This is a genomic window from Actinoplanes sp. NPDC051494 (assembly GCF_044454705.1).
GTDB lineage: Bacteria > Actinomycetota > Actinomycetes > Mycobacteriales > Micromonosporaceae > Actinoplanes.
In genome coordinates this window covers 285,763-368,047 of the sequence record NZ_JBITDZ010000010.1, presented here as the reverse complement: position 1 = coordinate 368,047, position 82,285 = coordinate 285,763, and the positions used below count along the sequence as shown (strand labels likewise).

The 82,285-nt window shown below is 71.1% G+C and carries 77 protein-coding genes and 1 pseudogene (1 of these 78 cut by a window edge); 39 read left to right on the top strand and 39 right to left on the bottom strand.

Translation table 11 applies throughout. The features are described from left to right. The first annotated feature begins 135 nt into the window (after nt 1-135). Nucleotides 136-999, top strand: a complete 864-nt coding sequence (locus ACIA6A_RS31070) for an NAD-dependent epimerase/dehydratase family protein (RefSeq protein WP_396101503.1) — start codon at nt 136-138, stop codon at nt 997-999. On the opposite strand, the gene ACIA6A_RS31065 is transcribed toward ACIA6A_RS31070, so the two are convergent. Both ACIA6A_RS31065 and ACIA6A_RS31060 read right to left on the bottom strand, forming a co-directional pair. Further along, nucleotides 969-1,580, bottom strand: a complete 612-nt coding sequence (locus ACIA6A_RS31065) for a hypothetical protein (protein ID WP_396101502.1) — start codon at nt 1,578-1,580, stop codon at nt 969-971. The genes ACIA6A_RS31070 and ACIA6A_RS31065 overlap by 31 nt on opposite strands. A 64-nt stretch (nt 1,581-1,644) precedes the next feature. After that, complete coding sequence (locus tag ACIA6A_RS31060) at nt 1,645-2,352, bottom strand: EcsC family protein (RefSeq protein WP_396101533.1); 708 nt, start codon at nt 2,350-2,352, stop codon at nt 1,645-1,647. A 155-nt stretch (nt 2,353-2,507) separates the two neighbouring features. Between ACIA6A_RS31060 and ACIA6A_RS31055 the strand changes: the two genes are divergently transcribed. Then, nucleotides 2,508-4,100, top strand: a complete 1,593-nt coding sequence (locus ACIA6A_RS31055) for a methyl-accepting chemotaxis protein (protein WP_396101501.1) — start codon at nt 2,508-2,510, stop codon at nt 4,098-4,100. An 85-nt stretch (nt 4,101-4,185) separates the two neighbouring features. Next, complete coding sequence (locus ACIA6A_RS31050) at nt 4,186-5,091, top strand: proteasome assembly chaperone family protein (RefSeq protein ID WP_396101500.1); 906 nt, start codon at nt 4,186-4,188, stop codon at nt 5,089-5,091. 3 nt (nt 5,092-5,094) lie between these two features. Here ACIA6A_RS31050 and ACIA6A_RS31045 read toward each other — a convergent pair whose 3' ends face one another. Next, nucleotides 5,095-7,305 (bottom strand): IPT/TIG domain-containing protein, encoded by a 2,211-nt coding sequence (locus ACIA6A_RS31045; RefSeq protein ID WP_396101499.1) that lies wholly within the window; start codon nt 7,303-7,305, stop codon nt 5,095-5,097. A gap of 154 nt (nt 7,306-7,459) precedes the next feature. Here ACIA6A_RS31045 and ACIA6A_RS31040 point away from each other — a divergent pair, with 154 nt between their 5' ends. Further along, the gene (locus tag ACIA6A_RS31040; RefSeq protein WP_396101498.1) at nt 7,460-9,007 is read left to right on the top strand and encodes a methyl-accepting chemotaxis protein; all 1,548 of its coding nucleotides are present in this window, start codon (nt 7,460-7,462) and stop codon (nt 9,005-9,007) included. 18 nt (nt 9,008-9,025) lie between these two features. On the opposite strand, the gene ACIA6A_RS31035 is transcribed toward ACIA6A_RS31040, so the two are convergent. Further along, nucleotides 9,026-9,724 (bottom strand): SDR family NAD(P)-dependent oxidoreductase, encoded by a 699-nt coding sequence (locus ACIA6A_RS31035; RefSeq protein ID WP_396101497.1) that lies wholly within the window; start codon nt 9,722-9,724, stop codon nt 9,026-9,028. A gap of 53 nt (nt 9,725-9,777) precedes the next feature. Here ACIA6A_RS31035 and ACIA6A_RS31030 point away from each other — a divergent pair, with 53 nt between their 5' ends. Next, on the top strand, nt 9,778-10,557 hold the full coding sequence (locus tag ACIA6A_RS31030; RefSeq protein ID WP_396101495.1) for a helix-turn-helix domain-containing protein: 780 nt from the start codon (nt 9,778-9,780) through the stop codon (nt 10,555-10,557). Here the strand turns inward: ACIA6A_RS31030 and ACIA6A_RS31025 are convergent, their stop codons facing one another. Next, nucleotides 10,558-11,112, bottom strand: coding sequence for a TetR/AcrR family transcriptional regulator (locus ACIA6A_RS31025; RefSeq protein WP_396101494.1), 555 nt, complete (start codon nt 11,110-11,112; stop codon nt 10,558-10,560). Beyond that, nucleotides 11,105-11,938, bottom strand: a complete 834-nt coding sequence (locus ACIA6A_RS31020) for an alpha/beta fold hydrolase (protein ID WP_396101493.1) — start codon at nt 11,936-11,938, stop codon at nt 11,105-11,107. Before ACIA6A_RS31020 ends, ACIA6A_RS31025 begins: the two co-directional genes overlap by 8 nt. A gap of 98 nt (nt 11,939-12,036) precedes the next feature. Here ACIA6A_RS31020 and ACIA6A_RS31015 point away from each other — a divergent pair, with 98 nt between their 5' ends. Next, nucleotides 12,037-13,080, top strand: a complete 1,044-nt coding sequence (locus ACIA6A_RS31015; protein WP_396101492.1) for an FAD-dependent oxidoreductase — start codon at nt 12,037-12,039, stop codon at nt 13,078-13,080. Here the strand turns inward: ACIA6A_RS31015 and ACIA6A_RS31010 are convergent. Further along, nucleotides 13,058-13,951 carry an aminoglycoside phosphotransferase family protein gene (locus ACIA6A_RS31010; RefSeq protein WP_396101491.1) on the bottom strand — a complete coding sequence of 298 codons (894 nt, stop codon included), beginning with the start codon at nt 13,949-13,951 and terminating at the stop codon, nt 13,058-13,060. The two genes, ACIA6A_RS31015 and ACIA6A_RS31010, sit on opposite strands and share 23 nt — an antisense overlap. Nucleotides 13,952-13,974: 23 nt before the next feature. Between ACIA6A_RS31010 and ACIA6A_RS31005 the strand changes: the two genes are divergently transcribed. The 6 genes from ACIA6A_RS31005 (at nt 13,975) to ACIA6A_RS30980 (ending at nt 21,122) form a co-directional block, all read left to right on the top strand. Continuing rightward, nucleotides 13,975-14,859, top strand: a complete 885-nt coding sequence (locus ACIA6A_RS31005; protein WP_396101490.1) for a fructosamine kinase family protein — start codon at nt 13,975-13,977, stop codon at nt 14,857-14,859. A gap of 267 nt (nt 14,860-15,126) precedes the next feature. Beyond that, entirely contained in the window at nt 15,127-15,771 is a 645-nt protein-coding gene (locus tag ACIA6A_RS31000) for a hypothetical protein (protein WP_396101532.1), read from the top strand. Nucleotides 15,772-16,563: 792 nt separating this feature from the next. Beyond that, nucleotides 16,564-17,505 (top strand): TolB family protein, encoded by a 942-nt coding sequence (locus tag ACIA6A_RS30995; protein ID WP_396101489.1) that lies wholly within the window; start codon nt 16,564-16,566, stop codon nt 17,503-17,505. Nucleotides 17,506-17,529: 24 nt separating this feature from the next. Further along, nucleotides 17,530-18,216, top strand: coding sequence for a tRNA (guanosine(46)-N7)-methyltransferase TrmB (gene trmB / locus ACIA6A_RS30990; protein WP_396101488.1), 687 nt, complete (start codon nt 17,530-17,532; stop codon nt 18,214-18,216). A 66-nt stretch (nt 18,217-18,282) separates the two neighbouring features. After that, on the top strand, nt 18,283-20,376 hold the full coding sequence (locus ACIA6A_RS30985; RefSeq protein WP_396101487.1) for an ATP-binding protein: 2,094 nt from the start codon (nt 18,283-18,285) through the stop codon (nt 20,374-20,376). Between the two features lie 77 nt (nt 20,377-20,453). Then, on the top strand, nt 20,454-21,122 hold the full coding sequence (locus ACIA6A_RS30980; protein ID WP_396101486.1) for a hypothetical protein: 669 nt from the start codon (nt 20,454-20,456) through the stop codon (nt 21,120-21,122). 9 nt (nt 21,123-21,131) lie between these two features. Here ACIA6A_RS30980 and ACIA6A_RS30975 read toward each other — a convergent pair whose 3' ends face one another. From ACIA6A_RS30975 to ACIA6A_RS30930, 10 genes are all read right to left on the bottom strand, one after another. Next, nucleotides 21,132-22,010 carry a helix-turn-helix domain-containing protein gene (locus ACIA6A_RS30975; protein WP_396101485.1) on the bottom strand — a complete coding sequence of 293 codons (879 nt, stop codon included), beginning with the start codon at nt 22,008-22,010 and terminating at the stop codon, nt 21,132-21,134. A gap of 6 nt (nt 22,011-22,016) precedes the next feature. Next, nucleotides 22,017-22,166: a hypothetical protein gene (locus ACIA6A_RS30970; RefSeq protein ID WP_396101484.1), complete on the bottom strand. Its 150-nt coding sequence runs from the start codon at nt 22,164-22,166 to the stop codon at nt 22,017-22,019. A 275-nt stretch (nt 22,167-22,441) separates the two neighbouring features. Further along, nucleotides 22,442-24,220, bottom strand: coding sequence for a gamma-glutamyltransferase (ggt, locus tag ACIA6A_RS30965; RefSeq protein ID WP_396101483.1), 1,779 nt, complete (start codon nt 24,218-24,220; stop codon nt 22,442-22,444). 9 nt (nt 24,221-24,229) lie between these two features. Next, complete coding sequence (locus tag ACIA6A_RS30960) at nt 24,230-26,158, bottom strand: ABC transporter ATP-binding protein (protein ID WP_396101531.1); 1,929 nt, start codon at nt 26,156-26,158, stop codon at nt 24,230-24,232. A gap of 2 nt (nt 26,159-26,160) precedes the next feature. After that, nucleotides 26,161-27,918, bottom strand: a complete 1,758-nt coding sequence (locus ACIA6A_RS30955) for an ABC transporter ATP-binding protein (RefSeq protein WP_396101481.1) — start codon at nt 27,916-27,918, stop codon at nt 26,161-26,163. A 5-nt stretch (nt 27,919-27,923) separates the two neighbouring features. Then, on the bottom strand, nt 27,924-29,396 hold the full coding sequence (locus ACIA6A_RS30950; RefSeq protein WP_396101480.1) for an alpha/beta hydrolase: 1,473 nt from the start codon (nt 29,394-29,396) through the stop codon (nt 27,924-27,926). 101 nt (nt 29,397-29,497) lie between these two features. Continuing rightward, complete coding sequence (locus tag ACIA6A_RS30945) at nt 29,498-32,536, bottom strand: M14 family zinc carboxypeptidase (RefSeq protein WP_396101479.1); 3,039 nt, start codon at nt 32,534-32,536, stop codon at nt 29,498-29,500. A 119-nt stretch (nt 32,537-32,655) separates the two neighbouring features. Continuing rightward, nucleotides 32,656-32,910, bottom strand: coding sequence for a hypothetical protein (locus ACIA6A_RS30940; RefSeq protein ID WP_396101478.1), 255 nt, complete (start codon nt 32,908-32,910; stop codon nt 32,656-32,658). Nucleotides 32,911-32,999: 89 nt separating this feature from the next. Next, nucleotides 33,000-33,272, bottom strand: coding sequence for a hypothetical protein (locus tag ACIA6A_RS30935; RefSeq protein ID WP_396101477.1), 273 nt, complete (start codon nt 33,270-33,272; stop codon nt 33,000-33,002). Nucleotides 33,273-33,282: 10 nt separating this feature from the next. Beyond that, a complete protein-coding gene (locus ACIA6A_RS30930; protein WP_396101476.1) occupies nt 33,283-34,959 on the bottom strand; it encodes a sodium:solute symporter family protein in 1,677 nt (558 codons plus the stop codon). Between the two features lie 106 nt (nt 34,960-35,065). On the opposite strand from ACIA6A_RS30930, the gene ACIA6A_RS30925 reads away from it, so the two are divergent. Together ACIA6A_RS30925 and ACIA6A_RS30920 are read left to right on the top strand one after the other, a co-directional pair. Beyond that, a complete protein-coding gene (locus ACIA6A_RS30925; RefSeq protein WP_396101475.1) occupies nt 35,066-36,913 on the top strand; it encodes a Xaa-Pro dipeptidyl-peptidase in 1,848 nt (615 codons plus the stop codon). A gap of 37 nt (nt 36,914-36,950) precedes the next feature. Further along, nucleotides 36,951-39,548: a glycoside hydrolase family 97 catalytic domain-containing protein gene (locus ACIA6A_RS30920; protein WP_396101474.1), complete on the top strand. Its 2,598-nt coding sequence runs from the start codon at nt 36,951-36,953 to the stop codon at nt 39,546-39,548. Nucleotides 39,549-39,590: 42 nt separating this feature from the next. Here the strand turns inward: ACIA6A_RS30920 and ACIA6A_RS30915 are convergent, their stop codons facing one another. Beyond that, nucleotides 39,591-40,247, bottom strand: a complete 657-nt coding sequence (locus ACIA6A_RS30915) for an HAD family hydrolase (RefSeq protein WP_396101473.1) — start codon at nt 40,245-40,247, stop codon at nt 39,591-39,593. Then, nucleotides 40,244-41,113, bottom strand: a complete 870-nt coding sequence (locus ACIA6A_RS30910; protein ID WP_396101472.1) for an LLM class F420-dependent oxidoreductase — start codon at nt 41,111-41,113, stop codon at nt 40,244-40,246. The genes ACIA6A_RS30915 and ACIA6A_RS30910 overlap by 4 nt, the downstream gene beginning before the upstream one ends. A 201-nt stretch (nt 41,114-41,314) precedes the next feature. Between ACIA6A_RS30910 and ACIA6A_RS30905 the strand changes: the two genes are divergently transcribed. Beyond that, complete coding sequence (locus ACIA6A_RS30905; protein ID WP_396101470.1) at nt 41,315-42,712, top strand: glycosyltransferase; 1,398 nt, start codon at nt 41,315-41,317, stop codon at nt 42,710-42,712. A 4-nt stretch (nt 42,713-42,716) separates the two neighbouring features. On the opposite strand, the gene fgd is transcribed toward ACIA6A_RS30905, so the two are convergent. Next, nucleotides 42,717-43,721 carry a glucose-6-phosphate dehydrogenase (coenzyme-F420) gene (fgd, locus tag ACIA6A_RS30900; protein ID WP_396101469.1) on the bottom strand — a complete coding sequence of 335 codons (1,005 nt, stop codon included), beginning with the start codon at nt 43,719-43,721 and terminating at the stop codon, nt 42,717-42,719. A 9-nt stretch (nt 43,722-43,730) separates the two neighbouring features. Next, nucleotides 43,731-45,623, bottom strand: a complete 1,893-nt coding sequence (locus ACIA6A_RS30895) for a sigma-70 family RNA polymerase sigma factor (protein ID WP_396101468.1) — start codon at nt 45,621-45,623, stop codon at nt 43,731-43,733. Nucleotides 45,624-45,834: 211 nt separating this feature from the next. Between ACIA6A_RS30895 and ACIA6A_RS30890 the strand changes: the two genes are divergently transcribed. From ACIA6A_RS30890 to ACIA6A_RS30875, 4 genes are all read left to right on the top strand, one after another. After that, a complete protein-coding gene (locus tag ACIA6A_RS30890; RefSeq protein ID WP_396101467.1) occupies nt 45,835-46,236 on the top strand; it encodes an ATP-binding protein in 402 nt (133 codons plus the stop codon). Nucleotides 46,237-46,355: 119 nt separating this feature from the next. After that, complete coding sequence (locus ACIA6A_RS30885) at nt 46,356-47,495, top strand: PP2C family protein-serine/threonine phosphatase (RefSeq protein ID WP_396101466.1); 1,140 nt, start codon at nt 46,356-46,358, stop codon at nt 47,493-47,495. 66 nt (nt 47,496-47,561) lie between these two features. Next, nucleotides 47,562-48,026: a MarR family winged helix-turn-helix transcriptional regulator gene (locus tag ACIA6A_RS30880; protein WP_396101465.1), complete on the top strand. Its 465-nt coding sequence runs from the start codon at nt 47,562-47,564 to the stop codon at nt 48,024-48,026. A gap of 28 nt (nt 48,027-48,054) precedes the next feature. After that, on the top strand, nt 48,055-48,930 hold the full coding sequence (locus tag ACIA6A_RS30875) for an LLM class flavin-dependent oxidoreductase (RefSeq protein ID WP_396101464.1): 876 nt from the start codon (nt 48,055-48,057) through the stop codon (nt 48,928-48,930). A gap of 388 nt (nt 48,931-49,318) precedes the next feature. On the opposite strand, the gene ACIA6A_RS30870 is transcribed toward ACIA6A_RS30875, so the two are convergent. Beyond that, on the bottom strand, nt 49,319-49,666 hold the full coding sequence (locus ACIA6A_RS30870) for an Lsr2 family protein (RefSeq protein WP_396101529.1): 348 nt from the start codon (nt 49,664-49,666) through the stop codon (nt 49,319-49,321). Between the two features lie 239 nt (nt 49,667-49,905). Here ACIA6A_RS30870 and ACIA6A_RS30865 point away from each other — a divergent pair, with 239 nt between their 5' ends. From ACIA6A_RS30865 to ACIA6A_RS30855, 3 genes are all read left to right on the top strand, one after another. Then, the gene (locus tag ACIA6A_RS30865; RefSeq protein ID WP_396101463.1) at nt 49,906-50,343 is read left to right on the top strand and encodes a hypothetical protein; all 438 of its coding nucleotides are present in this window, start codon (nt 49,906-49,908) and stop codon (nt 50,341-50,343) included. Continuing rightward, the gene (locus ACIA6A_RS30860; RefSeq protein WP_396101462.1) at nt 50,340-51,677 is read left to right on the top strand and encodes a D-alanyl-D-alanine carboxypeptidase family protein; all 1,338 of its coding nucleotides are present in this window, start codon (nt 50,340-50,342) and stop codon (nt 51,675-51,677) included. Before ACIA6A_RS30865 ends, ACIA6A_RS30860 begins: the two co-directional genes overlap by 4 nt. Before the next feature lie 147 nt (nt 51,678-51,824). After that, nucleotides 51,825-51,956, top strand: coding sequence for a hypothetical protein (locus ACIA6A_RS30855; RefSeq protein ID WP_396101461.1), 132 nt, complete (start codon nt 51,825-51,827; stop codon nt 51,954-51,956). Between the two features lie 21 nt (nt 51,957-51,977). Here ACIA6A_RS30855 and ACIA6A_RS30850 read toward each other — a convergent pair whose 3' ends face one another. After that, complete coding sequence (locus ACIA6A_RS30850) at nt 51,978-52,475, bottom strand: DUF456 domain-containing protein (RefSeq protein ID WP_396101460.1); 498 nt, start codon at nt 52,473-52,475, stop codon at nt 51,978-51,980. Nucleotides 52,476-52,636: 161 nt separating this feature from the next. On the opposite strand from ACIA6A_RS30850, the gene ACIA6A_RS30845 reads away from it, so the two are divergent. Both ACIA6A_RS30845 and ACIA6A_RS30840 read left to right on the top strand, forming a co-directional pair. Beyond that, nucleotides 52,637-53,266, top strand: a complete 630-nt coding sequence (locus ACIA6A_RS30845; protein ID WP_396101459.1) for a PIG-L deacetylase family protein — start codon at nt 52,637-52,639, stop codon at nt 53,264-53,266. 118 nt (nt 53,267-53,384) lie between these two features. After that, a complete protein-coding gene (locus ACIA6A_RS30840; protein WP_396101458.1) occupies nt 53,385-54,299 on the top strand; it encodes a sigma-70 family RNA polymerase sigma factor in 915 nt (304 codons plus the stop codon). Nucleotides 54,300-54,354: 55 nt separating this feature from the next. Here the strand turns inward: ACIA6A_RS30840 and ACIA6A_RS30835 are convergent, their stop codons facing one another. Both ACIA6A_RS30835 and ACIA6A_RS30830 read right to left on the bottom strand, forming a co-directional pair. Then, nucleotides 54,355-56,655, bottom strand: a complete 2,301-nt coding sequence (locus ACIA6A_RS30835; RefSeq protein WP_396101457.1) for a HelD family protein — start codon at nt 56,653-56,655, stop codon at nt 54,355-54,357. A gap of 190 nt (nt 56,656-56,845) precedes the next feature. Then, complete coding sequence (locus tag ACIA6A_RS30830) at nt 56,846-57,694, bottom strand: sigma-70 family RNA polymerase sigma factor (RefSeq protein ID WP_396101455.1); 849 nt, start codon at nt 57,692-57,694, stop codon at nt 56,846-56,848. Between the two features lie 229 nt (nt 57,695-57,923). Here ACIA6A_RS30830 and ACIA6A_RS30825 point away from each other — a divergent pair, with 229 nt between their 5' ends. Together ACIA6A_RS30825 and ACIA6A_RS30820 are read left to right on the top strand one after the other, a co-directional pair. Next, nucleotides 57,924-59,543, top strand: a complete 1,620-nt coding sequence (locus ACIA6A_RS30825; protein WP_396101454.1) for a DEAD/DEAH box helicase — start codon at nt 57,924-57,926, stop codon at nt 59,541-59,543. 77 nt (nt 59,544-59,620) lie between these two features. Next, nucleotides 59,621-60,370, top strand: coding sequence for an ATP-grasp domain-containing protein (locus tag ACIA6A_RS30820; RefSeq protein WP_396101453.1), 750 nt, complete (start codon nt 59,621-59,623; stop codon nt 60,368-60,370). 39 nt (nt 60,371-60,409) lie between these two features. Here the strand turns inward: ACIA6A_RS30820 and ACIA6A_RS30815 are convergent, their stop codons facing one another. Both ACIA6A_RS30815 and ACIA6A_RS30810 read right to left on the bottom strand, forming a co-directional pair. Beyond that, nucleotides 60,410-61,249: a hypothetical protein gene (locus ACIA6A_RS30815; protein ID WP_396101452.1), complete on the bottom strand. Its 840-nt coding sequence runs from the start codon at nt 61,247-61,249 to the stop codon at nt 60,410-60,412. Nucleotides 61,250-61,317: 68 nt separating this feature from the next. Continuing rightward, entirely contained in the window at nt 61,318-61,809 is a 492-nt protein-coding gene (locus tag ACIA6A_RS30810) for an Lrp/AsnC family transcriptional regulator (RefSeq protein WP_396101451.1), read from the bottom strand. Nucleotides 61,810-61,873: 64 nt separating this feature from the next. Here ACIA6A_RS30810 and ACIA6A_RS30805 point away from each other — a divergent pair, with 64 nt between their 5' ends. After that, entirely contained in the window at nt 61,874-62,617 is a 744-nt protein-coding gene (locus tag ACIA6A_RS30805) for an EamA family transporter (RefSeq protein ID WP_396101450.1), read from the top strand. 6 nt (nt 62,618-62,623) lie between these two features. On the opposite strand, the gene ACIA6A_RS30800 is transcribed toward ACIA6A_RS30805, so the two are convergent. After that, nucleotides 62,624-63,268, bottom strand: coding sequence for a hypothetical protein (locus ACIA6A_RS30800; RefSeq protein WP_396101449.1), 645 nt, complete (start codon nt 63,266-63,268; stop codon nt 62,624-62,626). Nucleotides 63,269-63,309: 41 nt separating this feature from the next. On the opposite strand from ACIA6A_RS30800, the gene ACIA6A_RS30795 reads away from it, so the two are divergent. After that, nucleotides 63,310-63,468 (top strand): hypothetical protein, encoded by a 159-nt coding sequence (locus ACIA6A_RS30795; RefSeq protein ID WP_396101448.1) that lies wholly within the window; start codon nt 63,310-63,312, stop codon nt 63,466-63,468. 18 nt (nt 63,469-63,486) lie between these two features. Here ACIA6A_RS30795 and ACIA6A_RS30790 read toward each other — a convergent pair whose 3' ends face one another. The 3 genes from ACIA6A_RS30790 to ACIA6A_RS30780 form a co-directional block, all read right to left on the bottom strand. Next, entirely contained in the window at nt 63,487-64,527 is a 1,041-nt protein-coding gene (locus ACIA6A_RS30790; protein ID WP_396101446.1) for an App1 family protein, read from the bottom strand. An 82-nt stretch (nt 64,528-64,609) separates the two neighbouring features. Continuing rightward, entirely contained in the window at nt 64,610-65,329 is a 720-nt protein-coding gene (locus tag ACIA6A_RS30785) for a hypothetical protein (RefSeq protein WP_396101445.1), read from the bottom strand. A 103-nt stretch (nt 65,330-65,432) separates the two neighbouring features. Next, a complete protein-coding gene (locus ACIA6A_RS30780) occupies nt 65,433-65,723 on the bottom strand; it encodes a hypothetical protein (protein ID WP_396101444.1) in 291 nt (96 codons plus the stop codon). Nucleotides 65,724-66,324: 601 nt separating this feature from the next. Here ACIA6A_RS30780 and ACIA6A_RS30775 point away from each other — a divergent pair. The 8 genes from ACIA6A_RS30775 (at nt 66,325) to ACIA6A_RS30740 (ending at nt 75,641) form a co-directional block, all read left to right on the top strand. Beyond that, the gene (locus ACIA6A_RS30775; protein WP_396101443.1) at nt 66,325-67,182 is read left to right on the top strand and encodes an NAD-dependent protein deacetylase; all 858 of its coding nucleotides are present in this window, start codon (nt 66,325-66,327) and stop codon (nt 67,180-67,182) included. 122 nt (nt 67,183-67,304) lie between these two features. Then, complete coding sequence (locus ACIA6A_RS30770) at nt 67,305-68,306, top strand: LacI family DNA-binding transcriptional regulator (RefSeq protein ID WP_396101442.1); 1,002 nt, start codon at nt 67,305-67,307, stop codon at nt 68,304-68,306. 112 nt (nt 68,307-68,418) lie between these two features. Then, nucleotides 68,419-70,101, top strand: a complete 1,683-nt coding sequence (locus ACIA6A_RS30765) for an ABC transporter substrate-binding protein (protein WP_396101441.1) — start codon at nt 68,419-68,421, stop codon at nt 70,099-70,101. 64 nt (nt 70,102-70,165) lie between these two features. Then, a complete protein-coding gene (locus tag ACIA6A_RS30760; protein WP_396101440.1) occupies nt 70,166-71,218 on the top strand; it encodes an ABC transporter ATP-binding protein in 1,053 nt (350 codons plus the stop codon). Then, the gene (locus ACIA6A_RS30755) at nt 71,215-72,195 is read left to right on the top strand and encodes an ABC transporter permease (protein ID WP_396101439.1); all 981 of its coding nucleotides are present in this window, start codon (nt 71,215-71,217) and stop codon (nt 72,193-72,195) included. The genes ACIA6A_RS30760 and ACIA6A_RS30755 overlap by 4 nt, the downstream gene beginning before the upstream one ends. 4 nt (nt 72,196-72,199) lie before the next feature. After that, entirely contained in the window at nt 72,200-73,297 is a 1,098-nt protein-coding gene (locus tag ACIA6A_RS30750) for an ABC transporter permease (protein WP_396101438.1), read from the top strand. Beyond that, nucleotides 73,294-74,304: an ABC transporter ATP-binding protein gene (locus ACIA6A_RS30745; RefSeq protein WP_396101437.1), complete on the top strand. Its 1,011-nt coding sequence runs from the start codon at nt 73,294-73,296 to the stop codon at nt 74,302-74,304. The genes ACIA6A_RS30750 and ACIA6A_RS30745 overlap by 4 nt, the downstream gene beginning before the upstream one ends. Beyond that, the gene (locus ACIA6A_RS30740) at nt 74,301-75,641 is read left to right on the top strand and encodes a GH1 family beta-glucosidase (protein ID WP_396101436.1); all 1,341 of its coding nucleotides are present in this window, start codon (nt 74,301-74,303) and stop codon (nt 75,639-75,641) included. The genes ACIA6A_RS30745 and ACIA6A_RS30740 overlap by 4 nt, the downstream gene beginning before the upstream one ends. Before the next feature lie 43 nt (nt 75,642-75,684). On the opposite strand, the gene ACIA6A_RS30735 is transcribed toward ACIA6A_RS30740, so the two are convergent. Together ACIA6A_RS30735 and ACIA6A_RS30730 are read right to left on the bottom strand one after the other, a co-directional pair. Next, nucleotides 75,685-75,984 carry a hypothetical protein gene (locus ACIA6A_RS30735; protein ID WP_396101435.1) on the bottom strand — a complete coding sequence of 100 codons (300 nt, stop codon included), beginning with the start codon at nt 75,982-75,984 and terminating at the stop codon, nt 75,685-75,687. 218 nt (nt 75,985-76,202) lie between these two features. Beyond that, the gene (locus ACIA6A_RS30730; protein ID WP_396101434.1) at nt 76,203-77,408 is read right to left on the bottom strand and encodes an ROK family protein; all 1,206 of its coding nucleotides are present in this window, start codon (nt 77,406-77,408) and stop codon (nt 76,203-76,205) included. A gap of 129 nt (nt 77,409-77,537) precedes the next feature. On the opposite strand from ACIA6A_RS30730, the gene ACIA6A_RS30725 reads away from it, so the two are divergent. Beyond that, on the top strand, nt 77,538-78,371 hold the full coding sequence (locus ACIA6A_RS30725; protein ID WP_396101433.1) for a class I SAM-dependent methyltransferase: 834 nt from the start codon (nt 77,538-77,540) through the stop codon (nt 78,369-78,371). A 79-nt stretch (nt 78,372-78,450) separates the two neighbouring features. Continuing rightward, nucleotides 78,451-78,660: a hypothetical protein gene (locus ACIA6A_RS30720; RefSeq protein ID WP_396101432.1), complete on the top strand. Its 210-nt coding sequence runs from the start codon at nt 78,451-78,453 to the stop codon at nt 78,658-78,660. A gap of 64 nt (nt 78,661-78,724) precedes the next feature. Here the strand turns inward: ACIA6A_RS30720 and ACIA6A_RS30715 are convergent, their stop codons facing one another. Further along, entirely contained in the window at nt 78,725-79,006 is a 282-nt protein-coding gene (locus ACIA6A_RS30715; protein ID WP_396101431.1) for a cupin domain-containing protein, read from the bottom strand. A 143-nt stretch (nt 79,007-79,149) separates the two neighbouring features. On the opposite strand from ACIA6A_RS30715, the gene ACIA6A_RS30710 reads away from it, so the two are divergent. Continuing rightward, nucleotides 79,150-79,593 (top strand): MarR family winged helix-turn-helix transcriptional regulator, encoded by a 444-nt coding sequence (locus ACIA6A_RS30710; protein ID WP_396101430.1) that lies wholly within the window; start codon nt 79,150-79,152, stop codon nt 79,591-79,593. On the opposite strand, the gene ACIA6A_RS30705 is transcribed toward ACIA6A_RS30710, so the two are convergent. From ACIA6A_RS30705 to ACIA6A_RS30685, 5 genes and pseudogenes are all read right to left on the bottom strand, one after another. After that, nucleotides 79,543-80,388 (bottom strand): alpha/beta fold hydrolase, encoded by an 846-nt coding sequence (locus tag ACIA6A_RS30705; protein WP_396101429.1) that lies wholly within the window; start codon nt 80,386-80,388, stop codon nt 79,543-79,545. The genes ACIA6A_RS30710 and ACIA6A_RS30705 overlap by 51 nt on opposite strands. A 31-nt stretch (nt 80,389-80,419) precedes the next feature. Beyond that, entirely contained in the window at nt 80,420-80,611 is a 192-nt protein-coding gene (locus ACIA6A_RS30700) for a hypothetical protein (RefSeq protein WP_396101428.1), read from the bottom strand. Nucleotides 80,612-80,635: 24 nt separating this feature from the next. Further along, nucleotides 80,636-80,935 (bottom strand): annotated as a pseudogene (locus ACIA6A_RS30695) (LLM class flavin-dependent oxidoreductase); the annotation flags it as partial. 42 nt (nt 80,936-80,977) lie between these two features. After that, nucleotides 80,978-81,337: a VOC family protein gene (locus tag ACIA6A_RS30690; RefSeq protein WP_396101427.1), complete on the bottom strand. Its 360-nt coding sequence runs from the start codon at nt 81,335-81,337 to the stop codon at nt 80,978-80,980. A 2-nt stretch (nt 81,338-81,339) separates the two neighbouring features. Then, on the bottom strand, nt 81,340-82,285 hold the 3' portion of the coding sequence (locus ACIA6A_RS30685) for a DNA topoisomerase (ATP-hydrolyzing) subunit A (protein WP_396101425.1). 1,577 nt of this gene lie beyond the right edge of the window; the window shows 946 of its 2,523 coding nt (coding positions 1,578-2,523); the start codon falls outside the window, past its right edge; the stop codon is at nt 81,340-81,342.

Below are 82,285 nucleotides of genomic sequence, written 5' to 3'. Positions count from 1 at the left end.
GGTGACGAAGGCCGGCGCGGTGACGAAGGCCGGCGCGGTGACGAAGGCCGGCGCGGTGACGAAGGCCGGCGCGGTGACGAAGGCCGGCGCGGTGACGAAGGCCGGCGCGGTGACGAGGGTGAGTGGGGTGGGCTGGTGAGGGTGGTGGTTACCGGGGCTTCGGGGTTCTGTGGGGCGGCTGTGGCCCGGCTGGCCGCCGCTGCTGGGCATGAGGTGGTCTGTCTCGGGCGGCGGCCTGGGCCGGTGGGGACGCATGTGCCGTGGGATGCCGGGCGGGATGTGCCGGTGGTTGCGGGGGCCGACGCGGTGGTTCATCTGGCCGCGGCTGTGGGGGATCCTCGGGCGGGCCGGGTCGTCGAGGCCGCATACCGTGCGGTCAATGTCGGTGGCACTGCGCGGCTCCTGAAAGCAGCCGGGGGTGTTCCGGTGGTGTGGGTCAGCAGTGCCAGCGTCTATCGGCCCGGGCCTTACGACGGCGCGGTCCGGGAGGATCACCCGGTCGGCGCGCAGCGGAATGCCTATGGGCGGACCAAGGCCGCGGGCGAGCGGCTCGCGCTCGACGCCGGGGCGGTGGTGGTGCGGCCCCGGGCTGTGTACGGCGACGGGGACCGGCATCTGCTGCCCCGGCTGCGGCGGGTGGTGCGGGGTGGGACGGCGTGGCTGCCCGGGCCTGATGTGGCGATGAGCCTGACCGCGGTGGAGAACCTGGCTTCGGCCTGTCTGACCGCGGTGGGCTGGCCGGGTGGCGCCTACAACATCGCCGACGCCGAACCCTATCGGCGTGACGACGTGCTGGGGCGGGCTCTCGGCGTACCCGTCAGGCATGTTCCGGTTCGTTTGGTCCGGGGCCTTGCTTCCGTCTCGCCGGTGCTGAGCCGGTATGCCGTGGATCAGCTCACCGACGGCATGGTGCTCGACCTGGGCCGGGCGTGGGAGCGGGGTTACCGGCCGCGGGCCGCGTTGTCCGACTATTTGGTCCGGACCACGCCGGAGCGGTAGACCGTGCCCGCGTGGGTGCCGTCGCCGCTGCGCCGGGTGACCACCGCGTCGAGGGAGAAGACGTAGCCGGTGGTGCGGTCCAGGCCGGTGATGGTCGCGGTCATGGCGCCGCAGGTTGTGGCGGGTTTGACGGTGACCCAGCCGACGTCGCGCTGAGGGCCGGGCCTGAGGTCCTGGCTGATCGCGGTGAGGCGGTATTCGACGAGGTTGTAGCCGCCCGCGTTGTACCAGCTCGCGGTCGCGGACGTGGTGCCCGGGGCGACGGTGAGCGCGTTGATGCGGGAGAAGTGCACAGTGTCGAGACCGCAGGTGGGGGTCGGGGTGACCCGGGCGCCGCCGCCGGTGAGGGGGAGGAAGCCCGTCGCGGTGGGCAGCGGGTACGGCGGGATGCCGCTGGTCGTGGTCGGGCTCGGCGTGGGGCTGCCCTGGGCGTAGATCTGCCACGGGTTGGTGGGGTTGGTCCCGGCCGTGGCACCGGCCGAGCCGGCACCGGTGGACGAGGAGGAGCCCGTGAGCATGCTGCAGCCGGTCAGCAGCAGGGGTGCCAGGAGCAGCAGCCAGCGTGCGCGGTGCTTCACCATGTGCCTCCCGCCGTCGTGGATCCCGTTGGTTACTCGGGACCCATCGTCCGGCGGTGGGGGGAGATTAGGCCGTGGCGTACAAGCTCCGGGTGCGGGTTGCCAGATCTTTGGTTGCCGCCGAGTTGACCCAGGATCCGAGGATCACCGCGGCGCCCGGGATGACCTTGGCGGCCATGCGTTTCGCGGCGCGTACGCCGGCCATCTGCGCGAGTTTGACGCTCAGTTTGACCATGACGCCGCTGATCGGGCGGGATGTGGTGTCCGCGAACAGGCGGCTGGCGCGTTCGCGGCCCGCGGCGACACCGAGGGCGAGCCGGGCGGTCTGGGCGAACTTGTGCACCTTCTGCAGGACCAGCAGGTCGGTTGCGCGTTCCGGGTCGGCCGGGTCGATGCCGTAGGCGGCGGCGATGTGCAGCACCATGCGCGACTGGGTCCAGGCGAGGACCCCGACGTCGACGACGGCGCCGGGCAGGCCGGTGGCACCGGAGACGGCCCCGGACAGCCGGGCGTAGTGGGTGAAGCGGCGCATGGCCTGCTGGGCGAGGTCCTCGGGGGTGACGCCGGGCTGATCGAGACGGGACTGCTCGGCCCAGTGCCGGGCTTCCGGGCCGAGGCGGCGGACGGCTTCGAGCGCGAGGTGTTCCGGTGCGTACTGCGGGTCGGCTTTCATCCGGGTCCAGAGGGATCCGGGCGGGCCAGGGTCGTCGAGGGGCGGAACCGAGGAGGGCGGCGGCGCTGAGGGGGAAGGGGGCACGGCTGAATCGTTCACGATCGCTCCGGGGGACGAAGGGAACCTGATCTCATTGTGCCTTGCATCTGCACGTGCACGCACGTTCCGGGCAGCGGAAACTTTGTGCTGCCACCTCGTCACACGGTGCTTCACCCATTGTGCCCACGGCCGTGACGCCGACGCCCGATAGTGAACAAATGCCTTCCGTGCTCCGTAACCCGGTCGCCCACTGGATCGAGAACCGGTCGCTGAACACCAAGATCCTCATCATCGTGGCGACGCTGACGTTCGTGGCGGCCGCGGTGGGCGTGGTGGCAGTGCTGAGGATGGGGACCCTAAACAACGCCGTGGTGAGCCTCTACAAAAACAGCTTCGTCTCGTCGAACCAGCTCGGCAGCATCACCTCCGACGTCGGTTCGATGCACGCGCTGGGTCTGTCCTACGGGCAGACGCCCACCCCCGGGATCCTCGCCCAGATCAAGGCGCTCGACGCCACGATCGAGCAGGACAACGCCGCCTACCGCTCGACCACCGTCAACGCCGGGCTGATGGATCAGACGATCGAGCTGTGGAACAAGTACAAGATCGCCCGCGACGCCTACCTGAAGACGTCCGACACCGGCGATCAGGACGCGATCGGCGACGCGCGCGACAAGCAGGTGGTGCCGGCCATGACCCGGCTCAAGTACAACCTGTCGCAGCTCACCGAGCAGGAGACCACCGAGGCGCAGAAGGGGCTGGCCGCGTCCGGGGCGACCTACCGCAGCGCCCGGACCATCGTGATCGTGGTGCTGGTCGTGGGCCTGGTGCTGGCCACGGCCCTCGGTCTGGCCATCGCCCGCGGCATCGTCAGCCGGTTGCGGGTGGTCTCCGAGGTGATCGACGGCATCGCCGAGGGCGACCTGACCCGCAACGCCGGCCTGCGGTCGCGCGACGAGATCGGCCGGATGGGCGCCCAGCTCGACCGGGCCACCGCCACGCTGCGCGGCACCATCTCCCGGATCACCGGCAGCAGCACCACGCTGGCCGGTTCCGCTCAGGAGATGAGCAAGGTCAGCGACCGGATCGCCAACGACGCCGAGCAGACCAGTTCCCGCGCCGACCTGGTCTCGGCCGCGGCCGGCACGGTGAGCAGCAACGTCGACACGGTCGCCGCGGCCAGTGAGGAGATGACCGCGTCGATCCGCGAGATCGCCTCCAGCGCCGCCGACGCCGCCGGGGTCGCCCGCGGTGCGGTCGAGGTGGCCCAGTCGGCGAACACCACGGTCGCCAAGCTGGGGGTCTCCTCCGCGGAGGTCGGCAACATCGTCAAGGTGATCACCTCGATCGCCGAGCAGACCAACCTGCTCGCGCTCAACGCCACCATCGAGGCCGCCCGCGCGGGCGAGTCCGGCAAGGGCTTCGCGGTGGTCGCCAGCGAGGTCAAGGACCTGGCGCAGGAGACCGCGAAGGCCACCGAGGAGATCTCCACCCGGATCCAGGCCATCCAGACCGACACCGATGCCGCGGTCGAGGCCATCGCGCAGATCGCCGAGGTCATCGAGCGGATCAACGCGTACTCGGACACGATCGCGTCGGCGGTCGAGGAGCAGACCGCGACGACCAGTGAGATCGGCCGCAGCGTCGCGGAGGCGGCGAGCGGTTCCACCGAGATCGCCCGGACCATCACCGACGTGGCCGAGGCCGCGCAAAGCACCAACCAGGGGGTCGCCGAGTCCCGGCGGACAGCCACGGAACTGTCCCGCCTGGCCGACGAACTACAGTCTCTCGTGGCACAATTCCGCGTCTGAATGACCGTACGGAATGAACCCGGGCGGCCGGTTGTTGCAACGACAATGCCCGGCGTACGGGCGTTGTCTTGAGGAGGTCCGCAGCGTGCTCGACCCACACGGGCTCTACGAGTTGGCCGACGACCTGCCTGAGCTGGACGGTGTGGTGCTCGTCCAGGCACTCACGGGGTTCGTCGACGCGGGGAGTGCGATCCAGCTCTCCCGCGAACATCTGCTGGAGCATTTCGAGAATCAGGTCATCGCGACCTTCGACGTCGACCAGCTCATGGACTACCGGTCCCGGCGCCCCGCGATGGTGTTCGTCGAGGACCACTGGGAGAGCTACGAGGAGCCCAGCCTCGCCCTGCATCTGGTCAAGGACCTCACCGGCACGCGGTTCCTGCTGCTCGCCGGGCCGGAGCCGGACCTGCAGTGGGAGCGGTTCATCAAGGCCGTCCGCGGGCTCATCGACCGGTTCGGGGTGTCGCTGAGCGTCGGGCTCAACGCGATCCCGATGGCAGTGCCGCACACCCGCCCGGTCAGCGTCACCGCGCACGCCACCGAGCAGCGCCTGCTCGGCGAGCACGAGTCGTGGCTGCAGCGGGTGCAGGTCCCGGCCAGCGTCGGCAACCTGCTGGAGTACCGCCTCGGCCAGTCCGGCCACGACGCCATGGGCTATGCCGCGCACGTGCCGCACTACCTGGCGCAGACCACGTACCCGGCCGCCGCCGAGCTGCTCATCGAGTCGGTGGCGAACACGACCGGCCTGGTGCTGCCGACCGCGGCCCTGCACGAGGCCGCCGGCGAGGTCCGCGAGGAGGTCGACAAGCAGGTCGCCGACGACGAGCAGGCCGGCCGGCTGGTCACCTCGCTCGAGGCACAGTACGACGCTTTCCTGCGCGGCCGCGAGGGCAACCTGCTCGCCGACCAGGGCCCCAACCTGCCCAGCGCGGACGAGCTCGGTGCCGAGCTCGAGCGGTTCCTGGCCGAGCAGGCGCGTGACAGCGAATAGCGGTTACTTGACGTACGTGAAGTAGAGCGGACCGCTCCTGCGGCCGGACGAGGACGCCACGATGGCGACCTTGCCGGCCGCGTGCCGTACCAGGGTCAGGGTCAGGCGGGTGTCGCTGACCCGCTTGAAGCTGGCCCGCTTGCCGGCCGCGGTGACGAGCGTGACCTTGCTCAGGTACCGCCCGTTGACCGTCGTCGTGGTCATCTTCGTCGTGCTGCCGATCGCCCGGCTCAGCGACGTGAGCTGCGGCGCGACGCTCGTGGCGTACGTGAAGGCCTTGCCGGCGCTGGTGCCGCCCGGCCCGACCACGACGACCAGGACCTTGCCGGCGCGCCGGGCCGGTGCCGTGAAGCGCAGCTGGGTGTCCGACACCCGGGTGAAGGACATCGCCCGGCCGCCGATCGACAGGCGGGTCGCCGAGGTGAAGCCGGTGCCGTTGACGGTCACCGCGGTCGACGTGGTGGTCAGGCCGGTCGCCGGGCTCAGCGTGGCGATGACCGGCTTCGCGGGCTTCACCGCCTCGTACTGCAGCGAGTTGCTGACGCCGGCCGCGGTGGTCACGACCAGCAGAGCCTTCCCGACGGTACGGGCTTTGACGAACGCCTTGAGCGACGTGGAACTGACGACCGTGTAGCTCAGCGTCGTCGAGCCCAGCTTCACCGAGCGGATGTTGCTGAGGTTCGTGCCGGTGACGATCACCGTGATGGTCCTGGTCGAGGCGCCGTTCACCGGGGACAGCCGGGACAGCGTGGGGACGCTGCCCGCGACGTACGTGAGGTAGCGGTTGGCGCTGGTGCCGCCGCCGGTGGTGACCGAGACCGGGACGTTGCCGGGGTTGTGCGCCGGGGCGGTGAAGGTGACGGCGGTGGCGGTCACCGACTCCGGCGCGACCGTGTCGGTGCCGACCTTGACCGCGGTGGCGCCGGTGAGGTTGGTGCCGGACAGCGTGATGCTCGCACCGCCGCTCTGGCTGGTGGTGCTCGGTGAGATCACGGTCAGCGTGGGGGCGGGCTGGGTGAGGGTGAAGTCGTCGGCGGTGCCGCTGGTGTCGCTGGTGCCGGCCGGGTTGGTGACCGTGATGTCGACCTGACCGCCGCTGCGGGCGGGGGCCGTGGCCAGCAGCCGGGTCACCCCGTTGGCGGTGTTTTTGGAGAACGTGGCCGTGGTGCCGCCGAACTGGACCCCGGTGGCCCGGGCCAGGCCGGCGCCGGTGACGGTGACCGCGGTGCCGGCCGCGCCCTTGCTGGTCGACAGCGCGGTGACCTGCGGGGTCACCGCGACCGACGAGCCCGGGGCGGAGACGCCGGAGATGGTGTACGCGCCGGAGACCACCGTCTCGATGAAGCTCCACGAGACCTTGGCGTCGCCGTTGTTGCCCCAGCCGGTCCCCCACTGATTGCGCAGGTAGACGCCCTCGCTGTCGTAGCCGAACGCGGTGACCATGTGGCCGCCGAGGCTGGTGCCGCTGGTGGTCGAGTACAGGCTGTGCGGGCCGAGGTCCATGAAGTCCTGGTAGACCGAGAAGCCGATCGCGACCGGGGTGTTGTTCGCGAGCGCCTGCTCGATGACGGTCTGCGCGTTGTCGCCCTGGTTGGTGCCGCTCCACAGCCGGGTCCAGCCGGGGATCTTGTAGTTGCCGGCGTTGGCGATCTGCGCCGGGGTCGGGGCCACCTTGTAGTTGCTGGTGCCCTGGAAGTAGTCGTCCTGGCTGTCGACGCCGTTGGCCTTGAGGTTGGCGAGCACGTTGTCCGGGTTCAGGCCCCGGCTCGGCGCGCCGCCGGCGACGACGTTGCGCATGTACAGGAACAGCGGCGCGTACGGCGAGTCGACCGCTCCGGACCGGTTCGCGAAGTAGCCCATGAGGTTGCGCGAGATCGTCCAGGCCACGCACTGCCCGATCGAACCCTGGTCCCCGACGGCCGGCGCGTACGGCCGCAGGTCGACGCTCGCCGGCAACCCGTCGGTGTGCGCGGTCCCGGGGGTCGCCACGTACCGCTCGGTGTTGGCGATGTAGCCACCGACGTGCGGGTTGCTCTCCTCGATCGCGGCGTCTTCGTCCCAGGGGTCGTATTCGGGAGCTCCGGGCGTACCGTCGGCCGCCGCGCCGTCCTGGGGCATGGGCACGTCCGCCGTGGCCGCGGCAGCACTCGGGTGCGCCCCGGTGAGGAGCCCGAGAACGGTGACGAGCAGGACCACCAGGGTGTCGCGCAGCATGCGGCTCTCCATGCGGGACCAATCGGTTCCGCGCCGCGCCCCTTGAGGCCCGGGCGACGATCAACCCCAGGTTTCCGGCATTCCGCCGCGTCGGACATCCCCGCTGTCCGATGATGAGGGGACCCGTACGGGTGACGAGTGACAGGAGTTCGTGGTGGTCTCATTCCGATCGCGGTCGTCGGAGAGCAAGAACGAGGCGGCTCGCGCGATTCCTCGCGATGTCGAGAGCCTCGAGAAGCTGATCGTCGACCTGGGCAACGCGCAGGACGAGGCGGCGGCCTGGCAGATCACCGTCGACAGCACCGTGGGCTCGCACAACTTCAGCTACGGTGCAGTCTGGTTGCCGACCGGGACCGGCCAGATGACGGTCACCTACGAGACCGGCACGCTGGTCCGCGAGATGCAGACGATCATCAACGGCAAGCCGGTGCCGGCCGATGTCGGGCTGGTCGGCCGCGCGGTGCGCACCAAGCAGTCGGTGTACGTCGACGACATGACCCGCTGCGAGGACTGCCTGCGCTGCCAGGCCGCCGCGCGCCAGGGCATGCACGCCGCCGTGGTCACCCCGGTGCTGCGCGACAACAAGATCATCGCGGTGCTGGAGTACTTCTCCGCGGAGCCGCTGTACATCGACGGGCCGCGCAGCGAGAAGTGGGCGTCCATCGCCCGCATCGCCGAGCAGGCCCGGTTCACCGCGCTCGCCGCCGCCGAGCTGCGCCAGGTCGCCGACGACCGGCTCGCCGTGACGAACGTGGTCACCGCGCTCGGCGACGCCTCCGACTCCCATGCGACGCTGCGGATCGCCCTGGACGCGGTGCGCACCGCGTTCGGCTGGGCGTACGGGTCGTACTGGGAGATCGACGACAGCGACAACATGCTGAAGTTCAAGGTCGAGTCGGGTTCGGCCGGCGACGAGTTCCGCAAGGTCACCCTGGCCGCCACGTTCGCCGAGGGCGTGGGCCTGTCGGGGCGGGCGTGGCGGGCCAAGGACCTCGTCTTCGTCCGGGACATCGGCGAGCTGACCGACTGCGTACGAGCCCCCGCGGCCCAGCGCGCGGGGGTCCGCTCCGGGGTCTGCTTCCCGATCCTGAGCCACGGCCGGATCATCGGCACGATGGACTTCTTCACCACCGCGTACATCGAGCTCTCGGATTCGCGCGCCTCGGCCCTGCGCAACGTGCAGCAACTCGTCTCCCAGCGCCTCGACATCGTCCGCGGCAACGAGACCTCGACCGAGAATTCCCGCGCGCTGATGGACACCATCTCCCGGTTGCGCTCGGCCAGCGACGACGCGACCCGGGTCGCCCAGGACGCGGTCGCCCGCGCGTCGGACATGACCCAGGAGGTCGAGGCGCTCGGCCAGGCGTCGACCGCGATCGGTGACGTCATCAAGATCATTTCCTCGATCGCCGACCAGACCAACCTGCTCGCCCTGAACGCGACGATCGAGGCGGCCCGGGCCGGCGAGGTCGGCCGCGGCTTCGCGGTGGTCGCCGGCGAGGTCAAGGACCTGGCCCGGGAGACCGCGGAGGCGACCCAGAAGGTCTCCGAACAGATCACCGGCATCCAGAGCAGCGCGCGTACGGTCTCCGCCGGCATCCTCACGACCAGCGACACGATCGGTCAGATGGACGCCGTGCAGGCCCGGATGAACGAGGTGCTCGAGGAGCAGGCCCGGATGGCCCAGGCACTGCAGTTCTGAATCAACCCTCCCGTACGGTCAGGGCCACGTGATCTCGCCGTCGCGGTCGACGAAGCGGCCGGAGCCGTGGCCCGGGCCCTCGGTGGCGAGGCCGACGACGGCATCGGTGCCCTCGGTGACGGTCTGCGGGCCGCTGTTGCCGTTGAGGTCGGTCGCCGTGTATCCGGGGTCGGCCGCGTTGATCCGGATGTCTGTCAGCGCCTTCGCGTACTGGGTCGTCAGCATGGTCAGGGCCGCCTTGGAGGCCGTGTAGACCGGTGCGAGGTAGTGCGACTCGGGCCGGGCCGGGTCGTGCGTGGCCTCCAGGGAACCCATCGCACTGCTGACGTTGACGATCACCGGGTCGGCCGAGCGCCGCAGCAGCGGGAGGAACGCCGTGGTGGTCCGCACCACGCCGGCCACGTTGACGTCGAGCACGCCGAGGACGTCGGCGCCGGTCAGGGCGCTCGGGTCGCCGGCCGGGCCGTGCACGCCGGCGTTGTTGATCAGCACGTCGATGGCACCCTCGTGGCGCTCGACGTCCGCGGCGGCGGCCGCGACCGAGGCGTCGTCGGTGACGTCGATCGCGACGAAGCGGGCGCCGAGCTCCCCGGCCGCCGCGGTGCCGGCCTTCTCGTCACGGGCACCGAGCAGCACGGTGTGCCCTTGCGCGACGAGCCGGCGGGCGGTCTCGTAACCTAGGCCTTTGTTGGCTCCGGTGATGAAGGTGATGGTCATGCGACCATCATGTGCCGGGTGAGTGCGGTCAGCCAGGGAAGGATTTTCCTACCATGACCGAGCTGGGTTCCACCCTCCGCGCCTGGCGCGACCGCCTGCCGCCCGCCGCCCCGGGGAGCGCCCGCCGGGCCAAGGGGCTGCGCCGGGAGGAGCTCGCCGAGCTCAGCGGCATCTCCGTCGACTACGTCGTGCGCCTGGAACAGGGCCGGTTCGCCACCCCGTCGGCCCAGGTGCTGGCGGCGCTCGCCCGGGCGCTGCGGCTCAGCACCGCCGAACGCGATCATCTGTACCTGCTGGCCCGGCTCGCCCCGCCGGCCGGCACCGCGATCTCCGACCACATCACCCCCGGCGTGCACCGGGTGCTGCGGGGCCTCGGTGACTCGGCCGTCGCGGTCTTCGCCGCCGACTACCAGCTGATCTGGTGGAACGACGCCTGGTCGACGCTGCTGGGCGACCCGTCGCCGACCCCACCGGAGCTGCGCAACTTCGCCCGGGACAGCTTCCCGGTCGACGGCGCCGCCCCCACCCTGGCGCACTGGCCGGTGCGCACGCAGGCCCGCGACATGACCGAGCTCGCCGTCGTGTCGGACCTGCGCCGGGCCACCGGGCGCTTCCCGGACGACCCTCGCCTGACCACCCTGATCCGGACGCTGACCGACGGCAATGCGCGGTTCGCCGAGCTGTGGGCCTCCGGCGCGGTGGGCACGCACCGGGAGGACCACAAGGTCGTGGAACATCCGGCGCACGGGCCGATCGAGGTGGACTGCGACGTCCTGACCGATGGTGAGGCCGAGCTGAAAATCGTCGTGCTCACCCGTACCGTCGCTGGTTGATCAGGGTTTGCGCAGTCCCCGGTCGAGGAAGTCGATCAGCCACTCGAAGCTCTCGTCGGTGTCGGTGTCCCACTGGAAACCGTGCGAGCTCTGCAGGGTGGCGAACCCGTGCAGCACGCTGCGGATCGTCCGCAGCGCGTGGATCTGGTCGGCCGGGTCGACCTGGTAACCGCGCAGCACCGCGGCCAGCGACTCGATCACCCGGGCGCCGGCCGCCTCCAGTTCCGTGCCGGCGGCCGCGCCGACCGTGGCCGCGTACCGTCCCGGATGCCCGGTCAGGTAGGCCCGCATGGCCCGGGCGGCGGCGGCCAGCGCGTCCCGCCCGGCATAGCCCTGCATGGCGTCGCGCAGCGCGTCACCGAGCTGGGCGGTCGCCAGCACGCCGATGCCGTTCTGCAGCTCCGCGAGCCCTGCCACGTGCTTGTACAGCGAGGGGGCGCGCACGCCGAGCCGCTCGGCGACCAGGCCCATCGTCAGCTGGCTGAGACCCCGCTCGTCGGCGATCTCGGCGGCCGCGGCGATCACCGTCGCCCGGTCGAGCCCGGCCCTAGGCACGGACGGCCGCGGCGAGGAACGGGAGCATGAGCGTCACAACCTCATCGGGGAACTGGGTGTGCGGGTAGTGCCCGGCGCCCTCGACGAGCACCAGGTCGGCCACGCCGGCCGGCATCGCGGCCACGATAGCCGCACCCTCGGCCCGCGGGTCGGCCCAGTCCGGGTCGAGCGTGCCCTCGACGATCAGCGCCGGGCAGCGCACCCCGCCGAGGTGCGCACCGGCGTCGGCCGGGGTGGACTGCCCCATCTTCTGCAGCACCTTCATCCGGCCGGGCTCGTTGAGCTTCGCCTCGATCCGGGCCAGCTGCGCGGTCCAGTCGGCCGGCCGGACACCCGGATACGAGACGTCGAGGTAGGAGAGCCACTGCCTGGCGCTGCCGAGCATCGCGGCGCCGAGCAGCCGGGTCATCCCCTGCCGGACCCGCTTGATGCGCAGGTCACCCAGGTTGACCGCCTGCTTGCGGGTGAACGGGGCCAGCTCCACGATCGCGCTGACCAGCTCGGGAGCGGTGGCCGCGGCGATGGTCACGGCACCGCCGGAGATCGAGTGGCCGACCAGCACGGCCGGCCCGCCCAGGTGGCGGACCAGGGCGATCAGGTCACCCGCGATATCCGTACGGGTGTAGCCGGTGAATGTCATGTCGGAATCGCCGGAGCCACGCAGGTCGGTCGCGGCCACCCGGTAGCCGGCGGCCACCAGTCGCGGGGCGACGAAGCGGTAGGCGTCGCGGGAGTCACCCATCCCGTGGGCGAGCACGACGAGCGGGCCCTCACCGGTCACCTCGTAGGCGATCCGGCCACCGTCGACGGAAAGGAACTCGGTCATGACTGCCTCCATGCGTTTGGCTAATTACGTTAGCTAAAAGCTAATGCGATTAGCCAGCTACGTCAACTGTGACCTGGAGCACGGGTAAGATCGACAGCGTGCGGACGGTGTCGGTAGTGGTCATCGGCGGCGGCCAGTCCGGGCTCTCCGCGGCCTACCACCTGAAACGACGGGGCATCACGTCCTTCGTCGTGCTCGACGCGGCCCCGGCACCGGGCGGGGCCTGGCGCGAGCGCTGGGAATCGCTGCGGATGGCGACCGTGAACGGCATCTTCGACCTGCCCGGCTTCCCCAAGCCGCCGCTCGACCCCGGCGAGCCCAGCCGCACCGCGGTGCCGCGCTACTTCTCGGCCTACGAACAGCACGCCGGGCTGCCCATCCTGCGCCCGGTGCACGTCTCCGAGGTCCGCCCGGCCCCGGACGGCACCCTCATCGTCGACACCGACCACGGGCAGTGGACCACCCGGGCGATCATCAACGCCACCGGCACCTGGACCAACCCGGTCCGGCCCCATTACCCGGGGCAGGAGACGTTCACCGGCATCCAGCTGCACACCCACGAGTACGTGTCGGCCGGGCGCCTCGCCGGCCTGCGGGTCGCCGTCGTCGGTGGCGGGATCTCCGCGGTCCAGCTCCTCGACGAGATCTCCCAGGTCGCGACCACGTTCTGGTACACCCGGCGCGAACCGGTCTTCCACGGCGCGTTCGAACCCGAGGTGGCCGGCCGGCAGACCATCGAGAAGGTCACCGCGGACGTCGAGGCGGGCCGCCCGACCGGGAGCGTCGTCTCGTACACCGGCCTGATCTGGACGCCCTACGCGCTGGCCGCCCGGGACCGCGGCGCCCTCGACCGCCGCCCGATGTTCACCGCCATCGAACCCACCGGGGTACGCGAGGCGGACGGCTCGTTCACCGCCGTCGACGCCATCCTCTGGGCGACCGGCTTCAGAGCGGCGCTGTCCCACCTCGACCCGCTGCACCTGCGCAACGAGGCCGGCGGCATCCGGATGACCGGCACCCAGGTCACCGCCGACCCCCGCGTCCACCTCGTCGGCTTCGGCCCGTCGCAGTCCACGGTCGGCGCCAACCGAGCCGGCCGGGCCGCCGTCAACGCCCTGCTCACGTACCTGCCGACCCGGTAAGACGCCGCAGCGAGGCCAGCCCCGGCGGACCCCAGGTGGGTTTGCCGCCCGGCCCGTCGTCGGCACCGATCAGCACGCAGGTGAGGGCGCGCCCCAGCGCCCAGCCCCGGGCCCGGCGCAGCATCGCGGGATCCGGCGAGGGCCGGTAGGCCGCGTGGAAGCGGTCGAGAGCACCGTCCGGCAGCAGGATCCAGGCAGCGGCGAGGTCACACGCCGGGTCACCGGCACAGAGATCCCCGAAGTCGATCACCCCACAGAGCGAGCCGTCCGCGGTGAGGACGTTGGCCGGATGCAGGTCGGCGTGGATCCACATGGCCGGGCCCGCCCATGCGGGTGCCGCGACCGCGTCCTGCCACACCGCCCGGACGGCCTCCGTGTCATGCACCAGTCCCCGCCCGGCGGCGTCGGCGAGCATCCTTTCGAACCCCTCCGCCGCCCCGGTCAGCGGACCACCACGGTCCCGCCCCGCGGGCGCGCCAGGCGGGGCGGGCCGGTGCAGAGCCGTCAGGAAGGCGGCCAGCGACTCGGCCCCGGCCGCTTCCCCGACGGGCTCCCGGTCGGCCGGCGCACCCGGGACCCACGTGGTGACGAGCCATGGCCGGGCGAACCTCTCGGAGGGCTCACCGATCCGCAGCGGAACGGGAACCGGAAGCGGCAGGTGCGGGGCCAGCGTGGGCACCCACGCGTACTCCTTACGCAGGAGGTCATCGGCGTGTGAGGTAGCCCAGGGCAGCCGGACCGCGAGATCGTCGCCGAGTCGCCACAACTGATTGTCCCAGCCCCGGGCCCCCAGCCGGACCGGCAGACCGGCCAGGTCAGGATGCTGATCACGCAGCAGATCTCGGACCAGCTCCGCGGAGAGCTCAACCATGACGGTGATTCTACGATCGGCTCATGACACGCTCGGCGGAGTTCCTGCTCGACGGCCTGCACCGGGCCGGGATGCGCGACGTCGTCACAGTGGAGCCGGCGTCAGGTGGACTCGCGGCGCTCGCGGGCATGGCGATCCGCAGGGACGCACCTCCGGTGTTCGTCAAAGCGTTCGCCGACCCACCGGGCGACGACGTGTTCGCCGCGGAGGCTGAGGGACTGGCCAGCCTGCGCGAGCTCGGCGACATGACGACACCCGACGTGATCCTCGCCAACCGGCAGCTGCTCGTGCTGTCCGCACTGCGGCCACGGCCCCGCACCGAGGTCTACTGGGAACAGTTCGCCCACGCACTCGCCCGCCTGCACCTGAGCACGATCCACCCCCGCTTCGGCTGGCACCGGGACAACTGGCTGGGCCGCCGACGGCAGATCAACACCTGGGACGACGACGGCTTCGCGTTCTTCGCGGAACACCGGCTGCTCCGCTGGCTCGGCGAGCCCCGGGTCGAGGCCGCCCTCGACGCCGGCGACCGGGCCGCCCTGGAACAGCTGTGTCATCGGTTGCCCGAACTGCTGCCGGAGCGTCCGGCCTGCCTGACACACGGCGACCTGTGGGCCCAGAACCTGCTGGCCGACGCCGACGGGCGGCCCGCGGTGATCGACCCGGCGGTGTCCTATACGTGGGCCGAGATCGACCTCGCCCACGTATGGACCACGTCACCCCCACGGGAGGCGGATCGCTTCTTCGCCGTCTACGCGGAGCTGACCGCCCTCGACCGCGACTGGCCGGCCCGGATGCCGATCATCCAGCTGCGACAGCACCTCGCCGTGCTGGCCCAGTTCGACCAGGACTGGGGCGCGGCCGAACTGATCCGCGCCACCCTCGCCCCGTTCCGGACGCCGGCCTGATCCCGGTCAGCGCACCGACCCTTCCCGCGCCCCGACCCTTCCCGCGCACCGACCTTTCCCGCGCACCGACCCTTCCCGCGCACCCTGGCCGGACTGGAACCGGCCCGGCCGAGCGCTCGCAGATCCACCCGGACACTCGCCTGATTCGCGGAGAACCGACATCCCGCCGGCCCCCGACCAGGTTGGGAATTGTCGTACCCGTCGATTAGTATGTGTGTACGAAAACAGCTTCTGAGCTGCGGGGAGATCAACGTGACGACGCCCGTTATGTCTACAACGACGCCCACCATCCCGCCCTACGCGACCATGCTGGGCTTCACCCGCTACGTTGCCCGCACCGGCCCCGCCAAGGCCACCTTCGTGGGTGGTCTGCGCCGCCAGCGCGAGCGCCGCAGCGGCTTCAACCCGCACGGCCAACTCGTCAAGGCCCTCAAGGCGGACATCGCGTTCCGCACCGGCGGCAGCTACCTCACCGGGGTGACCGACCTCGTGAAGCCCCGATGGAAGCCGCTCTACGAAGCGGTCAGCACCGGCGCCCTCGCCTACCTGCACTCCCTGGGCGACCCCCAGGACGTCAGCCTCGCCCAGACCCGCGAAGCCATCGCCCCGGTCGGCCCCCTGGCGGTCAAGGTCAACCCCCACTTCGGCCTGCGGTACGCCGACAACCACCGCGAAGCCATCCGCCTCCACTTCGACGAGCAGCCCCCCACCCCCGAGGTGGTAACCGCCACCCTCCACCTCATGTCCCGCCACATGGACCAGATCCTCCCCAACGCCGAGCCGGTCCTCATCGACCTGCGCCGAGCCCAGATCCACCGCCTCGACCCAGCCGCCAAAACAGCCGACATCGAACGCTGGCTGGCCGGCGAGGCAGCAGCCTTCACCAGCATGTGGGGCACCCCAGCCGCCTGACACACCCGCCAGGAGCCCGCGCCACCCGGCGCGGGCCCACGCGGGACGACAACCCACCCAGGGCAGCTGGCCCGGGGCGGCCTGGCCTGGGCAGCTGGCCCGGGGAGGCCCACCCAGGGCGGCTGGCACGGGCGGCCTGGCACGGGCGGCCTGGCACGGGCGGCCTGGCACGGGCGGCCCGGCACGGGCGGCCCGGCACGGGCGGCCCGGCACGGGCAGGCCAAGCCCGGGTCCAGCTGCCGCGCCTCGAGCGCGGCCGGCACCGAGCTGGGGGGCTGCGTGCACCGGTCCATGAGCGCGCGTCACCTGGCAGGTCGTGCCGACTCACCCACCCAGCCCGACCGGATCAGGCGGCTCGACCAGTCGCGGACACTTCCAGGGCGGCTACCTGGCGCAGACACACCGAGGCAGGCCAACCCATGCCGGGCCAAACTCGGGCGGCCACCCGCGCCACACCGGGCAAGCCGCCCAGAGCGACCAACCCAGGGCGACCACCCACGCCACGCCCAGCAAGCCGCCCAGAGCGACCAACCCAGGCAAGCGACGCAGCGCAAGCAGCCCCGGGCAGACAGCCCCGGGCCGGTAATGGCGATTCTGGGCCGGGCGATTCTGGGCCGGCGACGGCGGATGGGTGGGTTAGGGGAGGGCGGATCGTACTAACGGTCCGGATTTGTTTGGGTTTCGGAGTGGGAACTTCTTAGGTGCGGGCTGGTTGCGACGATGTCTGCGTTGACAGCGGGGGTACGACGTCGGGGGGCGTTGGAGATGCGGGTTGCTGGGCGGATTGCTGTGGTGGCGGCGGGGATTGCCGGGATCGGGGTGGTGGGGGTGGCCCCGGCGGCTGCGGCTCCGGGGATGGCCGGCCTGGTCGCGTATGTGCGGGGTGGGGATGTTTTTGTCAGCAAGGGCCCCGCAGAGCGCAAAGTGACCACCGGGAGTGGCTGGTCGCGGCCCCGGTGGTCGCCGGACGGCAAGCTGATCGCGCTGCTCCGGAACGGGCAGTTGTGGACCATGAAGGCCGACGGGAGCGGGAAGCGGCGGGTCAGCACCCGGGCCGCGTCCGGGCCCTCGTGGGCGCCCGACGGGCAGAGCATCGCTTTCGCCTCGTTGTCGTGTTCCGGTGGGCCGGGGGTGTACAAGATCTCGGCGACCGCGGTGAACGCCGTGCCAGAGGTGCTTTTTCCCAGCTCCTGCAAGGGTGAGGAACTCCCGGCCGAGCCCGCCGCGAAGGCCGCCGCGACCGGGTCGGTCAGTGAGCGGCTGCGGTACGACGACGCGGTGGCCTGGTCGCCGGACGGGAGCATGATGGCTTTCCGGGGCGGGGACTGCGAGTCGACCTACGATGCGTGCCTGACCCTGGGGTCCGTGAAGGAGGGCAGGGAGAAGATCCTTGCCGCGTACGGGGGTGGCGGGGTGCAGAATTCCGGGTTTGCCGTGGTGCCCAGCTGGAGCGGTGACGGCTCGAAGCTGGCCTGGACCGCCTACCAGCGGGGCGAGACCACCGCGGAGGACAAGCCGCTGCACGTCGTGGAGTACACCACCTCGACGGGGGCGAAGCGGGATGTCGGGGCCGCCCAGGACCGGGAGCTGGCCTACATCGACGGCGCCCGGGCGGTGACCACCAGTACGTACCGGAAGAGTTCGTGGGTGATGGTCCTGAATGTGAACACCGGTGCCCGGGTCGCTTTCCACCCGGGTTCGCAGCCCGACGTGCAGCGTCCGAGGAAGGCCTGAGGCACCTCGGTATCGTGGGGCCCCATGAGTGAGTTGACGGCCGGCCGGCCCGTGCGGACGTTTCATCCCCGGCGGGGGCGGATGGGCAACCGGCACGCCGACGCGTTCGCCGAGCTGTGGCCGGTCATGGGGATCACGATCGAGGACGGGGACCGGACGCCGCTCGATCTGGCGGAGCTGTTCGGGCGGGACGCGCCGACCGTACTCGAGATCGGTTTCGGGATGGGTGAGACGACCGCGGTGATGGCCGCCGGTGACCTGGAGCGGAATTATCTCGGGGTCGAGGTGCACACGCCGGGGATCGCGAACCTGCTGGCCCTGGCCGGTGCGCGCGGGCTCACGAACCTGCGGGTCGCGCACGGTGACGCGATGGAGCTGGTCCGGCGGCTCGCCCCGGGGAGCCTGGACGCGGTGCATTCGTTCTTCCCGGACCCGTGGCCGAAGGCCCGGCACCACAAGCGGCGACTGATCCAGCCCTCGCATGTCGCGCTGCTGCGGGAGCGGCTGCGGGTGGGCGGCACCCTGCACTGTGCGACCGATTGGGCGGACTACGCCCACGCGATGGCGGAGACCCTGGACGGGGACGCCGGGCTGGTCAACGTGTACGACGGGTTCGCACCGCGGCCGGAGCGCCGGCCGGTGACGAAGTTCGAGCAGCGTGGGGTACGCGACGGGCGGCAGATTTTCGACCTGGTGTACCGGCGCCACTGAGGAGATTCGCCGGTTTTATCGCTTTCGTGCCCGTATGCTGTCGGTGGAGGCCGGAGCATGCCGCGAATGGATCTTGACCCCCGGGCCGGCGTCGAACCGACCCCGAGCGCCGGACCGGGAAGCACCACGACTGTGCTGGCCAGTGGGGCCGCCGATCACCTGGCCGCGCTCATCGCCCGGTCCGCGCGGGCCCCGTGCGGGATGGTGCACGTCGTCGAGGGCGACCACCTGAAGCTCTACGGCAGCTACGGGCTGGAGACGCCCCGGGAACAGATCGCCGAGATACCGATCGCCGGCACCATCCCCGGCCTGGTCGTCACCAGCGGTCTCCCCCTGGTCATCGGCGACCTGGGCACCGACGAGCGGGTGCGGGAGCTCATGCGGGCCGGGGTGCGCCGCCGGCCCGGGGCGTACCTGGGGCAGCCCATCCGCGACGAGACCGGCGCGATCCTGGGCATGTGCTGCGCCGTGGACGCCGACCCGCGGCGGTGGAGCACCGGCGAGATCTCCGCCGTCGCCGAGGCCGCGCAGGTCGGGACGATGCTCATCACCGAACAACTCTCCCGGTACGAGATCGACCGGCAGCGCCGGTTCCTCGACGCGGTGCTCGACAGCCTGCACGACGGGGTCACCGCCTGCGACGCGGACGGGCGGATCGTGCTGGTCAACTCCCGGATGCAGAAGCTGTGGGGCGACACCCGGCTGCCCCGGTCGCTGGACGAGGACGCCACCGTCGCCGGGCTCACCGACGGCGAGGGCGACCCGATCAACGCCGAGGACACCGCGCTCTTCCGGGCCCTGCGCGGCGAACGGTTGCGCGGCGAGGAGCTGGTCCTGCAGGGCCGGGGACGCCCGACCCGCTACTACGTCATCGACGCACAGCCGATCATCGGGCCCGGCGGGCGTACGGTCGGTGCGGTCCAGGCCGTGCAGGACGTCACCCGGCGTAAGCGGGCCGAACGGTTCCGGACGTGCGAGCTGAGCGTGATCACGGCGCTGGCGGACGCCCCCGGGATCGAGGCGGCGGGCCCCCGGGTGCTGGAGGCGATCGTCCGCACGCTGGGCTGGACGCACGCCGAGTTGTGGCTGGTCGACGACGATGCCGGGGTCATCCGGTCGGTGGCCCAGTGGAGCACGCCGGCGTGGGATTCCGACATCGAGGTGCCGGCCGAGCTCCCGTACGGCGTCGGGCTGGCCGGGCGCGCCTGGCAGGCGGGCAAACCGCTGTGGATCCGTGACGTCGAGAATCCGCAGAGCCTCATCTCCCCCGAGACCGCCGCCGAGTCGCAGTTGCACGCCGCGCTCGCCATCCCCGTACGCCATGGGCTGGAAGCTTTCGGGGTCCTGAACGTGTTCTCCGGCAGCGCCGAGAGCCCGGACGACGAACTCCTCGCGCTGATGTCCGGCATCGCCGCGCACATCGGGCAGTTCGTGGAGCGCGACGTCGTCGAGGACCTGCAGCGGCAGCTGGTCCGGACCAAGAACGAGTACCTGGCGCTGATCGGGCACGAGCTGCGGACGCCGCTGACCTCGATCGGGGCGTACACCGAGCTGCTGCGCGAGGCCGACGCGGAGACGCTCGCCGCGGACGGGCCGGCGATGCTCGAGGTGATCGAACGCAACACCACCCAGCTGCGGCACATCATCGGCGAGCTGCTGGAGCTGTCGGCGCTCGACACCGGGCACGCCAACGTCCACCTGATGCCGATGGACCTGGCGGAGGTGGTCCGGGAGGCGGTCGACCGTACCCGGGAAGCGGTCTCCGGTGAGCCGATCACGATCGACACCGACCTGCCGGCGGAGCTGGTGCTGCCCGGCGACGGCAAGCGGCTGCGGCAGGTGCTGGACAACCTGCTCGGCAACGCGGTCAAGTACAGCCCGGACGGCGGCCACGTCACCGTCACCCTGCGGGTCTCCGGCCGGGCGGCGGAGCTCTCGGTGTCGGACACCGGGATCGGGGTCTCGCCGGAGGAGCGCGAGAAGATGTTCACCGGCCTGTACCGGACCAGCCGCGCCCGGGACCGGGCCATCCCCGGCAGCGGGCTCGGCCTGACCCTGAGCCGGGCCGTGGTCCAGCGCCACCACGGCAGCGTGCAGCTGGTCGAACACGACGGCCCGGGCACGACGGTGCTGGTCAAACTGCCCCTCGACGCCCGCTGACGGGCCGGTCCGGGGATAGTCAAGATCGACATCAGCACCGACACTGACGGCATGGCCCCGGACGAACGCTACCTCCCGTGACGATCGGCCAGCTCGCCACGCTCGCCGCGCTGGGCGCCTTCCACGGCCTCAACCCGGCGATGGGCTGGCTCTTCGCGGTCGCCCGGGGCATGCAGGACAGCAGCCGTACGCGGGCCCTGGCCACCCTGCCCCCGATAGCCGCCGGCCACCTGGCCTCCGTCGCCATCGTGGCCGCGGTGGTGTCCGCGACCAGCTCGGTGGTGGCCGGCACCGTGGTCGCCATCGGCGGCGGGGCGATCCTGGTGGCCTCCGGCCTGTGGCAGCTGCTGTCGGCCCGCCACTTCCGCTGGGCGGACATGCGCATGTCCGCGGCCCAGCTCGCCGGGTGGTCCTTCCTCATGTCCTCGGCCCACGGCGCCGGCCTGATGCTCCTGCCGGTCCTGCTGTCCGGCCCGGCGGTCACCACCCCGCACACCGGCCACCTGGCCGGCGTGACGGCGAGCGGACCGGCCCCCGGCGGCGACGCGGCGGCCGGAGCACTCACCGGCCTGCTGGCCGCCGGCGTCCACACCGTGGCCATGCTCGCGGTGATGGCCACCTGCGCCGTCGTGGCCTACGAAGGCGTCGGCGTCCGGATCCGGCGCCGGTCCTGGTTCACCGTCGACCGCCTCTGGGCCGCCGTCCTCATCACCGCCGGAGCCCTGACCATCGCCGTCGCGCTCTGAACAGCCGGGCTATCTCAGCGCATCGCGTGCCCGCCGCAGGAACGGCAGGGTCTCCGCCGGCTTGCGGGCCGCACCCATGAGCAGTTGCCAGCCGGCCATGTAGGGATCGCAGTCGTACGGGTCGTCGAGGAAGATCGCGCTGTTGATCTGCTCGAGGTAGATGACGTCGGTCAGCTTCTCGATCGGCAGCCGGAGCATCGAGAACGACATCCCGCCGGTGGCGGCCGCGGCGAGCCCGGTCGGCAGCACCTGCACCGAGACGCTCTTGTGGGTGGTCGCGCGGATCAGGAAGTCGATCTGCTCCCGCATGACCGCCGGGCTCGCTATCTGCATGGTGAGGGCGGCTTCGTCGATCACCGCCCACAGGCTCTCCCGCGTCCGCCGCAGGATCCGGTGCTGCCGTCTCCGTCGCACGTCGACCCGGCGCCGGACCTCGCGTTCGTCGTGGTGATGCAACCGGATGACCGCCTCGGCGTACGCGGGTGTCTGCAGCAGACCGGGCACGAACCGGGTCTCGTAGGTGCGGATGTGCTCGGCGAACTCCTCCAGCACCAGGTAGGAGCAGAGCCAGCCGGGCAGCACGTCGCGATCGTCGTGCCACCACTGCGGTGCGTTGAGCAGGCCGGCGAGGCGCAGGAGAGCGAGTCGCTGAGCGGGCCGGTCGACCCGGTACAGGTCGAGCAACCGGGACAGATCGCTCTCCTTGACGGTGGTCGCGCCGAGCTCGATCCGGCTGATCTTGGGATCCGAGCAGCCGATGTACCGGCCGGCCGCACCCCGGCTGATCCCCTGGGTCTCCCGCAGGGCTCGCAGCCGGCCGCCCAGCAACGCACGGGCGACCTCGGGACGGCCGGTCGACTCCGGCCCCGACGACATGACGGTAGGCACGGGTGATCAGCGCCTGCCCTCGGCCGGGGGCAGGCGCCGGATCAGCTCCCGCGTCACACCGACAGCTCCGGTGCCGGCGAGGACCGCCACCGCCGGTTGCCCGAGCAGGGCCGAACCGAGGGACAGGGCCATCAGCGCGACCCCGAGGGCGAGCACCACCCAGACCGTACGGGCGGCGGCCCGATGGTGATCCGCGGTGCAGCATGACGCTCGCGCCCCACGGGATTGATGCTTCTGCATGGTCACGCCGAAATTTTGCCCCTGCGGTTCACTACGATGCAAATGCAGTTGCACGTGTGCATGCACGTGCACCGGCAGTGGATCGAGTGATCCATCCTGCGGCACGGCCCGGGGCTGATCAAGAACGCAAACGCGGGTTCAGGGCGCAGAGAGGTGGCCACCGCCCCGAGGCGATGGCCACCGATCGCGACTCAGCGCTTGAGCACCGCGGCTGAACCACCACCCCGGCGGACCGGTTCGGCGGTGGCGATCAGGCCTCCGTGGCGGGTGAACTCGATGGCGGTGGCCGCGCCCAGTTCGGCCACGTCCGGGCCGAACGTGTGGCCGAGGGCGGTGAGGCCCGGGCCGTACAGCTGGTGGAACGCGGGTTCGGCCTGGATGCCGGCGCTGTTGCGCTGGGAGCCCCGGGGGGCCGCCATCGCCTGCGGCAGGGTCATGCCGAGATCGATGCGGTTGATGAGGATCTGCAGGACCGTCGTGATGATGGTCGCCCCGCCCGGGGAGCCCAGGGCCAGGAACGGCTTGCCGTCCTTGATGACGATCGTCGGGGACATCGAGCTGCGGGGGCGCTTGTTCGGGCCCGGGAGGTTCGGGTCGGGGGCGGTGCCCTGCGTACCCGCGAAGTTGAAGTCGGTCAGTTCGTTGTTGAGCAGGAAGCCCCGGCCGGGCACGACCATGCCGCTGCCGCCGGTCTGCTCGATGGTCAGGGTGTATTCGACGATGTTGCCCCAGCGGTCGGTGACCGTGAGGTTGGTGGTGCTCTGACCCTCCTCGACCTTGCCGCCGACCGGGGCCGGGGTGCAGCCGGCCGCGGTGATGTCGCCCGGCGGGACCGGCTTGGTCAGCGCGTGGGCCGGGTCGATCTGGCACGCGCGCTGGGTCGCCCAGCGGTCACTCAGGAGCTTCTTCACCACCCCCGGCGAGGTGTACGCGCCCACGTACCGGTTGCGGTCCGCGAAGGAGAGGGCGGTCGACTCGGCGTACTGGTGCAGTGCCTGGGTCGTGGTCGCCTTCTTGAGGTCGGTCTTCTCGAGGATGTTGAGCGCTTCGCCGACCGTGGTGCCGCCGCTGGACGGGGTGGCCATGCCGTAGACGGTCAGGCCGCGGTAGCCGGACTTCGTCGGGGCGGGGAACCGGACCTGGTAGTTGGCGAGGTCCGAGCGGGTGAGACCGCCGGGCCGGATCGGGTAGGCCCAGGTGCCGGCCGGGTCGGCGGAGACCGGCGGGTGCTGGACGGTGCGCACGATGTCGGCGCCGACCTGTCCCTTGTAGAAGACGCCGGTGCCGCGCTTGGCGATGAGCCGGTAGGTGTCGGCGAGGTCGGGGTTGCGCTGCGTGGTGCCGACCGCGGGCGGCGCGTCACCGGGCAGGTACAGCTCGCGTGTCGCGTCGAACTGGCCGAACGCCGCCGCGTTGTCGGCGACCTGCTGGCGGAACGTGGCGTCGACCGGGAAGCCCTTGTCGGCGACCTTCGCGGCCGGCTGCAGCAGGCTGCCCAGCGACCGGGTGCCCCACTTGTTCGCCGCCGCCTCCCAGGTGGCGAGCGTGCCCGGGGTGCCCACGGACAGGCCGCTGACCCGGGCCTCCTGGAAGTCGTACGGCAACCCGTCGGCCGGATCCACGAAGATGTTCTCGGTCATCGTGGCCGGCCCGGACTCGCGGCCGTCGATCGTGCTGACCGTCCCGCGCTTGGCGTCGTAGTAGACGAAGAAGCCGCCGCCACCGATGCCGGCGGAGAACGGCTCGGTGACACCGAGCGCGGCGGCCGTGGCGACGGCGGCGTCGACCGCGTTGCCGCCGCGGCGCAGCACGTCCAGCCCGACGGCGGTCGCGGTGGCGTCGACTGTGGAGACGGCACCGCCGTACCCGGTCGCGGTGTGCGGATCGGTGTGCGCCTGGGCCGCGGCCGGAACTGCTATGAAACCGAGAGTGAGCGTAGCGGTCGTAGTGAGCGCGAGCGTGAATCTCATAACCTCTGCCTACCGGCCCGGCGGGTCCGGCACAACCGGGGACGCGCCGGACGCCCAGGTTTCATACATCCCGGCGTAACGTCCGGCCGCCGCGAGCAGTTCTGTGTGTGAGCCGCTCTCGACGATGCCGTGGTCGTCGACCACGATGATCCGGTCGGCGCGCATCGCGGTGGAGAGCCGGTGTGCGACCAGGATCGCGGTGCGCCCGTCGAGCAGCCGGTCGAGCGCCGCCTCGACCCGCAGCTCGCTGCGCAGGTCCAGGCTGGAGGTGGCCTCGTCGAGCACGACCACCCGGGGCTCGGCGAGAAACGCCCGGGCGAGCGCGAGCAGCTGCCGCTCCCCCGACGACACCGACTGGCCGCGCTCGTGCAGCGGGGTGAGCAGGCCCTCCGGGGAGCGTTCCACGAGGTCGCGCAGCCCGACCGCGTCCACCGCGGCCCCGATCTCGGCGTCGGTGGCGTCCGGGCGGGCGAACGCGATGTTGTCGCGCAGCGTGCCGGCGAACAGGAACGGTTCCTGCGGGACCACGCCGATCTGGCGGCGCAGCGAGGCCAGGGTCACGTCGCGCAGGTCGTGGCCGTCGATGAGGATCCGCCCGGCGACCGGGTCGTACAGCCGGGTCACGAGTTTGGCGATGGTGGACTTGCCCGCCCCGGTCGGCCCGACGCAGGCCACCGTCTCGCCGGGCGCGATCCGCAGGCGCACGTGCTCCAGCACCGGGCGGTCCGGGAGATATCCGAAGCTCACGTCGTCGAAGACGATCTCGCCGCGGACCGGCGGGAGCTCCGTCGCGGCGGCGCCCGGGACCACCGACGGCCCGGTGCCGAGCAGGCCGTTGAGCTTGCCGACCGCGGCCCGGGCCTGCTGGTACTGCGTGTAGAGCTGGACGAGCTGCTGCACCGGGGCGAAGAACGCGTTGAGGTACAGCACGAACGCGGTCAGCTCGCCGATGGTGATCGAGCCGCGCAGCACCATCCGGCCGCCGATCAGCAGCAGCGCCGCCATGCCGAGCAGGCCGATCACCGAGGAACCGGGGCCGTAGATCGCGTTGATCCGGCCGGTGACGTCGTTGGCGTCGCGATACGCGCCGACCACCTCGCGGTGCGCGACGATGTTGCGTTCCTGGCGGTTGTGGGCGGTGACGACCCGGACCCCGTTGAGGCTCTCGGACAGGTCGGCGAACAGGGCGGCGATCGCGTCGCGCTGCCGGGCGTAGCCGCGGTCGGCGGCCCGGCGGAACCACAGCGACAGGATCGCGAGCGGGGGCACGACCAGCAGCAGCGTGATGACGGCCAGCCCGGCGTGGTAGTGGAACAGCACCGCGGTGACCAGGACCATGGTGAGCGCCTGGATGCCGAACTGGGCGAAGCCGTCGCCGATCAGGCTCTGCAGCGCCTCCACGTCGGAGGTCATCCGGGTCATGGTGACGCCGGCCTTCTCGCGGGTGTAGTAGTCCAGCGACATCCGTTGCAGGTGTGCGAAGACCCGGATCCGCAGGTCCCGGGTGGCCGACGCGGCGAGCCGGCCGCTCTGGCGCATCCGGGCGCCGGTGGCCACGCCGGTGAGCAGCACGGCGACCACGAACGCGACGGTCGTGCCGATCAGCACCGGCAGGTCGCGCGCGACGATGCCGTGGTCGATGCCGATCTGCACCAGGAACGGGCCGGCCTGCAGCAGCAACGTCTCGACCAGCACCGCGAGCACCGCGGCGAGCAGCAGGCGCGGGCGCCCGGCGAGCAGCCGCCGCACGGACACCGGGCCGCCGCGGTCGGCCACCGGGTCGAACGTCACGCCGGGGTCGCCGTGGTCGGGTTCCGCGCTCTCCAGCCGGGCGACCCCCTCGGCCAGCTCGGCGGGGATCCCGGCGAACGGCATGCCGGCACGGGAGACCGAGGGCCGCCCACCGGCGTTGAAGCCGCCGAACCCGCCGCCGAACATGCTCACGGGACAGCCACCGTGGCGAGGACCGCGGCGTAGCGGGGCTCGGTGGCCAGCAGCGACGCGTGGGTGCCGTCGGCGATCACCCGGCCACCGGCCAGCAGGACCACGCGTTCGGCCAGTCCGATGGTGGAGAGGCGGTGCGCGACGATCAGCGTGGTCCGGCCGGTCATCCGGGCGCTCAGCGCGTGGTGGATGCGCTGCTCCACGGTGACGTCGATGGCGCTGGTCGCGTCGTCGAGCACCAGGATCGGCGGGTTCACCAGCAACGCCCGGGCGATCGCTACGCGCTGCCGCTGACCGCCCGAGAGCGTGTAGCCGCGTTCGCCGACCACCGTGTCGTACCCCTGCGGGAGCTCGCGCACGAACCCGTCGGCGCCGGCCGCCAGGGCCGCGTCCACCACCTCGTCGCGGGTCGCGGCCGGACGGCCGTAGGCGATGTTGTCGTGGATCGACAGGGAGAACAGGAACGGTTCGTCGGGCACGATGCCGACCTGCTCGCGCAGCGACGACAACCGCAGATCGCGTACGTCGTGACCGTCGATGGCGATCCGCCCGCCGGTGACGTCGTAGAACCGGGCGAGCAGCCGGCCCAGTGTGGACTTGCCGCTGCCGGTCGCGCCGACCACCGCCACCGTCTCCCCCGGCCGCAGCCGCAGGTCCAGGCCGTCGAGGGCGACGGTCCCGTTGGGGTACGCGAACCGGACGCCCTCGAACGCCACCTCGCCCCGCAACCCGGCCTCGATCGGGGCGGGCCGGTCCACGACGTCGCTGGGCGTGTCCAGGATCTCGTAGATGCGCCGGGCCGACGCCGACGCCCGCTGGCCCAGCATGATCATCATGCCGAGCAGCCGGAACGGTGGCTGCAGCATCAGCACGTAGGAGTTGAACGCGACGATCGTGCCGACCGTGGTGCCGCCGCGGATCACCATGATGCCGCCGACCAGCAGCACGAGTGCCAGGCCGAGGCGGGGCAGGTTGTCCAGCACCGGCGTCCAGCGGCTGCGGATCCGGGCGTCCTGCAGGTAGGCCCAGCGGATCCGGTCCGCCGCCTCGCCGAGCGTGCGCAGCTGGCGGCCCTCGGCGGCGAACGCCTTGACGATCCGGACGCCCTGGATGTTCTCGTCGACGACGGTGGCGAGGTGGGCCAGCCGGGACTGGATCAGCCACGAGACCGGGAAGACCGCCTTGCGCATGCCGACGCCGAGGAAGCCGATGACCGGCATGGTGGCCATCGCGACGATCGCCAGCGGCACGTCGATGGAGAGCATCAACCCGAACGCGACCACCGCGATGAGGCACTGCACGAGGATCGACGGGCCGAACGCGAGATACATCTGCACCGCGCGGATGTCGGAGCTGGACCGCGACATCAGCTCGCCGGACTGGACCCGGTCGAAGAACCCGAACGGCATCCGGACCAGGTGGGCGTAGACGATGGTCCGCAGGTCGTACTCGATCTCGTAGGCCGTCCGCAGCAGGTAGAGCCGGGCCAGGTAGTTGATCACGCCCTGCAGCAGGGCCAGGCCGGCGATCCACCAGACATAGGTGGACAGCTGCGCGGTGCGCTCGACGACGGCCCGGTCGATGCCGATGCGCAGCAGGTTGGGGATCTGTACCTGCACGACCAGCCCGGCGAAGGACAGCGCCAGCGACGTGATCAACAGTGCTCGATGCGCTTTGACCAGCGGCAACGCACGCCGGAGCCAGGATTTACCGGTGTCGGGATCGATCGATGCCCGGGGCGCGCGACGAGTCACTGCCGCTAACGGTACGCCCTGCCGGGTGCCCGCCGCCCGACGCCGGCCGGCCGCGGTTGCACCCCGGGGCAGGACGTCCCGGCCGCCGGGGGCCGGACCGTCAGCAGGTACGTGTCGACCACCCCGTTCACGCACTTGCTGCGGCCGTAGACGGTGTGACCCCAGCCCTCGTACGTGACCAGGCTCGCCGCCGGGCCGAGCTGGCGGGCCACCGCCCGCGCCCACACGTGCGGGGTCGCCGGGTCGTGCCGGGAGTTGATCAGCAGGACCGGACCGGTCCGCGCCGGGGAGAGCCGCCGCTGCCGGTTGTCCGGGACCACCGGGGTGCCCAGGCAGCTGACCACCGAGGTGAGCCCGAGCGGCGAGACCGTCATCTGCGGATGCGCCCGGGCCAGCGCGCCGAGCCGGAGCCGCAGGCTGGTCCAGCTCAGCGGCACCGCCCAGTCGTCGCAGAAGATGGCCGGGAACGGGTTCTGGATCTCGGTGACCGGGGCACCGGCCCGCCGGCCCTTCGCCGCGCTCGCGGCCTCCTTGATGTAGAGCGCCAGCGCGTGCCACTGCGGGTCGTAGAAGGAGCTGAAGGCGACCCCGAGCAGGTCGAGGGTGCGCGGCCGGTAGCCCGGCTCGAACGGGTCCCGCAGCGTGCCCCGGCGGGCCCGGGCCAGCAGGGACGTCCAGATCGCGCGGACGTCGCGGCCGTGCAGCGCGCACTCGGTGCTGCGGTCGCACCAGGCCACGAACTCGTCGAACGAGTCCTGCGACGCGGCCGTCTCGGCGTCCAGGAACGAGCGCGTGCTGACGCTGTGGTCCATCACGCTGTCCAGCACGAGCGCCCGGACCCGCTCCGGGAACCGTTCCGCGTACTGCTCCCCCAGCAGGGTGCCGTAGGACGCGCCGTAGAAGCTGATCGTCCGCTCGCCGAGGGCGGCCCGGATCGCGTCCATGTCCTGGACCACGCTCAGCGTGTCGAGGTGGCCGTAGACCGGGCCGGTGCGCCGCGCGCAGTCCGCCGCGAGCCTGCGGTTGTAGGAGACGTTCGCGGCGTACCCCCGGGCGGCGGAGATCAGCGGCGGCGGCCCGGCGGCGAGCAACGTCGCCGAGCAGACCACCGGGGTACTGCGGCTGACCCCGCGCGGGTCGAAGCCGACGATGTCGAAGCGGCGGCGCAGCGCGGCGCTGAAGAAGTACGTGCCGTCGAGCGCGAAGTCGACGCCGGAGCCACCGGGTCCGCCGGGGTTCACCACCAGCGTGCCGATCCGGGATCCCGGGTCGGTGGCCGGGCGGCGGGCCAGGGCGACGCTCGCGGCCGGGCCGTACGGGTTCGCCCAGTCCACCGGCACTTTGAGGGTGGCGCACTGCGCCGTGCGGTCCTCCTTGCAGGGCTTCCACGAGAGCGACGGCCCGGCGGAGGCCGGGCCGGGCACCGCGGCGGGAAGGGCGAGCAGGGCGGCCAGGACCGGCCGGAGGATTGCGAGCACTGCGTTCTGTCTCCAGCCTGCACGGCAGCCGCGCCGCGCGCCTCATGTCTAGACGAAGCGCGCGGCGCGGACTGCCGATTGGCGGATTCAGCGCCGAAGCGTCACACCTTCAGGTGTTTCAGGGCCCGGCGGATCAGGTCGTCCCGCTGGGTCGTGCTCAGCGTCTCCAGGCCGAACCCGAGGTACAGGGTGTCGGCCGTGGTGACCCCGGCGCCGAAGTCGAGCGCCAGCTGGCTGCGCTCCCACGTGTTGGCGGCGACACCGGTGCCGGCCGGCGGGGCGGCCACGGTCCAGCCGCCGAGATCGGTCTCGAACCCGGTCTGCGCGGTGACCGTGCCGTTGACCTCGACCCGGACATCGTCCAGGAAGACGCCGATGCCCTGGGTGCCCCAGTCCGACATGTAGGTGATGGAGACCTCCACCTGCTTGCCCGCGTACCCGGACAGGTCGGCGTCGAACTCCTTCCAGCCGCCGCTGTTGCCGGAGACCGCGTTCCACGTGCCGGTCGTGCCGGTCGGCGCGCAGTCGGCGCTCTGGTAGTGGGCGACGAACGGGTGCAGACCGGCGATCCCCTCCGGGCAGCTCGCCCCGGTGTCGGTGCTGGTCAGCCCGTTGGCGTCGGGCAGGGTGGTCCAGTTGTCGGTGCCCACCTCGTGCGCCTCGACGAACATGTAGTCCCAGTCCTGCTCGGTGTCGACCGAGGTCCGGAACGTCAGCCGGCCGCTCTGCGCCGCGCTCAGATCAACGGTCCGGGTCAGCCGCTTGTACGAGGCGTCGGCCTGCCCGCTCCAGAGATACCAGTCCCCCTCGTACGGGTCGTACGGCTGCGCCCCGGGCAGCTGCCAGTCCAGCGGGCCCGAGCTGGCGAACTGCGGGAACTCGTCCGCCGGCAGGATGCTGGAGGTGGTGAGCAGCGACGCGGTGTGACCCGCTCCCGGCGTACCCGTGTATCCGGTGAACCGGCCCGCGGAGCCGGTCACCGGGTACGTCGTGCCCTCGGGCGAGGTGCCGCCGTTGTCGATGTACGAGAACGCGCCCAGCCAGTACTGCTGGAAGTCGTTCGACAGCGGGATGCACAGCGGGCTCGAGGGGCTGGTGCACTCCCCCGGGCCTTCCGGCTGGTAGGCGTAGCTGCCGGCCGCCTCGGCGTACCCCGCGTACTTGCCGGAGTGGATCAGCTTGCCGCCCTCGTTGAGGTAGTCGCGGACCGCGATCTGGGTCTGCGCGGCGGCGCGGGTCGTGGTGCCGCCGGGCTGGCCCACGGTGCGCGGGATCACGTCGTCGCCGGTCTCCCAGACGACGGCCTTGTAGTGCGACAGCACACCCAGCGGGTGCGGCGCCTTGCCACCGTGGGTGTCGAGGTCGTAGGCGTCCGCCTTCTTGCCGGCCTTGCGCAGCGACGCCACGTACTCGTCGGCGTAGCGGGCGCTGGTCGCACCGTCGGTGGCGACCGGCGAGATGCCGGTGACGTCCTCGGCGGCGAGTACCAGCACGTCCCCGCCGATCTTCTTGTCGACGGTGTACGTGAACGGCACGGAGGTGGCCTTGCGGGCCGTGAACCAGACCTTCACCTTGTCACCGGCGCGGGCCTTGACGGTGCCCCGCAGTTCGGCGAAGTACTTGTCCATGCCGTCGCCGTAGCGCTCACCGCCCTTCCACTCCCTGGTGCGCGTGGTCTTCGCCCGGCCACCGTTGATCGAGTAGTGCAGCGTGACCGTACCGAGGCTGCGCTTGGCGGTGACCGCCACCGGCTGGTCCTTGCCGTACGAGAACGCGAACGGGTCGGCCTTGAGGTCGGGGGTGGTCCGGCCGACCGAGGACACCGGGTTGGCCGGGTTCTTCGCCGACTCCGCGACCGAGAGCGCGAACGGGATGTTCTTGGCGAACTCGCCCTGGATCAGCTTCTCGTCGTCCGGGAACGTGAAGATGCTCTCGCAGTCGCCCTCGTTCCACGCGTCGGCGGGGTCGACGTTCGAGGCGGTGGCACAGGTGCTCATCTCCGGCGTGAACGCGATCGTGCCGTACCGGTGCTGGGCCTGGCCGTCGGTCTCGCCGTTGGTCGGGTACAGCTCGGCCGACAGGTCCGGGTCGTAACCGGGTACGGCCGGGTGCGCGTCGTCGCCGGCCAGCGCGACGGAGATCTCGTCGTCCGGGCTGGGCGTGTCGACCTGCCACCCGATGCCGTACAGCAGCAGCTGCGCGGCCGAATGGTAGTTGATCAGGAACTCGAAACCGACCCGCTTGAACAGCGCGTCGAACGCCTTGGTCTCCGGCTCGGAGTTCGGGCCGGTGCCGCGGAAGGTCTCGCTGGCCGGGTCGGGCGACGAACCCTCGTTGTCGTAACCCCACTTCTCGGCGAAGTTGCGGTTGATGTCCACGCCGTCGCCGGTGGTGATCTGGCCGTCGCCGTTGTTGTCGCGCAGGTTCTTGCGCCACTGGCGGTGCCCGTCGGTGAACGTGAAGTCGTAGCCGTCGACGTTGGCGACCGGCACGAACCACAGCTCGGTGGTGTTGATCAACTTGGTGATCCGGGGGTCCTTGCCGTACCCGTCGATGAAGTGGTGCATCAGCCGCCGGGTCATCTCCGGGGTGATCCACTCACGGGCGTGCTGGGCCCCCATGTACAGCACCGCGGGGCGGCGCCCGTCCGGGACCTTGCGGGCGTCGGCGGTCAGCTTGATGCCCTGGATCGGCACGCCGCGTACGGACTTGCCGAGCGTCTCGATCTTGGCGATCCGCGGGTTCGCGGCGGCGGTCGCCACCAGCTCCTCGCGCAGGCCACCGGGGGTGTTGTAGGGCCGGAACACGGTCGGTGCGGCGGCGGCCTTGGCCCGCGCACGGGCCGAGGCGCCCTTGATGGTCAGCGGCAGGCCGTCGTCGACCAGCGACGCGGCCTGACCCGGGCTGAGAATGGTCTCCACGGTGAGTTTGCCGTCCGCGGCCGCGGAGTACGCGGTCTCGTCGGCGTCGACACCGGCAGCGCGCAGCTTTTCGAACTGCGCGCGGTCGAGGGTGCCGACGTACACGCCGAGCGTGTCGTCAGTCGGGGCCGCAGCGGCCGGCGTGATCCCCGGGAGGACCGCGGCGGCCGCGGTCACTAACGAGAGCGCGCAGGCTGTTGCCCAGCGGGCTGATGTCATGGTGTTGGGCCTCCATGGCTGGAAAGATCCTGAATGGACCTTCCCGGCCATGAAGAGACCCTGTCAAGCACCGACTCACCGCCCGCTGACGGCTGCGGGCGGAAAGCTGGCGTTATGGTTCAGTCTCGGTTGTTCGGCGGTAGCTGCGGCAACTGACTGATCGCCGCGGCGTACTGCGCGATCTGGCGCCCGTTGGGCACCACACCTACGCTGCGGAGTTGATCGTTGATGGCCTGCGCAACGTCGGCCTCGGACTGGCCGCGATGCGTCTGCATGACCTTGTTGACGACATAGTCAACACGAAGCTGCATCTGCCAGCCAGGGGAGCGGGTCGACGCTCCCGTGGCGAGGCTTACTGAGGCGAGGGGTTCCATGCCCTGAGTATCGGAAGCACAGGCCCCTCACTGGAAGGTATGCGGGGGCTGTGCAACCGAGCTGCACCCGACCCGCACCGGCGTCTCCATCAAACGTCCTCGGACGGCACCACCTTCACCGGGCGCCACCAGAGCCAGGCGAGGAACAGCAGGCCGAGCGCGAGCATGCCCAGGCCCATCCAGAGGTTGATCCGCACCCCGGAGGCCTTGTCGACCTCGGCCGGCGAGTCGAAGACCCCGATCAGCGTGACGATCACGCCGTACACCACGAACAGCCCGCCGATCACCCGGCGCACGTCGAACAGTTTCGCGGCGGCCGAGGCCTTCTTCAGGTCCTCTTGCCCGTTGATCTCATCAGACATGATCAGCACCTCACCAGACCGGGATGTAGAGCAGGAACGCCAGGACGACGGCGATGCCGCCGAGCAGTGCGGGGTTGCGCCACCAGACCTTGTCGCCGGCCAGGATCACGTCACCCGACGCGGTGGTGCCGGCCAGGCCGTACACCAGCCCGCGCAGGTCGTTCTCCGGCTTGGGCCGGGTGAACAGCGTGACCACGACCGCGAACACGACCGCGGTGGTGAACGCCAGGCCGGCGCCCCAGAAGCTCTCCTCCAGGTCGGAGTTGAACGTGACGACGTCGCCCAGGTAGAGCAGGTACAGCGTGAGCGAGGAGAGCGTGCCGAGCAGCAGCGACCAGAAGCCGGCCCACGCGGTCATCCGCTTCCAGAACATGCCGACGATGAACGTCGCGAACAACGGGGCGTTGATCAGGGAGAACAGCGCCTGGATGTAGTTCATGATGTTGTCGTAACCGGCCGCGATGAACGCGGTGCCGATGCTGATCACGATGCCGGCGACCGTGGCGAGCCGGCCGGCCTTGAGGTAGTACTCGTCGGAACGGCCTTTGGCGATGTAGCTCTGCCAGATGTCGTACGTGAAGACCGTGTTGAAACCGCTGACGTTCGCCGCCATGCCGGCCATGAACGAGGCCACCAGACCGGTCACCGCGACCCCGAGCACGCCGTTGGGCAGCAGGTCGCGCATCAGCAGCGGGATCGAGTTGTTGTAGGAGAGGTCGCCGGAGTTCGACCCGAGGCCGCGCACGGTCACGATGGCGATCAGGCCGGGAATGACGGTGACGGCCGGGATCAGCAGCTTCGGGAAGGCACCGATGATCGGGGTACGCCGCGCCGCGCTCATGTCCTTGGCCGAGAGCGCCCGCTGGACCTCGGCGAAGTTCGTGGTCCAGTACCCGAACGAGAGCACGAAGCCGAGGCCGAACACGATGCCGATCCAGTTCGCGCCGAGCGGGTTGCCGGAGTTCGCCGTGCCCTGCCACGTGTGCAGCGCCGCGTCGCCCAGATCGCTGTCGCGGACCTTGGCGAACAGCCCGTCGATGCCGCCGACCTTGACCAGGCCGACGATGGTCAGCGGCAGCAGCCCCGCGAGGATCACGAAGAACTGCAGCACCTCGTTGTAGATCGCCGAGGACAGCCCGCCGATGCCGATGTAGGCCAGCACGATCGCGGCGCCGACCACGATCGAGAGCCAGAGCGGCCAGTTCAGCAGCGCGTCGAGGATCAGCGCGAGGGCGTACAGGTTGACGCCGGCAATGAGCACCTGGGCGACCGCGAAGATCACCGCGTTGAGCAGGTGGGTCGGCCGGTTGAAGCGCAGCCGCAGGAATTCCGGGACGCTACGGACCTTGGAACCGTAGTAGAACGGCATCATCACGATGCCGAGGAAGACCATCGCCGGGACGGCGCCGATCCAGTAGTAGTGCAGGGTCATCAGGCCGTACTGGGCGCCGTTGGCGGCCATGCCGATGATCTCGAGCGCGCCGAGGTTCGCCGAGACGAACGCGATGCCGGTCACCCAGGCCGGCATCGATCTCCCGGAGAGGAAGAAGTCGGAGCTGGTGCTGATCGCTCTTCGAGCGGCGAATCCGACCCCCAGCACCGTCGCGAAATAGATCACGAGGATCAGGTAGTCGAAGACGTCGAGATCGAGCCGGAGCCCGGGTCCCTCAGCCGCGATAATGCCCATGGGCACCTCCTGGGATGCAGTCGCGCGCGGCATACCCGGTTTCAACTTCGTAAAAACTGAGCCCGCCCGCACATCCGGGATCACCATCTGCGATCGAATGGCTTCTATGCTTCGACTCCTGCTGGTCCCCCTGGTGGCGGTGCTGATCGCACCCGCACCCGCCCATGCGGCTTCCGACAAAAGGCCCTACGTCCGTGGCGGCGAGACCGTCGCCACCTACGACTACGCCGACGCCGTCCGCGAGAGCGTCTGGGTGCAGACCCCCGACGACGCCGACGAGGACGGCGTCCTGGACCGCGTCGCGGTCGACCTGGTCCGCCCGCGCACCGGGCCCGGCGTCAAGGTCCCGGTCATCATGGACGCCTCGCCCTACTACGCCTGCTGCGGACGCGGCAACGAGAGCGAGCTCAAGGAGTACGACGAGAACGGTGTCATCAGCAAGGCACCGCTGTTCTACGACAACTACTTCGTGCCCCGCGGGTACGCGTTCGCCGCCGTGGACCTCTCCGGCACCGGTCGCTCCACCGGCTGCGCGGACGTCGGCGGCCGCTACGAGGTGTCCGGCGCCAAGGCCGCGATCGACTGGCTCAACGGCCGCGCGCCCGGCTTCGCGGCCGACGGCACCCGGGTGACCGCGAAGGCGTGGACCACCGGCAAGGTCGGCATGATCGGCAAGTCCTGGGACGGCTCGGTCGCCAACGGTGTCGCCGCGACCGGCGTCAAGGGGCTGGAGACCATCGTCCCCATCGCCGCGATCTCCAGCTGGTACGACTACATGCGCTACAACGGCACCCTGCGCACCCGGAACTACCCCAACTACCTGCAGGGCTACGTCAGTGACCGGATCGCCGAGTGCGCCGCGGTGACGTCGTCGCTCGCCGGGGACAGCGCCGAGGACACCGGCGACTACAACAGTTACTGGCGTGCGCGCGACTACCGCCCGTCGGCGTCCAAGGTCCGCGCCAGCGTGTTCGTTGTGCACGGCGTCAACGACCTCAACGTCGCCACCCCGCAATTCTCGAAGTGGTGGGACGAGCTCGCCGACGCGGGCGTGCCGCGCAAGATCTGGCTGCACCAGACCGGCCACGTCGACCCGTTCGACGTGCGTCGTGACGAGTGGGTGGACACCCTGCACGAGTGGTTCGACCGCTGGCTGCAGGGGCTGCACAACGGCATCGACCGCGAACCGCGCGCGACCGTCGAGACCGCGCCGGGCGTGTACACCGACGCCCGGGACTGGCCGCTGCCCGGGACCCGGCCGGTGACGGCGCGGCTGGGGACGGGCACCGCTTCGTACACCGACAAGGGTCTTTCCGAGGCCGCGGCGGTCGCGAACCCCGGCACCCCGGTCGACGGCCGGCTGGCTTTTCAGTACGGCCCGCTGACCGCACCGGTGCGCATCTCCGGCGCCGCGTCGGTCAAGCTGCGGGTCCGGGTCGACCGCCCGACGACCCAGCTCACCGCGAAACTCGTCGACTACGGTACGGCCACCCGGGTCCAGTACAGCCAGGGTGAAGGTGTCCAGACGCTGGCCACCGAGTCCTGTTACGGCGAATCGACCGTGGCCGACGACGCTTGTTACCGCGACGTCGTGGAACGGGTGGCCACCACCGACCACGCCGTGCTGACCCGGGGCTGGCAGGACGCCGCGCACCACGTCTCGCTCAAGCGCACCACCCCGCTGGAGCCCGGCCGCTGGTACTCGATCACCGTGCCGGTCAACGCCTACGACATGACGATCCCGGCCGGCCACACGCTGGGCCTGGTGCTGACCCAGAGCGACTCGCGGTACACCGTGGCCCCGAACACCGGCGCGACGGTCGAGGTCGACCTGGCCCGCAGCACGCTGACCCTGCCGCTGAACCGCATCGCGACGCTGAACCCGTCGGCCTCCGCCCCGACCACCCGCAACGGCCTGACCGGCGGCGCCCGCCCGGAACGGGAGCGCCCCTGATCGACAACTGTTGATGTCCGTGTAACAGTGGGGAACTATGCGGCTGATCTCCACTGTGCTGAGTGTGGTACTCGCGGCGAGCCCTCTCGCGGTTGTCGACGAGACAGGCTGGGACGTCACCGGGCCGGGCGGGGCGGTCACCGCCCGGCTCGGCCTCGACGACGCGGGACGGCTCAGCTTCGGGGTCGACCGGGCGGGCGCGACGGTGCTCGCGCCCGCACCGATCGGCATCACCACGACCACCGGCGACCTCGGCACCGGCCTGAGCTTCGCCGGCCGGGCGGACCGCACGCTGCGCGAGAGCTACACCCGCACCACCGGCAGCCGGCTGCGGCGCGACGTCCGGCTGACCGAGTCGGCGTTCTCGTTCACCGGCACCGGCGGCGCGCGGATCGACGTCGTCGTCCGGGTCTCCGCCGAGGGCGCCGCGTACCGCTACGTGCTCCCGGACGGCGGCACGGTCACCGGCGAGACGTCCTCGTGGGCGCTGCCCGCCGGGGCGCCCGCGTGGCTGTTGCCGTACACCCCGAACTACGAGGAAGCCCGGGTACGCACCACCGCCGGAGCCGCGCCGGCCGGTGACTACGGCTTCCCCTCGCTGTTCCGGGTCGGGACGAACTACGCGCTGCTCACCGAGTCCGACGTGGACGGCCGGTACTCCGGGGGCCGGCTCAGCCACGACGCGGGCTCCGGTTCGTACCGGATGACACTGGCCGAGGCGATGATCGCCGCCACCGGACCGCTCGGCACTCCCTGGCGGGTGGCGATCGTCGGCGACCTCGCCACCGTGACCACCTCGACCCTGGTCGACGACCTCGCCCCCGCGTCGCGGCTGAGCGACACCTCCTGGATCCGCCCCGGCACGGTCGCCTGGTCCTGGCTGTCGGAGCACAGCAGCCCGGCCGACCCGGTCCGCCAGCGGCAGTACATCGACTTCGCCGCCCGCAACGGCTGGCCGTTCGTCCTGATCGACGAGGGGTGGAACGCGGCCTGGGTGCCGGAGGTCGTCCGGTACGCCCGCGCCCGCGGTGTCGAGGTGCTGCTCTGGATGCACTGGACCGACCTCGACACCGAGCAGGAACGGGCCACCCGGCTGCCGCTGTTCCGCGAGTGGGGCGTCGCGGGCGTGAAAATCGACTTCATGGACTCGGACAGCCAGGCGAGATTCCGGTGGTACGACGCCGTGCTGGCCGCCACCGCCGAGCAGCACCTCATGGTGAACTTCCACGGCGCCACCGTCCCGCGCGGCGTACAACGCACCTGGCCGCACGTGATGACCCTGGAGGCGGTCCGCGGCGCCGAACAGTTCCGGACCCGCGCCGCGACCAACACGATCTTCCCGTTCACCCGCAACGTCGCCGGCGGCATGGACTACACCCCGGTGACGTGGGCGGTCACCGACCGGGACACCACCGACGCGCACGAGGTGGCGCTCGCGCTGGTCTACGAGTCCGGATGGACCCACCTCGCCGACAAGCCCGAGACCTACGAGACCCACCCCGAGGCGTTGCGTACGCTCAGCCGGCTGCCGGTCACCTGGGACGAGTCACGGTTGCTCGGCGGCGCTCCCGGCGAGGAGACGGTGATCGCCCGGCGGCACGGCGACCGGTGGTACATCGGCGGGATCTCGGCACTGCCCGCCCACACGGTCACCTTCACCTCCCCCGCCGCCGGCCGCTACCTGGCCGAGACGCTCGGCGACGGCGACCACGGCCTGGTCCGCTCGAGCCGGATCGTGCGGCCGGGCGACACCGTGGACGTGCCGGTCGCGGCCAACGGTGGTTTCGTCACGGTGCTGTGCCCGTACACCGGCGCCGCGACCTGCGACGAGCCCGTCCGCCAGGTCCCCGCGACCACCCTCGCCCTGTCCACCCCGTCCCCGCGGACCGTCAAGGCCGTCTTCACGCTGCCGGCCGGCGGGCCCCTGCGAGGTGTACGCCTGGCGCCCCGGCCGCCGTCCGGATGGTCCGTGACCGGACCCGCGGTGACCGCCCCGGCGCTGCGGGCGGGCGACTCGCTGAGCGGCACCTGGACGTTCACCCCCGGCCCGGACGTGACCCCGGGCCCGGCCGAGCTGCCGGTGGCCGCCGAGTTCACGTTCGCCGGCGACACGGGATACCCCGACCGGCCGGGCCGGCACGTCGTGCACGTCGAACAGGCGGCCCGCACGCTGGTGACACCCCCGGACCCGGCCGGGACCCCGGCGGTCAGCGACCTGCCGTTCCTCACCGAGAGCAACGGGTACGGCCCGGTCGAACGCGACCGGTCCAACGGCGAGGCGGCCGCCGGTGACGGCGCCCCGCTCACCATCCGCGGCACGGGGTACGCCAAGGGGATCGGCATGCACGCGCCCGGCGAGGTGACCGTCTGGCTCGGGGGCGCCTGCACCGGTTTCTCGGCCCAGGTCGGCATCGACGACGAGGTGACGTCCGCCGGCTCGGCCGACTTCCAGGTGCTCGGCGACGGGGCCCCGCTGGCCGCCTCGGGAGTCCGCCGCAGCGCCGATCCGCCCTACGCCCTGACCGCCGACGTCACCGGGGTGGAGATCCTGACCCTGCGGGCCACCGACGGCGGCGACGGCAAGAACTTCGACCACGCCGACTGGGCCGCCGCCGCCCTCAGCTGCGCTCCCTGACCAGCTCCGCGCCGGGCGTTCCCGTCCGGGCCGGGCATTCGCTCAGCGCAGTTTCCCGACCGCCTCGGGGGTGAGCTCGTCCAGGCTGGTGATGACGAGCTCGGCCAGCGCCAGCGCGTCCGCCGCGGGTGGGTAGACGCCGTGCGGCACGGCGATGACCGCGAGACCCGCCGCCCCGGCCGAGCGCAGGCCGTTGCTGGAATCCTCGACCGCCGCGCAGACCTTCGGGTCGAACCCGAGGCGCTCGGTCGCCGCGAGGTACACATCCGGCGCCGGCTTGCCGCGCGGCACCTCCTCGGTGGACAGGGTCGTGCGGAACGCGCCGGTCAGCCCGGCCGTCTCCAGGACCTGGTCGATGAGGATCCGGGCCGACGAGCTGGCCAGGGCGAGCGGATACACCTCGGCGAGCCGGCGCACCGCGTCCACCGAGCCCGGGATGAGCGGCAGGTCCGCCCGGTAGCGCTCGGCCATCCGGCCCAGCACGTCCGCGGCGACCTGCTCGGGGCTGCGGGGCACGCCCACCTCCGCGCTCAGGTGGGTGGACCATTCACCCGTACTCATGCCCATCATCCGGGTCTGGGTGTCGGGGAGGAATTGCTTACCGTGCTCGGCGACGTAGCCGCGCCGGACCTCCTCCCAGACCTCCTCGGTGTCGATGATGACGCCGTCCAGGTCGAAAACGATGGCCTCGATGCTCACAGCGCCTCGACCGCCGGGATGACCTCGGTGCGCAGGATCTCGATCCTGTTCAGGTCGGCGATCCCCGGAATCATCCCCAGCACCGCGGTGAAACCGAGCCCACCGAGCCGGGTGAGGTTGGCGATGATCTCGTCGACCTTCTCGCCCTTCTCCCCCGGGTCGAGCGACGACATGGTCGCGGTCTTCTCGATGGCGTCGTAGTCGCGGCCCTCGTTGGCGCAGTGCTCGCGCAGCACGTCGAGCTTGCGCGCGGCCTCCGGGCCGTCGAACAGGTTGCACGCGTCGCCGTACTTCGCGACGAAGCGCAGCGTCTTCTTCTCGCCGCCGCCACCGATGAGGATCGGCGGGTGCGGCTTCGACAGCGGCAGCGGCCGGTTGAGCAGCCGGCCCAGCTGGTAGTGCTTGCCCTCCCACGGCGCCTCGTCGCCGTGGAACATCCGCAGGCAGATCTGCAGCGTCTCCTCCAGGCGCTCGAACCGCTCGGCGGTGGGCGGGAAGAACAGGCCCAGGCCCTTCGACTCGTCCTCGTTCCAGGCCGCACCGATGCCCAGCATCGCGCGCCCGCCGGAGAGTACGTCCAGGGTGGTGACCGCTTTCGCCAGCAGACCGGGATCCCGGTACGTCACGCCGGTCACCAGCGTGAGCAGTTTGACCCGTTTCGTGTGCGCCGCGATGAAGCCGAGCGCGGTGTAGGCCTCCAGCATCTCGGCCTCGGGCGTGCCGAAGATCTGCCAGAGATGGTCCATGACGCTGATCCGGTCGAAACCGGCCTCGTCCGCGGCGGTCACGATGTCGGCGAGCCGGGGACCGAGCCCCGCCGAACCGTCGGGCCACGTGAAATCAGCGATGTGCAGACCAAGTTTCACGGAAAAGTCCTCTCCAAGGATGATTCACCCGAAACCCTACTGCGGTTGACTGGGCCGGATGACCCTATTAACCGTCCGTAGTGGATCGTGACCACGCCTGAACCGGTTAACCACAACGTGGCCGCGCTGTAGACCGACCGTAGTTGCTTGGTAAGTTGTGACCCGCCCCCGAAACAACCCCGCCGCCGAGGAGCCACCGCCATGCCTCCCTCGTCGCGACGACCACCCCCGTCGCACGCCAACTGGTCACCCACCGTGACCGTTGTCATCCCCGCCCTCAACGAGGAGCACAACCTCCCCCTCGTCCTCGAGAACCTCCCCCCGGTCGACGAGGTCATCGTGGTGGACGGCCGATCGGACGACGACACCGTCGCGGTCGCCCGCGAGGTCCGCCCCGACGCGATCGTGGTGCGCCAGACCCGCGTCGGCAAAGGCAATGCCCTGGCCTGCGGTTTCGCGGCCGCGACCAGCGACATCGTGGTCACCCTCAACGCCGACGGCACCGCCGACCCCGGCGAGATCCCCCGCTTCGTCGACGCCCTGCTCTCCGGCGCCGAGGCCGCCCACGGGTCCCGCTTCCGCTACGGCGGCGACCACCGCGACGCCCTGCCCGCCGAACGCCTCGGTCACAGCACGCTGAGCCACGTGGTCAACATGCTGTTCCGGACCCGCTTCACGGACCTGAGCTGCGGCTACAACGCCTACTGGCGCGAACTGCTGCCGGTCCTCGACCTGCCGGCCCCGCTGATCCCCGGCCTCAAGCGCGGCCGCCCCGCCTGGGGCGACGGCCCGGAGGTCGAAACCCTCATCACGGTCCGCATGGCGACCCGGGGCCTGCGCGTCGTCGAGGTGGCCACGGTCGGCTACCCCCGCATCCACGGCGATCGCCCCCGCCGCACGATGCCCGCGGTCCTGCGCGCCCTGCGCACGGTGACCACCGAATACGCCCTCCGCTGGAGCCGGGCCCCCCGCCGGACGGTCATCCGCCAGCCCGCCCTCCCGGACAGCCAGATCCTCCGCCCCCGCTCAGCCCCACCGTCCCTGGGCCGCCCGATTTCCGGAGCCCCGTCCTTCGGCCGCCCGACTTCCGGCGCCCCGTCCTTCGGCCGCCCGACTTCCGGCGCCCCGTCCTTCGGCCGCCCGGTGTCGGGAGCGCCGTCGTCCAGCCGCCAGATCTCGGGCGCGCCCGCGTTCGGGCAACCCATTTCGGGCGCGCCGTCGTTCGGGCAACCTGTCTCAGGCGCGCCGGCGTCGGGCCGGCGCAGGTCCGCGCCGGCGGTCCCGGGTCAGGCGGCGGCGTGGCCGGAACGCCCCTGGTCGGCGCCGCCCTCATCAGGCCGGCCGACATCGGCGGTACCTGTCCCGGGCCGGGCCGGCGAGGGCCGGTCGGACGGGGGCCGGTCGGGCGAGAGCCGGGGCGGCGAGGGGTTCGAGGTGCCGGAGTTCGAGACGTTCACCCCGGCCGGCGAGGAGTCTTCCGGGCGGCATGCCGTCGCCCCGCCACCGCGGTCCCGCCGCCGGGCCGACCTGCGGGTCATTCAGGGCGAGGGCCGCGACAGCCGGGACGACGACCGGCCGCAGTGGCGGGCCAGCTCGTGAGGCCTCAGCTCGTGGCTCGCTCCCGGAGCCGGGGCAGGATCTCCTCGCCGTAGACGCGCAGGAAACGTTCCTGGTCCGGGCCGGGAGCGTGGAAGACGAGGTGCTTGAAGCCCATGTCGAGGTATTCCGCCACCTTGGCCACGTGCTCCTCGGGGTCGGCGGAGACGATCCAGCGGCTGACCGTGCGCTCGATCGGCAGCGCGTCCGCGAGGCGCTGCATCTCGATCGGGTCCTCGACGCCGGTCTTCTCGTCGGACGAGAGCGCCAGGGCTCCCCAATACTGGGTGTCCTGGCGGGCCCGCTCGAGGTCGGTGTCGAAGGAGACCTTGACCTCGATCATCAGGTCGAGGTCGTCGACCGTACGGCCGGCCTTCTCGGCGCCCTCCCGGACGGCCGGCAGCAGCGTGTCGGTGTACAGCGCGCTGCCCTTGCCGCTGGTGGTGATGAAACCGTCGGCGACCCGGCCGGCGAGGCGGGTCGCGGCCGGGCCGGAGGCGCCGATGTAGATGGGCACCTGCTGTTCCGGCTTGTCGTAGATGGTCGCCATCTCGGTGCGGTAGAAGGTGCCTTCGAACGTCACCCGGTCCTCGGTCCAGAGCTGCCTGATCAGCTGGACCGCTTCCTTGAGGCGGGCGAAGCGCTCCTTGCCGTCCGGCCAGGTCAGACCGAGCGGCACCTCGTTGAGCGACTCGCCCGAGCCGACGCCGAGGATGACCCGGCCGGGGGCGAGGCAACCGAGGGTGGCGAACGCCTGCGCCACCACCGCCGGGTGGTAGCGGAACGTGGGGGTGAGCACGCTCGTGCCGATCAGCACCCGTTCGGTGCCGGCGGCGAGCGCGCCCAGCCAGGGCAGGGCGGCGGGGGCGTGGCCGCCGTCGTGGCGCCACGGCTGGAGGTGGTCACTGACGAACACGGAGTCGAATCCGTGCTGCTCCGCGTCGATGCCGTAACGGAGCAGTTCGCGCGGGGCGAACTGCTCCGCGGAAGCCTTGTAGCCGAACCGAATCATGGATCGACCCTACCCGGCTGCTTTGTAGGCCTTCCCCGCTTCGGTGGGGGTTCGCGCGTCCTTGTAGAGACCGAAGTCCACGCTGTCGCCGATCGCCGGGAGTCCGAACCAGGCGTAGCGCTCGACGTACGACCGGGATTCCATGCCCTTGGTGGTGCCCTTGATGAACGCGGCCTCCTGGGCTCCCGTCGGGTATCTGGGGCTGCCGGTGAAGTTCATCAGGCCGTACTCGGTGACCCAGATGGGCAGGTCGTACTTCTTGTGCACCGCGTCCACGTACCCCAGGAACTGGTTGACCGCGGCGTCGCTGAAGTCGGAGCCGTACCAGTGCAGGGTGATGAAGTCGACGCGCAGTCCCTTGGCCTTGACGCCGTCCATGAACCGGTCGAGCCAGCCGCCGTCGGTGTCGCCGCCGTAGGCGACCGCCGGGCTGCCGAGCCGCATGCCGGTGTCCTCGAGTTCCGGCCACGCGGCGAGCGCGTCCTCGACGCTCATCTCGGCCTGGCCGGCCAGGTCCGGCTCGTTGAAGCCGAGCAGGACGTCGCCCTCCTTCTTGACCTTGGTGAATGTCGCGTCGGTGACGTTCGCCTTGCCCCAGATCATGGGTACGAACTCGACGTCGGTGGGCGCCGGCATCGTGTCGTTGTCGGGTGACCAGTTGTAGTACCAACCGGCGCCGACGTCGTCGAGCGCGCCCTTGATGCCGTCGAACTGCCATGTCCCGACGCCCTTCTTGACCGACGTCGCGGTGGGCGGCACCACCGCCGCGCTCGTGGTCGCCGACTTCGACGGCTTGGCCTTGCTCTTCGAGGGGGACGGAGAAGGCGAGGCGGACGGTGACAGGGACGGGGTGGCCGGCACCGGCAGGGACAGCCGCGGGGTGGGCGAGGTCGTGGTGGTGACCACGGCCGCGTTGGCCACCGGCTTGTCGTCGTGGGTGTAGACGACCGCCGCGGCCCCGCCGCCGGCGACGGCGCTGGTCGCGAGCACCGCGGTCGCGACCCGGCGGCCGATGCCCACCGTGCCCTTGATGGCGATCTTGGTCGCGAGCGCCTTGCCCGACCCACCGGCCGCGTGTGCCGCCACCTGAGCGGAGTGCGCGCCGCCGGCTCCGGCACCGGCACCGAATCCCGCGACGCCGGTGCTCAGCGAGTGCGGCAGCGGGACGAGGGCCATGCCGGCCAGCAGGCGTTCTGCGGCGACGAGGCCGGACCAGGCCGGGGAGCACCGGCGGCAGTCCCGGCTGTGCCGGGCGATGCGCTTGCGCCACAGCGGGCCGGGCCGGCGGTCCCAGTCGGCGGTGAGCGCGGCGAGCTCCGGGCAGGGCGGGTTCGCGTCGAGCGCCCGTACGACCACCCGGGCGGTCTCGAGCTGGCCCTTCATCCGCTGGATCCGGACCGCGGCGTGCTGGCGGGTCACCTCGATGGCGTCGACGATCTCGTCCCGGGTGAGCTCGCCGGACGCCTCCAGCCACCACAGCGACAGCAGCTCACGGTTGTCCTCGTCGAGCCAGCGGGTCGCCTCGGCGGTCTCCCGGCGCTGCCCGGCCAGTTCGAGGCGGGTGATGGCCAGGTCGGTGAAGTCGGCACCGGGATCGCGCAGGTCGTCGGGGAGCAGCGCGTCGGGGGTGCCCCGGCGCACGCGGTACCGCTCGCGGACCTGACGCACCGTGATCGCCACCAGCCAGGAGCGGAACGCCTCGGGGTCGCGCAGGTCGCCGAGGTTGCGCAGCACCCGCAGCATGGTGTCCTGCACGACGTCGTCGACATCGGCGTGCCCGTCGAGGGCCCGGCCGACGATCGTGTAGACGAGCGGGAGGTACCCGCCGACGAGGCGGTCGATCGCGGCCGGGTCGCCGGCCCGGGCGGCGACCACCGTCGCGGTGTCCGGTTGAAACGCCATCTTGGTGAAGACCCTCTCCGTGGAGCATCGATCATCGCTCGCGGCAGCGGTTTTGCCGACCACAGGAAGGGAGACGGCCCCAACGGCCTGCGATAACAGGAAGTTCGGGCGATTGTTTCGCGGGCCGGTGACGCGATCCGGGGCACACGCGGGGTTAGCCGTCGTCCTGGGCGGGCACTCCGTTGTCATAGACGGAGGAGGTCAGCGCAGCATGCATGTGTCACTCGATCTGAGCCTGCCGCGTGAGGTGGACAGCGTTCCCGCGGTCCGCCGGCTGCTCCGTTGCGCCCTGGCCGTCTTCAAGGTCGACCGGGATGCCGGCGACGACCTGGAGCTCGCGCTGACCGAGGCGTGCGCCAACGTCGTGCGGCACGCCACCGGGGCGAACAGCATCGTGATCCGGCTCGACGTCGCCGAGGACCGCTGCGCGATCGACGTCTCCGACAACGGTGCGGGCTTCGATGCCACTGCCGTGGAAGACCCGTCCACCGACGGCGAGCACGGTCGTGGGCTTTTCCTGATCAAGGCGCTCAGCGAGAACGTACGGATGCAGTCGACCCCGCGCCGCGGCAGCCTGATCCACTTCGAGAAGGCATTCGCCGCCGCCCGTTAGGGCCTGTTCCAGCTCGATCGGATACCGCGCGGGCCCCGCGCGGCGATGGCATCCGTCCCCCCTATTATCTTTGCTCTACGGCAAATATTGTCGTGCTCACCCGTGAAGAGAGGGCAGCATTGTCCGACCGTCCGACACCTGTGGGAGCGTTGCTGCGCGCGGCACCGCCCGACCGCCTGCCCGAGGTGGTGACCGAGCACCTGCGCCGGCAGCACGCCGCCGGCCGGGTCGAGGTGCTGCTCGGCGATCTCACCCTCACCAGCCTCTGGCCCCTCATCGACCCCGACGCCCGGTTCGGCGCCACCCTGGCCCAGCGCTGCTTCGGCAGTCAGCGCCCGGTCGTCGACATCAGCCCCGACCTCAACCGGGTGTACCTCCCGCTCAACGTCTGGGGCGAACGCCTCGGCGTGCTGATCGTGGAGACCTCGCTGCCCTCCGGCGCCGGGCTCACCGAGCAGCTCTCCGCCGTCGCCGACGAGCTCGCGATGACACTGCGGGCCGCCGACGGGGTCACCGACCGCTACCGGCAGGTCGCCCGGCGCCAGCGCCTCACCATGGCCGCCGAGCTGCAATGGGAGCTCCTCCCCGGCCGGTCGCTCGGGGACGACCGCTTCCTGGTCGCCGGTCAGCTCGAACCCGCGTACGCGGTGCTCGGCGACCATTTCGACTGGGAGCTCTCCGGCGACCGGCTGACCATCACGGTGCTCAACGGGCACGGTGACGGCCTCGACGCGGCGCTGCTCAGCACCGTCGCGGTCAACGCCATGCGCAACGCCCGCCGCTCCGGTGCCAACATCGTCGAGCAGGCCGAACTCGCCTCCGACGCCGTGTACGCCCGCTACGGCGGAGCCGCGCACGCCGCCACCCTGCTGCTCGAGGTTGACCTCGTCGGCGGCCGGGTCGAGGCGGTCGACGCCGGGTCCCCGCGCGCGATGATCGCCCGGGAACGCGAGATCCTGCCGGTCACCCTGGAGCAGCAGCTGCCGCTGGGGATGTTCGGCGAGACCCGTTACGAGACCCAGCGGTTCACCCTCGAACCCGCCGACCGGCTGCTGATCGTCAGCGACGGCGTACACGCGGCCACCCCGGCCGGGCGCGTCCCGTACGGTGAATCCGCCCTGCTGAGCGCACTGCGCCGGACGCGGCTGCAGCCCGCCACGGAGGCAGTGGGTACGGTGATGCGCGGCCTCCGGGAGTATCACGCGGGTTCGGACCCCGACGACGACGCTGTCACCGTCTGCCTCGATTGGCGGCGATGACGCTTCAAAACCCCGGCGAACGGGTACGGGCTGCACGGCACACGTCCCTGCACACAGAGGACCGGCATGGAGCGCGTCACGGACGTCGCCGCGGCTGTCGAGTCGACGGTGGAGTCGTTGCTGGGCGTCCTCGAGAACGCCCGGCTGGCCCAGTCCCCCGCAGTACCCCCCGCTCAACTGCGGGTTCTCACCATCATCTCGCGTAACGAGCACGTCAACATGAGCCGGCTGGCGGAGACCCTGGACGTGGTCCCGTCGTCGGCGAGCCGGCTGTGCGACCGGCTGGAGGCGACCGGGCTGCTGCGCCGGGTGCCCGACCCCCGGGACCGCCGCGAGGTCCGTCTGCTGCCCACGGCCGCCGCCGACCGGCTGCTGGACGAGCTGCGCGAACGCCGCCGGGAGGCGTTCGCGGAGGTGCTGGAACGGATGCCCCCGGCCCGGCGGGTGGAGCTGGTCCGTGCCCTCACCGCGTTCGACGCGGCCACCGAGGCCCACCCCACGGGCGACAGCAAAGGACTGCGGACAGCCTGAGGGGTACGCCGTGGGGTACCGTCCCCCGGTGCGCATCGGCATCGTGATCCTTCCCGACGAACGCTGGTCCGAGGCCGGACGCCGCTGGCGCCTCGCCGAGGAGTACGGCTTCGACCACGCCTGGACCTACGACCACCTGGGCTGGCGTGACCTGGTCGACGGCCCGTGGTTCGACGCCGTCCCGACGCTGACCGCGGCCGCCATGGTCACCAGCACGCTGCGCCTGGGCACGTTCGTCGCGTCGCCGAACTTCCGCAACCCGGTGCACTTCGCCCGGGAGGCGCACGCCCTCGACGACATCTCGCGGGGCCGGCTGATGCTCGGCGTCGGCGCCGGCGGCACCGGGTTCGACACCGACGTCTTCGGTGACATCCCGCTGACCCCCGGCCGGCGGGTGGACCGTTTCGCCGAGTTCCTCGAGCTCTTCGATCAACTGCTCACCCAGGACCACATCTCGTACGACGGCAAGTACTACCGCTGCGTCGACGCCCGCACCCTGCCCGGGCCGGTCCAGCAGCCCCGTCCGCCGCTGATCGTCGCGGCCAACGGCCCCCGTTCACTGCGCCTCGCGGCCCGGCACGGCGACGGCTGGGTGACCACCGGCGCCCAGGCCGTGGACGACGAGGCCGCCTGGTGGCGTTCGGTGGCCGAGGCGAGCGAGCGGTTCGGCCAGGCGGTCGAGCGGGCCGTGCGCACCGGGGTGGACCGCTACCTCAACCTGGACTCGTCCCCGGTCTACTCGCTGAGCAGCCCGCAGGCGTTCGAGGACGCGGTGGGCCGGGCCGGCGAGCTCGGTTTCACCGACGTCCTGACGCACTGGCCCCGGTCGTCGAGCTGGTACGCCGGTGACGAGAAGGTGCTGGAAACCGTCGCCGGGCGGCTGCCCGCCCTCCGCGATTCCTGAACCGCGTTCCGCGACTCACCGCAATCTTTCCACCACTCAGCGACAACAAGCTATGCGTATCCCGCGTGAGTCCTAGCCTTTTCGCGTAGTACCCGTGGGTCGATCCGCAGGCATTCACCGCCCGCGATGCGGAACGGTCGGCCGGTCCCGGCCGCGGTCCCGGCCGCCGTTCCGCCCCACCCCGCCGCGGCGCGGGGCACCGGCGCCGTTGCCCCGGCCGGGGCGGCCCGCCGTACCCAAGCAGACATAGGGCACGGCTTTTCCGCCACCGCTTTCCCGGGCCTTTTCACCCGCCATTGGTCACCGGCGGAGCCGATCCGCGCTGGTCATGAGTGCGGCCGGTCGGGAGACCCGACCGGCCGCGGTGACGCGTGGATGGTGCGTTCGATCAGTGGCCGTGGGCAGCCCGGTAGGCGCTGCTCACACTCTGCGGGATACGGCCGCGCTCGGAGATCTGGTGACCGTGCTCGGCCGCCCACTCCCGAATCAGCCTGTTCTCGTCCCGGCTGCCGGCCGTGCGTACCGGAGCAGGCCGCCCCGACACGCGTCCCGCACCGGCCCGGCCGATTCGGGTGCCCGCGTTGATGTACGGATCCAGGGCCTTGCGCAACTTGCCGGCATTGGCCTCGGAAAGGTCGATGGTGTATGCCGTGCCGTCGAGGCTGAACTCGACCGTGCGATCGGCTGGCTTTCCATCGAGGTCGTCGATGAGGGTGGTGATTACCTGCCGCGCCATAACGACTCCTGAGAAGAATCCGAAGAACGCGATCAGTCTGGACTGCGAAGCACGGTATGCGCAACAGTTCTGCCGGATTTCACAGAATATCGCCGAGCCCGGGCAATTAACGAGGAGCACGGCCACTAATTGCGCGGCACTATTGCTGTGAATCGGCGGGCACCGGACGACCCGGTCCACAACCACCGGCGCAAAACCCGGGTGGGCGGTGCCCGCCGGATGCCGTTAGGGTCGTCGCCATGGACGCCGACAACGACCGTGCCACCTGGCACGAGCAGCGGCGGCAGGCTGTCGACGGGCACGCGGCGGCCCTCGCCGCGGACCGGGCCGCCGAGGCGGAGAAGGCCGGTGCGCTGCTCCGGGGCTTCGTGCGGCGGGCCGCCGGGAACGGCCTCGCGCCGCACCCCCTGCGTGCGGTCTCCTTCGACGGCCGGTCCACGTTCCGCACCCCTCTGCGGGGCTGGTACCTCAAGTCCAACCGTTCCGTCGCTGTCGGTGCGGACGGCGGCTACTACGTCCTGACCGTGCCCTCGTCGCTGCGGGCCCGCCTCACCGGCGCGACCGTCTCCCCCAGCACCCCCCGGCTGGTGGTCGGCGCGGGCGGCGGCGACGGCGAAACCATCCCCCTGGCGCACCTGCTCGAGCGCCGCCTGACAGCAGGAGCCGTCTGGCCGTGACACCTCGTTACACCACACCCTCGACCCGGCGCCGCGTCCTCGCCGCCGCCGCAGCCCTCACCCTCGGCGCGGGTGTCCTCGCCGGGCCCGTCCCCGCCTCGGGCGCCACCCCCGTGCCCGGTCAGCTCGGCGCGGCGGCGGCCAAGGCGGACGTACCGTGCCCGAAGCCCGACGTGAAGCCGCCGGCGGGCCGGCCGGCGCGACCCACCCCGCCCAAGGACGACCCCGTCCTGCGCGCGGTCGGCGGCGACAGCATGGCCACCAGCGGTCTCGTCATCCCGCAGGGCGCGAAGCAACCGCCGGAACTCACCGCCACCAGCTGGCTGGTCGCCGACCTCGACACCGGCGAAGTCCTCGGCGGCTGCGGCCCGCACGTCTACGGCACCCCGGCCAGCGTGCAGAAACTCCTGCTCGTCGCGACCGTCATGGACAAACTCGACCCCAAGAAGACGATCACCGTCACCGAGGACGACCTCGACATCGAACCCGGCAGCTCGGCGGTCGGCCTCCTCAAGGGCGGCAAGTACACCATCGCCACGCTCTGGCTCGGCCTGCTGCTGCAGTCCGGCAACGAGGCGGCGAACGCCCTGGCCCGGCTCGGCGGCGGAGACGAAGGCGTCAAAGGCACCCTCGCGGCCATGAACGCCGAGGCCAAACGCCTGGGCGCCTACCAGACCCACGCCGTGACCCCGTCCGGCCTGGACGGTCCCGGCCAGTTCACCAGCGCGTACGACCTGGCGCTGATCGCCCGCGACTGCTTCGCCAACGCGGACTTCCGCAAGTACGCGCTGACGAAGAACACCCAGATCCCCGCCCAGAAACAGCTGAAGAAGGGCGGCTTCCAGATCCAGAACGAGAACAAGCTGATCTTCAACTACGACGGGGCCCTCGGCGGCAAGACCGGCTTCACCCAGCTGGCCCGCCACAGTTACGTCGGAGCCGCCCAGCGAGGAAAACGCCGCCTCGTCGCGACCCTTCTCGGCGCGGAGAACAACCCCCTGCGCGGCTATCAGCAGGGCTCGGCATTGCTGGACTGGGGCTTCTCCCTGCCCGCGGACGCTTCCGTCGGCAAGCTCGTCGACCCGGACGCCCAGGACCCCACCGCCACGTCAGCGGGCGAGAGCGCCGCTCCGGCGGCTCCCAGCTCGGCCGGTTCCCCGGTGGCGCCTGCCGCGGCTCAGCCCGCGTCCTCTTCCGGCAAGGGCCTCTCCATCGCCATGGCCGCGGCTGTCGCGGTGGTGCTTGCGGCCACCCCGCTGCTGTTGCTGCTCACCCAGCGCCGGCGGCGGCTCCGGCGGCGGGCTGCCCGGCGGCAGGCGGACGCTTTCTACTGACGGTTGGTGGGTGGGGTCGGTCACCCTGGGACGGGCGGAGGCCGGGGTGACCGAGAACAGGCGTAGGACACCTTCGCGATCCGCCCGCCCCGGCGAAACCCGGGCGTCGGCCAAACGGCATCCTCGCGGAGAATGAAGGGGCAGACAATGACCGTCACGAATGCGGAGATCACCATCACCGCCGTCAGCTCCCCCCGCAAGACGGGAAGCTCCGTGCAGCCGGCCGAGGACACCGCTACCGCCGAGTCGCGCGTCGGTGAGCTCGCGAGGGCGGGGTGACCGGACCCCGCCCACCGAGTCCTAGGCGAACGCCAGCCCGAAGATCCAGATGACCGCGACGCCCAACGCGGCGGTCAGCTCGACAAGCAGAGACAGACCGACAGCTCCGAGCGCCTGCCGGGTGGACGGCCAGGCCGCCCCCGGACCGAGGCGGACCCGTTCGGCGAGGAAGAGGCCGAGGACAAAGCCCAGGACGAGGCCGACCAGGGGTACGACGAAGAAGCCGATCACGCCGAGGGTGCCGCCCGCCAGCAGGGACATGGTCGGGACGCCGGTGTTCTTGAGGCGCTTGCCGGGCCAGAGGTATTTGATCAGGGTGCCGGCCAGGGCCAGCACCGTGGCCAGGGCGAGGACCACCCAGCGACCGTTGCCGGCGTCGCCCAGCAGGGCCCAGAACAGGACCGCCGCCCAGCAGAGGAGCAGCCCGGGCAGGAGCGGGATGATCACGCCGAGCACGCCGGTCACCATCGCGATGGCGGCGATGACGGTGACGGTCGTCCCGGTGTCACTGAGATCCATGGTGACAACCGTGCCTCAGCGGTGCAACAACCCTCAAGCCCGGCCCCCGGCTACCGATGGACACTCAGCGCCGCCCCACCCCCGGGTGGCGCCTGAGGAGCCGCGGAGGTACCCGTCATGCGTCGAGTCATCAGCCACCGCCTCGTCCCGCGGCGTTCGCTGTGACCCCCCGCAGCGTCCTCGCCGTCGGGGCGCACCCGGGTGATCTGGAGTTCGGGTGCGGGGGCACGCTGGCCGCGCACCGGGCCGCCGGGGATTTCGTCACGATGCTGGTGCTGTGCTGCGAGGGTCCGGACCACGAGTCCACGAAGCGGACCGAGGCGGCCGCGAAGGCGCTGGACTGCCTGCTGCTGTGGGGGCCGGAGGCGTCCGAGCGCCGGCATGCCCCGGATCGGCGCAAGCGGGACCGGGGTGCGCTGGAGCGGCGGTCGGGGGTCGGGCGCCCGCCGGCGACCGCCGCGATCGAGAACGTGCTGACCGGGGTCGACGCCGACGTCGTGTACGTGCATGCCCCCGAGGATGCGAACGAGCAGCGCCGGGCGGCCGCGGAGGCCACGGTCGCCGCGGCGCGGCACAGCAGCCGGGTGCTGCACTACGCCGGCGAGTCGACGCTGCGGTTCGATCCCGCGCTGTATGTCGACGTGTCCGCGTACCTGCAGAACAAGCTCGAGGTCTGTGGTGATCCGGAGCTGTCCACCGCGACGGCCCGGCATTTCGGGGCGCAGGCCCGGGTGCGGTATGCCGAGGCGTTCGCCCCGGACCGCTTCGTCTGGGACCTCATCCGGAAATAAGGGCAACCGGTCCGCAACTGAGAGCGACCAGAAGGCGTACCCAGCGTCACGCAAAGTTTCTCCCTGTCAGCCGGTAGCCCGAAGCCGCGGGCCGCCGACCAGATACCGGGGGAATCACATGACCAGCACCATGACGACCGCTGCCGACCTCACCGCCGACACCGCGACCGCCGTGCTCGTGCCGGCCCTGTCCGCCGCGGAGCAGGAAGAGATGATCCGCAAGCACATGCCGCTCGTCGGTCACCTGGTGCGCGACATGCTCACCCGCATCCCCAACCACATCCACCGCGACGACCTCACCAGCGCCGGCCTGCACGCGCTGGTCACCGCCGCCCGCGGCTGGGACCCGAACCGCGGCATCCCGTTCCACCGCTTCGCGACGACCCGGATCCGCGGCGCGATCCTCGACGAGCTGCGCTCGCTCGACTGGGCCACCCGCTCGGTGCGGACCAAGGCGCGTACCACCGAGACGACCCGCCAGCAGCTGGCCACGCAGCTCGGCCGCACGCCGACGAACGAGGAGCTGGCGCAGGCGCTCGGCACCACCACGACCGACCTGAACCAGACGGACAACGACGTGCAGCGCGCCACCGTGCTGTCGCTGCAGGGTTTCACCACGAGCAGCGCCGACGACCTGGTCACCGAGGCCGCCCCGGGTCCGGAGGACATGCTGATCCGCCGTGAGCAGATCGGTTACCTGCACCACGCGATCGGCTCGCTGCCGGAGCGCCTGCAGCTCGTCATCACGGAGTACTTCCTCAAGGAGCGCCCGATGGCGGACATCGCCGCCGACCTGGGCGTCACCGAGTCGCGGGTCTCGCAGCTGCGCGGTGAGGCGCTCGCGCTGCTCAAGGACGGCCTGAACACCCACCTCGACCCGCACATGGCCCCGATCCCGGAGAACCCGTCCAGCATCGTCGCCCGCCGCCGGGCCAGCTACTACTCGCAGATCGCGGGCAACACCAACCTGCACTCCCGTCTCGCTCTGACGAACGCCCACGGTCACACGACCCTCGCGCACGGTGCGGCCTGACGGGTACGGACCACAGGTGCGGGGCCGGCGCGACATGCGCCGGCCCCGTTCTGCTCTAAGCGAGCGAGCCGAGCTCCTTCGGCAACTCGGCGGTGTGCAGGACACCGAGCCGCCGGGTGGCCCTGGTCACCGCGACGTAGAGGTCGCTGAGCCCGCGGGGGCTCTCGGCGATGATCTCGTCGGGCTGCACCACGAGCACGCTGTCGAACTCCAGGCCCTTCGCCTGCTTCACCGTCATCAGCACGATGTGGTTGAGCAGGTCGGGCTGCTCCCCCACGGCCGCGCCCGGGACCGCCGCGGTCAGCGCGTCGCCGAGCGACTGCTCCAGCGCGTCGGGAACCAGCACGCCGACCCGGCCTTCGGCGACTTCCGCGGCCTCAGTGCGTACCGTGGCGATCAGTTCCTCGGTGAGCTCGGCGGGCCGCACCCGGCGGGCCCATGGCGCGACGCCGGCCTCCCGCACCGAGCGCGGCGGCTGCAGCGACGGGTCGACGGCGGCCAGGACGTCCGCGGCGACCGCCATGACCTCGGCCGGCGTGCGGTAGTTGACGGTCAGCTCGGCCAGCCGCCAGCGCTGCGCGACGTAGGGCTCGAAGACCTGGTCCCACGTAGTGGTGCCGGCCAGGTCGCCGGTCTGCGCCACGTCGCCGACCACCGTCATCGACCGGCTCGGGCAGCGCCGCATCAGCAGCCGCCAGGCCATCGGCGACAGCTCCTGGGCCTCGTCGACGATCACGTGCCCGAAGACCCAGTTGCGGTCCGCGGCGGCACGCTCGGCGGCCGTACGCGTGTCGAGCACCTCGTGGCGCTCGACGAACGCACCGGCGTCCACGACGTCGATCGCGGAGAGGATCTCCTCCTCGACGTCGTCCTCGAAGTCGGCCGACCGGGAACCCTGGACGATCTCGAGCACACCCTCCACGTACTCGACCGCCTCGCGCCGCTCCTGGGCGACGGCCCGCGCCTTCAGCGTGTCGTCGACGCCGAGCAGCTCGGCGAGTTCGTCGAGCAGCGGCACGTCGGCCGGGGTCCACCGGGCCTCGTAGGCGCGCAGCAGCAATGCCCGGTCCGCCTCGACGATCCCGGCCGACTCCATCCGGTCGTCGTCGCTGAGCAGGTCCCGCAGCACCTGCCGGGGGGTCAGCACCGGCCAGAGGTCGAACAGCGCCTGCTGGACGTCGAGGTCCTCGCGCAGCTCCCGGCGGGTCTCCGCGAGGTCGGCGGCCTCGAGCAGGTTGTCGCCACCGAGCGGGTCGGCGCCGATCCGCTCGGCGATCTGCAGCGACAGCGCGTGGATGGCCTCGGTGACGAAGATCTGCCGGGCCACGTTGTGCGGGCGGCCGGAGCGGCGCGCGACGGCCCGGGCGTCCTCGCACACGCCCCGTTCGATGCGCAGCGGGTAGCCGTCGTGGTCGACCTCGACGAAGTCCCCGGGGACCTCCTGCCGGTCGGCGACCGCGTTCTCGAGCACGTCGAGCATGCCGAGCCGGCCCTTGAGCGCGGCGGCCGCGGGGGCCTCGGCGGCCCGGGCGGTGACCCCGGGGAACATGTCGCCGACGGTGGCCAGCAGCACCCCGGTCTCGGCCAGCGACGGGAGCACCTGCGAGATGTAGCGCAGGAACGTCGCGTTGGGGCCGAGGATCAGCACGCCCTGCCGGGTGAGCTGGGCGCGGTAGGTGTAGAGCAGGTAGGCCGCGCGGTGCAGGGCCACGGCGGTCTTGCCGGTGCCGGGACCGCCCTGGACCACCATCACCCCGGACAACCCGGCCCGGATGACCTCGTCCTGCTCGGACTGGATCGTCTCGACGATGTCGCGCATGCGGCCGGTCCGGCCGGCGGTGAGCGCCGAGAGCAGCGCGGCCTCGCCGGTGACGTCCTCGCGCCCGTTCGCGGAGCCGACGGCGAGGTCGAGCACCTCGTCGTCGATGCCGGTCAGCACCCGGCCCTTGGTGCGCAGGTGCCGGCGCCGGGTCACGCCCTCGGGTGACACGGCGGTGGCCAGGTAGAACGGCCGGGCCGCGGGGGCCCGCCAGTCGACCAGCAACGGGTCCTGTTCACGGTCCTCGGCGAACAGCCCGAGCCGGCCGACGTAGCGCGGGTTGTCCGCGGCGAAGTCGAGCCGGCCGAAGCACAGGCCGTTCTCCACCGAGTTCATCTGCGCGACCTGTTCGGCCCAGTGGCCTCGGGTGGCCTCGCGCTGCGAGCGGCCCTGCGGGGTGCCGCCGGCCTCGAGCAGGATCGCGTTCAACCGCTCGGCGGCCTGCTCACGCAGCAGGTCGAGGCGGCCGTAGAGCGTCGTCAGGTAGGCCTGCTCGGCCCCGAGGTCGCTGCCACCTCTGGTGTCGTCGTTCCGCATGGTTTCCGTACCGTTGGCGGAGCTTGACAAAACCACTCCTTGATGTGGTATCATTCGCTTCGTTGGCGACCCTGTGTGGTCGCTTTTTGCGTTTCTGTAGAAACGCAAAGATTAGCCCACGAATGTTACCCACGGCGACCGATACCCCCGGCAACCCGATACCCAGGGCGACCCGATGGCCCGAACGATGTCAGGCTGCCACCGGCACCGGCAAGCCGTCCACGTTGGTCACCGCGAGACGGTCGCGCAACGTACCGTACGTGCCGATCTGGTCGTAGTAGGCAGCCCGGCGGCGGGCCACGCAGCCCTCTTTGGACTCGGTCGTCATCGACGGCTCGAGGTGCGTGTTCAGGCCGTCCTTGAGCAGCGACAACGCCTCGGCGCGCAGCTGCGACACCCGGGACTCGGTCACGCCCAGCTCCGCCGCGATGGCCGCCATCGGGCGCTCGTCGAAGAAGTAACCCGTGATGACGGCCTTGAGCCGGTCCGGGAGCACGTCGACCGCGTGCCGCAGGTAACCCATCCGCTCCCGGCGGATCAACATCTCCTCCGGGCCCGCGCTGGGCTCGGTGACCATGTCGTCGGCGCCGGCCGTCGCGAAACCCTGCAGGCTGAAGACCACCGCGCGCTGCACATCGTCGTCCGCCGACTCGATGTCCTCGACCGAACACCCGAGCCGCAGCGCGACCTCGGCGATCGTCGGGGTCCGCCCCAGCTCGGCGGTCAGCTCCTGCCGGGCGGAGTCGGTCCTGCGGGCCCGCTGGCGCACCGACCGGCTGGCCCAGTCAAGACCACGCAATTCATCAAGCAGGGCTCCGCGTACGCGGGCAGCGGCGAACCGCGCGAACGGCACGCCCCGGGAGTCGTCGAATCCACGGGCCGCCGCGACCAGGGCCGCGTAGCCGGCCGACAACAGGTCGTCACGGTTCACGTGGGCGGGCACCCGGGCGAGCATCTCGCGCACCAGGTGACCGACGAGAGGCATGTGCGCCCGGACGACGTCGTCACGACGGCGGTCGGTCTCGACAACACCACTCATGGAGGTTCTCCTCGGGTACCAGCCGGGTTCGGGGGGAGTTTCCGGCGCTGAGGAGAAACGGTCCGGCTTCCTGAGTGCAGTACGGGTCACGTTCGGGTGCAGCCGGGTTGCGGTACGTGGCCGCGTACACTTGATCTCGCCCTTCGGGTCGGCCACCACGAGCAGCGACTCACGCGCAGTCCGCGCCGGGAGGAACGCGACCCCTAAAGACTTATGGAGTCCCCACCTGATGACCTCGTTCACCGACCTCGGTGTACCCGCAAAGCTCGACTCGGTCCTGGCCGGCCTCGGCATCACCAGCGCCTTCCCGATCCAGGAAGCGACCCTTCCGGACTCGCTCGCCGGTCGTGACGTGCTCGGCCGCGGCCGCACCGGCTCCGGCAAGACGTACGCGTTCGCCCTCCCGGTCGTCGCCCGCCTCGCCGCCTCCGGCACCCAGCGCCGCCCGGGCCGCCCGCGCGCGCTGATCATGGCGCCCACCCGCGAGCTCGCCACCCAGATCGAGGCGGCCATCGCCCCGCTGGCGAAGGAACTCGGCCTGAACACCCTCACCGTCTTCGGCGGTGTCGGCGCCAACCCGCAGATCCGCGGCCTCAAGAACGGCGTCGACATCCTCGTCGCCTGCCCCGGCCGGCTCGACGACCACCTGCGCAACGGCTACGCCAACCTCGACTCGGTCGAGATCACCGTGCTCGACGAGGCCGACCACATGGCCGACCTCGGCTTCCTGCCGGTCGTCCGGCGGATCATGGACGGCACCCCCCGCACCGGCCAGCGGATGCTGTTCTCCGCGACCCTCGACGGCGGCGTCGACATCCTGGTCAAGCGCTTCATGCACAACCCGGTCACGCACCACGTCGACTCGGCCGCCGAAGCCCCGATCCAGATGTCGCACCACGTGCTGCACGTGCGCCACGACGACCGCTTCCCGGTCCTCGTCGACCTCGTCGCGGCCCCCGGCCGCACGGTCGTGTTCACCCGCACCAAGCGCCGCGCCAAGACCCTGACCCGTCAGCTCATCCAGGCCGGCGTCCCCGCGGTCGAGCTGCACGGCAACCTCGCCCAGAACGCCCGCAACCGCAACCTGTCGGCGTTCTCCGACGGCAGCGCGGCCACCCTGGTCGCCACCGACATCGCGGCCCGCGGCATCCACGTCGACGACGTCGCCCTGGTCATCCACGCCGACCCGCCGGTCGAGCACAAGGCCTACCTGCACCGCTCGGGCCGCACCGCCCGGGCCGGCGCCCAGGGCACGGTCATCACCCTGATGACCGACGACCAGCAGACCGACGTGCGCGACCTCACCCGCAAGGCCGGCATCAAGCCGACCACCACCCGTACCCGCCCGGGTGACGCCCTGCTCGCGGAGCTGGCGCCGGGCGAGCGCACCTACACCAACCCGGCCACGTTCGACGCGGCCATGGCAGCCGGCGCGGCCCAGGACTCGGCCACCCGCAGCGCGGCCTCCCGCGACGAGGACGCCGCCGGAGGCAACGCCGGTGGCGGTGGCGGCCGGGCTCGCCGTGGACGTCGTCCCGCGGGTGCCGGGCGCACCGCGTCGGCGGGGCACGAGTCGGGCTCGACCGGCGGCCAGCAGGGCGGACGCTCCCAGGGCGGAGGCCGTACCTCCCAGGGTGGCGGTGCCCGCACCTCCCAGGGTGGCGGTGCCCGCACCTCCCAGAGCTCGCGTGGCGGCAGTGGCGGCCAGGCCTCCGGCCAGAGCGGTCGCGGTGGCCCGCGCCGGGCTTCCGGCACCGGGTCGACGCCGGTGCACACCACCCAGTCCGGTGGCGGCGGCGCTGCGGCGTTCTCGGCCGGGACGCGCGCTGGTGGGCGTCGGGGTCGCTGACCTTCCTTTCTCACGTACGGCCCGGGCCATCGGTCCGGGCCGTTGTGCGTTCTGCGGGCGCGGGGGATCCTGCTTCGGTGAACTTGATCCTGCCGCCCCGGCTCACTACTTCTGCGGAGAAGGTCCGGGACGCCGCCCGGCGACGCGGGTTGGACACCGTGCAGCTGCCTACGTTCGAGGTGCCGGACGGGCTTCGGGGCGATCATCTGCATTGCGGGCCGGAGTTCGCTGACGCTGTCGGTCCGACGCTGGGGATCGCCGAGCTAGAAGCGCCTCGGGGGTGGCTGGCCGAGCTGCCCCGAGTGTTCGTCGGCCGAGATGTTCAGTTGGTCACCCTGGGTGAGGCACAGCAGCTCCGGCGGCCGGCGTTCGTCAAGTCGCCGAACGACAAGAGCGTCCGGGCGATGGTCTATACCGACGGGTCGCGGTTGCCGGGCTCCGACGCGTTCGATCCCGGCACCGAGGTCCTGGTCAGTGACATCGTCGACTTCGGCACGGAGGTGCGGCTGTTCGTCCTCGATGGTGCCGTGCACGCGTCCGGGCAGTATGCGTCCGAGGGCCGGCTGGATCTGGCGACGGCGGGTGCGGACGCACTCGCGTTCGCCGCGGATCTCCTGGACGCTCAGGCCCACACCTTGCCCAGCGCGATCGTCATCGACATCGGCACGGTCGATGGACGCTGGGCGGTGATCGAGGCCAATGCCGCGTGGGCGAGTGGTATCTACCTCGCGCCGGCTGACGACGTTCTCGACGTGTGCCTTCGGGCGGCCCGCCCGAAGGCGGACGTACCCGCCCGGGACCGGCCGTTCATCCGCCCCGGCGCCTAGTGCGGTATCCACTCGGAATGGTCAGGGCTTTGGGTCGCCCTAGGCTTTGCGGGCCTCGGCTTCCGCCACGGTTTCCCTCGCGGCCTTCATGAGGCGCTCGGCCAGGTTCACGGTGGCGTCGAGTTGGTCCGCTATCTTGCCCGGCCGGGACTGCACGCTGACGACGCGCACCAGCCTGTTGTCCTGCGCCCAGAATCGCATCGGCGAGGCGCCGTTCTTCACCGGCACGATCCCCAGTTTCTGGGCGAGCCACGCCTGCACGCCGCGGTCGGTGTCCGAGGAGAACGGGAACTCGGACGAACCGTTGACCCACATGAACGGCAGGCCGATCGGCAGCGTCACCCGGAACGCGGCCTGCTCCGACTTGTCCATGTCCCGGTACGTGAAGATCAGGAACTGATAGCCCCTGCGCTCGCCGGTCACCACGTCGGTCGCGGCGATCTGGCTGGCCAGGTAGGGCTTGAACAGCCCGGCTTCCCCGGCGAGGGTCGGATGCTTGCGCACGTAGTCCCACCCGTTCGCCGCCGCCAGCGACCGCCGTCCCGCCGGGGCCCGCGCCACGGCGATGAACATGGCGATCACCGAGATGAACAGCGCCGCCGAGATCAACAGCGGCACGATCGCCACGAAACGCCAGATCAGGTCATCCGTACGGAGCTTGTCCGGCTGAACGGCGGCAACCTGCTTCGCCTTCATCTCCTCATAGGTGCCACCCCGGCCCGCGGCGCCCTTCCCGAACGCCATGCAGACGTCTCCGGGACTCATCTTCTCGCCGTCGCACGTCACGCTGTCGCTGCTCCTGCGCTGCGACTCGGCTTGCAGGTCGATCAGGACCGCGATGAGACCGACGACAAGACGCCTCGTCAACGTTTGAACCATGGCATCCACCGTAGTGAACTTCGCTTGCGCCATGGGGGCAAACATCGACGCCGGTCGCTGTATTTTCGTCAGCGACCGACTGCGGGGAGCCGGGGCGCCACCGGCGTGGCCACGACGAACGAGCTGTGGGTCTGGCCGTGGATCAGGAACCGGTCGAGCACCGCTTCGAGGTCCTCGATGGCGGCAACGTGGACCTTGAGCAGGAAGCAGTCCTCGCCGGAGATCCGGTGGCACTCGCTGACCTGCGGGGTCCGGGCGGCGAGTTCGGCGATCCTGGGCAGCTGGCCCGGACCGGGCCGGATACGCACCCAGGCGGCGACGGGGAGGCCGAGGGCGGCGGGGTCGATGTCGAGCCGGTAGCCGCGGATGACCCCGGCCTGTTCGAGCCGGGCGATCCGTTCCCGGACGGCGGGCGCGGACATGCCGACCTGGCGGGCCAGCTCCGCCGCCGTGGCGCGCGGGTCGGCGCTCAGCGCGTCGAGCAACCGTACATTGGTGTCGTCGAGCAGATCTTTTCGCGGGGGAAAGCCAAAACGGCTTTCGCTTTCCTGGAAAGACATATTGACGTCCCCGAACCTTCGATCGCGCCTGGCCTCGTGACGTTTATCTTTCGAGAATAGAGCCATGACAAGACAACGGGTACCGCCGCACGCGTACTTCATGGTCAGTGCGGTGTTCCACTATCTTGGGCCGGCGCTGGCGGTGCTGCTGTTCGCCCGCATCGACGTGCTCGGGGTCGCGTGGTTGCGCATCGCCACCGCCGCGCTGGTGTTCGCGATGTGGCGGCGACCGTGGCGGCTGTGGCGTCGCCTGGACCGGCCCACCCGGTTGCTGCTCACCGGCTGGGCCGCGGTGCTGGCGGTGATGAACAGCATATTCTATCTGGCCATCGACCGGCTGCCGCTGGGCACCGTCGCCGCGATCGAATTCCTGCCGGTCATCGTGCTGGCCGCGCTCGCCGCCCGGACCAGCCGCACCATCGCCGCACTGGTCGCCGCGGCCGGCGGGGTGTACCTGCTCACCGACGTACGCCTGGTCGCCGAACCGCTCGGCATCACGTTCGCCGTCGCCAACGCCGGCCTGTTCACCCTGTACATCGTGCTCGGTCACCGCGTCGCGCGCAGCCGTGAGGTCGCCGGCATCGACGGTCTCGCACTGTCGATGCTGATCGCCGCCGTCATCGCCCTGCCGATCGGCATCGGACAGGCTGTGCCCGCCTTCACCGACCCGGTCGCGCTGGCCGAGGCCTCCGGCGTGGGCATCATCGGCGTGGTGCTGGTTGTCGCCGGCGTCGCCCTGCACCAGGAACGCCCCCCGAGGCCGCCACGGACCCGGACCGGCTCCGTCACGGTGGCCGGCGAGTCGTAGGGCGGCTCAGGGGGTATGGACCGCCAACTCCGGAGCGAGCCGGTACCCGTCGCAGAGTTCGAGATCGTCACCGCTCCAGAACCGGCCCGGGTCGTACCACCCGGCGTTGCGGCCACGAGGCAGCAGACCCATGGCTTCGTACGTCACCGCGACCACCTCGGCGCAGTAAGCCGTCTCGAGATCCCCGGTGACCTCCGGCGCGTGCTGCCACGGAAGGCGGACCTGGGGGACCCGGCCCCGGGCCCAGCGCCAGGCGAGCTGGGTGCTGGAGGGGAACGGGGTGCCGTCGAGGCGGGCGACCGTCCTGAGGGCTTTGTCCTCCATGTCCTTGGTCACCGGCTGTTCGAGCTGCCGGAGCCAGCCTCGCTGTCCGTAACGGTGGGCCCAGACCGTCACCGCGTCGCGGAGGTCATGGAGCTGGACGCCCCGCTGGAACGTGCCGGACCACATGTCGGGCAGCGAACGGCCCAGCTCGGCGTGCCACATGAGCGGTGGCATGTCCTCGACCACGATCGACATGCCGACGTGGTTGACCGGGCTGTTGGTCAGGCTCTGGATGGCACGGTCCGGGCCTGAGCGGCCCCGGAAGATCCAGATGTCGCCCGTACGGGTCAGGTCGATGGCGTCTTCGAGACTGATGTCGGCAACCACTTGTCTATCCTCAGCAGATGCGTTGGTGGAAAATAGCGGGATTGGCCGGACTGGCAGGCGTCGCAGCCACGGGAGTGGTGCTGGCCCGGCAGGAGCGGCAGCGACGGGCATACACGCCGGAGGAGATCCGGGCGCGGCTGCACAAACGGGTCACGGAGTCGGAGAAGAGCACGGACGGCGTGATGGCCGACGACGACTGAGCCACGGACATGTGGGGTTCAGACGACATCGGTGTCCCGCAGCAAAGACCATAGTCCGGCGCCGTCCGGGGCGGAGAACCACGTCTTGCCACCCGAGCCCACGGCTTCCGGGTTGCCGGACGGGCCCGGGATGGCGCCGGCCAGCACCGCCTGGGTGGGTGACAGGCGCCGGATCGCGATGGCGGCCACGTTCTCCGGGTGGTCGTGCGCGAACGCGGAGTAGATCTCCTGGTCGTGCTGCCCGTCGTCGCCGATGAGCAGCCAGCGGATGTGCGGGAACTCGCTGGAGAGCCGGGCCAGCGTGTTGCGTTTGTGCTCCTGGCCGCTGCGGAACCAGCGGTCCGGGGTCGGGCCCCAGTCGGTGAGCAGCAGCGGGCCGGCCGGGTACAGGTGCCGGGACAGGAAGCGGGTCAGCGTCGGTGCCACGTTCCACGCACCGGTCGACAGGTAGAAGACCGGTGAGCCGGGGTTGGCGGCGACCAGCCGTTCGTAGAGCACCGCCATGCCCGGCACCGCGATGCGCGCGTGTTCGTCCAGCACGAACGTGTTCCACGCGGCCAGCAGCGGGCGGGGCAGCGCGGTCACCATGACCGTGTCGTCGATGTCGCTGATCACGCCGAACTTCGTGTCCGGGTCGACCACCCGGATCGGCGCCTCGACGGACGCCGCGCCCACGGTGCTCAGGCGCACGGTGGCCCAGCCCGGCGTCAGGTCGCCCTTGACGCGCGCGTCGACGTAACCGCTGCGGTCGGTGCGTACCTCATGGACCTGGTCTCCGATCTGGATCTGCACCGGTGCGTTGTGCACCGGCGAGGACGTGAAGCTGCGCCAGCCCCGCACTTTCTCGAGCCGTTTGTTCACCTCGTTGCGACGGGTGAGCACCACCCGTCCCATCACCCGGGCCCAGCCCGGGGAGCCATATCCCGTGTACGCGGTGATCACCGGCTGCCAGCCGCGCTGGCGCAGCCTCCGCTCGATGACCTCGTGCACGGCATCCTCGATACGCGCGGCGCGATGCAGCCGCACGGCGGGCGGGCGGCCCGCCGGGGTCACTGACACGTCGGCCTCCTGCCGTTGCTCGTCAACGCCTCTGTGACGGTACCTGGCCCACCTGAGTACCGCTCCGCAACGGCCCGGGTCCTCAGTGCACGGCCAGGCGGGCGGGCGCGGCGCGGGGCGCGGGCTCCGGCACACTCTGCCGCGTGACCTGCGGGGACAGTCGCAGGGAACGGACGTCACGGCCCATCCGGATCGTGGCGGCGAGCGCCTCGGTGCGAAGCTCCCGCAACTCGGCGGCGGCCAGCTCGGCGTCCCGCCAGGCGATCCGCTCACGCTCCGTAGCAGCCTGGTAGCCGGCGAGGCGGTGCTCGCGGACCGCGGCGCGCAACGCGGTCTCCTGCGCGACCGGGTGCTTGCGGGCATTCCAGCCACCCCGGTGCGCGAGCACCTCATTGAGCTGTTCCATCGACAGCTCCCGCTCGCGGCAGGCGGTGAGGGCCCGGGTGTGCAGGAACCGCTCCCGGTCGGCGATCTCGGCCCGGGTGCGGCGCTGCTTGAAGATCGGGAACACCGCCGCGGCGGCACAGCGCCGGGCATCGCGGTCGGCGGCGTCGAACGCCTCCCACGCGGCGTCGACCTCGTCCTGGGCCCGCTCCCACGCGGCCCGGCGCCGGCGCGCGACCTCGGCGGCACGGTCGGCGGCGCGGTCGGCGGCCTCCGCGGCCTGCCCGGCGTAACGGTCGGCGGCCTCGCGCGGCACGGCCCTGGGACCGCCGGAGAACCGGCGGGGCATGGCGAAGATCAGCGTCGCGGTCGCGATCGCGAGCAGGCAGGTCATCCAGATGAGGGCAGCGGTTTCCACGGTGACACCGGCTTCTCTCGTACGTGGGGTGCAGCTCGAAGTAACGGAGTGTGCTCGCGTGGCACGCACTCAGCGTCACCAACGAGCAGAAGCGAACGGCAGGTCAGATCTGCGGCGGAGCCCGCTCGGCACGGTCGCCATGATGGGCGGAGCCGGAGAGCGGGAGCGGGGCGGAACCGATCACCAGGGGCGTCCCGGCCGCGGGTGACCCGGCCGGGGTCTCGAGCAACGAGGTGGCCAGGCCGTCGGCGGCGGGGCGGTCGGGCACCACGATCCGACCGGAGAGACCCGGGCTCATCGGCGCGTCGACGGTGGTGACCACGATCGCGGGCTCGGGGGCCTCGGGCGGGGAACTCAGCGCGGGCATCGCGAACGCGAGCGCGATCAGCACCATCCCGGCCAGGAACCGCAGCAGTCGGCGGGCGTCCCAGGCACCGGAACCGCAGATGCCGGCGCGGGAGGCCGAAGCCCCAGAGGTCCAGGCCCGAGAGGTCAGGGCCCGAGAAGTCAGGGCCCGAGAAGTCAGGGCCCGAGAAGTAAAGGCCCGGGAAGTCGAGGCGCGGGCGGTCCGGGCACGGGAGATCCACGCACCGGGGATCACGCGCGCGACGGCAGCCACCTGCCCAATCTACCGTGATCCGCAGGTCCATGCACAGATCGCATCGACTGAGGGCTTCGTCCCACTCCGCCGGGTGACCCGGCCGAGGAAAGAGGCCCGGGGACGGCCCGAAAACGACGGCCAAAGGCATCGCGGCATGGCCGGCAAGACACGGCCGAGGCGGCGTAGCGGGGCCCGGAAAGGGCGGCGCGGCATGGCGGAGACGCAGAGCCGAGGACCGGGCGGCACGGCCGGGAGACAACCGACGGCCGGGTGGCACGGCCTCGAAGCGCAGGCACGGTCGGAAGTGCGGGGTGAGGGCCAGGTGGCGGGGCCGGGCCATGGGGCGGGGCCGGGTCGTGGGGCCGGGGGACGGCGGGCGGGGGAATATGGGTGGGTGGATCAGGTCGAGGGTGCGGTTGAGCTGGCCGGGTGGGTCGCCGATGGTGGCGTGGTGGTGTTGAGTGGGGCCGGGTTGTCGACCGAGTCCGGCATTCCGGATTATCGGGGGCCTTCCGGGGTGGCTCGGCGGGCCACCCCGATGACGTATCAGGCTTTTACCCGGGATCCGCTGGCCCGCCGGCGGTATTGGGCGCGCAGTCATCTTGGCTGGCGCCGGATCGGGGACGCGCGGCCGAACGACGGGCACCGGGCCGTCGCCCGGTTGCAGACGCTGGGCCGCCTCGACGGCATCATCACGCAGAACGTGGACGGGCTGCATCAGGCCGGCGGCGCTCACGGGGTGGTGGAGCTGCACGGCAATCTGAGCCGGGTCGTGTGTCTGGGCTGCGGGGTGGTTTCCGGGCGGGGCGAGCTGGAGGACCGGCTCGATGCCGCCAATCCGGGTTTCGCCACCACCGCGGAGAATGCCGTGAACGCGGTGAATCCTGACGGTGACGTGGAGCTCGACGACACCGCGCTGGACGGCTTCACCGTGGTGGATTGTGCGGCCTGCGGCGGGATGCTCAAACCGGACGTCGTCTACTTCGGGGAGACGGTGCCGCCGGAACGGGTGAGCCGCAGCTTCGAGCTGGTGGCGGCCGCGACCACGTTGCTGGTGCTGGGTTCTTCGCTGACGGTGATGTCGGGCCGGCGGTTCGTGTTGCGGGCGGCGAAGGACGGGATCCGGATCGCGATCGTGAACCAGGGCGTGACCCGCGGGGAGCCGTACGCGGACCTTGTCGTCGATGCCGCCCTGGGCCGGATCCTGCCCGCGCTGGTGGACCACGTGGAAACGAGCGCTTTATCGACATGAAACCTAAATAAAGATGTCGACGCGTTGACGTGACCGGGCTCACGGGAGTTTACTGCCGGAACCGCTCCCGAAACCGGTTCCGAAACTACCTCGTTACCGGGCGGATACAACCCGGAGGACACGTGCCCATCACCATCGCCGACGTCGCGGCCCGGGCCAAGGTCAGCAAGACCACCGTGTCCCGGGTCCTCAACGGCAAGGGTGAGCTGGACGAGTCCACCGCCGCCCGGGTCCGCGCGGTCATCGACGAGCTCGGCTATGTGCCCAGCTCGCGTGCCGTCGGGCTGGCCCGCGGCCGGACCCGGGTGGTCGGCATGCTGGTCCCGTCGCTGACCTGGCCGTGGATCGGTGACGTGCTGCAGGGCGCGGTCGACGTGCTGGAGACCGAGCGGTACGGCCTGCTGCTGTTCACCTGCAACCGCGGCGAGGAGTCCATGCGCCAGTTCGGCGCGCAGGTCTCCGCCAAGAGTTTCGACGGGCTGCTGGTCATCGAGCCCGAGGGCACCCTCGACTACATCGCCGGCCTGCACGCCCGGGGCCTGCCGGTGGTGCTGATCGACGACCGGGACGTCCAGCCCGTGCAGATCCCGAGCGTGGGCACCACCAACCACACCGGCGCCGGTTCGGCCGCGCGGCACCTGCTGGGGATCGGGCGCACCAGGCCGCTCGTCATCGCCGGCCCGCAACGTTTCGGTTGCACGGTGCAGCGGCTGGACGGCTTCGCCGCGGAGTTCGCCGACGCCGGGCACCCGATCCCGGCCGACCACGTGCTGCCCGGCGACTTCACCATCGCCTGCGGGTTCGAATCGGTGCGCAAGGCGATCGACACGGGGCTGGAGTTCGACGCGATCTTCGCGCACAACGACCTCTCCGCGACCGGCGCGATGCAGGCCGTGCTCGACAGCGGCCGGCGCATCCCGCAGGACGTGGCGATCGTCGGCTTCGACGACATCCCCATGGCGGCGCACACCCAGCCGCCACTGACCACAGTGCACCAGCCGCTGCGTGAGATGGGCGAGGCCGCGGCGCGCACGCTGCTCGCCCATTTCGAGGGCTCACCGCTGCCCAACCGTCCGACCGTCATCCCGTCGACTTTCACGATCCGCGCCTCGACCGGCTCGTAACACCCCCACATCGCAGACCTACGACCTGGCGCCCGGCGCCAGGCCGTTACCCGCCCATTCCTCGGGCACCCCTCTCACCCCGTTTCACGCCATACCCTGAGGAGATCCAGAGATGCAGAGAAGGAAATTGTTCGCGGTCGCCCTCGCGGGCGTCCTCGCCTCGGGCGGGCTCGCCGCCTGTGGTGACTCGCCGAACGCCGGCAACAAGAACGCCGCCGGTGGCACGAACTTCCTGACCGTGGGCATGCCGAACGGCCCGCAGGCCGAGAACCACAACCCGTTGTTGTCCACCTCGGCGGCGAACTCGCTGGGCTACCGCTGGGCGCTGTACGAGCCGCTGCTCATGTGGAACCCGGTCAAGCCGGCCGAGGAGTCGAAGCCGTGGCTGGCCACCAAGGTGGAGTGGACCCCGGACTACAAGAAGGCCACCATCACGGTGCGCGACGACGCCACGTGGACCGACGGCCAGAAGGTCACCGGTGACGACGTCGCCTTCACCCTGGGCCTGCTGAAGAAGTACGAGGCGTTCAACACCCTCGCCGTGCCGTTCGGCGACATCACCGCGGCGGGCAACGTGGTGACCGTGACGTTCACCAGCTCGGCGTTCGTCAAGAAGGACAAGTTCCTCGGCCAGACCCCGATCGTCCCGAAGCACACGTGGGAGTCGATCGCGGACCCGACGAAGGACACCATCAAGGACCCGGTCGGCTCCGGCCCGTACAAGCTGAAGTCGTTCACCCCGCAGACCATCACGCTCAGCGTGAAGGAGTCGGGTTACTGGCAGGAGCTCCCGGCGGTCAAGGAGCTGCGTTACACGTCGTACACCGACAACAACGCGCAGACCACCGCGCTGGCCGACGGCTCCAACGAGTGGGCCTTCGTGTTCATCCCGAACTACAAGACGGTCTTCATCGACAAGGACCCGGCGCACTACAAGGTCTGGGCCCCGGCCGTCCTCGGTATCCACGGCCTGTACATCAACACCACGAAGGCCCCGTTCAACGACCCGAAGCTGCGCCAGGCGATGAACATGGTCGTCAACCGTGACGACGTCTTCAACCAGGCCGAGGCCGGGTACTTCCACCCGCAGGTCACCAACGTGACCGGGCTGCCGTCGCCGGCCGGCGACGCGTTCGTCAGCGCGCCGTACCAGGGCAAGAACCTCAGCGTCGACGTGCCCGCCGCCAAGGCGCTGCTCGAGTCGGCCGGTTACAAACTGAACGGCACCACGCTCAACGACCCGAGCGGCAAGCCGGTCACGCTGACGCTGACCGACCCCAGCGGCTGGTCGGACTACCAGACCTCGCTCGAGATCGTGAAGAGCAACCTGGCCGACATCGGCATCGTGGCCACCATCGACAAGGCCAACCAGGACGCCTGGACCCGCAACGTGGAGGAGGGCAAGTTCGACGCCACGTTCCGCTGGACCAACGGTGGCTCGACGCCCTACGACATCTACCAGACGATCATGGACGGCACGAACCTGCAGCCGATCGGTACGGCCTCCCCGGCCGGCAACTTCGGCCGCTTCGACAGCCCTGAGGCGACCAAGGCGCTGCAGGACTACGCGAACGCCAACGACGACACGGCCCGCGGTGCCGCGCTCGCCACGATCCAGAAGATCTTCGTCGAGCAGGTCCCGATGATCCCGGTCGGCGCGGACAACGTCGGCATGGCGTACAGCACCAAGAACTGGGTCGGCTGGCCCGACGACACCAACCCGTACGGGGCCGGTCAGCCCACGCAAGCCAACGCGCTCGACGTGATCCTGCACCTCAAGCCCGCCAACTCCTGATCCGCCGCACCGCCCCCGGGGTCTGCTCCCCGGGGGCGGTTCCCCCTTGAGAAGGACAAAGGGCATGACGCTCACCCAAGAGGTGGTGCTGGAGGCGAAGGGCCTGACCAAGCACTTCCCCGTACGCCGGAAGTTGCGCGATCTGCTGCGCCGTGATCATGACGCGGTGCACGCCGTCGACGACGTCGACCTCACGTTGCGCCGCGGCCAGGTCGTCGCCCTGGTCGGCGAGTCCGGCTCCGGCAAGTCGACCGTCGCGCGCCTGCTCGCGCAGCTGTACCCCCGGACCGCCGGCGAGATCGCGCTGCACGGCGAGCCGACGAAGGTCAAGGGCGGCCGCGAGTTCCGGGCGTACGCCCGCCGGGTCCAGATGATCTTCCAGGACCCGTTCGCGTCGCTGAACCCGGTGCACACCATCCGGTACCACCTGACCCGGTCGCTGAAGATCCACGACAACGCCGGGAGTACGGCCGCGGAGCTCGAGCAGGCGCTGACCGACCTGCTCAACCGGGTCAGCCTGACGCCCCCGGAGCGGTACCTCGACAAGTTCCCGCACGAGCTCTCCGGCGGCCAGCGCCAGCGCGTCGCGATCGCCCGGGCGCTGGGCGCGAACCCCGAGGCGCTGCTGGCCGACGAGCCGGTGTCCATGCTGGACGTGTCGATCCGGCTCGGGGTGCTGAACCTGCTGCGGGACCTCAAGGAACGCCTCAACCTGGCGATCCTGTACATCACCCACGACATCGCGTCGGCGCGCTACTTCGCCGACGAGACGCTGGTGATGTACGCCGGCCGGATGGTCGAGGGTGGCGACAGCGAGACGGTCACCCAGTCGCCGGCTCACCCGTACACCCGGCTGTTGATCGATTCCGCTCCTGATCCGGACCGGATCGCGAACATGCTCGGTGACAGCGCGGACCGCGGCGACGGCGAACCGCCGAGCCTGATCCGCCCGCCCTCGGGGTGCCGGTTCCACCCCCGTTGCCCGGTCGCGATGGAGCGCTGCACGACCGACCTGCCGGTACGTCTGGAGATCGGTGACAAGCCCGGCCACTGGGCGGCCTGCTGGCTCTACGACACGGAGACCGCCGGCACGGAGCCCGTGGAGGCGACCCGATGAAGTACCTGCTGCAACGGATCGCGTTCTACCTGTTCACCGCGTGGGCCGCGATCACCCTCAATTTCTTCATCCCCCGGATGATCCCCGGCGACCCGGTCCGCTCGCTGTTGTCGCGGTTCCAGGGCCAGATGAGTACGGACGCCCTGGACTCGCTGTACGTCCTGTTCGGCCTCGACAAGAACGCGTCGGTGTGGGAGCAGTACGTCGACTACTGGCAGCAGTTGTTCCGCGGCGACCTGGGCCTGTCGTTCACCGCGTTCCCGTCACCGGTCTCCGAGGTCATCGGCGACGCGCTGCCCTGGACGCTGCTGCTGGTCGGCATCACCACCGTGGTCAGCTTCTTCCTCGGCACCAGCCTGGGCGTGCTCGCTGGGTGGCGGCGCGGCTCGTGGATCGACGGGCTGCTGCCGGCCACCACGTTCCTGTCGTCGGTGCCGTACTTCTGGCTGGGCCTGCTCGCGATCTTCCTGCTGGCCGGCCCGAACAGCTTCTTCCCGTCCGGTGGCGGCTACTCCCCCGGCCTCGTGCCGGCGTTCGACCAGTACTTCATCCCGGACGCGATCCAGCACAGCCTGTTGCCGGCCCTGACGATCCTGATCTCGTCGGTGAGCGGCTGGATCCTGAGCATGCGCAACATGATGGTGACCGTCGCGGCGGAGGACTACATCACGGTCGCGCACGCCAAGGGCCTGTCCGACCGGCGGGTGGCGCTGAGTTACGCGGCCCGTAACGCGCTGCTGCCCAACGTATCCGGGTTCGCGCTGTCGCTGGGCTTCATCGTCGGCGGCACGCTGCTGGTGGAGATCGTCTTCTCGTACCCGGGGCTGGGCTTTTTGCTCTTCCGCGCGGTCACCGCCAAGGACTATCCGCTCATGCAGGGCATCTTCCTCGTCATCACCATCTCGGTGCTGGTGGCGAACCTGATCGCGGACATCGCGTACCTGCTGCTCGACCCGCGTACCCGCAAGGAGGGCTGAACCGATGACCATTCCCACCTCGAGTGTCGAGCAGGTCATTCCCGGTCAGGGTGCGATGGCGCAGCCCGACGCGACGCCGGGCAGGGCGAAGCGGCGACGGTTCCGCTTCGTGTCCAACGGCAAGGCGCTGACCGGCGTCGTCATCCTCGGCATCTACCTCCTGTTCGCGATCATCGGGCCGTGGGTCGCGCCCTACGCCCCGGACGCGCGCGGACCGGAACTCGTGCAGGGACCGTCCGCGGCGCACTGGCTCGGGACCACCCACCTCGGGCAGGACGTGCTGAGCCAGCTGCTGGACGGCACCCGTACCGTCATGGTCGTCGGCCTCGCCGCCGGCGCGATGGCCACCATCCTGTCGATCCTGATCGGGGTCACCGCCGGTTACATCGGCGGCGGCTGGGACGAGAGCCTGTCGGCGCTGTCCAACGTCTTCCTGGTCATCCCGGCGCTGCCGCTGGTCATCATCGTGACCGCGGCCGCCCCCTCCGGCGGTGCGGTGCTGGTCGCGCTGATCATCGGTTTCACGTCGTGGGCCTGGAACGCCCGGGTGCTGCGGGCGCAGACCCTGTCGTTGCGGCGCCGCGACTACATCGAGGCGTCCCGGGCGAACGGCGAGAGCACCTGGCGGATCGTGCTGTTCGAGATCCTGCCGAACCTCACCGCGATCATCGCGTCCGGTTTCGTGGGCACGGTCATCTTCGCGGTGACCTCGGAGATCACGCTGGCGTTCATCGGCATCGGCTCGGACACCGGCTGGAACTGGGGCACGATCCTGTTCTGGGCGCAGAGCCAGCAGGCGCTCGCCCAGGGCGCGTGGTGGTGGTTCGTGCCGGCCGGTCTCGCGATCGCGATCCTCGGTACCGCGCTGTCACTGATCAACTTCGGCATCGACGAGTTCGTCAGCCCGCGGCTGCGCAGTGCCGGCAAAACCAAGATCAAGACCGCTTCGGGCCGCACGGTACGCATGCGGGTCGGTTTCACGCCGGTACTGAGCAGCGCCCCGGCGGCCGCGTCCCACGCCCGCCCGATGGCCGCGGTGACCACGGCCGCGGCGACCCCGGTGAACCGCGCTCCCTCGGAGCACAAGGAGGCGACCAAGTGAGCGGCGAGCCCGTCCTCGAGATCAAGAACCTGAACGTCGACTACGGCCTCGGTGACCAGGCCGTACGGGCGGTCCGCGACGTCAACCTGACGCTGCACCGCGGCGAGGTGCTCGGCCTGGCCGGCGAGTCCGGATCCGGCAAGTCGACGCTGGCCTACGGGCTGACCCGGCTGCTCGCTCCCCCGGGCGTGATCACCGGCGGCGAGGTGATCTACCACCCCGAGAAGGGCGACGCGTACGACGTGCTCGGCCTGTCCGACAAGGGGCTGCGCGACTTCCGCTGGGCCGAGACCGCGATCGTGTTCCAGGGGGCGATGAACTCGCTCAACCCCGTACACAAGATCTCGACGCAGTTGACCGATGTCCTGGCCGCGCACGAACCGTCGATGTCGGCGCACAGCCGCAACGCCCGGGCCCGCGAGATGCTCAAGCTCGTCGGGATCGCGGCCGATCGGATGGACGCGTACCCGCACCAGCTCTCCGGCGGCATGCGCCAGCGCGTCATGATCGGCATGGCCCTGATCCTGCAGCCGCAGGTGGTCATCATGGACGAGCCGACCACCGCGCTCGACGTGGTCATGCAGCGGCAGATCCTCGGCCAGCTCATCCAGCTGCGCGAACGCCTAGGCTTCTCGGTCATCTTCATCACCCATGACCTGTCGCTGCTGGTGGAGTTCTCCAACCGGATCGCCATCATGTACGGCGGCCGGATCGTCGAGGAGGCCCAGGCGGCGACGCTCTACAGGGACTCGCTGCACCCGTACAGCGCGGGCCTGCTCGGGTCCTTCCCGGCCCTGCGCGGTCCCCGGCGCGAGCTGACCGGCATCCCCGGCTCCCCGCCCGACCTCAAGGGCATGCCGAGCGGCTGCTCGTTCCACCCCCGCTGCCCCAAGGCGTTCGACCCCTGCGCGGACTCGGTCCCGGTGCTCGGCCACCCCGGCACCGCCGACGGATCCGTCCGTACCGTGGCCTGCTGGCTGCACCCCGCGAAGGAGCCCGTCTCGTGAAGCCGTTCAAATGGGGTGTCGCCACCTCGTCCTACCAGATCGAGGGCGCGGTGGCCGAGGACGGCCGCACACCGTCCATCTGGGACACGTTCTGCCAGGTGCCCGGCGCGGTGGCCGGCGGCGACAACGGTGACGTCGCGTGCGACCACTACCACCGGATGCCCGAGGACGTGGCGCTGATCAAGAGCCTTGGCGTGGACACGTACCGTTTCTCGGTGGCCTGGCCCCGGGTCCAGCCCGGCGGCACCGGCCCGGTCAACCCGGCCGGCCTCGCGTTCTACGACCGGCTGACCGACGAGCTGCTGGCCTCCGGCATCGACCCGTGGGTCACGCTGTACCACTGGGACCTGCCGCAGGAGCTCGAGGACGCGGGCGGCTGGCCCAACCGGGACACCGCCTACCGCTTCGCCGACTACGCGATGCTGGTGTTCGACAAGCTCAGCGACCGGGTCACCAACTGGACCACGCTCAACGAACCCTGGTGCTCGGCCTGGCTCGGATACCACGTGGGCGTGCACGCACCCGGCCGCCAGGACCACGACGCGTCCATCGCGGCGGTGCACCACCTGCTGCTCGGCCACGGCCTCGCCACCCAGCGGATGAAGGCCGCGGCGACGCCCGATCACTCGTTCGGCATCACCCTCAACATGGGTACGGCCGACCCGGCCACCGACTCGGAAGCCGACCGGGAAGCGGCGCGCCGGGCCGACGGCATGGGGCTGCGCATCTACCTCGACCCGCTGCGCAAGGGCACGTACCCCCGGGACATGGTCGACGACCTGGCGGCGAGGGGCACCGCGTTCCCGGTCCAGGACGGCGACCTCGCGATCATCTCGACCCCGTTCGAGGTGCTGGGCGTCAACTTCTATTTCGGCCAGGACTTCAGCGGCACCGACGAACACGGTGCCCTGCTCGACGCCGCCGGGCACCCGGTCGTCCGCGACGTGAAACCGGCCGGCCCGCGCACGGCCATGGGCTGGCCGATCACACCGGACCGCTTCACCCGGCTCCTGCTCCGGCTGCACCGCGACTACCCGGGTCTGCCACTGGTCATCACCGAGAACGGCGCGGCCTTCGACGACACCGTCATCGACGAGACCGGCTTCGTGACCGACGACGACCGTACGGCGTATCTGAGCGAGCACATCGCGGCGGTGCTGGCGGCCCGCGACCAGGGTGCGGACATCCGCGGCTACTTCGCCTGGTCCCTCATGGACAACTTCGAGTGGGCCGAGGGTTATGCGAAGCGGTTCGGCATCGTGCACGTCGACTACAAGACCCAGAAGCGCACGCCCAAGCAGTCCGCCCTCTGGTTCCGGGACATGATCACCCGCTGACGTTCCGGCCGGGGGTACGGGGTGCGACAACCCGTACCCCCGGTCAGAGCGAGGTCACGAGCGCCGCGAAGCCCACCGCCACGAGCAGGGCACCGGTGAGCCAGCCCAGCAGCAGGCCCGGGCCGGATCCCACCCGGGCCCGGGCAGCCGGGACCGCCACGATGACCAGCAGCACCACCAGATAGGCCGCGCCCAGCGCGAGCAGAGCGGGCAGGAAACTCAGGGCCGCCGCCGTGGCAGCGCCCTCGCCCCCGAAGCGGGCGGCCAGGAACAACCCGCCGCCGACCAGTACGACAAGCACGACATGGCCGAGTACGCCGATGCCGACATTCCGGCGGAACATGGTGGCCCTCCCCCGCGGGCCGCGACCCGGCCCGTCAAGAGGGACAACGGATTCCCGGGCCGCCGGTTCGCACGTCCCCGCCCGGAGCCGGTCGCGCCTCAGAACGGTTCCACCTCAGGGCCGGCCACTGCCCCCGCCCGCTCCCGGCCCGCCGCCCGCTCCCGGCCCACCGCCCGGTGGCGACTCACGGTCGGTGGCGGCTCACGGTTGGCGGCGACTCACGGTCGGTTGCGGCTCAGGGACCTTCGGTGGGCGGCCCGGGAGAGCGGGGCCGGGCCGTTTGCCGCCGGCAGGCCGCCTTCCGCGAGCAGGCGGGCGATCGGGAGGGTGGCCGCGCCCATGGCGACGGTGTCCGGGCCGAGTTGGCAGAGGTCGATGCGGGCCCGGGAGTAGGGAAAGCGCAGGGCGTTTTGTTGGGCTGCGTGACGAATGTCGGGAAGAAAGCGCTCTCCCATCGCCAAGCCCGCCGGGCCGCCCAGCACGATGCGCTCGGGGGAGAACAGGTTGATCAGGTTGGCGATCCCGGCGCCGAGGTAGCCGATCGTCCGCTCGATGACCTCGGCCGCGGCGGGGTCGAGCGGGCCGTCACCGCTGAGCACCCGCCCGATCAGGTCCGGAGCGGGTTCCTGACCGGTGGCCGCGGCCAGGCGGGCGATCACCGTGCCCGCACCGATGTAGGCCTCGAGGCAACCGCGCGCGCCGCACCGGCACTCGTCGCCGTCGTAGACGATCGTGGTGTGGCCCCACTCGCCGGCGTTGTTCGCGGCCGCCCGGTGGCCTCGGCCGTCCATCACCAGGGCGGCGCCGACACCGGTGCCGATCATGACGACCACCGCGTCGCGAGCTCCGCGGCCGGCGCCGAACCACATCTCGGCCTGACCCACCGCTTTCGCGCCGTTCTCCACGTGCACCGGCACCGCCGTCGCGGCGCGCAGGGCCGCGCCGAGCTCGACGCCCTCCCAGCCCGTGGTCTGGGAATGGACCGTCCCGTCGGGACTCACGACGCCCGGCACGCCCACGCCGAAGCCGAGCACCTCGGAGCTCGCGACACCGGCCTCGGCGACCACCGCGGCCAGCCCTTCGACCAGCCGGGCCGTCGCCGACGACGAGCCGTCCTGGGGGTAGCGCGCGTAGCCGACCCGGGACATCGCCAGGTCGTAGAGCTCGACCGTCACCCGGGTCTCACCGACGTCGGCACCGGCGACATAGCCGTAGCCGGGCGCGACCCGCAGCAGCGCGCGCGGCCGGCCGCCGTCCGATCCGACCAGCCCGGCCTCCTCGACGAGGCCCTCGTCGATCATCTCGCCGACCAGGTTGCTCACGCTGGCCTGGCTCAGCGCGGTCGTGTCGCCCAGCTGCTGGCGGCTCTGCCGGCCGCCGTGGAAGAGATCGGTCAGCAGGCTGGCCCGGTTCGCGCGGCGCACGTCCCGCACCGTCGTACGCCTCGTCTCCAACCCGCACCAGCCTCTCGATCATGTTCCGACCCGCTCATTGAACGCTATCGCGAGTTAACTGAGCGGCAGGGGCCCACGTCCATGGGTTACGGTCTCGCCGTGAGCGACTATCTGGACGTCAACCGGGCCAACTGGGACGAGCGTGCGCCGGCCCATGCCGCGTCGGCGGAGTACAACTTCGCCGCTTTCGCGGCCGACCCCGAGCACCTCAGCGACGTGGTGACGTTCGATCGCCCGCTGCTGGGCGACATCCGTGGCCTGCGCGGCGTCCACCTGCAATGCCATATCGGTACGGACACCGTGTCGCTGTCCCGTCTCGGCGCGACGATGACCGGTCTCGACTTCTCCGCCGCGTCCCTGACCGAGGCCCGCCGCCTCGCCACCCTCGCCGGCGCCGACATCGACTTCGTCGAATCGGATCTGTACGGGGCTCCGGACGTCCTCGAGCCCGGCAGCTTCGACCTCGTGTTCACCGGCATCGGCGCGATCGGCTGGCTGCCCGACATCCGGCGGTGGGCGCAGGTCGTGGCGACGCTGCTGAAGCCGGGCGGGCGCCTGTTCATCCGCGAGGGCCACCCGATGCTGTGGGCCGTGGACGACGAGCGCGAGGACGATCTGCTGGTCCTCGACTTCGACTACTTCGAGCACAAGGACCCGCTCGTCTGGGAGCAGGGCGGCACGTACGTGGAGACGGAACACCAGTTCGTCAACAAGGTCACCCACTCGTGGAACCACGGCATGGGCGAGATCGTGACCGCACTGCTCGACGCCGGCATGACGATCGCCGGGCTGACCGAACACGACTCCGCACCCTGGGAAGCGCTCCCCGGCAAGATGACCAAGGTGCCTCCGTACGACGAGTGGCGGCTCACCGACCGTCCGAACCGCCTGCCGCACACGTACACCCTGCGGGCGGTACGAAACCCCGTTTAGAGATCGACGCGTACGGGGTACTTGCGGTGCAGTTCACCACCCTTGCTCAGCAGTTCACCCCTCGCTTAGGAGCCCCCCGATGCGCGCAGGATCGATAGGCGGAGTCATCGTCATCCTTTGGCTCGTGCTCGGCGCGGTAGCCGCGTTCGAGCGCGGTTACTTCAAGGACGACGGCGACGCGAGTTGCGCCGAGGCCGGCACGGTGATCGTCACGGTGGTGGCCGGCCCGCTCAACTGGCTCGGCGTCAACCCCAAGATCACCTGTGACATCCCGGAGCCCTCCAAGTAACCGGACCTTCACCCCGCCCCGGATGCCCGGTCGTCTCTCACCAGACGGCCGGGCATCCCCCCGTTCACCGGACCCAGGGCGGACTGATCGCCTCGCCGCTGTCCAATGTGGCCGTCAAGCCGACACTGGTCGTGACCCACGCGCTCGCCGGCCCACCGGACGAGTTGTCGATGCCGAACGTCGACCCCGCCGGCACCAGCACCACGTCCCCGGCCCGCAGCCGCTCCGCCCGGCCGTCGATGGTCGCGGTCAGCTCACCGGTCAGCCCGAGCAACACCTCTTCCTTGCTGACCCGGTGCGGCACACCGGCCACCCCGGCCTCGACCTCCAGACGCCAGGCGCACAACTCACGGCTACCCCCCGACGGTGAGACGTACGAATGAAACGTCGCCCCGTGCAACCGATGTGTCTCCACGACTCCCCCTCAAACCAGTCAACCCGCTTGACCACATAGTCAAGTAACTTGACCGGTGTGTCAAACTCCTTCCCGTGAACGACAATCTGCTCGACGTGCCGGTCCTGCTCCTCAGCGCGGCAAGAGCCCTGGTGGACGGCATCGACGCGGGGGTCCGGGCCCGGGGCTTCACCGACGTACGCCCGGCCCACGGTTTTGCCTTCGCCCGGCTGTCCGGCACCGGCGCCACCGTCGTCCAGCTCGCCGAACACCTGGACGTGAGCAAGCAGGCGGCCAGCCAGATGGTCGACGACCTGGTCCGCAAGGGCTACGTCGAACGCCACCCCCACCCGGACGACGCCCGCGCCAAACTGATCAGGCTGACCCCCAAGGGCACAGCCTGCACCCGGGCGGCCGAGGACGCGGCGGCCGAGGTCCTCGCACCATGGGCCGCCCGCCTCGGCCCGCAAAGACTGGCTGCCCTGCGATCAGACCTGGCCGGCCTGTCCACCCCCGGCCGGCTGCGGCCCACCTGGTGACCCGGTGGCGGGACGATCCAGGAAGTCGACGATGAAGGGCATCGTCCGTCGGAGCGGGCCGAAATCCTCCGTCGAAGCGCCCAGCTCACCCAGATAGTCGCCGTGGTTTCCGGGCACGATCAGCAGGCGGGCGTCCGGAATGAGAGACGCGAGAAGCGTCGTGTGTTCCCGGCGAATCACGTCCTGGTCCGCCGCCACGACAAGCGTCGGCGCGGTGATCGAGGCGACCAGGTCCTCGGGCCAGTCGGTGAAACCGGTGAGCATGAGTTCCCGGTCCAGATTAAACATGGTTTCCGCGTGTCCGGGGTCGCCGCTCACCGCGAGGTCCGCCTCGCGATAGGGCTGCGGGAGATCGGCGTACGTCGCCGCCGCCAATCCCGCCCAGAAACCGTCGACCATGCCGTCACGACGGAACGGCGCGGAGGCGACAACGAGTCGGTGGACCGCCGCCGGATGCCGGATGGCCAGCTGCATGGCCACCTGACCGCCGTTGCTGAACCCGAGCACATCGACCGGCCCGACGGCGAGTTCCGCCAGCAGCGCCGCGACCCCGTCGGCCGATCCCTCGAACGAGGCGGCGTGCTCGCCCGGGCCGGTACGTCCATGGCCCTGCAGCTCGACGGCCAGCATGCGCCGTGACTTCTCCAGGGCGGAAATCAGCCGGCCCCAATTGGATTCGATGGTCGAGCCGCCACCGTGCAGGAGCAGCAGGGGACGGCTCGAGCCCTGAGTCGAACCGCGCCACTCGAAATAGAGTGGGAGGTCTGCCGAGGAAAATCCGTGCTCATCGCCCATGACGTCGAGAATAGGACCCTCGGGTCCGTGCTCAGCGGATGAGGTCGGCCAGCGCCTCCACCTGCGCGGGATCATCGCCGTAGCAGTAGAGGACCAGCTCGTCAGCACCGAGATCGCGGTAGGCGGCGACGGTGCCGGCGATCTCCGCCGGGTCGGTGAGCGGCGCTCCCCGGCCGGGACGACCGTCCGGGCCCCACCCCCGGCAACCCGGAGGTGGTGGCATCGGCCCAGGTTGCGCGCGGGGTGGCTAGCTGGTGGTCGAGGAGGCGGCCCGGGAGGTGATCGGGGTGCCGGCGATCTCGTGGTCGTCGGCGCGGCCTCCGACGCCGATGCCGAGGGTGAGGCGGGCGCCGGACATCCGGTCCAGGGTCGCGACCTGTTTCGCCGGCAGGGCGGTTGCCCGCAGCGGCCCGAGCAGCACCGACGTCTGCAGCCGGATCCGGCTGGTGTGCCCGGCCGGCACCGGCAATGCGATCAGGGGTTCAGGGTTGGCGTAGGCGAGCCGGTCGAGCAGCGTGAGGGAGTCGAACCCCGCGGCTTCCGCGCGGCGGGCCCAGGATGCGGAGCTGCCCCGATCGTACGGCCTCGACTATCGGCCGGTCACGCAAAATTCGTTGCCGGCCGGATCCAGCAGGACGACCCAGCCGGCACCGTCCGGCGTACGGTGATCGGCCTGCATGGTGGCCCCCAGGGCGAGCAGCCGGTCGATCTCGTGGTCGCGGCCCTGGTCGTTGGACCGGAGGCAGACGTGCACCCGGTTCTTGCCGGCCTTCTCCTCGGCCACCGCCTGGAAGTACAGGCGGGGGCCGTCCGGTGGCTCGATGACCGCCTCCTCGTCACCCGGCCTGGCGTCCGGGTGGACGGGGTGGCCGACCACGCCGGCCCAGAAGACCGCGAGGGCGTACGGGTCGGCGCAGTCGAACGCGATGTTGCGGATGAAAGAGGTCACGGTCAGGCGCGCTCGATGAGGTGGCCGATCAGCTGCGGGCCCATGGCGACCAGCTCGCCGGAACCGTCGCGGCGGGCGTCGGGCTCGGGGAGTTCGATCGGGTCGCCGGTGGTGCTGGCGGCCACCGGGCGAGGGCCGACCCAGGCGAGGGTGAGGGCGGTCTCTCCCTTGAGGAAGCGCTGCACCCGCACGCCGCCGGTGGCCCGGCCCTTGGCCGGGTAGGACGCGAACGGGCTCACCTTGACCTGGGTGCCGGTCGAGGTGACCACCATGGCCTCGCCGTGTTCGGTGTCGCGGGGGTCGACGACGTTGAACGAGAGGACGTGGGCGTCGGCGGTGACGTTGATGCCGGCCATGCCGCCGCCCTTGAGGCCCTGGGGGCGCACGAGTTTGGCCGGGAAGCGCAGCAGGGACGCGTCCGAGGTCACGAACACGAACGCCTCGCCGCCGTCCTTGAGCCAGGTGGCCTGCAGGACCTCGTCGCCGTCCTTGAGCGTGATGACCTCGAACTCGTCGGCCCGGACCGGCCACTCGGGCGCGCAGACCTTGACGACGCCCTGCTTGGTGCCCAGGGCCAGGCCCGGGGAGCCGTCCGAGGTCAGCGGCGCGAGGCCGATGACGCGTTCGCCCTTGTCGAGCGGGATGAGCTCGGAGGCGGACATGCCACCGCGGACCGAGACCGTGCCGATCTGTTCGGGCAGGACCGGCAGGGGCAGCACGTCGGTCTTGAACGCGCGGCCCCGGTTGGTCACCAGCAGCACCTTGCCGCGGGCCGTGGAGTGCACGACCGACCGGACCGCGTCGTGCTTGACGCGGCCGCTGCGGCGGCGGCCCTCGGCGGCTTCCTCGCTCTCCGCGGCGGTGCGGGCGATGAGGCCGGTGGCGGACAGGATGACCTGGCAGGGGTCGTCGGCGACCTCGAGCGGGCCGGCCGGGACGGAGGCCGCG

Bases quoted from the DNA above. Each gene is read 5' to 3' on its own strand.
- ACIA6A_RS31010 (WP_396101491.1), bottom strand. From the start codon at position 13,951: ATGGTTGAGCTCTCCGCGGAGCTGGTCCGAGATCTGCTGCGTGATCAG.
- ACIA6A_RS30935 (WP_396101477.1), bottom strand. From the start codon at position 33,272: ATGTCTGATGAGATCAACGGGCAAGAGGACCTGAAGAAGGCCTCGGCC.
- ACIA6A_RS30930 (WP_396101476.1), bottom strand. From the start codon at position 34,959: ATGGGCATTATCGCGGCTGAGGGACCCGGGCTCCGGCTCGATCTCGAC.
- ACIA6A_RS30855 (WP_396101461.1), top strand. From the start codon at position 51,825: ATGACCGTCACGAATGCGGAGATCACCATCACCGCCGTCAGCTCCCCC.
- ACIA6A_RS30805 (WP_396101450.1), top strand. From the start codon at position 61,874: ATGACAAGACAACGGGTACCGCCGCACGCGTACTTCATGGTCAGTGCG.
- ACIA6A_RS30720 (WP_396101432.1), top strand. From the start codon at position 78,451: ATGCGCGCAGGATCGATAGGCGGAGTCATCGTCATCCTTTGGCTCGTG.
- ACIA6A_RS30760 (WP_396101440.1), top strand. From the start codon at position 70,166: ATGACGCTCACCCAAGAGGTGGTGCTGGAGGCGAAGGGCCTGACCAAG.
- ACIA6A_RS31065 (WP_396101502.1), bottom strand. From the start codon at position 1,580: ATGGTGAAGCACCGCGCACGCTGGCTGCTGCTCCTGGCACCCCTGCTG.
- ACIA6A_RS30925 (WP_396101475.1), top strand. From the start codon at position 35,066: ATGCTTCGACTCCTGCTGGTCCCCCTGGTGGCGGTGCTGATCGCACCC.
- ACIA6A_RS31055 (WP_396101501.1), top strand. From the start codon at position 2,508: ATGCCTTCCGTGCTCCGTAACCCGGTCGCCCACTGGATCGAGAACCGG.
- ACIA6A_RS30705 (WP_396101429.1), bottom strand. From the start codon at position 80,388: ATGGGCGATGAGCACGGATTTTCCTCGGCAGACCTCCCACTCTATTTC.
- ACIA6A_RS30830 (WP_396101455.1), bottom strand. From the start codon at position 57,694: ATGAGTGGTGTTGTCGAGACCGACCGCCGTCGTGACGACGTCGTCCGG.
- ACIA6A_RS30920 (WP_396101474.1), top strand. From the start codon at position 36,951: ATGCGGCTGATCTCCACTGTGCTGAGTGTGGTACTCGCGGCGAGCCCT.
- ACIA6A_RS31020 (WP_396101493.1), bottom strand. From the start codon at position 11,938: ATGACCGAGTTCCTTTCCGTCGACGGTGGCCGGATCGCCTACGAGGTG.
- ACIA6A_RS30700 (WP_396101428.1), bottom strand. From the start codon at position 80,611: ATGCCACCACCTCCGGGTTGCCGGGGGTGGGGCCCGGACGGTCGTCCC.
- ACIA6A_RS30750 (WP_396101438.1), top strand. From the start codon at position 72,200: ATGACCATTCCCACCTCGAGTGTCGAGCAGGTCATTCCCGGTCAGGGT.
- ACIA6A_RS30890 (WP_396101467.1), top strand. From the start codon at position 45,835: ATGCATGTGTCACTCGATCTGAGCCTGCCGCGTGAGGTGGACAGCGTT.
- ACIA6A_RS30815 (WP_396101452.1), bottom strand. From the start codon at position 61,249: ATGGTTCAAACGTTGACGAGGCGTCTTGTCGTCGGTCTCATCGCGGTC.
- ACIA6A_RS30945 (WP_396101479.1), bottom strand. From the start codon at position 32,536: ATGACATCAGCCCGCTGGGCAACAGCCTGCGCGCTCTCGTTAGTGACC.
- ACIA6A_RS30735 (WP_396101435.1), bottom strand. From the start codon at position 75,984: ATGTTCCGCCGGAATGTCGGCATCGGCGTACTCGGCCATGTCGTGCTT.
- ACIA6A_RS30850 (WP_396101460.1), bottom strand. From the start codon at position 52,475: ATGGATCTCAGTGACACCGGGACGACCGTCACCGTCATCGCCGCCATC.
- ACIA6A_RS30895 (WP_396101468.1), bottom strand. From the start codon at position 45,623: ATGGCGTTTCAACCGGACACCGCGACGGTGGTCGCCGCCCGGGCCGGC.
- ACIA6A_RS30825 (WP_396101454.1), top strand. From the start codon at position 57,924: ATGACCTCGTTCACCGACCTCGGTGTACCCGCAAAGCTCGACTCGGTC.
- ACIA6A_RS31030 (WP_396101495.1), top strand. From the start codon at position 9,778: ATGACCGAGCTGGGTTCCACCCTCCGCGCCTGGCGCGACCGCCTGCCG.
- trmB (WP_396101488.1), top strand. From the start codon at position 17,530: ATGAGTGAGTTGACGGCCGGCCGGCCCGTGCGGACGTTTCATCCCCGG.
- ACIA6A_RS30940 (WP_396101478.1), bottom strand. From the start codon at position 32,910: ATGGAACCCCTCGCCTCAGTAAGCCTCGCCACGGGAGCGTCGACCCGC.
- ACIA6A_RS30755 (WP_396101439.1), top strand. From the start codon at position 71,215: ATGAAGTACCTGCTGCAACGGATCGCGTTCTACCTGTTCACCGCGTGG.
- ACIA6A_RS30765 (WP_396101441.1), top strand. From the start codon at position 68,419: ATGCAGAGAAGGAAATTGTTCGCGGTCGCCCTCGCGGGCGTCCTCGCC.
- ACIA6A_RS31000 (WP_396101532.1), top strand. From the start codon at position 15,127: ATGTCTACAACGACGCCCACCATCCCGCCCTACGCGACCATGCTGGGC.
- ACIA6A_RS30870 (WP_396101529.1), bottom strand. From the start codon at position 49,666: ATGGCGCGGCAGGTAATCACCACCCTCATCGACGACCTCGATGGAAAG.
- ACIA6A_RS31005 (WP_396101490.1), top strand. From the start codon at position 13,975: ATGACACGCTCGGCGGAGTTCCTGCTCGACGGCCTGCACCGGGCCGGG.
- ACIA6A_RS30840 (WP_396101458.1), top strand. From the start codon at position 53,385: ATGACCAGCACCATGACGACCGCTGCCGACCTCACCGCCGACACCGCG.
- ACIA6A_RS30865 (WP_396101463.1), top strand. From the start codon at position 49,906: ATGGACGCCGACAACGACCGTGCCACCTGGCACGAGCAGCGGCGGCAG.
- ACIA6A_RS30810 (WP_396101451.1), bottom strand. From the start codon at position 61,809: ATGTCTTTCCAGGAAAGCGAAAGCCGTTTTGGCTTTCCCCCGCGAAAA.
- ACIA6A_RS30880 (WP_396101465.1), top strand. From the start codon at position 47,562: ATGGAGCGCGTCACGGACGTCGCCGCGGCTGTCGAGTCGACGGTGGAG.
- ggt (WP_396101483.1), bottom strand. From the start codon at position 24,220: ATGAGATTCACGCTCGCGCTCACTACGACCGCTACGCTCACTCTCGGT.
- ACIA6A_RS30985 (WP_396101487.1), top strand. From the start codon at position 18,283: ATGGATCTTGACCCCCGGGCCGGCGTCGAACCGACCCCGAGCGCCGGA.
- ACIA6A_RS30780 (WP_396101444.1), bottom strand. From the start codon at position 65,723: ATGGTGCTGATCGCGCTCGCGTTCGCGATGCCCGCGCTGAGTTCCCCG.
- ACIA6A_RS30905 (WP_396101470.1), top strand. From the start codon at position 41,315: ATGCCTCCCTCGTCGCGACGACCACCCCCGTCGCACGCCAACTGGTCA.
- ACIA6A_RS30835 (WP_396101457.1), bottom strand. From the start codon at position 56,655: ATGCGGAACGACGACACCAGAGGTGGCAGCGACCTCGGGGCCGAGCAG.
- ACIA6A_RS31045 (WP_396101499.1), bottom strand. From the start codon at position 7,305: ATGCTGCGCGACACCCTGGTGGTCCTGCTCGTCACCGTTCTCGGGCTC.
- fgd (WP_396101469.1), bottom strand. From the start codon at position 43,721: ATGATTCGGTTCGGCTACAAGGCTTCCGCGGAGCAGTTCGCCCCGCGC.
- ACIA6A_RS31035 (WP_396101497.1), bottom strand. From the start codon at position 9,724: ATGACCATCACCTTCATCACCGGAGCCAACAAAGGCCTAGGTTACGAG.
- ACIA6A_RS30960 (WP_396101531.1), bottom strand. From the start codon at position 26,158: ATGTTCGGCGGCGGGTTCGGCGGCTTCAACGCCGGTGGGCGGCCCTCG.